Below are 96,616 nucleotides of genomic sequence, written 5' to 3' on the forward strand. Positions count from 1 at the left end.
GCTCGCGATGGCGGCGACACAGCCAACATCGCCGCAAGCTGACACGCCGCTATCGCGAGCAGGCTCGCTCCCACAGAGAGCCAGGTCGCCAATGCCTCAACCGGTGACACAGCCCTGCGGCACTTTCCCGGCAAAACTGTCCACCAGGCTCGCCACCACCATTTCCCCCATTCGCGTGCGGGTCTGCCGGGTTGCGCTGGCGCGGTGGGGTTGCAGGACCACCTGCTCGTTGCCAAACAAGGCGTCGGGAACATTCGGTTCATCGACGAACACATCCAGCCCCGCCCCCGCAATGTCACCAGCGGCCAGCGCCGCCACCAGATCGGCTTCGTTGACCAGCTTGCCCCGGGCCACGTTGATCAGGTAACCGCCCTTGCCCAGGGCACGCAGTACGTGAGCATCGATGATGGCTTCGGCCTGGTCGGCGGCGGCGGCCAGGATCAAGGCATCGCTGGCGCTGGCCAGTTGCTTGAGATCGGCGATGAAAGTGTGAGCCACATCGTTCATCGGCTGCAGGTCGGTGTAGCTGATCGTGCAACCGAACGCCGCCAGTCGTGTTGCCACGGCCCGGCCGACGCGCCCCATGCCGACGATGCCGACGCGCATGCCGGACACTTGACGGGCCAGCGGCAACGGCGCCAACGGCGTCGCGCTGTGGGGCCATTGGCCCGAACGCACGTAGCGATCGCCGGTGCACAGGCCACGACACACGGCAATCAATAGGCCGACGGCCAGATCGGCAACGTCTTCGGTCAGTGCACCGATGGTGGCGGTCACGCGGATCCCGCGATCCCGGGCGTAGGCCAGGTCCACCGCATCGGTGCCCACACCGTTGACCGCCACCACTTCCAATTTAGGCAGCTGTGCCATGAGCGCCTGGCTGATGCCGGTATGTCCGCCGGTGATCACACCGCGAATGTGAGCGCCGTGTTCCTGCAGATAGGCCTGTTTGTCGGCCTGTTCAAAATAGCGCCTGACCGTAAACAACTCATTGAGCCGGGTGTTGATTTCAGGAATCAGGATCGGACTGAGTTGCAGGACTTCTGGTTTCATGTGGACCTCGTGGAGCGAAAGAGTAGATCGATTCAAGCGTATTGCTGCCCGCTTACGGCGTAGCGAATGCCTGTGTTCAGGCTCAACCGCGACCGGCAAAAGGCATGGCCGTGGCCATGACGGTCATGTTCAGGACGTTGGCCGACAACGGCAGGCCAGCGATGTAGCGCACTGCGTCGGCCACATGCTTGACGTCCACCATCGGCTCTACCGCGATGCTGCCGTTGGCCTGGCGCACCCCCTTGGTCATGCGCACCGACATCTCCGTCAGGGCATTGCCGATGTCGATCTGGCTGCAGGCGATGTTGAATTCCCGGCCGTCCAGGGCCAGGGATTTGGTCAGCCCCAACACCGCATGCTTGCTGGCGGTGTAGGCGCTGCTGAGCGGCCGCGGGGTATGAGCGGAGATCGAACCGTTATTGATGATGCGCCCGCCCTGCGGCTGTTGTCGGCGCATCAGCCCGAAGGCCCCACGGGCACACAGGAAAACCCCGTTGAGGTTGGTGTCGATCACGTTGCGCCATTGCTCGAACGTCAATTCATCCAACGGTACGGCCGGAGCGTTGACCCCGGCGTTGTTGAACACGACGTCCAGGCGTCCGAATGTCACGGTGATGGTTGCAAACAGCGCCTCGACGCTGGCCTGATCGCGCACATCGGTGGGCACCGCCAACGCTTCCCGCCCCTCGCTGGCGGCCAGCTCGACCAATGCCTGCAAAGGCTCGGGACGGCGTCCAGCCAATACCAAGGTGTACCCGTCTTCCATCAGGCCCAGGGCCACGGCGCGGCCGATGCCACTGCCGGCGCCGGTAACCAGGGCCACTTTCAATGGGTTGGACATACTGTCATTTCCTTTTCAAATCCATAGGACACGTACCGCGCTCAAGGTCGCTGGCCGACCCGCATTTCCAGTTGGCCGATGCCGTCGATGCCGGCGCTGATGAGGTCGCCGGGGCGCAGCTCGTCGACGCCTGCCGGGCTGCCGGTCATGATCAGATCCCCAGCCCTGAGCGCCACCGATTGCGAGATTCGGCTGATCACTTCACTGACCGACCAGATCTGGCTGCCAAGGCTGTCGCGCTGACGCTCCTGGCCGTTCACGCTCAGCCACAAGTCACCCTCGGGATGCCCCGCCTTCGCGACCGGCACGATGGCGGTCATCGGCGCAGCACCGTCGAACACCTTGGCGCCCTCCCACGGCAAACCGTCGCGTTTGGCCTGGCGCTGGACATCACGGCGCGTCAGGTCAAGACCGGTGGCGTAGCCCCACACATAAGCCAACGCCTGGCTCTCGGGAATATTCGCGCCGCCCTCGCCAATGGCCACCACCAATTCGATTTCATGGACAAACTCTTCGGTCACCGACGGAAACGGTACTTCACCGACCGCATCCATCACGCAGCTGGCAGGCTTCATGAAGAACACCGGTGGCTGGCGGTTCTGCCCCTGGGCATCGGGCCATGGGTAATTGCGACCGACACAAAACACCCGGCCGACGGGAAAACGCTGTGGGGTGCCGACAACCGGCAGAGTCACTGGCAGGTCTGGAGTAAAGACATACTCGGTCATGTTCATCCTGGTAAAAGTCCTTGTAGAAACGTCAGCGTACGGCGGCAGTCTTTGGCAAAGTTGGACAAAAACCGCCTCGTCTTGGAGAAAAACAGGTTTCAGGCCCGGGTCTTGAGTTCTATGCGATACAACCGCCCAAGCAGAAACGAGTAGGACAAGGTGCCCACCAGCGCCACGCCGCCAATGAACCAGAAGGCCAAGGCAAACGAGCCGGTCTTGTGGACAATCGCACCGATCACGATAGGGGTGACGATGCCGCCGATGTTGGCGGCCAGGCTGGTGATCCCTCCGGTAAGCCCGATGAGCTCCTTGGGCGCGACCTCCGACACCGCAGCCCAAGAAGACGAAGCAATGCCCTGGGCGAAGAAGGCGATGGTCAGGATGGCAATGCAGATGACGTTCGAGTCGGTGAAATTCACCAGGACAATAGACATGCCCAGCATCGAACCCACCACCAGTGGCAACTTGCGGGCAAAGGACAGCGAATAGCCACGGCGAATCAGCAGGTCGGAAATAATCCCGGCGAGCAGAATACCCACCGTCGCCCCCACGAACGGCAGCACGGCGAAGATCCCGGCCTTGATCATGGTCAGTTGACGCTCTTCGATCAGGTACGTCGGGAACCAGGTGAGGAAGAAGTACAGCGCCGAAGTGCTGGCGAACTTGCCGATGCAGATCGCCCAGACCTGCCGATAGCTGAACAGCTCGGCGATCTGCCGCCAGTTGAAGCGGGTACGCTCCTGGCTGCTCTTGACCAGCCCTCCCCCGGCCTCGATGTATTTCAGCTCTTCCTTGCTGACTTTCTTGCAGTTCATGGGATCGCGGTACAGGTACAACCAGAGCACACCGAACACAATGCCCAATGCGCCGGTGCTGTAGAACACATGCCGCCAGTCGTAGGTGGTTGCCAGCCAGAGCAGCGCACCGGTAAACAACGCCGTGCCCAGGTACTGGCCGCAGACGTAGATGCTGCTCGCCAGGCCCCGCTCCCGCGCCGGAAACCAGACCGTGACCGCCCGGCTATTGGCCGGAAACGCCGGCGCTTCCATCGCACCAACCGCCAGGCGCAGACCAAACAGCGAAGCGAATCCGGTGGCAAGCCCCTGGCAAACGGTGACTGTCGACCAACTGATCAACGACACCCCGTAAGTGAACCGCGAACCGAAGCGATCAGCGATGAACCCGGCGGGCACCAATGCGATGGCATAGGTCCAGGCAAAGGCGGAAAAGATCAGGCCCATTTCGATCTTGTCCAGGCCCAGGTCCTTGGCCAGGAATGGGGCCGCAATCGAGATGTTCACCCGATCGATGTAGTTGATGATCGTCGCAATCAACAGCAACGACAGCATGAACCAACGTCGACGGGACGGCCGCCGGGCCGGCACGGCGGCGTCCAGGGCGCTGGCCGCCAGTGGCGGAGCGGTGGTCTGGGAGGTGTGGGAATTCGACATGGGTGACCCTTCATTATTGTTAGACGAATCGAAGTACTTGCCAGCAGCACACCTTGATTGGCCTTGGTAGCCAGGGGCTGCATGGCCGCCAATGTGGTCGTACAACCATGTGAAATCAATTGAAGCGTTAGATCGTTTTTTTCCAGGAAAACGGCGATTGATGAGGCTGTCCAAAAAAATCGGCGCTGAAAAATGTGCGAAAATTTTCTAAAAATTTATGTAACCTTCTGTTTTAAAAGAAAAATATATATAGCCGACGCTTATCGTGTCTTGGACAAGCCCCGTCCTCCTTTGAGCCGATAAATTCCATGCAGACCCGATGTCATCGTATGACTTGTTGAAATGCAGCGGATGACACCCCCACAATCACAACGACCAAACCGCTGTCGAGGATCACCTGGAGATGTCATCACCGAGCCAAGTCCCCACCTATTTCATGCAGCAACGCTGCGAATTGACGGACTTCTACATCCGCGACAAGAAGGGCCGGCGCGCCGAAACCAGCCCCCATCGCCACGAGTACTTCCAGATCCAGATCAACCTCGGCGGCGACACCGTGCAGCACATCGGTCATGTCGAGCGTCCGTTCCCGCGAAACACCCTGGCGTTCATCCTGCCCCATCGCGTGCATGTGATTCCGCACCCGGCGGACAGCAATTTCATGGTGATCAACTTTTCCCAGACCTTCCTGCTGCCCCATCTGCAGTGCGACCCGATGGATCTGGAAGAAGTCTCGATTCTGCTGGCACCCGAGTTATCGCCATTCCGTTTCCAGGAGCACCTGGATTTCATTCTGGGCCAAGAGGATTTCGCCAAAGTCTGCGGACTGATCGAGCAGATGCGTGTCCTGGACAGGAACCGCCAGTTCGGCACCCGAGAGGTCCTCAAGGGGTTGTTGCTGCAACTGATCGGCAGCGTCTGCGCCTTATATGCCGAGCCGCTCAAGCAGTTGGCCGAAGAGAACGCAGCCGAAATCAGCCGACGCGATGCATTGGGCAGGATGTCCGAATACCTGCGCAGGAATATTGCCGACCCCGACCTCAACCTGATCAAGGTAGCCGCTGCAACCTACCTGTCGCCGACCTACCTGACCCACTGGCTGCGCAAGGAAATCGGCAAGACATTTACCGAGCTGGTGCTCGAGCGCAGGATGCACGCGGCGCGCAACTACCTGCTCAATGGCACCCGCCCGGTGGGCGAAGTGGCGAGGCTGTGCGGGTTCGCCGACGAAGCTTATTTTTCACGACGTTTCCGCCAGATCCATGGGCTGCCGCCCGGACAGTTCAGGCGCACGCAACTGGATCCGGACCGGCCGCAGTTGGCGTTGAATACGTGACCCTACCGAGGGCATCGGTTCAACCCACGGCCCGCTTCTGGGTCACGAGCCAATCGAGCACTTCATCCCAGAGCGGCTCTGCCGACGGCCGGAAATATCCCATGTGGCCGATCGGCTGCTTTTTCGTCTCGGGGTGGAGATCACGTACCCGAAACGGAGCATTGCGATAACCCTTGATAAAGGCGTCCCGCGAGGCAGGCGGCGCCCAAGGATCATCCACCGCATTGGCGAACACGCAGGGGGTACGCACCTGCGCGTAAAGCGCGGCGACATCCGCCATCGAAGGGTCGTCGAAGAAGTAATGGGGATAGACACACCAGCGCCGCCAGTCCTTATAGACCCCGAGCGGCAGGTCGTCGCCCATGCCCAGCATGCTCCAGGCCATGTAGCCCTTGTACGCCACGATCAGCGGCAAGACGCACCGCCACAGCAAGCGAACCTTGAACGCCTCCAGCCTGGGCATCCACCCGGCCCACCCGGCGCCGGTACCGAAGCAATAGGCCGCCGTGAGCTTGTGGTGATTGGGCAGCAATCCCAATGCATGCCCTCCAAAGGAGTGACCGACCCAGTACAGCGGGCTGTGGCCATCGTCCATGTACTCAACGGCCGCTGCCAGGTCACGCAGCCCCCAGTCCAGGTAGGTCATTTCAAAACCTTTCAAGGAATCCGGCCCGGAGGCCCCGACGCCTCGATAGTCAATCGTCAGGACGTTGAAACCTTGAGAACTGACACCCTCGGCGAAACGGCGGTAGAACCGCTGTTGCACGCCGGTCGCGCCAGCCATGATGAGATTGCCCTTCAATGGCCCCCGGGCCGAATAACGGGTGGCGGCCAGCCGATAACCATCGTCGGCCACCAACGTCACTTGCTCGATCACGGCCAGATCCGTTCTGGATGTACAGGGTAAATTGCGCGCCCCCAATGGCGCCTGGTGCTGCTGCATCGTTTGCTCTGCCCTTGAATTAACGGCCTTTGAACACCGGTTCACGCTTTTGCATCATTGCCATGACGCCTTCACGCACGTCTTCGCTCTTGATCAGTGTGAATAGCAGCTCGTTGAGCTTGGAGAGCGCCGCGTCGTCACCCTCGTCACGGGCCTGGAAGGCCGATTGCAAGGTGGCCTTGATTGCCAGAGGCGCCGCCCTGGCAATGCGTTCGGCGTATTCGATGGCGCGGGCCAGTGCCTGGCCGGGCTCCACCACTTCCGTCAGCAGGCGCATGCGCAAGGCAGCGTCAGCATTGAATTCCTCGCCAGTCAGCATGTAACGCATGGCGTTGGTCCAACCGGCAGCCTGGGTGAAACGCACGGTGGAGCCGCCGGACGGTGAAATACCGCGCAGCACTTCCAGGTGAGCGAAACGCGCGTCACTGGCGGCAATCGCAATATCGGCGTTGAGCAGCAGCTCGATGCCGGCCGTCCAGCAAGTGCCTTGCACCGCAACAACCAGCGGTTTGCTGCGCCGTGGCTTCGATACGCCCCATGGGTCGATGCCTTCATCCGGGTATTTGAAAGCCCCCGAAGCCAGCTTCGGTGTCAGCTCCATCAGATCGAGGCCGGCAGTGAAATGCTCGCCGTGAGCAAATATGACAGCGCAGCGTATCTCACTGTCGCGCTCGTATTCGCCCAAAGCCAAAGCAAGGTCGGTCAACATCGCGCTGTCGAACGCATTGCGCTTGCCGGCCCGATCCAGGCCGATGAGGAACAGATGTCCGCGCCGCTCCCGGGTAACACGACCCGGGCCGCTGTTTGCTTCGCTCATGGAAAACTCTCCTGGCTTCATGAGGGTGAGCCTGAACAATCAGGCTTGCCTTCGTTACTTACCGAACGTTCGGTTTTTCAAAACTAAACAAACATTCGGTAACCGTCAAATTGAGAGCCCCAGGCTTATGACGTAGAATCAATTTGCATGATTGATGGCAGGAGTAACCCCGTGCGCCCACCGAAAATCCCACGCGACGAGCTTCTGCTGCGCTGTGCCAATACCTTCAAGCGTCTCGGCTACCACGGCACCACTATGGATGAGCTGTCGTCCGCCTGCGGTCTGACCAAGGCGTCCTTCTACCACCACTACCCCAACAAGGAAGCGCTGTTACGGGATGTGCTGGACTGGACACATGAAGGCTTGAAACAGTCGCTATTCAGCATTGCCTTCGATGAGGACCTGTCTGCGCAGGAACGCCTCACCCGCATGGGGCGCAAGGCCAAGCGGCTTTTCCAGGACGATTCGATTGGTTGCCTGATGGGTGTCATCGCGGTCGATGCCACGTATGGAAAGGTGGAGCTCATGGCGCCAATCCGACGCTTCCTGGATGACTGGACCGCGGCGTTTACTGAGCTCTATCGCGCGGCCTATAGCCAGGCCGAAGCACAGAGCCTGGCGCGACAATTGGTGGCCGATTTCGAGGGCGCGATCCTGTTGGCCCGGATCTATGGTGATCCGAGTTATATCGATGCCGTGACCGAGCGCGGTTTACGCCAGCTGTAGCTCGCCAGGGTCAGCGCTTAGAGTTCCCGTTCGAAGCTTAGCTTCAGTTCTTGCCAGATAAGCTCCAGCGGTGTCGAGCTCCGTGCGGCTCGGCACAGGGCCACCGAGCCCTCGATGGAAGCAATCGCCAATAATGCCAGGCTGTGGGCACGCACCTCAGCCACGCCCGCCAATTGCAGTGCCTTGGCGACGATCTCTCGCCATTGCCCGAAAATGGCTTCGGCTTGATCCAAGAGCTGTTGCTGAATCTGGAGTTCCAGTTCAGGTGCAGACTCGCCGCGCTGTTCGGACACGTACTGCTCAACCGACACGGCCAATACCGCACAGCCAGCCTGGAAAGCCGACTCTTCGAGGGTCTTGCGCCATTGCCCAACGAATAGCTCCATGCCTTTCACCGGACCATATTTGCCCAGCAGCAGTGTCAGCGGCTCGCTGACCTCACGACCGGCATAGTCGACCGCGGCTTCAAGCAACTGACGCTTACCACCAGGAAAATGATGAGCGATGGATCCGCGCGGTGTCTGGGAGTGCCGAACCACCTCACGCATGCTCGTCGCAGTCATGCCTTTGCGGCGCAAGAGATCCGCCGCCCCCTCAATCATTCGGTCACGCGTGGAAGAACTCATAAAAAACTATGTCATCCGTCATATTGTGGTGTAGCCTCGATCTCGACTATGCCATCTGTCATAGACGCTATCCAACCCTTTCGGTACGAGGTACAAGAAAAATGACAACTCGCCCCACCCTGCCCAATCCCGTCGACTCCGTAGCCCTCGCATCGCTGGACACTCCCGACGGCTGGCTCGAATACCCATTGGGGAAGGATGTGATCGAAGGCAACCCTGACACCCGGATGAAGCTTCTACGGACTGTCGGTGTGAAAACCCCATACAAAGCCGTGGCGTTTTTCACTTCGCAACCTTCGACATTCGACTGGCGCTTCGACAACGATGAAGCCTTCGTGCTGATCGAAGGCCGCATCGCCATTACCCTGGACACCGGCGAACGCTTCGAGATGAAGGCCGGTGATGCGGTGTCTGTTCCGGCAGGTCATACCGGCGTGTGTGAAGTGTTGGAGTTCAGCCGCAAGTTCACGGTGGTGACCAGCGGCAGCGTGGAGTGATCAACCCGCCGCCTCCCAGTCGATCTTGCAACGGCTCGTGATTCAACGAGCCGTTTTCACGCGCGGCCCAGATCGCATTCCACAGGCTGGGCCATTGGGCCCGTCAGCGGCGCCATGCTAGCGAGCAGGTTGCACGCGTAGCATGAGATCGTTCAGCACATAGGTATCCAGGAACGCCTTGACCTCAACGACCTGCCCTTCCTTGAACGTCATGTGCCATAGGTATGTATTGTCATAGGATTTGCGATCCCGAGCGATGGCCTTCCCTTTCCAGAGCACGACCACCACATCGCCCTCGGCAATAATGCTCTGGACAATGGGAGCAATGGGCGTCGCCAGCCGAGCGCTGATGGGGCGTACAGCCCGCTCCATCAACTCCGCCTTGCTGTTGTACACCGCTGAAACCGGGCTGGATCCCGCAACGGTCCATTTGGCATCAGGCGCCAGCAGATCGAACACCGTGCCTTTGCCTTGTTGCCAGTTCGTGAATGCCTGGCGTACCAAGTGTGTATTGGCACGCTGGAGCGATGTCGACGCAGCCGAAACAGTACTGATCGACAGTACCAGGCACAGTGCAACCATCTGGAGACGCAACGCCAAACTCATCCATGGGCCCATGATGTTCTCCTGCTGTGGATGGATCTCAGGAGAACCTTAACGGTACGCGCCCGGAAGCTTTTGCTCGATGCTGCTGCGAACTTGCCCGATGCTATTTGGCAAACTCGAAGGGAGCCCAAGATGAGCACGTCCCGATCGAGTTCCACTTCGCCGCCTATTGCTGAGCGTATTTGGACAAGGTCGCCTTAAGCGCGTCGGAAGCGAGCGAAACCAGGATGGGTTGGGCATTGGCTTGCATGTAGCGACCAATTCCGGCTTGCCGCTCTTTCACTTCTGGCGCATATCGTGAAGCGCGACCTTGCGAAACGAGCGATGACAACTCTTCCTCGGAGAAGGACTTCTCATAAGCCCTGGCTAGTTTCTCATCCCATTTGGGCTGGTATTGCGGCAGCAGCGCATTGATCTCGTCGGATAACGCGCTGTTCGCACTGGCGTTTCCAAGCTTATCGGCGATCGTCGCGTAGGTCGACGTGCTCTTCGCCGTCAGCAGCGCAAGGGAGGAGAGCTTCTTGCCCAGCCCGGCCTGGGCGACGAGTACACGAGCCTCGTTAAGCGAAGCTGCGTCAGCTTGAACGGTGGTCGAGCAGGCGATGAACAACGTCAATGCGACAACTGTCGATGAGATCCTTTTCATTTTTTCCGTTTCCAATCGAGAAGCAATGGGTTTCAGGATAGTTTCATCCCTCAAGCCATGCCACCGGGAGATACCACGTATCACTTGGCACTGGAACGCTCGCCTTTGAGCAGCAAGCGCCATAGCTCGTAACGCTCCTCGCCGGGCGAGACCGCCCCAGCGAAGTGCTGGCTCAGGTTGCTCGCGGTGAATACCAGGGCGCCGTCGGGTGCGATTGCCGGTGTATCCGGCCAGTGCACCCCTTCGTCGGAAGCGATCAGCGCCATCTTCTTCGTAGTGGGGTCGTACTGGACGATGCCGTTATGGGTGACATCGGTGATATAGAGCCTGCCATTTGCGCCGGTGACGATGCCGTCCGTGTTGCCGCCCACATCGCCAAGATCGCGAACGGCGGCTGCCAACGTTGCCGCGCTGGCACGTGGATCACGTAACCCACGGGTGGCGATCGCGTGGGCGTGTTTGCCCGTGGTCACCGTCCAATACAGGGTGCGCCCGTCGGGAGATAAGGCAATGCCATTGATGCCCAGCAATAGCGGCTTGCCGGGCCAGACTTCCATGCCGTGTGAAACCACTTTCACGCCCGGCTCCACCTGCGGGCCGGGGTGATTGTCCAGCACGCGGCGCGCCTGGCCCGAGGCGTAATCCACCACGATCAGGCCGACCTGGTTGGCTGGCGCGCTGCGCCGGCCACTGTCGGAGATGTAGGCAACCTTGCGCCGCTCGTCGACCACGATGTCGTTGAGGAAGCTGCCCTTGCGGTCAGCTACCGCGTCCAGCCCAATGCGCTTGACCAACCGGCCGCTCTTCAGGTCGTACACCATGACCTTCTGCGCCCCTTCCGGCGCCTCGTTCTCACCGGCGACAAAGCCCTGGTCCAGTGCCCATAACCAGCCATTGCGATGGTCGATGTAGAACCCCAGCACATTGCGCAGGTGTTGGTCCGGCACACCTGCCACGGCATTACTCTCGACGGAGGGGAAAGCCGTCAAGCGTGCCGGCCCGGAGGCCGCACTCGTGTCCAGGATACTCAGCGTTGCGGGTGCGGCGGCGGACACCAGGCGCGGCGTGCTGACGAAGGCCCGGCCCTGGGGATCGAAATGGATACCCGCGATCGGCGCATTGACCGATTGGGCATAGGCCACGAGGGTTCCATCGCCCTGGGGCTGGGCCCAGGTGACGCCCGTGTAGCTGCGCCAGCGTTCGAGCGATGAGCTGCTGGCCGGCTGGGCCGCCATGGCGGAGGTGATACCTGCGGCCGCCAGCACGATGGCGGTCAAGGTGGAGAGGTAACGGTTCATTGTGGACCTGCAACTGAGAAGTGGAAACGAAAGGAAACGCCGACTTTGTCAGAGGATCGAGGAGAATTTGCCGAGCAACAGGTCACGCATCGCTGCACCCACGCCAGCCGCGGACTGTGGGTTCTGCCCGGTGACGAGGCGTCCGTCCACCACCACCTTGGCCGTCCACTCCGGCGCAGGATGGTGTTTTGCGCCCCGCTGCATCAGTGTGCTGGCGAGCAGGAACGGCACCACACGGTCGAGTTGGACCGCGCGCTCTTCATCGTCGGTGAAGGCACTGACGTTCTTGCCGGAAACGAGATAGGTACCATCGGAGAGTGTGACGTTGACCAATGCGGCCGGGCCGTGGCACACCGCGCCGACCAGGCCGCCGGCTTCGTAGATCGCACGTGTTACGCGCGGTACGTCGGGGCTCTTGGGAAAGTCCCACATCGCACCATGGCCACCGGCGAAGAAGATCGCCGAATACTTCGAGGGATCGGCGTCCCCCAGGCGCTGCGTATGACCCACGGCCTCGCGGAATTGCGGGTTGTTCCAGTAGCGGGCATTGATCGGGTCGTTGAGTTCCAGCCCATCCACTGGCGGCTCACCGCCCTGGATCGACGCGAACTCCACCTGGAGGCCTGCTTCCTCCAGCTCCGCCAACGGGTGCGTGACTTCCCCCAGGTAATAGCCGGTAGGCTGGCCAGTGTCACCCTTGGTGCCATGGCTGGTCAGGACGAACAGCACAGGTTTGATATCGGAACGGAGCGTCGTGGTTTTCATGGTGTCGGTACCTTCTTGGAGAGGAGTATCAGGGGCTTTCCCATGGGCGAATGCGGCGATGGCAAACAACAAAAGCGCTGGCAATGCATGCGTCGGTTTCATGGGCGCCTCTTGGCCTGTGGTCGTGTACCGAACTGTATTGATCACACCAGGAGAGATAAACTATCCAAAAAGACATTCATTTATTCCCAAGGCGACAAGATGAGCCGTCGATTCGATTACCTGGATGACGTCGAAGCCTTTTTGGCTGTGGCTGAGAACGGTTCCTTCACGACGGGGGCCGTGGTTCTGTCGACCACTCCCTCGGTCCTGAGCCGCGCCGTCATGCGCCTGGAGGCGCGGCTCGGCAACCAGCTTTTGCGCCGGACGACGCGCCGGGTCAGCCTGACCGAGGCGGGCCGGCTTTATTTGGAGCAGGCACGCGTGGCCTTCACGCTGCTCGACGACGCTGAGCGCGAAATCCAGGGGCAAGAGGGTGAACTGAAAGGACGCGTGCGGTTGAGTGTGCCAACCACGTATGGCCATTACCGCTTGCCACCGTTGCTGGCACGCTTCGCTCGGCAGTATCCAGGCGTCCAGGTCGAATTGAGCATCACGAACCGGAATGTGGATCTGGTGGCCGAGGGTTTCGATCTGGCGATTCGTCTCGGGCACTTCCCCGACAGCGGGCTGGTGGCGCGCAAACTGGAAGACGCGACCCTATGCCTGGTCGCCTCACCCCGCTACCTGGAGCACGCCGGCACACCGCAGACACTGGAAGACCTGCGAAATCATGTCTGCCTACCGTTCGTCATGCCCAGCACCGGCCGCATCGCGCCGTGGGTGTTCAAGGAGGGTGAGAACGACATTGATTGGCTGCCTACATCCACCATCGAAGTCTCCGACGATGTGCTCGGCGTGGTGTCCCTGGCCGACCAGGGTATGGGGATCTGTCAAAGCTACGACTTCATCGTTCGTGACTCTGTCGAAAGGGGCCGATTGGTTGAACTGTTGCCGCAGTTACGCGGCCGCACCCGCCCTTTCTCGGTCATCTACGTGCCGCATCGGCGCCAGTCGGCGGCAGCGCGTGCATTGATCGACGTGCTGACTGCTCAACCCAGCCAACCTCACTGAAGTGAACTACGTTCACTAATTTTATTCCGTTCTCCCGCCTTATAGTTTGAATGCATCTGCCGGACACGTCTTCTGCCGTTCGCATCCGTATAAGGCGCTCTGCAGCGATGCGCTGCAGCGACCTTTCATTGCGTTTTTCCCGGATCGTTGGCTGCATAAAAGCGTAGCGAAGGACTCACACGCTCCACCAGGAAATCAATGAACACCCGTACCCTTGGTGGCATATAGCGCTGATTGCTGAATATGGCGTGAATCTCTTCCTTGTCGCCTGGGTTGAATTCACTGAGCACTTCTTCCAGACGACCCGCACGAAGATCTTCGGCCACATGAAACATGCCCAAACGGCTGATACCCATGCCCGCGATCGTTAGTTGGCGCATGGTTTCACCGTTGTTGGTGAGCATGCCGCCGTCCACAGGAAGGTGAATAACCTGACCTTCTACCCGGAAGGGCCATTCATCCAATGATCGACGGAAGTTGAAATTCAAACAGCGATGCTGGTTCAACTCTCCTGGTGTTTTCGGACGACCAAACGCGACCAGGTAATTGGGCGACGCCACCACTGCACGCCGGCTTTCACCGAGGCTGCGGGCACGGAACGAGGCGTCAGCCAAGGGGCCCATGCGTACCGCCACATCGATGCGTTCGCGGTGCATGTCGACCATCGCGTCGGTCAGCGACAGGTCGAGAACAATCTGCGGATAACGAGCGCTGAACTCGGCAAGAATCGGCAAAATCTGATGCGTTCCGAAGGGTAAGGACACATTCACCCGCACCACACCATGGGGCACTTCCAAACCCTGGGCCAGGGACTGCTCGGCCTCTTCAATGTCATCCAGAATCCGCACACAACTGTCGTAGAACTGCTTGCCCTCGGCGGTGATCAGCATCTGTCGCGTGGAACGCTGAATCAATAATACGCCGAGGCGCTCTTCAATCCGGGTAATCAACTTGCTCACCGCCGAGGGCGTGAGGTTGAGCAGCTTCGCCGCATTGGAAAAACTGCCTGTCTCAACCACTTTGGCAAACACCTGCATTTCGCCGCTTCGACTGTCCATGACCTGCTCACTTGTGAATTATTATCACCAATCCTATTCCATTACCCTTAATTATCAAGATCCACGAGCCGCCTCATACTTTGCCTTACCTGCCCATCAGGGCATTCATTGAACAACGCGTGAGGAAAATCATGGATCTCAAACTCAACGGTAAACTTGCCCTGGTCAGCGCTTCGACTTCAGGTATCGGCCACGCGATTGCCACGCAGCTTTTGCAAGAGGGTGCCAACGTCATCGTCAATGGCCGTAATAGCGAAGTCGTCGGCACCGTTGTGGCCGCTTTCAATCAGCGCTTCGGTGCGGGTCGAGCCATGCCGCTGGTGGCCGACATGAGCGTGGCTGGCGGCGAGCTGGTGGCAAAGAACGCTTACCCGGACATCGACATTCTGGTGAATAACTTGGGGACTTATCAGTTGAGCGACTTCTTCGCCACCATTGATGCCGACTGGCAACAGATGTTCGACACCAACGTGTGGAGTGGCGTGCGCCTGGCGCGGACGTACATGAAGGCAATGCTTGAGCGTGGTCACGGACGAGTCATTTTCCTCTCCAGTGAGGTGGCCCTGACGCCAATGGCCTCCATGGCCCATTACAGCGCGAGCAAGGCCACGCAACTGTCCATCTCCCGCAGCCTGGCAGAGCTGACCAAGGGCACCGCGGTAACCGTTAATTCGGTGCTGCCTGGCCCGACGGAAACTGAAAGTCTGAAGGCGTTTATCGAGTCGGTTAATCCAGACCTTTCCTATGCGCAGGCAGAGCAGAAATTCATGGAGGAGAACCGTCCTTCGTCGTTGATCCACAGGCTGGCCAAACCTGCAGAAGTGGCCAACGTGGTGACGTTCCTGGCCAGCGAACAGGCCGCGTTGATCAACGGTGCCGCGATTCGTGCCGAAGGTGGCACGGTACAAACCATCGCCTGAATAGTGCGGGCCGGCCTGGCACCGGCCCGCCGCACCAACCATTCGAACATCAGCTGAAGCGTTTCCCCATGGAGGATTGTCGATGACTACTCGTACTTTTCTTATCACTGGCGCCAGCAAGGGCATTGGTCGGGCACTGGCCGAACACCTGGGCGCGGAGGGTCACCGGGTGGTGGGAATTGCCCGCAGTGGCGACACCGAGGACTTTCCCGGTCACTTGGTGCAGTTGGACCTGGCCGACCGGGAAAGCACCGCGATGACCTTGCGGCGCTTGACCGAAGAGTACGTTTTCGATGGTTTGGTCAACAACGTCGGGCTGGTCAAGCCCCAGGCCTTGGGTAGCGTCGATCTGAGCGATTACGACGCAGTGATGGACCTCAACCTGCGCCCCGCCCTCCAGGCCACCCAGGCGCTGTTGCCGCAGATGAAGGCCAATGGCTGGGGGCGGATCGTCAATGTTTCCAGCCTGACCATTCTCGGTGTAGCCCAGCGTACTGCCTATGCTGCCGCCAAGGCCGCACTGGTGAGTTTTACCCGCACTTGGGCCCTGGAGTTGGCGCGCACCGGCGTCACCGTGAACGCCATCGCTCCCGGGCCGACGGAAACCGAACTGTTCCGCGCCAACAATCCACCGGGGAGTGTCGGGGAAGCAACCTATCTGGCCGGCATCCCCATGGGCCGTTTGGGCCAGCCCCAGGAAATTGCCGCGACCATGGCATTTCTGTTGTCGGAGCACAGCGGGTTTATTACCGGGCAGACCCTGTTTGTCGATGGCGGCGCATCGATTGGTAAGTCTGGGTTTTGACCAGTTGGTTTCCAGGTAGGGAACAAAGCCTGGCAGGAGTTTTTTACTGAAACGCAGATACGAAAAAGCCCTGAATAATCAGGGCTTTTTCGTATAAATGTGGCGGTGAAGGAGAGATTCGAACTCTCGATACAGTTTCCTGTATACACACTTTCCAGGCGTGCTCCTTAAGCCACTCGGACACTTCACCGTGTCTCGGCAAACTGTTCAGTCTGTCGAGGCGCGCTAATGTAGTCGAAAGCCTTTCCGATGGCAAAGGTTTTTTTCAGAATTTTCATGCGGTTAAGGTGTTCCGGCATTTCAAACGCGACGGAACAGGGCAAACCGGCCAATCTCCGGGTTGGCATGTACACCGCTCCACGGATACAGACACGGCCGACTGGGCGGGACAGACTGTTATTACGGCTCGGAGCTGACCGGTGAGTCAGTCATGACGCTTTACCTGATCCGCGACGGTGGGTAACGTTTGAGCCACTTCTCTTACAAGGAATGCGTCATGAGCGACCTGATTGCCTACCATCTCGAAGACGGTATCGCGACCCTGACCTTGAACAACGGCAAGGTCAATGCCATCTCACCGGACGTCATTGCCGCGTTCAACGCTGCACTGGATCAGGCGACGGAAGATCGGGCAGTCGTGATCATCACCGGGCAACCGGGGATCTTGTCGGGGGGTTATGATTTGAAGGTGATGACGGCCGGCCCCAAGGAAGCGGTAGGCCTGGTCACCGCCGGCTCGACCCTGGCCCGTCGCCTGTTGTCACACCCCTTCCCCGTCATTGTCGCTTGCCCTGGCCACGCCGTGGCGAAAGGTGCATTCCTGCTGCTTTCGGCAGACTACCGCATCGGTGTGGACGGGCCGTTCAGCATTGGCCTGAACGAAGTGCAGATCGGCATGACCATGCATCACGCCGGTATCGAGCTGGCCCGTGATCGCTTGCGCAAATCCGCGTTTCATCGCTCGGTCATCAATGGCGAGATGTTCAACCCGCAGAGCGCCGTGGACGCTGGCTTCCTCGATAAAGTGGTGTCGGCCCAGGAACTGCGGGATGCGGCGCTGGAAGCGGCGCGTCAGTTGCAGAAAATCAACATGAAGGCGCACAAGAACACCAAGTTGAAAGTGCGCAAGGCACTGCTGGAAACCCTGGACACTGCGATCCTGCTGGACCAGGAATACCAGGGTTAATCCCTGTTTATCCAGGACACACTTTTGTGGGAGCGAGCCTGCTCGCGATAGCGGTACATCAGCAACGTATCTATTGAATGTACCTTTGCCATCGCGAGCAGGCTCGCTCCCACAAAAGCCGAGGCCCTCTAGCCTGCGGCTCTCCCTCCGTTGAACACATGCGCTCGAACATCGCCCGTCTCCTTCCTCCTAGGGGCAATTGCCGAAACCAGTGCACACTCGTACACTGAACCACCTTTTTTGTCCCGGTGGGCCTGTGGATGTTGTTCGTATTGCGTATGTCGCTGATGGGTCTGCATTTTCTTGTAGCGGGTGTGTTGGGTGTGATCCTGGGTCTGTGCCGTCCCTTCAACCCGGACAACAGCCGTTTATGCGCAAGGTTGTATGCGTGGCCCGCCATGTGGATTATGGGTTTACGGGTCAAGGCCGATATCGAGACGTTGGTAGGTAAATCCCAGAGTTGCGTGATCATCGCCAACCACCAATCCAACTATGACTTGTTCGTATTCGGCAACGTGGTGCCCCACCGCACTGTGTGCATCGGCAAAAAGAGCCTGAAGTGGGTACCCCTGTTCGGACAGTTGTTTTGGCTGGCGGGAAACGTGTTGATTGACCGTGGCAACGCGATCAAGGCGCGCCGCGCCATGCAGACCACGACCCACACGCTGCAGCATGAACAGACGTCCATCTGGGTCTTCCCGGAGGGCACCCGCAATCTAGGCGGGGATTTGCTGCCGTTCAAGAAAGGCGCCTTTCAGATGGCGATCGCCGCCGGGGTGCCGATTGTTCCGGTGTGCGTCAGCCGCTACATCAAGCACATGCGCCTGAACCGTTGGCACAGCGGTGACATTCTCATACAGTCACTGCCGGCGATTCCTACGCAAGGTCTGACCCTGGACGACATGCCCCGCCTCATCGCCCAGTGCCGAGAACAGATGCAGACGTGCATCGCGGCGATGGACAGCCAATTGCAGGCCGGCTGAGCGCAGCCTATACCCACGACGGGTCTTTCTATTGGAGAACTCAGCGGATTTTGCCGACTCTCAAGCAACAGGGCGCGCTAAGCTGCACGGTGCCTGCCACTGCCATTTTCCAATAAGAAGTGAATCACCATCATGGGTAGAGTCGTTGCTGCTGCGGTCTACAGCGCCGGTAAGAAAGTCACCAATATCACCCTCGACGAAGGCAGCGCCTGGGCTGCAAAACCAGGGCATTTTGTGTGGATCGGCCTCGAAGAACCCAGTGTCCAGGAGCTGACCAATCTGCAGCGTCAATTCAACCTGCACGAACTGGCGATTGAAGACGCCATGGAGAAGCACAGCCGTCCCAAGCTTGAGACTTTCGGTGATGCGCTGTTCATCGTCACGTATTCGCCGATACGCAAGGACGGCAAGCTGCAGTTCATCGAAACCCATATCTTCGCCGGCAAGGGCTACATCATCACCGCCCGTAATGGGCATTCGGCCTCCTACGCCCATGTCCGACAACGCTGTGAGGCACGTCCACTCCTGCTAGAGCATGGGGAAGATTTCGTACTCTATGCCATCCTCGATTTCGTGATTGAAAACTATCAGCCGATGGGTGAAGCCATTCATAACGAGATCGATGAACTGGAGCACCATGTGCTGTGCAGTGCCTTGAACGAACGAGACATCCAGAACCTGCACAGCTTGCGTCGCGACGTGCTGCGCCTGCGCCGCTACGCAGCGCCGATGGTGGAAATCAGCGAGGAACTGCAAAAGCTGAACTTCCCTTTTATCGACAAGAACATGCGTCCGTATTTCCGCGATGTGCAGATTCATGTCACGCGGCAGATGGAAGATCTGACGACCCTGGCGGACATAGCCAGCCAGACCATCGAAGTCGGCGTGCTGCTCGAAGCGTCACGCCAGAGCGTGGTGCAGCGCAAGTTCGCAGCATGGGCGGCGATCCTGGCGTTTCCGACGGCGGTGGCCGGGATCTACGGGATGAACTTCCAGGACATGCCGGAGCTGAGTTGGCACTACGGCTATTTCACGGTATTGGGAGTGATTACCGTGGGATGCACCGCGTTATGGGCCAGCTTCAAGCGGTCGGGGTGGTTGTAGGCAGGCCTTCTCCCCATTTGCCCCAGGTACACATAACCCTGTGGGAGCGAGCCTGCTCGCGATAGCGGTGGATCAGCCAACAACAGCGCTGACTGGTAAACAGCTATCGCGAGCAGGCTCGCTCCCACATGAAAGTCTTCAGCGCTGGGTCGTTTCTGCCTGGGGTTTGTGCGCGACGAAACGCATCATCCACTCGGCCACGGTCGTGCCGTGATGTTCCTGTTCCAGGCTCGCCACGCCCTGGCTGTAGACCTGCTCGCCAAGGTGTTGCTGGCGCAGCTCCAGCAGTGCACGGGAATAATCGTGGATGAATTCGGGATGGCCCTGGAAGCACAGCACCTGATCATTGATGTGGTAGGCAGCGTACGGGCAGAAATCGCTGGAGGCGATGACCGTAGCGTTTTCGGGCAACTGAGTGACCTGGTCCTGATGACTGATCAGCAGGGTCAACTCCTCCATCACCGGACTCATCCAGGGGGCCTTGGCCGCGAGCTTGTAGCGGTGCGTGCCAACACCCCAGCCCTGGGTCGCGCGTTCGGTCTTGCCGCCCAGTAACAGCGCCAACAACTGGTGGCCAAAGCAAACGCCCAGCAGTTTGTCGCCACGCTGGTAACGGTCCAGCAGATACTTCTTGAGGGTTTGAATCCAGGGATCGGTACCAAAGGAATCGGCCTTGCTACCGGTCACCAGGTAAGCGTCGAACACCTCATCATCGCTCGGGTACTGCCCCTCCATGACGTTGTACACGACGAAATCGGCCGCGACCGGCTGTTGTGAAAACAGACGCTGGAACATCTGCCCGTAACCCTGATATTGATCGACCAGCTCCGGGCGCAGGATATCGGTTTCGAGAATGCAGATGCGTAGGGACATAAAAAATACCTGACACGGTGATGGGAATATTGCACACCCCAGAGCCTGCCTTGAAACCCCCCTCAAGGCAAGCCCCCCGCGATCAGAACAAGGCCTGCCTGGCGGCTTTTTCCAGCAACAGGGCCGGCGGCGAAAAACGTTCGCCATACTGCTCGGACAGGTACTGGGCCCGAGCGACGAAGTCCCGTGGGCCATACTGGTTGATGAACTGCAACGCACCGCCGGTCCAGCTCGCGAAGCCGATCCCGAAGATCGAGCCAACGTTGGCATCGGCCGTCGACATGAGCACGACCTCCTCCACACAACGCACGGTTTCCAGGGCCTGGATAAACAGCAAGCGATCGCGGATGTCCTGGGGCGGAATCTGTCGGTCGGCATCTTCGAAACGACGTTTGAGCTCCGGCCACAAATGTTTTTGTCCGCCGGCTGGGTATTCATAGAAACCGGCCCCGGCCGCTTTGCCCGGTCGCTGGTATTCCTTGAGCAACAAGTCAATCACGGCGAACGCCGGGTGCTCAATCGGCGCTTTCCCTTCTGCTTGAAGGTCCTTCGCGGTTTCGTCACGGATATGGCTGATCAAGCTGAGGGAAACTTCGTCAGACGCCGCCAGAGGCCCGACGGGCATCCCGGCCTTGCGGGCCTCGGTCTCGATCATCGGCGCACTCACCCCTTCACCGAGCATGGCGATGCCCTCATGGATAAAGGCGCCGAATACCCGCGACGTGAAGAAACCGCGACCGTCATTGACCACAATCGGTGTCTTGTTGATCTGCAGGACGAAATCGACACCACGAGCCAGGGTTACCTCGCTGGTGTGGGCACCTTTGACGATCTCCACCAAGGGCATTTTTTCCACTGGGCTGAAGAAATGCAGGCCGATGAACTTCGTCGGGTCCGTAATTGCAGCAGCCAGGCCAGTGATGGGCAACGTCGAGGTGTTGGAGGCAATCACCGCATCCGGTCCCACCACCGCCTGGGCGGCCGCCGACACCTTGGCTTTCAGGGCACGATCCTCGAACACCGCTTCGATGATCAGATCGCAACCGGACAGGTCCGCATCGTTATCGGTGGTATGAACCCGCGCCAGCGTGGTTTCGCGTTGCTGCACGGTGATCTGCTGGCGGGCGACTTGCTTGTCCAGCAGCGCGGCCAAACGGGCCTTGCCCTTTTCAGCTGCGGCCAAGTGGATATCCTTCAGGACCACCTCGATGTCGGCCAGGGCGCTGACGCAGGCAATGCCGGCCCCCATCATGCCAGCGCCAAGCACACCGACTTTTTTGGTCAGATACGGCGCAAACCCTTGTGGGCGCGAGCCTCCGGCCTTGATCTCGTTGAGCTGGAACCAGAAGGTACCGATCAGGTTCTTGGCGATCTGGCCGGTGGCCAGCTCAGTGAAATAGCGGGTTTCGATCAGGTGAGCCGCGTCAAAACCCACCTGTGCACCTTCCACCGCGGCACAAAGGATTTTCTCCGGTGCCGGCAAGCAACCCTGGGTCTTGGCGCGCAGAATCGAAGGGGCAATCGCCAGCGTCTGCATGACGTTCGGATCGGACGGCGTCCCCCCGGGAATCCGATAGCCCTTTACGTCCCAAGGCTGCACCGCGTCCGGGTTGGCGAGAATCCAGGCCCGCGCCTTGGCCAGCAGTTCCTCACGATCGACCGCCAACTCATCGATCAACCCGGCCTGCATCGCTTGTAGAGGGTCAACCCGCTTGCCTTCGAGCAGATACGGCAAGGCCTTCTCCAAACCAAGCAGGCGCACCATCCGGACTAACCCACCGCCGCCCGGCAACAGGCCCAGGGTGACTTCCGGCAGCCCGATCTGCACCGACGGATGATCCAGCGCGATGCGATGATGACAGGCCAGGCAGATCTCCCAGCCACCGCCCAGCGCTGCGCCATTGATGGCAGCCACCACCGGCTTGCCCAGCGTCTCAAGGGCGCGCAACTGCGCCTTGAGCCCCAGGATCATCTCGTAGAAGGCCTTGGCCTCGGACTTGCCGACCGCAACCAGCTCGTTGAGATCGCCGCCGGCGAAAAAGGTCTTCTTGGCCGAGGTGATGATCACGCCGGCGATCGAGTCTCTTTCGGCAACCAGACGGGCAACGCAGACGGCCATGGCCTCACGGTACACCGCGTTCATGGTATTGGCGCTCTGGCCAGGCAGGTCCATGGTCAGGACGACGATCCGGTCGTGGCCGGTTTCGTAACGAATGGCAGCGGTCATTGAGAATGTCCTTCAGAGGCGTTCGATCACAGTGGCAATGCCCATTCCGCCACCCACACACAAGGTCGCCAGGCCATAGCGCAGACGACGCACCTCCAACTCATCGAGCAGGGTGCCGAGAATGGCGCACCCCGTTGCTCCCAAGGGGTGCCCCATGGCGATGGAGCCGCCGTTGACGTTGACCCTGGCGGGGTCGATGGCCATGTCCTTGATGAACTTGAGCACCACCGAGGCGAAGGCTTCGTTGACCTCGAACAGGTCGATGTCCTCCACCCGCAACCCGGCCTTGGCCAAGGCTTTGCGCGTGGCCGGTGCCGGACCGGTGAGCATGATGGTCGGATCGGTGCTGGTGACGGCCGTAGCGATGATCCGCGCCCGAGGCCGCAAGCCCAGGGCGCGCCCCTTGGCTTCGGAGCCGATCAGCATCAGCGCCGCACCGTCGACAATCCCGGAGCTGTTGCCGGGTGTGTGCACATGATCGATCCGTTCGACATGGCTGTAGACCCTCAGCGCCGTGGCGTCGAAGCCCATCTGGCCCATGGCTTCGAAACTCGGCTTGAGCCTGCCCAGGCCTTCAAGGGTGGAGTCGACCCGGATGAATTCGTCGTGGTCCAGCAGTACGATGCCGTTCTGATCCCGCACCGCCACCAGGGACCTCTCGAAAGAACCATCAGCCCGGGCCCGCCCGGCTTTTTTCTGGGAGTGCAGCGCATAGGTATCGACGTCTTCGCGGCTGAAGCCTTCCAATGTGGCGATCAGGTCGGCACCAATGCCTTGAGGAACGAAGTGCCCCTGCAGGTTGGATTGCGGATCCAACGCCCAGGCGCCGCCGTCGCTGCCCATTGGCACCCGGGACATCGACTCGACCCCACCGGCCACCACCAGGTCCTCGAACCCCGAGCGCACTTTCATGGCGGCCAGGTTCACCGCTTCAAGGCCCGAGGCGCAGAACCGATTGAGCTGGAGACCCGCAACGCTGACATCCCAGCCGGCCACCAGGGCGGCGGTCTTGGCAATGTCGGCCCCTTGTTCGCCTACGGGCGTTACGCAACCAAGCACGACGTCATCGACCTGGCGGGTGTCCAGGTCCATGCGCTGCTGCAAGGCCTGGAGCAACCCTCCCACCAGATTCACCGGCTTGATACTGTACAAGGCGCCGTCCGCCCTGCCCTTGCCACGGGGCGTGCGCAAGGCATCGAAAATCAACGCTTGGGTCATGACATCCTCGAACCACGACGGATAACGCAATGCCTCCAACCATAAGCCCAGCGGTGCCGGATTCAATGACCCGAGTGCTCAACCGCATTGACGACCACGGTCAGACGAACGGTAGCGTGCTATCGGGTTAACCGATTCAGGAACGCAAGCTGTCTAGCTAAAGGACCCGCAAGAAGGTGGCAATAGGCCTCATTCCTTTTTTATAGCAACACGTTTGAACCTGATACGAATTGGATCTAAGCCAAAGCGGCTGCGGCCCCTAATGTAATCCTTGTACAAGAATGTCGTCGGGTTTTGCCGAGGCGCTTGTCAGACAGGAAGTGCAACGCCAGCCATCATGGAGTTATGCAGGCTGGCCTCAGGAAATAACAAAAAAGGCGGGTCAGCCATGTTCAAACATTCGAAAGTTCGTCAAGCCGGACTCATTCTCTTCGCCACCACGCTGCTGTTGATTTTGCCGAATATTCCCAAAATGATCGGCTGAGTATTGCGTGCGGGCGCCTGCATCAACAGTGATGCGGTATCGCCATCCATTGTGTCGCCAAAAAATGTGACGGGTTCGTTGTTCGAGCGGCGTTGGCTGTGCCAACCTTGCGCCACTCTCTCGACATGGAAGGCGATCCATTGAAAGCTCTCATCCTGTTCGGGGCGTTGCTGCTCAGCACGCCCCTGTATGCCGCTCAACTGGTGCTGGAGTTGGGTGCGACTGCGCGTACCTGGCAAACCGAAGAACTGCTCAAGCATCCTGAAGCTCGAACGATCCAGATACCCGACGACGTTTCCTACAAAAAACCGATGAGCTATCGCGCCGTACCGCTGACGTCGCTGCTGACCGGTGTCCAGCCGGATGATCATCTGCAGGCCGTGGCCCTGGACGGTTTCGCCGCCGAAATGTCCGCCGCGCCATTACTCAACAAGAACGGCGCACGCGCCTGGCTGGCCATCGAAGACCCGGCCGCCCCTTGGCCCTCCCTGGGAGAGGGCAAGTCCAGTGCCGGACCTTTCTATCTTGTCTGGACCGATCCTCAAGCGGGCCATATCAGCCCGGAACAGTGGCCGTACGCGGTGGCGAGCATCAAGCGCATGTCAGCCGTGGCCGAGCGCTTCCCCGCCCTGCTGCCGGCGTCCACCCTGTCCAAGGACGATCCGGTCAACAAGGGCTTCGAGCTGTTCCAGAAAAATTGCCTGGCATGCCATCGGCTCAATGGCGCAGGCGACGCACAGTTTGGCCCGGACCTGAACATTCCCTTCAATCCCACGGAATATTTCTCGGGCGACTTCCTCAAGCGTTATATCCGGGATCCGCAAGGACTGCGCCACTGGCCCCAGGGCAAGATGCCGGCGTTTTCAGCGGCCGTGCTGCCAGACCCTGAACTGGATCTGTTGGTGGGGTATCTGAAGCATATGGCCGGGCGTAAACAGCCGTTGGGCCAATAAGACCTTCCCTTGGCGAGGGAGCAAGCTCCCTCGCCACCGCTCCACGTCATTGCTGCTGCACTGTGATCACCGGTGCCGGCGTCGCGGCCACCCTGGCCCGCATCTGCTCACCGCCACCACGACGCAGGCCACGTACCGGGCAAGCATCCAGGTAGTCCAGGCCAACGGCCAGTTTCAGGTGTCGTTCCGGACGAGACAACTGGTGGGTCACGTCGAAGCTGTACCAGGCGTCCTCGAGCCAGGCTTCGGCCCAGGCGTGGCTGGCCAGGTGTTCATTGTCCCCGCTGTACACGTAGCCCGACACATAGCGTGCCGGTATGCCCAGGCTGCGGGCGCAGGCCAGGAATACGTGGGCATGGTCCTGGCACACACCGGTACGGCCGGCGAATGCCTGGGCCGCGCTGGTTTCCACTTCAGTGGAACCGGGGGCGTAGGTCATGTGCTGGTTCACCCCGTGCATCAGGTCGATCAGCGCCGTGCGGTCGCGACGTTGCTTGCATTGCTCCCGAGCGAAGGCGCGGAGCGCCTCGTCTGCCTCGGTCAGCCGGGTGAAGCGCAGGAACGGCAAGGCTGACTGCTCCTCGTGTTCGGCCTCGCGTAGCGGGTCGATGTCCACCTGGCCCCGTGCGCCGATGATGATCGTTTCGTGGGGTTCCTCCAGGGTAAGGACGTGGAGGATGTTGCCGAACGGGTCCAATTGCGCGTGCACCGGCCTCGGCAAATCGAGCTGCCAGCTCAGCACATGCTGGCGTTCGGTGTCGTGGGGCGTCAGGCGCAGGTACTGGATACTGGCGCGAACCTGCTGCTCGTAGTGGTAGGCCGTTTCGTGGCTGATCGAGAGTCTCATATGATCTCCAGGTAGGAACTGTGGATGGCGTCGCCCAGTTCCCGAACCAGCGGGATGAATTCGGTGAGCCAGGCATGCAGGCCACCGTCGAGGATTTCGTTGATACCGGTGTAGCGCAGGCGTGCATCCATTTCCGCCGCCAGACGTTGTGCCAGTCGTCCGTTGGTGCCCGACAGGCTGGCGAGGATCTGGTCGATTTCCTCGGTGCAGGCCCGCAGCGAGCGCGGCACGTCGGCACGCAACAGCAACAACTCGGCCACAGGGCGAGCCCCGGGAGCCTCACGGTAGAGTTGCGTATAGGCCTCGAAGGATGACAAGGCTCGCAACAACGCGCTCCATTGGTAATACGCGTGGGCCGTGCCGTCGCTGACGGTGGCAGCCTGATCGCCAGCCATTTCGTAGCGGGCGTCAAGTAAGCGTAGTGTGTTGTCGGCCCTTTCGATAAACGTTCCCAGACGAATGAACCTGAATGCATCGTTACGCATGATGGTGCCGAAGGTGGCCCCTCGAAACAGGTGGGATCGTTCCTTGATCCACTCACAGAAGCGGCTCAGGCCGTAATGCCCCAGGCCCTGCCCGGCGATGTCGCGAACCTCCAGCCAGGTGGCATTGGTGTTTTCCCACATGTCAGCGGTGATTCGCCCACGCACCGCATGGGCACAGGCCCGCGCGGCGCCCAGGCAACTGTAGATGCTGGCCGGGTTGGCAGCGTCAAGGGCGAAGAAGTTCAGCAGACGCTCGGCGTGCAGGCCGCCGTGCCGTTCCCGGTAATCGTCCAGGGTGCCGGTGATCATCAAAGGCATGGCCAGTTCGTGCAAGCCATCGCCGCGACCATCCTGGGGCATCAATGACAGCGAATAGCTCACATCGAGCATCCGCGCGAGGTTTTCCGCCCGCTCCAGGTAACGCGCCATCCAGTACAGGTTCGAGGCGGTCCGACTCAACATGGCCATCCGTCCTTCAATCCCTCGACCACCCAAGTGTCCCTTTGGTAATACTCCCAAGCATAGTCATGGAAGACAGACATGGCCTCTACTCGACACAACCAGGTACAAAGCCTGTTCGGGATAGATCAGTCAGGTTCATGGCGATGGATGGTGTGACGCAGCATCTGTCAGCGCTCGGCTACAGACTGCACACACGAAAACGGCCAACCCGAAGGTCAGCCGTTGTGGTGTGGCAGGGCACGGATATCAGGCCTGGAGACGCCGGATCTCCTGCTTCACCCCCCAACCTTCGATGATGCCGCCCAAGGGCTCCACCACCGCTTCGAAGTCTTGCTCGAAATCTCCAATGTCATCGTAAGTGGCATACATCACCCGGCTCAGTTCCAATGACCAGGCACCGTCGTCCCGTGCGCTGATCTGTGCGTTCAATGACTCACCCCGAAAATGACCCGCCGCCCTGCGCGCCCGCTCCTCGTCCGGGAAAATGGCGTAGAACTCGATAGGATGGAATCGTGAGAAATCGAACCCGCCTTCTTTCATGCGGCGCAACACACTGGTGCTGATGTCTTCTTGATAGGCTGTGCTCATGAAACGTCCTCCTCAGATCGATGGATAGACTTTCCGTCTTCCCACGCGGGCAACCCGTGGATTGCAAGCGATACGGCATCAAATGACCGTCGGGACACAAGCATGTAGCTGACAAGACCGGACCTTGGCGATCCTTTCGCTGATCTCCATTGCAGAGTAGCCTCAAGTGATAGCCACTGCCAAGCGGGGCCAGGCCACGAACTTCATGAAATCGGTGTAATGCTGATGATTTCGATGCTGTGCTGGGATTTGAGATTCTTGACCGTTGGCTCGGCAGTTCGCCCTTCCAGGTCATTGAGGTCCAACTTGGCGGGCACCGGGAGCAATCTTTCACGAATCAACTGTGCCGCCTGCTCCATGGTGGGCTCCTGGTCATAGTCGAACTGCTCGGCGATCGCTTCGCCGTGGTCATCAACGAACGTGATTTCCCACTTATGCATTAGTGTCTCCTCGATCAAATCATGGCCGGGCTTACCTCTATCTCGACCTTTGGGTGTGAATAATCGTTCCGCTGATTACCTGGACGGCACAAACGAAAAGACCGCCTGGCAGGCGGTCTCCGTGTGGGCATCCATCAAGCCTGACGATTATTTCTCGGCACGTTCCCTCAAGGCCTTCAAGGTGTTGAACGGTGCATCCACCACGAATTTGTTGGCCAGCCAGGACGGTACATCACCACCGGGTTCGGTGTGGACCTGATAGGTCACCTCGATCTGGTCCGCGCCCTTGGGCGTGAATTTCCAGAAGCCATCGACCTGGGCCACTCGCACAAACCCCTTCTCTTCCGGCAGGTAGGTCGGTACACCCTTGAGGTTGCGGGTCAGGCTGCCATCGGCGCCTTCGACGGTGGTGACTTGCAACACCGAATCCCGGGACGTGACCGGCCATGGCGTATTGAACTGGGTGTAGGTCCAGCTCTGGTTGCCTTCGTGCTTGAGCAGCTTCTGGGTTTTGCACTCATGAATCCAGGCACAGGCACCCGGGACATCTTCCTGCAGGGCCCGCAACTTCGTCATGCTGGTTTTCATGACCGTCACGCCGCGGTAGGCCTTGTACTTGGAGCCGGCCACTTCACTGAGAGAAACCTTGATACCGTCCTGCTCCTTGACGACCTGCCAGTCTTCCGCCTGCGCAGTTGCGGTTGCCAAAAATGCACTCAAGCCACACAACACAGCCATACGATGCAGCGAACCCATAGTTTTTTTCCTTATTGTCGAAGTCCGGTCAGTTGAGTTTCGTCATTGGGCTTCACCATCAGCCCAGTCCATTGACCCATTACACCGCAGTGGCCTGCTCCCACCACCCGATCAGCCGGATGGCTTCCTCACGGCTGTTGCCGCAGACCTCAATGTCGGCCGCGAAACCCGAGCACACCGCCGGACGTTCCGGCTGGCCGAAGATCCGGCACAAGTTATCGACCGACAATTGCACACAACGTTCTCCCGCCGGCTTGCCATGGGGCATGCCGGGGATCGACGAACTGATGGAAGGGGCAATGCAACAGGCGCCACAGCCTTCACGGCATTTCATGACGACAACATCCTCTCGGGTAATGGCCCAATAACGGAACACAGAGTAGCGGCTTAAACACTCGTTTTAAATTACCGTCTGCGTGTTTTTTCACCCAACGGAAGATGACCGGGCAGTCAGCGTCGAATTGTATTCACCGAAGATTTATCGCTTGAATTCGAAATCCAGGGCCGCACCTTCCACTTCCCGGCGCTCCGAATTACGCAGTGGCAGCTGCATTTCGTTATTCAGCAGGCGGCCATTGAGCTGGAACGGGTCCGGCTTCTGCTCGAACATCGACGGTAGCAACGACTCACGCTTGGGCAGCGGCACCTTCCCGGGTGGTTGCAGCTGCTGAACCATGTCATGGGGCAGGCTCAGATCCAGGTTGGCCGGTGGTAATGGAGTCTTGGCAACCTCATGGGCGGATTTGCTCTTCGAGGCAATAGGGGCCCGTTTCTTCTGCGAGGAAGCCGTTTTTTTAGCGACTTTCTTCTTCGCCGCCGGTGGCTTTTTCGACGCATTTTGGGTGGCGCTGGCGACCGGTTTTTCTTGCACCGAAGCCGCCACGACGCCTGCGGCATGGAAGGCAGTCAGCAGGCCGATCAAAACCCAGGAGGCAGGAGCAATGGCTTTCATAAAGACAACGGCACTTACGGCAGAGAAGTACATGCTCGCCTGATAATCCGACGCTGACAAGCCCGCTGATACCTACAGGAAACCGCTGGCGGTCTCCTGGCACAATTGCGTGGCCAACAGCCCCAATGTCATCAACGCCCGTTCCGCCTCGCGGTTCCAGGGTATGCCGCAGTTCAGGCGAATGCAGTGGTTGAACTGCTCGGTGTTACTGAAGATCAACCCCGGCGCGATACTGATCCCCTGTTGCAACGCCCGGACGTGCAGCTCCTGGGTATTGACCCGCCCCGGCAAGCTGACCCACAGGATGAAGCCACCGGTGGGACGACTCATTTGCGTGCCTTCGGGGAAGTACTGTTGCACCGCCAGCTGGAAGGCACTGAGGTTCTTGCGGTACTCCTGGCGGATATAGCGCAGATGGCGGTCATAGCCGCCATTTTCCAGATAGGCCGCGATGCCCATCTGCGTGACGCTGCACGCCGAGTGTGTACTGAACGTCTGCAGTCGCTGGATCTCCTGCTGGAATTTACCGGCGATCATCCAGCCGATGCGTACGCCCGGCGACAACGTCTTGGAAAAGCTCGAACAGTAGATGACCCGGTCTAGCCGGTCATAGGCCTTGAGCGCCTTGGTCCGCCCCTGCTCGAACATCAACTCGCCGTAGATGTCATCCTCGACCACCTGAATGTCGAAGTCCGAAGCCAGGCGCAACAGTTGCTTCTGCCGCTCCTCAGGCATGGTACCGCCGAGGGGATTGCTCAGCCGCGTGGTCAGCACCAGCGCCTTGATCGACCACTGGTTGGCCGCCAGTTGCAGGGCCTCCAGGCTCATGCCGGTCACCGGGTCGCTGGGGATCTCGATGACCTTGAGGCCCAACAGATCCGCCAGTTGCAGCAAACCATAGTAAGTGGGCGATTCGGCGGCAATCAGATCCCCCGGCCGAGTCAGTACTCGCAGGGACATTTGCAGCGCATCGACACAACCGTGGGTAATCACCACTTCGGAAGGGTCCACCACGACACCGGCATCGCGCATGCGAATCGCCACCTGACGACGCAACGGTTCGAAGCCGGGGCTGAACATGTAGCTGAACGCCCGCGGGCTGTGGAAGCGCGTGACCTTGGCCAACTGCTGATGCAGTGCCCGTACAGGCAGGTAATCCACACTCGGCACCGCCGCGCCCAACGGAAATACCCCTTCGCGACGGGACTCGACCAATACCTGTTGGATGATACTGCTGCGAGTCACCAACCCCGGACGCTCTACCCGGGCGATATCCGGGGTCGGCGCCGTAAGCGCCGGCGTCTGATGCACGTAGTAACCCGATTGCGGCCGCGCACGAATCAGCCCCTGGTCCTCAAGGTTGGCATAGGCCTGCAACACCGTCGCGTGACTGACGTTGAGCTGCGAACTCATCTTGCGCACCGACGGCACGCGTTCACCGGGCTGATACACACCCCGGCGGATGTCTTCGGCCAGTTGCTGAGCAATACGTTGGTAGAGCAGGAGGTTGGTCATGACGCAGCACTCGATTTCACGGGCATGTTGTTCTTGTAGGAAACGATACCGGAACAGTTTAGAAGTGTACGGGGACAGTTGCCAGATTACTCGACCGTACAGTGCAGTGACAGCCCCAACTGTGTGCGAATGTGCGAACTACAAGCACAAAAAAACCCGGCGCCCCTGGGGGGCCGGGTTTTCCAGTGACGCGGCCCTTTAGCGGGCAGCGCCGAGCTGGCCCTTCTCGTCGGAGAACACAATTTCAACCCGACGGTTCTGCGCCCGGCCACGCTCGGTGGCGTTGACGTCCACCGGGAACTCGTCGCCGTAGCCTTCGACCTGGATGCGCTTGTCATCAATCCCCAGGTCTACCAGCACGTCCGCCACCGCCTGTGCGCGGTCTCGGGACAGCTTGAGGTTTTCCTGCTTGCCGCCGGTGCTGTCGGTATAGCCTTCGATGCGCACCACTCGCTTGGGGTTGAGCTGCAGGAACTGCACGATCTTGAGCACCACCCGGTTGGCCGAGTTCTTCAATTCAGCCTCGCCGGTGTCGAACAACACATCGCCGAGGGTCATCACCAGGCCCCGATCGGTCTGGGTGGTGGTCATCTCCATGATCTGCTCTTCCAGCCATTTGCCTTGCTGCTGGACACTGAGCAACTTGGATTCGCGCAAGGCCAACTGCAGACGCTGGCGCTCCAGTTCGAGCTTTGCCGCGCGCTCTTCGTTGAGCACCTGGTTACTGTGTTCCCGGGCGATTTCACTGTAGCGCTGGCTGAGGTAGGCGTAATGCAGTACATCCTCACCGCTGCCCCAGTAACTGGACAGGCGATCGGCCCGAGCCAGCGACTCACCGGCGCGAATCACGTCCCTGGGCGCTGCGCGCAAGACGTTGGCGTCTTCCTTCACCTTCTGGAAATCGGTACTGGCTTTTTCCAGTGCCACTTCACTGCGTTGACCCGCGCAGCCGTACAAGCTGGCCAGGCCCGCCAGGATCAAACCGCCAAACACATGGGAGTGCTTCATTGGGCATCCTCCCTCAGTTGCTTGCGCAAGCGCTTGATGCGGGTGTCGAGCACGTTCAGTTGCTCCTGGCTCTTGAGGGTCAGCACCTTCGCTTCGGCCAGACGTGCGTCCAGCTCGGCCTGCTCGGCACGCATGCGCGCTTTCTTGTACGACGCGTCGGCCATGTTGGATTTGGCGCGGGCGAACTTGTCTTCGGCGAGTTTCAGTTCCGGCACTTCATCGGCAGTGGCACCCACCGCCCGGGCTTGCTCCAGTGCCTGTTCAGTCAGGCGGATCTGTTCATTCGGCGCCGGATCGGCTGCGCAGCCCGCCAGAGCCAGAACGGCCAGGGCAGCGAAAAGAGGTCGAATAGTCACTAATGTTCCCTACTGTTTTGGGGCACCGACAGGTGGCTGCAACTGTGTGTTCCAACGTTCGAGATTGCGTTGCAACACAGCCTCCGTCAGGCCGGACGCGGCCAATTCTGTCATCTTTTGCGCCAGCTGTCCGCGCAACCATGGCTCGTTGCAGGCAGAGTCATGGGAAACCGCGAGGAACAGCCCCGGTTTATCCACCGGTTGTGGAGCCGCTTGCAGGTCGTTCGCCATGCCCAGTGTCTGCGCCATCGCCAGGCCCGAGTAGCGCCCGGCGAGGACATATCCCACCTCTCCCAGCAGCAATTTCTGAAAGGCCTGGGTCAGGTTGGAGGTGCGGACCAGGGACAATCTCTGCTCGGCGAAGAGGCTGAATTCCTGAGTCATGCGAGCCTTTTCCGACAAGGCGCCGGGATGACCGTGTAGATCCTCGGGCCCGTTGACGACCAGCTTGGAATCCTTGCGGGTCCAGACCAGGTAATCGTTGTCCAGCACGGGAGGATGGACATAGTCCAGGAAATCAAGCCCGGTCGGCGTCAACGGGGCGTCGGCAAGTAGATCCATGCGCCCGCTGCGCACCTCGTCCAGTGCCTGGGCGCGCTTGCCAGCATAGAGCAATTCGACCTTGATGCCCAATTCTCCCGCCACCTGGGTCAGCAAGTCGGCACTGGCACCGATCAAGTGCTTGGGATCCTGAGGGTCTTGCCAGAGATAAGGCGGCGCATCCGGGCTGCCAGTGGCGATCATCCGCTCGCACTTGCCGGCGGCGACAGACAGACCCGGCACGCCCGCCAGCGCCCACAGCAACGACCAGCCGGCCAAACGGCGAAGATCCATGGCGTTACGCTCCCCTTGAAAATGCAGACAATAAAAAGCCCGGCCAGGACCGTATTGCGCTCATTCAAGGACTCAGAAGAACCTTAAATGAGCTGCACTACGGTCAAAGCCGGGCTCTTTATAAGTGAAGAGGCCGGATTAGACCAGCTTCTCCAACTCAGGGACTGCTTCGAACAGATCCGCCACCAGGCCGTAATCGGCCACTTGGAAGATCGGTGCTTCTTCGTCCTTGTTGATCGCAACGATCACCTTGGAGTCCTTCATACCGGCCAGATGCTGGATCGCGCCGGAGATACCGACGGCGATGTACAGCTGTGGCGCAACGATCTTGCCGGTCTGGCCGACCTGCATGTCGTTGGGTACGAAACCTGCGTCGACCGCTGCGCGGGAAGCGCCGACGGCAGCGCCCAGCTTGTCGGCCAGGGCGTACAGGTGCTTGAAGTTGTCACCGTTCTGCATGCCGCGGCCGCCGGAAACGACGATCTTGGCAGCGGTCAGTTCAGGACGATCGGACTTGGCCAATTCTTCGTTGACGAAGCTGGAAATACCGGCGTCGTGGGCAGCGCCTACGGCTTCGACGGCGGCCGAGCCACCTTCGGCTGCAACCGGGTCGAAGCCGGTGGCACGCACGGTGATGACCTTGACCGAAGCGCTCGATTGCACGGTGGCAATGGCGTTACCGGCATAGATCGGACGCTGGAAGGTGTCGGCGCTTTCCACCGAGATGATCTCGGAGATCTGGTCGACGTCCAGGGCAGCGGCAACCCGCGGCAGGATGTTTTTGCCGTTCGAAGTAGCGGCAGCCAGGATGTGGCTATAGCCCTTGCCCAACTCGGCTACCAGTGGAGCAACGTTTTCCGGCAACTGGTGCGCATAGGCGGCGTTGTCGGCCGACAGCACTTTTGCCACACCAGCGATTTTCGCGGCGGCTTCGGCCACGGCGCCAGCGCCCTGACCGGCTACCAGAACGTGGATATCGCCACCGATTTTGGCAGCGGCAGCAACGGTGTTCAGCGTGGCCGGAGCCAGCGCCTTGTTGTCGTGTTCGGCGATTACCAAGATAGTCATAGTTAGATTACCTTCGCTTCGTTTTTCAGTTTCTCGACCAGTTCAGCCACCGACTTGACCTTGATGCCCGCGCTGCGTGCAGCCGGCGCTTCGACTTTCAGGGTCTTGTTGGTGGAGGCGGTGGAAACGCCCAAAGCGTCAGGAGTCAGCACTTCAAGCGGCTTCTTCTTGGCTTTCATGATGTTTGGCAGGGACGCGTAGCGCGGCTCGTTCAAACGCAGGTCGGTGGTGACGATGGCCGGCAGCTTCAGGGAAACGGTCTGCGCGCCGCCGTCGATTTCGCGGGTCACGGCAACGCTGTCGCCGGACACTTCGACCTTGGAGGCGAAGGTGCCCTGACCGTAGCCGCTCAATGCGGCGAGCATCTGGCCGGTCTGGTTGTTATCGCTGTCGATGGCTTGTTTGCCGAGGATCACCAGCTGTGGCTGTTCCTTGTCGACAACGGCCTTGAGCAGCTTGGCCACGGCCAGGGAAGTCAGCTCTTCGGCGGATTCGACGAGAATGGCGCGATCGGCACCCAGCGCCAGCGCAGTGCGCAGTTGCTCCTGGGCGGTGGTCGGACCGATGGAGACGACGACGATCTCGGTCGCCACACCTTTTTCTTTCAGGCGTACGGCTTCTTCCACGGCGATTTCGCAGAAAGGGTTCATCGACATCTTGACGTTGGCGAGGTCGACGCCGGAGTTGTCCGCCTTGACGCGAACCTTGACGTTATAGTCGACCACTCGTTTGACAGCTACAAGAACCTTCATGGATTCCTCGTTACTCTCCGGTGAAAAGAAAGTCGCCTAGGCGAACCTGGCGGTTGATGCTCATGGGCGCAAGGGCACCTCTAAAAACGCCGGCATGAACCACACATGACCTTGCTCACGGGAGTGAAGACCGTCCGTCAGTGATGACCGATGAGTCATTCATTATCGCGGCGTGTAAACTGCGCGTTCGAACACGCAATACGTCACTTTGTGCTGCCTTCGCCCTGTCTTTAGAGGTGCTCTTGAAACCAACAGTCAGCCTACGGCGAGCGCAAAACCGCCCGTATCTTGACCGGAACGCCTATTCCGGTCAATACGGCAAAATGGCCAGTCATAAGCCGCACGTCGGTGATTTATCTGGCCTGCGGCTATTTCAAACAAACGTTTGTATTGGACCTTGAGAGTGGTGTAGATATAATGCGCCGCCAAGAGAGAACCGCGGGTCATCCATTGTCACTTTCGTCGTTTTCCCCGAAGGAAACAATGGATGCAACGCCCAACCTCCAATTAGAAAAACCGTGAGCCTTGAGAGTAGGAGATAGCCTGTGGAACGCGAATACATGGAATTCGACGTGGTCATCGTCGGTGCCGGCCCCGCTGGCCTGTCTGCCGCCTGCCGCCTGAAGCAGAAGGCCGCCGAAGCCGGTAAGGAAATCAGCGTCTGCGTGGTGGAAAAAGGCTCCGAAGTGGGTGCGCACATCCTTTCCGGCGCGGTGTTCGAGCCCCGCGCCCTGAATGAACTGTTCCCGGACTGGAAAGAACTCGGCGCTCCGCTGAACACGCCAGTCAAGCGCGATGACATTTATGTCCTGAGGAACGCCGACACTGCGAACAAAATCCCTGACTTCTTCGTGCCCAAGACCATGCACAACGAAGGCAACTATATTATTTCCCTCGGCAATCTTTGCCGTTGGCTGGCCCAGCAGGCCGAGAACCTCGGCGTGGAAATCTACCCGGGCTTCGCCGCCCAGGAAGCGCTGTTCGACGAAAACGGCGTGGTTCGCGGGATCATCACTGGCGATCTGGGTGTTGACCGTGAAGGCCACCCGAAGGAAGGTCTCTACACGCCTGGCATGGAACTGCGCGGCAAGTACACGCTGTTCGCCGAAGGCTGCCGTGGCCATATCGGCAAGCAACTGATCAAGCGCTTCAACCTGGACAGCGACGCCGATGCCCAGCACTACGGCATCGGCTTGAAGGAAATCTGGGAAATCGACCCGGCCAAGCATCAACCCGGCCTGGTGGTGCACACCGCCGGCTGGCCGCTGGACATCATGGGCACCGAGAACACCGGCGGCTCCTTCCTTTATCACTTGGAAAACAACCAGGTGGTCGTGGGCCTGATCGTCGACCTGTCCTACAGCAACACCTACCTGTCGCCGTTCGACGAATTCCAGCGCCTCAAGCATCACCCGGTGCTCGAGCAGTACCTGGAAGGCGGCAAGCGCGTCAGCTACGGCGCCCGTGCCATCTGCAAGGGCGGCCTGAACTCGCTGCCGAAAATGGTCTTCAAGGGCGGCGCGCTGATCGGTTGCGACCTCGGCACGCTGAACTTCGCCAAGATCAAGGGCAGCCACACCGCCATGAAGTCCGGCATGCTCGCCGCCGATGCCGTGGCCGATCGCCTGTTCGCCGAATCCGAAGGCGGTGATGAACTGACCGCTTACGTTGACAGCTTCAAGAACAGCTGGCTGTACGAAGAGCTGTTCGCCAGCCGCAACTTCGGCGCAGCGATCCACAAGTACGGCGCAATCGTCGGTGGCGGCTTCAACTGGCTCGACCAGAACATCTTCGGCGGCAAGCTGCCGTTCACCCTGCACGACAACAAGCCCGACTACGCCTGCCTGAAGCTGGCGGCCGATTGCAAGAAGATCGACTACCCGAAACCGGACGGCAAGATCAGTTTCGACAAACTCAGCTCGGTGTTCATCTCCGGTACCAACCACGAAGAAGAGCAGCCCTGCCACCTGAAGCTGACCGACCCGAGCATCCCGATCGGCAAGAACCTGCCACTGTACGACGAACCGGCCCAACGCTACTGCCCGGCCGGTGTGTATGAGGTGGTGACCAAGGAAGACGGCGAGAAGCGCTTCCAGATCAACGCCCAGAACTGCGTGCACTGCAAGACCTGCGACATCAAGGACCCAGCCCAGAACATCACCTGGGTATCGCCGGAAGGCGCCGGTGGGCCGACTTACCCGAACATGTAAGCCGATTCGCTGAACATCAAGGCTCCCGCAATGGGGGCCTTTTTGTTGCCTGCGATTAATGGAGTGTCGCCCCCCCCTGTGGGAGCGAGCCTGCTCGCGATAGCAGTGTGTCAGCCAGTAAAGATGCCGACAGGTGAACCGCTATCGCGAGCAGGCTCGCTCCCACAGGTGATCTGCAGCGGTTCAGGCAGCGCGCTCTTCCCCGGGGTTGCGCTCGAAGTAGCGCTTGTACTCCCGGCTGAACTGCGACGAGCTCTGGTAACCCACCTGATGTGCGACCTGGGCCACGCCCATGCCCTCGCTGAGCAACAGCCGCTGCGCCTTGAGCAAGCGCAATCGCTTGAGGTACTGCACCGGCGACAGCAACGTACTGCGCTTGAAATGCTCATGGAAAGTCGAGGCGCTCATGTTCGCGCAGTTGGCCAGGGTCTCGACGTTCAGCGGCTCGGTGAAGTGCGCGTGTAAGTGGCTCAATGCGGCAGCGATCCGAGCGAACTGCCCTTGCTGCTCCACCAACGCCCGCAACACATCGGCCTGGGGCCCGCGCAACGCCGCGAAGAGCAATTCCCGCAACCGCGCCTGGCCCATGACCTGGCATTCCAGTGGGTCGTGCAAGCATTGCAACAGACGCTCGACGCATCCGCGCATGGCGTCATCGAGCACGGCGCTGGTCATGGATTCCGGTGTCTGCGGCGGCAGGTTCCGTCCCGGCGTCAATCCCATGGTCAGCACCAACTCGCCCAACAGCGCCCGATCGATCGCAACGGAAATCCCGAGCAGCGGAGCATCGGGCATGGCGTAGGTTTCGCACTCGAACGGTACCGGCAGCGCCTGGATCAGGTAGTGCCCGGCGCCGTACTCCAGCGTGCGCGGTCCCAGGTACGCCAGTTTACTGCCTTGGGCAATGATCACCAGGCTCGGCTCGTAGAGCTGCGGGCCACGGGCGATGTCTTCGCTGCACCGCAGTACTTGCACGCCAGGCAGCTGTGTAGGAATAAAGCCGTCACGGGTCGCCAGAGGTTCGATCAGCGAAACCAGCGCCGCGTTGGCATCGAGATAGCGGGTCAGCAACATGGGAAAAACTTCACGGAAAAAGGGATGGGAACATCATCGCAGGTCTGGCGCTCCATAGGATCAATCTACGGTCAAGGCCGGAGGATTAGGCATGACACCCGTAGGAATCGCCATCGCGGGATGCCGCCATGGCTCCCAGAATAGATCGCCTGACTGTTCATTGTTTAGCGAGGTTCAATATGTACACTGCCATCGGATACGCCGCTCAATCGTCCACCGCGCCCCTCGCCCCCATGAAGTTCGAGCGGCGCAGCCCGCAGGCCGACGACGTGGCAATCGACATTCTCTACTGTGGCGTCTGCCACTCCGATATCCACCAGGCTCGCAACGAATGGGGCATCGCTGTCTACCCGCTGATGCCCGGCCACGAGATCGTAGGGAAGGTTACCGCCGTCGGTGCAAATGTCACCCGCTATAAGATCGGCGACTTGGTGGGTGTTGGCTGCATGGTCGATTCCTGCCGCGAGTGCGAAGCCTGCCATGCTGACCTGGAGCAATACTGCTACCAGGGCATGACCCAGACCTATGCCAGCCCGGACCGTATCAGCGGCGGCCATACCATGGGTGGCTACTCCGACAGCATCGTGGTCAACGAACATTTCGTATTGCGTATCCCCGCCGCACTCGACCCGGCCAGCGCCGCACCGATTCTCTGCGCCGGCATCACGACCTACTCCCCCCTCAAGCACTATGGCGTGAAGGCCGGTGACAAGGTCGGCGTGCTCGGCATGGGCGGCCTCGGCCACATGGGTATCAAGTTCGCCAAGGCCATGGGCGCCGAAGTGACGTTGTTCACCCGCTCCGCGAGCAAGGCGGAGGAAGCCCGTCGCCAGGGCGCAGACCATGTGATCGTGTCCACCGACGCCAAGCAGATGGCCGCTGCCGCCGGACGCTTCCACTTCCTGTTGGACACGATTCCGGTACAGCACGACCTCAATCCCTACCTGGGGACGTTGCGTTTCGACGGCGTACATATTCTGGTGGGCCTGGTCGAGCCGATCGATCCGCCGGTCCATGCCGCCAATTTGATCATGGGCCGTCGTGTATTGGCCGGTTCGTTGATCGGTGGCATCGCAGAAACCCAGGAAGTGCTGGATTTCTGCGCCGAGCACAACATCAGTTGCGACGTTGAAATGCTCGACATCCGCCAGATCAACGAAGCCTACAGCCGCATGATCGCCGGAGACGTCAAGTACCGCTTTGTCATCGACATGGCGACGCTCAAGGCCTGACGCAGTGGGTTTTGAGAGCATGAGTTAGCCACACAGGCCACTAATCAGACCTTGGCACCCAGCTCCGCCGACAGCCGAGCTGTGACCCCTTTGACCAGGGGAATCAGCTCGGCCATTTTTTCCAACGGCATGTACGGCACGGTGCTGGCAATGCTGATACCGGCGACAATCCGCTTGCCGGCGTCCCGGATCGGCGCCGCCACGCAACGAATCGACGGTTCATTGTCCTCCAGGTCGAAGGCATAGCCTCCCGCCACATACTCCACCATCCGCTGCTGGAACTGTTCCCAGGACTGCTCCTGGTGCTGGGGCCAGAACTGATTCTTCCCAGCGGCCGGAAGACTGATTTCATACAGCCGCCGCCAATTGTCCTCGGGATCATCGAGCATCAGGGCCTTGCCAATCCCCGTGCGCGCCAACGGCATGCGATGGCCCACCCGCGAACGCATTTCCGGACCGTTTCGCCCCGGATTCTTCAGCAGGTACAGAACCTCGTCACCCTCGCGAATCGCCAGGTGAACGGTGTCGCCGGTCAATGCCGACAACTCGTCCAGATACGGTCCTGCCAGGCTCACCAGCGGTAGCTCTTCCCGGGCCTGGAAACCCAGTTCGATCAACTTCGGCCCCAGCAGATACCCCACCTGCGGCACCACGCGCAGGTAACGCTCGTCCACCAGGCAACTGGCCAGGCGATGGGTGGTGCTGCGGGTCGTGCCAATCAGCCGGGCGATTTCCTTCAGGTCACGGGCACCGCTGGCGACCGCCTGAACCACACCCAGGCCGCGCAGCAATGTCTGGGTGCCTGTAGGCGCTGCGTCCTTGGTGATTTTTGGATCGTCTTGCTGCATATCCGACCTTCAACAGTGAGCGGGGAACGGGGCGGCATTATGGTCGCCCGCCCCGTCGGACTACAACTCGATGCGCTCGACCTTCCCGACCAGCAGGATGTAGGACAACGCGCCCACCAGCGCCAGAACGGCGATATAGGTAATGGCCGGGGCAAACGAATCGCCGCTGGCAAGGAAACCAATGACAATCGGCGTGGCGATGGCCGCCAGGTTGCCGATGAAGTTGAACACCCCACCCGTCAGCCCGAGCAGCCGCGCCGGCGCCAGGGTCGACACCAGCGACCAGGTGATCGACGCCAGGCCATTGCCGAAGAAGGCCAGCGCCAGGAACGCGATCACCAGCGGTGTCGATTCAACGAAGTTGGCACCGATGATCGAGGTCGAGATCAGCAAGCCGCCAATGATCGGCAGCTTTCGGGCGAACCCGACCGTGGCGCCGCGCCGGATCAGCCAGTCGGAAAAGAACCCGGAGCACAACACGCCGACAAACGCCGCGAGAAAGGGCAACGATGCCAGCAGGCCAGACTTGATGAAGTCCATGCCACGATATTTCACCAGGTAGGTCGGGAACCACGTCAGGAAAAACCACAGCGTGGAGTTCAGGCAGAACTGGCCCAGATAGATGCCCCACAGCTTGCGCCGGGTCAGCACGACACCCAGGTCGGTCCAGCTGAATTTCGCCTTGGCCTTGGCCGCCTCGGCCTGGATGTCCACCAGCCCGCCGCCCTCGCGAATCAAATCGATTTCAGCAGCGTTGGCGCCCTTGAAATCCCGCGGCTCGCGATACACCGCGTACCAGATCACCGCCCAGAGAATGCCGACCGCGCCGGTCACCACGAAGACCATGTGCCAACCAAACGTGTGCTGCAGCCAGGCCAGCACCGGCGTCAGGAAAGCCAGGCCAACGAATTGTCCGGAAGTGTAGAAACCAATGGCCGTGGCCCGCTCGCGCTCAGGGAACCAGGTGGTCACTACACGGCTGTTGATCGGATAGGCCGGCGCCTCCAGGGCCCCGACCGCCATGCGCAGCACGAACAAAGCGATGAAGCTGGCGGCGAAACCGAGCATCACCGTGGCCACCGACCACAACAGCAACGCGACGCTGTACAGAATCCGCGGCGGCACGCGGTCCACCAGCCAGCCGCCGGGAATCTGCATGGCGGCGTAGGTCCAGCCGAACGCCGAGAAGATCAGCCCGACATGGATCGGATCGATGCCCAGTTCACTGGTCAGCGCGGGGGCGGCAATCGACAGGTTGCTGCGGTCCAGGTAGTTGATCACCACGGTGATGAACAGCAGGACCATGATGAAAAAACGCTTGCGGCTGGGCGTCACCAACGACGCCTGCGCGCTCAGGGTGTGCGCTTGCATGTGAGGTGCCTCTTTTTATATTTGTCGAATATGGCAAAGGTGGAGGAAGTCCCTGTGGGAGCAAGGCTTGCCCGCGACGCAGACGATGCGTTTTCCAGTCGGAGCGCGTCATCGTTCATCGCGGGCAAGCCTTGCTCCCACAAGATTCCATGGCTCGCACAGTGTGATCAGGCCTCAATCACCACTCGGCAAAACTGCCATCGGCATGGCGCCAGATCGGATTGCGCCAGCGGTGGCCGACGGCGGCGCGTTCGATGACGTACTCCTCGTTGATCTCAATGCCCAGGCCCGGGCCGTTGGGGATCTTCACGAAGCCTTTGTCGTAGTCGAACACCCGCGCATCCTTGACGTAATCCAGCAGGTCGTTGCTCTCGTTGTAGTGGATGCCCAGGCTCTGCTCCTGGATGAACGCGTTGTAGCAAGCCGCATCCAGTTGCAGGCACGCCGCCAGGGCGATCGGGCCCAGCGGGCAGTGCAGCGCCAGCGCCACGTCGTAGGCCTCGGCCATGTTGGCGATCTTGCGGGTTTCGGTGATACCACCGGCGTGGGACGCATCCGGCTGGATGATGTCCACGTAACCTTCGCTGAGCACCCGCTTGAAATCCCAGCGGGAAAACAGGCGCTCACCCAAGGCAATCGGCGTGCTGGTCAGCGGCGCCAGTTCCTTGAGGGCTTCGTAGTTTTCGCTGAGCACCGGCTCTTCGATGAACATCAGCTTGTACGGGTCGAGTTCCTTCATCAGCACCTTGGCCATCGGCTTGTGAACCCGGCCATGGAAGTCGACGCCGATGCCGACGTTCGGCCCTACCGCGTCCCGCACCGCTGCCACGTTGGCGAGGGCCAGGTCGACTTTCTCGAAGGTGTCGAGAAACTGCAGCTCTTCAGTGCCGTTCATTTTCACCGCCGTGAAGCCCCGTCCCACGGCTTCTTTCGCTGCGCGGGCGGTGTCCGCCGGCCGGTCGCCGCCGATCCAGGAATAGACGCGGATCTTGTCGCGCACCTGGCCGCCCAGCAGTTCGCTGACCGACACCCCCAGGGCCTTGCCCTTGATGTCCCACAGCGCCTGGTCGATACCGGCCAGGGCGCTCATGTGCACGGCGCCACCGCGATAGAAGCCGCCGCGATACAGCACGGTCCAGATGTCTTCGATATTGCGCGGGTCTTTGCCGATCAGGTAGTCGGACAATTCCTCGACGGCGGCCGCCACCGTATGGGCACGGCCCTCGACCACCGGCTCGCCCCAGCCAGTCACACCCTCGTCGGTTTCGACCTTGAGGAAGCACCAGCGCGGCGGAACAATGAAGGTGGTCAGTTTGGTGATTTTCATCTTGTTGCCTCTCTTGTCAGATGCAGCGCACGCAGCGCTGGAAAAGTCTTCAGTTCAAGGCATTCCATGCGGCCACGTAAGCCTTGGCGCGCACCGCGACTTCGTCTGCCGTCATGCCCGGCTTGAACAACCCGGAGCCCAGGCCGAACCCCTTGACGCCCGCCTCGAGGAACACCGCCATGTTGTCCGGCGTGATCCCACCCACCGGCACCAGCACGGTCCCGGCCGGCAACACCGCGAGCCAGGCCTTGACCACCGCAGGGCCCATTTGCTCGGCAGGAAACAGTTTCAACACATGGGCGCCTTCGGCCAGCGCGGCAAATGCCTCGGTAGGCGTGGCGACCCCGGGCGAGAGGTAGAGCCCCGCCGCTTTCGCCGCCCGCAACACCTTCGGATCGCTGTGGGGCATGACGATCACCTGGCCGCCGGCAGCCTTCACCTGCTCCACCTGCTCCGGCGTCAGCACGGTGCCAGCGCCGATCAGGCAGTCGGCGGGCAAGGTATTGCGCAGGATGCGGATACTTTCGTACGGCTCGGGGGAATTGAGCGGTACTTCGATGACGCGAAATCCGGCGCTGTACAGGACTTCGCCGATGGCTGTCGCCTCTTCGGGACGCAGACCGCGCAAGATCGCGATCAGCCCGTTGTGCGCCAGTGCTTGTGTGAGCATGTCAGACCTCCAGTCAGGTTTAACGCGATGCGCTGGATTCGAGCAGCCCGGCCGCCACGGCCAGTTGCCACAAACCTCGTTCGGTAGCCTGTTCGGCTAGGGTCACCCGGGCAAAGCCGCAGGCGTCGAGAGCCCGCTGATAACGGGCGCAGAGTTGGGAATTGCCGATCAAGACCACCGTCGGCAAATGCACGCTGTTGCGCCGATGCCGCTGTGCGGCGGCCAGCGCCGTCAGCTCGTGGCCAATCAACAAGCCAGAGAGATAGTCGGCCTGGGCGCTCGCGCCAAGTTCACCGGTCAGCCCCAGGCTGCGAGCGCTGAACACGGTGGACAGCGGACCGACCTGTCCGTCCGTCGACAGCGCCACCTGCACACCCCGATCGAAGGCCACGCCATCGAACGCAGCACCGCGCTGTTGGGTACGGCCGAGAATGCTGTGGTCGCTGAGCACGGCGAAGATTTCACCGGTCATGAAAGTGTCGAAATGCACGATGCAACCGTCGGCCACTTCCACCCACTTCGAGTGGCTGCCAGGCAGGCCGATCAGCACCGCTTCGTTCGGCAAGCTGTGCAAGGCGCCCAGTACCTGGGTTTCTTCGCCGCGCATGACATTGGGCAACCGCGAGCGCTGGATCACCCCTGGCACGATGTGCACATCGACACCGCGAAGGCTCCGAACGGTTTGTAGGGAATGTCCGAGATTGGCGACGTTAGCCGGTGTGTCGCAGTAAGGCGCTTCGCACCAACCCTGGGCGCTGCCGACCATGCCGCAGGCAATGACGGGCAGGCCCGGCTGCGCGTCCAACCAATCACCGCAGGCCTCGTCGAACGCCAGCTCGAAACCGTCGGTGCATTCCCGACCGGCCACGGTCCGCGGCCCGGAGGGCAACTGCATGATCCCCGACGACAGCGAGCGCTGTTCGAGCACCTCGCCTCCCGCGGCGAGTTTGTAAGCCCGTAGTGAGGTCGTCCCCCAATCGAGCGCGATCAATTGCGCCTGCATCCGCTTCACCTGTTCTGTTTTTTGGCAGTGAGTGGCACGGACTATAAACCTGAGCGCGACAAAATCTCAATATATAAATATCACTCCCATATATTGGGATTACCACGAAGAGATCTCCACCTATCGCTATCCACCCACGACCCTGCTACGTTTCCTGTCCGGATGCCTTTAACCCTCAGGGATAACGAAATGGGACAACTGCTGAAAATCCTCGGCCGCACTTCCTCGATCAATGTCAGGAAAGTGCTATGGACTTGCCGGGAATTGGACATTTCCTACGAGCGCGAAGATTGGGGCCTTGGCTTCAACTCAACCCACGACCCTGCGTTCCTGGCGCTTAACCCAAACGCCCAGGTACCGGTGATTATCGATGAGAACGGTGTGCTCTGGGAGTCGAACACCATCTGCCGTTATTTGGTGGGCAAGCATGGCGCCAGCGACCTGCTGCCGGTCGAGCCGGCGGCCAGGGCCCGGATCGAGCAGTGGATGGATTGGCAGGCGACGGAACTCAACCCGTCATGGGGTTATGCGTTTCACGCGCTGGTGCGCAAGAATCCGACTATGCAGGACCCCCACTCCATCGCCGCCGGCATCAAAGGCTGGAACGAGAAGATGGGGTTGCTGGAGCAGCAGTTGAATCACACCGGCGCCTACGTTGCCGGGGCGGACTTCTCTCTGGCAGACGTGCTCATCGGCCTGTCCGTGCACCGCTGGCGCCAGACGCCCATGGAACGGCCGGACTACCCGGCCGTGGCGGCGTACTGCAAGCGTCTGGAGCTGCGGCCCGGATTTGCCGAATGGGCGTCCGCCGACCACAACTGAGCCGTTCAATTGCCTTGGGCGAAATCCCGTAGCACCTTGCCGTCCATCCGGTAGCGCACCCATTCTTCCTGGGGTTGCGCGCCGAGGGATTTGTAGAACTCGATCGCCGGTGTGTTCCAGTCCAGGACGCTCCATTCGAAACGACCGCAATCGTTGTCGCAGGCGACCTTGGCCAGGTGACGCAACAACGTCTTGCCCGCCCCACCGCCGCGCTGTTCGGGGGTGATGTACAGGTCTTCCAGATACAGGCAGTTACTGCCCAACCAGGTGGAGTAGCTGAAAAAGAACACCGCAAAACCAATCGGTACGCCATCACGCAGGCAGATCAGGCCATGGGCCGTCGCGCCTTCGCTGAACAGGCTGCGCTCGATGTCGGCCACACTGGCGATGACTTCGTGACGGGCCTTTTCGTAGTCGGCCAGCTCGGTGATGAAGGCAAGGATTTGAGGCGCATCGCTGGGTTGCGCGGGACGGATCTCGATCGACATGAACGGGCCTTGTAGCCAATGGAAAGCGCCATACTAAGCCGCTACGCAGCGCTCGTCACATGCCAATCCAAAATGATTATGCTCCGCAAAAAGCGCCATTCGTCGCCCCCGAGGCACCAACCCCGATCCCGCACGGCCCAAGATCAGGCAAGCATCTGAAAAATGGAGGCGACACCATGATCACTTCAAGGCTGACTGCGTTCACATTTGCCGCACTGCTGTCTTCGGTGGCCTTCGCGGCGACCACCTCCGGTACCGGACCGACCGACCCGGTGGAGGCACCCAACTCGCCGGCCACCCAGGGCATGCCCAAGTTGAACACCGATGGCACCGGCGGCGGCACCTTGAACAATGGCCAGCCACCCGCCACAGGTACCGATCCGCGTGTGCAGGGCAATGACATGGGCCGCCAGGGCGGCATGAACACACCGGACTCTACAGCGCCCGATAACGCCGGAACCGGCGTGGGCTCGAAAACCACCACCGGTGGTTCGGGCTCCGAAGGTGGCGCCAGCCAGTAGCCTCTGCTCACACATTTGAGGAGGAGAATCCCATGCCTCGTGGAAGCAAAGACAAATACACCGCCGAGCAAAAGCGCAAGGCCGAGCACATCGAAAAAAGCTACGAGAAGAAAGGCCTGTCCGAGGACACGGCCGAGGCACGCGCTTGGGCGACGGTGAACAAACAGTCCGGCGGCGGCGAACGTTCCGGCGGCTCAGGGAAGCACAAACCGGCCGCGGAAAAGAAAACCGACCGCAAGGAATCGGCTCGTCGTGCAGCCAAGACCCGGGAAGGCCATCCGCGCAGCAGCAAGGCTTCCCATGAAACCCAGACGGTCGACAGCCTGATGAAAGAAGCCCGGGCGAAAAACATTCCCGGGCGTTCGAAGATGCGCAAGCAGGAGTTGATCGAGGCGCTGCGCAAAGCGGCCTGATCGGCCGCCATCGCGAGCAGGCTCGCTCCCACATGCGGTCTGCGGCGTCTGCGGGCTTCGCGACAGACAAAAAACCTGTGGGAGCGAGCCTGCTCGCGATAGCACCAGATCAGCCAACATTGATATTGAATATGCCGACGCCTTCGCGAGCAAGCCCGCTCCCACATGCGGTCTGGGCGGGCGCTGGTTTTGTGGCTGACACAAGACCCGTGGGAGCCGGGCTTGCCCGCGATGGGGCCCGCCCGGTCGAAGCAGGTTTCAGCGCTGTTTCATGCGGTCGATGACCACCGCGAGCAACAGGATCGAGCCACGGATGACGTATTGGTAGAAGGTGTCGATGTTCTTCAGGTTCATCGCGTTCTCGATGATCGCCAGAATCAACACCCCGGCAATCACATGACGGATCATGCCGATCCCACCGCTCAACGAGACTCCACCCAGGACGCAGGCCGAGATCACCGTCAGTTCGAAACCCTGGCCGATCATTGGTTGGCCAGAGGTCATGCGCGAGGCCAGGATCACCCCCGCCAGCGCGCCGATCACGCCATGCACGGCGAAGATGATGATCTTGGTGCGATCGACGTTCACCCCCGCCAGCAACGCGGCTTCCTGGTTACCACCGATGGCCATGGTGTTGCGCCCATACGTGGTGTAGTTCAGCAACCAGCCGAAAAACAGAAAGCAGACGATGGTGATCAGGATCGGCACCGGCACCCCGAACAACTGGCCGTTGCCGTACACGAAGAACGATTCCTGGGACACGCCCACTGCCTTGCCATTGGCAAAGATGTAGGCCAGGCCGCGAACGATCTGCATGGTCGCCAACGTGGTAATCAAGGCATTGACCCGCAGCTTGGCAATGACGATGCCGTTGATCAGGCCAACGATCAGCCCCATCACCAGCGCCGCGCTGACACCCAGGAACACGCTGTTGGTATCGCGCATCACCACCGCCGCGACCACGCCGGCGCAGGCAATCACCGAGCCGACGGACAAGTCGAAGTGCCCGGATGCCAGGCAATACAGCATGGTACAGGCGGCAATGCCGGTGGTGGAAATTGCCAGGCCCAGGCCCCGCATGTTCAGCGGCGACAGGAAGTTGTCGATCAACAGGGTGCAGAGCACGAAGATGCCGATGGCCGCCAGCAGCATGACCCAGTCGTCCAGGAACCGACGCATGTCCAGGGGTTTGCGTGCCGTTGGCAGTGCATTGTTTTGAATGGTCATGATTTACCTCTCAGTTCGCCGCGTCGGCAACGCGTTGGCGTGGCAGCGCCAGTTGCAGCAGGTTGGATTCGTTGGCCTCGGCACGCGGCAGCTCGCCGCGCATGGCCCCTTCGCACAGCACCAGGATCCGGTCGGAAATGCCCATCACTTCCATCAGGTCGCTGGAGACCACAATCACCGCGATGCCCTCGGCCGCCAGGTTGTGGATGATCTGGTAGATCTCCGCCTTCGCACCGATGTCGATGCCGCGGGTGGGCTCGTCCAGCAACAGGACTTTCATCGGCATCGACAGCCATCGACCGAGGATCGCCTTCTGCTGGTTGCCGCCGGACAGGAACATGATTTTCTGCCCCGCCGTCGGCGTCTTCACTTTCAACGCCTTGATCTGCTTGTCGGCATTGCCCTTTTCCCAATCGCCGCGCAACAGGCAGCCGAGGGTGGAATGGGCACTGCGGGCGCTGATGTTGATGTTCTCGCCGACGCTGGCCAGGGGCATGATGCCTTCCTTCTTGCGGTCTTCCGGGCAGAGCAGTACGCCAGCGGCGATGGCATCCCGGGGCGAACGCAGTTTCAACGCTTCGCCGTGCAGGACCAGGCTCCCTTCGGTCTGGCGTTCCAGGCCGCTGAGCAATCGCAGCAATTCGGTGCGTCCGGCCCCCACCAGCCCGAACAAGCCGAGGATTTCACCTTTGTGCACTTGGAAACTCACCGGCTCACGCAGCCCCGGACCGAGCAGGCGATCGACCTGCAGCGCCACTTCACCGCGCTCACGGGCACGGTAATCGTAGATGTCCTGGATATCGCGACCGACCATGCAGGTGACCAACTGATCGTGGGTCAACTCGCTCATGTTGTCGAAGGTGCGCACGTAGCGGCCATCCTTGAACACCGTCACCGCGTCACAGATGCGGAACACCTCTTCCATGCGGTGACTCACATACAGCACCACTTTGCCCTCGTCCCGCAGGCGGGCGATGATCGCCATCAAGCGGTCGATTTCCCGTGCAGAGAGGCTGCTGGTGGGTTCATCGAAGGCAATCACATGGGCGCCCCGGGACAAGGCCTTGGCGATTTCCACCAGTTGGCGCTGGCCGAGGGACAGGCGACCGACTTTTTCCTGGGGATCGATTTCGTCGGCCAGGCCCTTGAGCAGCGCCAACGCCTGCTGGCGCAACACGCCACGATTGACCAGGCCGAAACGGGCCGGCAGGTGGCCCAGGAACAGGTTCTCGGCCACCGTCATTTCCGGCACCAGATGCAGCTCCTGGTGAATCACCGCCACGCCGCTGGCGATGCTGTCGGCCGTGCACTTGAAGGCCATCGTCTGCTCGCCGATCTGCAGCTCGCCGCTGCTCGGGATGTAGGCCCCACCCAGAATCTTCAGCAACGTGGACTTGCCCGCGCCGTTTTCCCCCATCAAGGCATGAACCTGGCCTGGATGGGCGACAAAACTGATATTGGCCAACGCCTGCACGCCGGGAAAGGCTTTGCCGATTCCGTTGAATCGCAAGCTGGCGCCGATGTTGTGTTGCTGTGTCGCTGTTTGCGCTTGCATAACCACCTCGAACTCACAGAGATCAAGCGGCCCCAAGACACCAGGGCCGCTTTTGAATCAACCGGCCGTCAATTCCACAGGCCGATCTTTTCCAGCTCCTGCTTGAAGTTCTCCCGAGTGATCAGCGTCACCTCGTCCATGGCGGTGTACTTCGGTGGTTCCTTGCCGGTGGTGACCCACTCGAACATCATCTCGGCGGTCTTGTAGCCTTCGATGTGCGGGCTAGGCAGCATCGAACCGAAGAAACCGCTGTGGGGTTTTTTCAGCTCGCCGATGGCGTCGGTGCCGTTGATGCCGATCCCGACCACGTTGTCTGCCTTGAAGCCGGCGCTTTCAGTCGCGCGCACGCCCCCCAGCACGGTGTTGTCATTCATGCCGCCGATGATCAGGTTCTTCGCGCCGCTGGGCAGTTTCACCAGGGCGGAGTTGGTGGAGTCCATGCTCCCCGGTACATCGAGGGTCTTGAGCGCCGTGGTGAGGATGTGGTCGTCCGGCATACCGGCTTTCTTGAGGGCGTCCATCGAACCGTCGGTACGTTTCTTGCCGGTGTCCAACTCGTTGAAGGTGTTGATCACCGCGTAGGTGTCTTTCCAGTCCCAGCCACGTTTTTTGGCTTCAGTAGCCATTGCGGCACCCTGCTTCTGGCCCACTTCGAACGCGGCCATGCCGAGGTACGGCACGTCTTCCATGAACTTGCCGCTGGCATCGACGAAACGGTCATCGACGGCGATGACTTTCATGTCGTTGAGTTTGGCCTTGGCCATGATGGCCGGGCCCAGGGACACGTCCGGCGGGCAGATCACGAAGCCCTTGGCGCCGTTGGCCGCGAGGCTGTCAATGGCCGAGAGGGTCTTCTCGCCATCGGGCACGGCAATCTTGATGACCTTGAAGCCCTTGTCCTTGCCCGCTTTTTCAGCGAACGCCCATTCGGTCTGGAACCAGGGCTCCTCGGCCTGCTTGACCAGAAAACCGATCTTCACTTCTTCAGCCGCCAGCAAGGTACTGCTGAGACCGACCGCGGCAACTGCCAAGGCAACGCGGCACAGGGAACGGATCCCACGACGATGATTCATAGTTGACTCCTTGTTTTTTTTATTGAAAGCCAAACGTCCAGGGTCTGCTCCACCATCGGTGGCAAAGCGCAGGCTGGGCGGTCACAGCAAGTTGCTACAGCATAGATCCAAATAGTCATATCGTATGATGATTGGATTACAGGCAAAGTTTCAGACTGCAATCCGGAATGTTCAGTCGTGGTACATGACCGAACGTCCACCATCAATGGTGATGCATGAAGCGTTGATGAAAGGTGCTTCATCACTGGCCAGGAACACGGCCGTCATTGCCACTTCGATCGGTTGCCCGATGCGGCGTGGCGGGTGCAGATCCAGCGCACGCTGGCGTTCGGCATGAGGATCGGCAAAACCGTTCCAGTAGTCGACGTTCAGTTGGGTTTCGATGTAGCCCGGTGCGATGGCGTTGACGCGTACGCCCTTGGGTGCGTATTCGATGCCCAGGGCGCGAGTCAGGCCGAGCAAGCCATGCTTGGCCACCGGATAAGGAAAACAGCCGGGGATGATGTGGGACGAATGGGTCGAAGCAATATTGATGATGCTGCCCACGCCCTGCTCGATCATCTGCGGCAACACAGCCTTGCAGCCATACCAGGCACCGTCCAGGTCGATGGCGAAGCAGCGGCGCCAATCTTCCTCGGTCATTTCCAACGGGTCGCGGAACACGTTGACGCCGGCGCAATTCACCAGCACATCGATCCGGCCGTGCAGTTCAACGGCACGGCGGGCCATGGCCTGCAGGTCCTGCGGGTTCGACACATCGGCTTGCAACGCTTGCACGTCCGCCCCGCGTTCACGCCAATCAGCGGCAACCTGTTCGACTTTGCCGGCCTGGATGTCGCTGATCACCAGGCGCGCCTGTTGCGAAGCGAACGCAGCGACGATGGCCTCGCCAATACCCTGGGCGGCACCGGTCAGCAACACCACCTTGTTCTTCAGCCGCTCGCCCTTGGGGGGCTCGGGCACTGGCGGCAAGGAAAGCGCTTCAGCCATGGCTCACGACTCCGCTATCCGCATCCGCAGCCACGACAAAAACCGGGCATCCAGGGATGACCGGCCGAAGGCGCTGGGAGGACAGTGGGTCACGTACGCCACCGGGGCGTACGGGGATGGATCGTTGCATCGCTTCACCTGTTTTGTTTTTTTAGTGTGAATGCATGTTGCTGATGGAGCCGACTATAAACCCGGCCACCAAACAATCTCAATATATATATTTACATCCCATATTTTGGGATTTAACCCGCAAACCGCGTACAGCTCACACCCGGCACATCGACCCGCATGGACAGCAGCGCGCCGTCCAGCGGATGCGCCAACGGACTGGCTGCGCTGGTGATGTACAGAGTCTTGAGATCCTCTCCCCCGAACACACAGCTGGTGGGACGACTGACCGGCAGTTCGATCACCCGGTCGACCTGTCCATCAGGGTTGATTCGCAGCAGGCAGCTGCCATCCCAGCGGGCGTTCCAGACATAACCCCGGGCATCCATCGCCGAGCCGTCCGGGCCGCCGCGCGAATGAGGGCCAAACCAGACTTCGGCGGGCGCCAGGCTGCCATCGGGATGGATGAAATGCCGGTACAACGTGCCGTCGAGGCTTTCACCGAAATACACCGTGGTGCCATCAGTGCTCCACAACAGCGTGTTGGGAATGCCCCGTCCGCGCAGCAACGGCATGACCCGGCCATCGGCGCCCACGCGAAACAAGCCGCCGGAGCGGTGTTCCAGGGGCAGATCCTCACCGTTTTCCCCAATGTTGTTCTGCATGGTCCCGAGCCACAGCTGGCCCAGGGCATCGCAACGGGCTTCGTTGGCGCGGTTACCGGGTTGGGGATCGGCCATGCACAGCAGCGTCAGGCGCGGCTCCAGGCCCGGCGAGTCCAGATCCAACCGGTAGACACCGCTGCTCAATGTCACCAGCGCATCACCACTCTGTGTGGGGATGAAGGCCGACACATGCTCGGGCATCTGCCAGATCTGTACATTGGCACCGATCAACCGCAGCGCCTGTTTGCCGGCGATGTCGACCCAATACAGCGCCTGGGTCGGCTCGTCCCAGAAAGGCCCCTCGCCCAGTTTCGCCCGGTGCTCCGTTACCGCCTTCCACATCATTGAAACCTCCTGTTTCCGGCTTGCCCGGCAATGTCTGTACGACCCGCCATCACATGAGGGTAGAAGCGCTTGATGGCCAGGTCAGCGTTGTCGATCAGGGTCATGCAGGCCCAGACGCCCCGTGTCGCGTCGCGGGACGCGATAGCTTCGGCGATGTCCTTGTGGATGGGCAAGGTGCGGCGCAGTTCATCCGGATCGGCAGCCGATACCTCGAACGACACCGCCAGCAACGCGCCCAGGGCCGGGACCATTTGTTCTATGAATTGATTGTGGCTGGCGGCGAGGATGCACTCGTGGAAAAACTGGTCGGCCCGGTTGTAGTCGACGCCGCTGTCCACGGCCCGCTCCAGCGCATGGTAGGCCAGGCGGATCGCCTGAACCTGCTCGACCGTCGCCCGCTCGCAGGCCCAGCGCACCGCCATTGGCTCGATGGTGCGGCGCAGATCCAACAGGTCATCGACAAAGTTCTCTGGCAAACCGCTGCGTGACAGCCAGCCGACCACCTGGGGATCGAACAGGTTCCAGCGCCGTACCGGCAGCACCCGCGTCCCCACTTTTGGCCCGACCTCGAGCATGCCTTTGGCCACCAGGGTCTTGATCGCCTCGCGAATCACCGTGCGACTGACCCCCAGTTGCTCGCCCAGGTCCGCCTCGACCTTGATGGTCTGCCCAGGCTTGACCTGGCCGGCGGCAATCCAACCGCCGAGCCAATCGACGGTCGATGCGTGAAAACTGCTGGACATGAAAACCCCGCGGGCCACTCTTATTGGTGGCTCACGCTAATCATCATATGATTGGCTGTCAATTGAATTCGTTCTGGGCACACATGTGGCAGCGAAGCTTGCTCGCGAAGGCGTAGTGTCAGCCAACATCCGCGCTGGCAGTGTTATCGCGAGCAAGCTTTGCTCCCACAGGCTCGCCCCACAGGGTTACGGTTCCAGGCCAATGGGGAAGAACACCCCGCCACTCCACACCCCCAACCAGCGCTGCCCGTCGATCTCACGACTCACCGCCAGCTCCACCAACTGGTAGAACACATTTCGGTGGATCAACGCTTCGAGGTTGCTGCGCACATGCACGTAGGGCGCCGGTTCCTGGGTGTGCGGATCGATCACGACCCGCATCGGATGATCAGGGCCGGCCTCGGTGGTTTCATCGACGTGGGTGGTGAAGCGCAATAACTGCCCTTCGCCATGGCCCTCGACCTCCAGGGTCACGGCCACGAACGGCGCATCATCGACCTGGATGCCGACTTTTTCCACGGGGGTAATCAGGAAGTAGTCATCGCCGTCGCGGCGGATGATGGTGGAGAACAGCTTGACCATCGGCTTGCGGCCGATGGGCGTGCCCAGGTAGTACCAGGTGCCATCGCGTGCGATGCGCATGTCGATGTTGCCGCAGAAGTCGGGGTTCCATAAGTGGACCGGCGGCAGGCCTTTGGTCTTGGGGATCTGCCCCAGCAGGTCATTGGCTTTTTGCGGTCCGCTCATGGTGACTCCTTGTATTTACTCGTCGCTCATCCCCAGCAGGCTGCGGGCATATTCACGCAAAGGCGTGGCGATGAGGTCTTGTGGCTGCTTGTCGTGCAACGTCAGTAAACCGCCACGACTCTTGATACGTGCAGTATCAATCAAATACTGGGTGCTGGTCTCGATCAACATGATCTGGATCACACTGGTGTCGACTCCCAGACGATCCACGGCTTCTTCGTCCAGCCATTCGTCAGAATTGCCGATGCGGTTGTCGGCCTTGGCGAACCGGGTGTACAGCAAATAGTGAGCACCGGCAGCACGGGCTTCGCCCATGGCCTGATCAAGCCCTTCGGGAACCCGGGCGCGACGGACCATCGGGAAATATTCGATGAACCCGTTAAAGGCTTCTTCGGCCACGACATTGGGACGCGGATAGGCACCGCCTGGCGGTGCGAAAGCGCCTTGGGCGATGTAGATGAACGAATCGGGCTGAATACGCAGGTTATTCACACGGCGACTGTCGCTGTGATCCAGCAGACCGGCGTCGCTCATGTGATAACGAACGCCCTCCCCCATGTCGCTGACATTCATACAGCCAGCCAGCGCCAAAACGGCCAGCAGCAAAACCAGGCTACGCATCCTACCCTCCAGAAACCGGTGTCGGAAAACCGGCGAATGGCCGTTGAATGCAGCTTTTGCGCCAGCTCAATGAAAATGGATTGACTGGAACAATGTAATCGCGGGCAAGCCTTGCTCCCACAGGGTAAACACCGTACCTGTGGGAGCAAGGCTTGCCCGCGATTGCGTGGGATCAGCCGCCGATGATCTTCATGATGGTTGCGCCGCCGGAAAACGCTACCTCTTGCTTGTCCCCCAAGGCCTTGACCAACAGCCGCTGAAGGGCCGGCAGCGCCTCGTGACGGGGTTTGTCCAGAAGGTCGCCGACGAAATGACGGTTGCTCGAGGACAGGCAACCATGCAACCAGCCTGTGGAAGACAACCGCAACCGCGAGCAAGTACGGCAGAAAGGCACGCTTTCGTTGGCGATCACACCGAAATATCCCATGCCTGGGATCTCATAGCGCACCGCCGTCGCATCCACTGGGGCGTCGGCTTGCAAGTATTCATACTGGTCGCCGATCAGGCTCAAGAGTTGTTGCAGGCTGACAAACTGCTGCAAGAACCCGTTGGAATCGCTGGCCAGGTGCCCCATGCGCATCAGCTCGATGAAGCGCAGCTCATAGCCACGCGCCAGGCAGTATTCGAGCAACGGCATCACCTGATCCAGGTTCTGCCCCCGCAACGGCACCATATTGACCTTGATCTTCATGCCCGCCGCATGGGCCTGGTCCATGCCGTCGAGTACCGTCGCCAGGTCGCCGCCGCGGGCGATGCTGCGAAATGCGGCAGGGTCCAGGGTGTCGAGGGAAACGTTGATGCGACGGATGCCCGCCCCCACCAGCAAAGGCAACTTCTTCGCCAGCAACTGGCCGTTGGTGGTCAGGCTGATGTCCTCCAGCCCCATCTGCCCCACCGCCGTCATGAAGCGTTCGAGCTTGGGACTGACCAACGGCTCGCCCCCGGTGATGCGCAGTCGCTCGATGCCGGCAGCTTCGATCAGGTAAGCCACGCCTCGCGCCATCGCCTCGGCCGACAACTCGTCCTGCGCCGCCACCAGGCGCTTGCCGTCGGGCACGCAATAGGTGCAGGCGTAGTTGCAGGCGGAAGTCAGGCTGATCCGCAAATTGCGAAAACGCCTGCCCTGACGGTCAACGATCATGGATGACTCCGGCGAAAGAAAAATCGGACCTACGAAACTTGACCTAGAATTCAGGTTTTCGCAAGACCCAAGCCTGAGTATATTACTGGGGCACTGCGCCATGTAAGCGGACATGGCGCAATCAGGTATCTGAATGCCTTAACTGCTCGGTACGTCGGTATCGCGCTTGCGCTTGTTGCCCATGCGCACGCCGATGTCCATCAGGAACTGGAAGAAACCTTCCTGATCCTCCAGCACGTTGCTCCAGAACGGTGAGTGGTACAACGCCACCGCACCATGCACCAACGCCCAGGCAGCGCAGTAGTGGAAGTAAGGTGGCACATCTTCGAGCTTGCCTTCGCTGATCCGGCCCTTGATCAGCAACGTCAGGCGCTCGAAGTTCGAAGCGCGGATCTTGTGCAGCTCCTCGACCATCTCCGGCACTTGGTTGCCCTTGACCACCTTCTCTTCCAGGCGGTCGAACAAGCGGTAGCGCTGGGGATCGCGCATGCGGAATTCGAAGTAGGCCCGGGACAGCGCCTCCTTGTCCTTGTCCACGTCCGCCGAATGCAGCAATTCGTTCAAATCGCGCTCGTAATCGAGCATCAGGCGCAGGTAGATTTCCGCCTTGGATTTGAAATGTTTATAGATCGTGCCTTTGCCGATACCCACAGCATCCGCAATCATCTCGACGGTGACGCTGTCTTCGCCCTGGTCGAGAAACAACTTGAGTGCGGTGTCGAGAATTTCCTGCTCACGGCGGCGAAACTCACGGACCTTACGAGGTTCTTTGTGCATAAGAAAAAGGTCTGAAGGTCAAAATTCGAAGCCGGGTATTATGCCTAACTTACGCAAAAATGCACGGATCATCCGTTCCCGGCCATAGTTCCTCACAAAATCGTACAACATTGGCTCGCTGCCGCTTGCGCTACCGCGTCGTCCCGACAACCGGTGGCGACAGTGAGAACTTATCCGAAGCGAGCGTATTCCAAATTTGTTTAAAAACCGCCCCGGGCAAACTGGACGCGTCGGTATCCTGATCAATACTTCAATTGTCGGCGCGACATCTCCCCCAAGTGACGCGCCGGTAAAGGTACCAAAGGACCGCGTGCCTTTGTTTTACTCCTAATGGTCTTAACCCGGATTCACCCCCCAGAACCCGGGTTTTTTTTGTTCGAAATTCAAGCCTTGACCGACCGGACGTGAGCCAGCGGAAACAACCGTTTGAAATTCTCCGTCGTCTGCTCAGCGAACCGCTCGTAGGATTCGCCACGCAGCATTGCCAGGAACTCCGCCACCTCCCGCACATATTGCGGAAGATTCGGCTTGCCGCGATACGGGATCGGGGCCAGGTACGGCGAGTCGGTTTCCACCAGCAACCGGTCGGCCGGCACCCTGCTGGCCACGTCACGCAAGGCATCGGCGTTGCGGAACGTGACAATCCCGGACAGGGAAATGTAATACCCCATGTCCAGCGCTGCCTTGGCCATGTCCCAGTCTTCGGTAAAACAGTGCAGCACGCCGGCCTGGGGCAGCGCGGCCTCGCGCAGCAAGGCCAGGGTGTCAGCCCGAGCGCCCCGGGTGTGGATGATCACCGGCTTGCCAGTCTGCTTCGCGGCGTCCAGGTGCAGGCGGAATGAAGCCTGTTGCACTTCGGCGGCTTCCGGCTCGTAGTGGTAGTCCAGGCCGGTTTCACCGATGGCGACGACCCTTGGATGGTCGAGCTCACGCAACAGCCAGTCCAGGGCCGGCGCAGCATCGGGCTGGACATCCAGCGGATGGACACCGACCGAACAGTCGACATCTTCATAACGGTCGGCCAGGACCTTGACGTCGGCGGCATTGTCGGCGCTGACACCGATGCACAGGAAGTGTCCGACGCCCCGCTGACGGGCAGCGTCCAGCGCTGCATCCAGGGAACCGCCATGGGCGGCAAGGTCGAGACGGTCGAGGTGACAATGGGAATCTACGAGCATAAAGGGTCGGGCTACATCGTATGGGTGGGACGGTCGGACTTCAGGGTTCCGGCCAGGTGGGTTTCGATCTGATTGCGGGCCGAGCTGTCGCCGTCATTGAACTGCACGCCGACGCCGGCCGCTCGGTTGCCCTGGGCACCTTTGGGGGTCATCCAGATCACCTTGCCGGCGACCGGGATCTTCTCCGGTTCATCCATCAGGCTCAACAGCATGAACACTTCATCCCCTAGTCGATAATGCTTGTTGGTGGGAATGAACAGGCCGCCATTCCTGATGAAAGGCATGTAGGCGGCGTAAAGCACCGACTTGTCCTTGATGGCCAGGGACAGGATGCCGTTGCGCGGTCCGGGACTGACAGGTTCGTTCATGCTGTTCTCCGCTGCGATTGAGCTGAGTCTAGCCTCAGTACGAAAAGCCTTGATACTTGTTCATGCTGCGTTGAAAACAGCCTCGGAATGCTCATGTACTCCAGTACAGTCGGACGCGACCCCGGGCGTTCCTCGGCTGTTTTCGCCTTGCCTGACCTTCGTCTCAAGACTTTTCGTACTGAGTCTAGGAGCCTTGGCGACGTCTGTCAGTTACGACCCGGCAAGCTCGCCCACTGCACCAACAATGCCTCGAGCAACAGCACCCGGTTGAGGTTCGCCTTGCTCAGCACCTTCTGACGTTGGGCAAGCAACCAGTCCTGAATGTTCAAGATTTTGTCCTGGCTGCTTTTTTGCGCCAGGTACTGAATCACCTTGCGCATGTCCGCCAGCCCCAGGCCCGCCTCATCGTCGGTAAGCTGGTAACGCAAGATCAGGCTCGACCAGTCGCAGAACCAGTCGAACAGCAACAGCAGCGGGATGGCGTTCCACCCCTCGGCCAATTGCGTCGGTGATTGCTGCTGCTTGAGCAGCTTCTTCACCCCGTCCACCACCAACGCCCGCTGCTCACGCACACCCTGGGCCTGGAGGCTGACGGCCGCCAGGGGCGAACCGGCGGCGAGGGTCAGCAATTCGACACGCTCGTCATCGGTGCTGTCGGGCAAGGCCTGGGCCAACCATTGCAAACTCATCGCCTCGCTCGGCAACGGGCAGGCCTGTTGCACACAACGGCTCTTGATGGTCGGCAGCAAGCGACTCGGCTGGTGACTGACCAGCAAGAGGACGGTGTCGCCAGAAGGCTCCTCGAGGCTCTTGAGCAAGGCATTGGCGGCGTTGATGTTCATCGACTCGACCGGCTCGATCAGCACCACTTTGCGCCCACCCAGCTGTGAGGTCTGGACCACGAAGCTGACCAGATCACGGACCTGGTCGACCTTGATCGCCTTGTCCGCCTCCTCCGGCTCCAGCACATAGTTATCGGGATGGCTGCCAGCCTTGAGCAGCAGGCAGGACTTGCACTCGCCGCACGCGTTCGAGGCGCCCGGGCGCTGGCACAGCAGGTGGGCCATCAGGCGTTCGGCCAGTGCCCGCTTGCCGATCCCGACCGGGCCATGCAGCAGGTACGCATGGGCATGCTGGGCACGACCGGCCAGTTGTTGCCAGAGACCGTCCTGCCAGGGATAGGCTTCAGCCACGGACACGCTCCAGCAAACCGGGCAACAGGCTGTCCAGCGATTGCTGGACCTGGGTCAGCGGCTGGGCGGCATCGATCAACAGGTAACGCGCCGGATCGGCCTTGGCACGGCTCAGGAAGGCGTTGCGCACGGCATTGAAGAATGCCTCGCCCTCAAGCTCGAAACGATCCAGCCGACCACGGGCGCTGGCACGGGCCAGGCCGATTTCCACCGGCAGGTCGAACACCAGCGTCAGGTCCGGTCGCAGGTCGCCCTGGACAAAGGTTTCCAGTGCCGCGATGCGCTCCAGGGACAAGCCCCGGCCACCACCTTGATAGGCATAGGTCGAATCGGTAAAGCGATCGCAGAGCACCACTGCGCCACGGGCCAGGGCCGGACGAATCACCTCGGACAGGTGTTGTGCCCGGGCGGCGAACACCAGCAACAGCTCGGTGTCGGGGTTCATCACTTCTTCGGCCGGCGCCAGCAGCACCTCACGGATCCGCTCCGCCAGCGGCGTACCGCCCGGCTCGCGGGTCAGCACCACCTCGATCCCCGCAGTCCGAAGGCGTTCGGCCAGGAATTCGCGGTTGGTGCTCTTGCCGGCGCCCTCCGGGCCCTCCAGCGTTATAAACAAGCCAGTCACGGGCAGTCCTTAGTCAGAGTCATTGCGGGCTCGGGAGCTCGTCAGCATTCGGTTCGGGAGCAGGCTTCTCCGGTTGCACCTGGGGCAGGGCTTCGGGAGCCGTATCGGGCGAGGCCGCCGGAATCGGCGCCGAGTCACCCTGCGTGGCCGGAGCCGGGCTGGAGCGATAGTCGGCGCGACGCTTGAGCTGGTATTCGCGCACCGCGTTGTTGTGCTCATCCAGATTGTCGGAAAACACGTGGCTGCCATCCCCGCGCGCGACAAAGTAAAGGCTGTCTCCCGACGCAGGATTCAACGCGGCATGAATCGCCTCGCGTCCCACCATGGCAATCGGCGTCGGCGGCAACCCCGGAACCAGGTAGGTGTTGTACGGATTCTCTTCTTTCAAATGGGCACGGGTGAGTTTGCCAGTGTAGCGCTCGCCCAGGCCATAGATCACCGTGGGATCGGTCTGCAGCAGCATGCCCATGCGCAGACGACGCACGAACACACCGGCAATCTGACTGCGTTCCTGGGGTACGCCGGTTTCCTTTTCCACCAGGGATGCCATGATCAGCGCCTGGTAGGGCTGGGTATAGGGCACATCGGCGGCGCGTTCGGCCCATTCCCTCGCCAGTACGTCTTCAAGCCGGTCGTAGGCCTTGTTCAGAAGATCAACGTCCGACGTTCCACGCACGAAGCGATAGGTATCCGGGAAAAACCGCCCTTCGGGGAACACCCCGGAGTGGCCCAGCCGATCCATCACCTCGCTGTCACTCAGGCCGGTGAGGGTCTGCTGGAGTTTTTCATCCTTGGCCAGTGCCGCACGGACCTGACGGAAATTCCAGCCTTCCACCAGCGTCACGCTGTACTGCACCACCTCGCCGCGTTTCCAAACGCCGATCAGGTTTTCCATGGTCATGCCCGGCACCATCCGGTATTCGCCGGAGTGCAGGGGCTGACCGGCGAGATTGAAGCGCCAATACACCCTCAGCCAGAACGCGTCCCTGATCAGGCCCTCAGCCTCGAGGCGATAGAAGGTCTTGGTCGGGGTGGTCCCGTTAGGAATCTCCAGCAGTTCTTCCTGGGTGATGTTCAGCGGCTGTTGCAACGCCGAATGAATCTTCCAGGCAGAAGCGCCCCACAGCAGCCCTGCCAGAACCAGACCGGTTTCCAGCAACAGCAAGAATTTACGTCTCACGAATCAAACATCCAATAACGCGCGGGCAAGGGTCTGCAGTTTACGGGTGAGCGGCCCGGCCGACCAGCGTGTCGAACCGCATGCGCGTACCGGCCACACGCCATACACACTGTTGCAGACAAAGATCTCATCGGCCTGGTGCAATTGCTCAAGATGGATATCGGTCACTTGCGTGGCGATGCCCTGCGACTCGGCTTGAAACAATAATTCGGCACGCATCACGCCAGCCACACCGCACCGGCTCAGGTCAGCTGTCATCAACACACCGTCACGCACGATAAACAGGTTGCTGAAGACCCCTTCGATCACCCGCCCGGACATATCCAGCATCAGGCCTTCGGCGTGCTCCGAATCGGTCCATTCGGCGCGAGCCATGACCTGTTCAAGACGGTTGAGATGTTTGAGGCCGGCCAGCAACGGCTGCTCGGACAGGCGAGTCGCACAAGGAAACAGGGCAACGCCCTGCTCGGCGTGGGCAGCAGGATAAGCGGCCGGAGGATTCCCTTGCAGGATGCGCCGAACCTGGGCCGAAGGGGCGGCGGCATAACCGCGCAGGCTGTCGCCACGGGTCACAATCAGCTTCAGCACACCTTCACCCAGGCGTTGCGCGTAGGCGTTCAGTTCCGCGCTCAATGCGCGGTTGTCGAGATTGAGCGCCAACCGTTGGCAGCCCAGCTCGAGCCGCCGCAGATGACGCGCCAGCAGCACCGGCTCGCCATTGCGCACGGCGATGGTTTCGAACAACCCATCGCCATAAGCCAGGCCGCGATCCTTCAGCGACAGAACGTCAGCCGGCTGACCGTCGACCCAGCTGTCCATCAACCGGCAAACCGGCGGAACACCAGCGAGCCGTTGGTGCCACCGAAGCCGAAGGAGTTGGACAGCACCACATCGATGTCCATGCCCCGGGCGGTGTGCGGAACGAAGTCCAGGTCGCAGCCTTCGTCCGGTTCGTCGAGGTTGATGGTCGGCGGCGCCACCTGGCTGTTGATCGCCAGCACGCTGAAGATCGCCTCTACCGCGCCTGCGGCACCCAGCAAGTGACCGGTCATCGACTTGGTCGAGCTGACGGCCAGTTTGTAGGCATGCTCACCGAACACGGTCTTGATCGCCTGGGCTTCGGCGAGGTCGCCCGCCGGGGTCGATGTGCCATGGGCGTTGATGTATTGCACCTGCTCGCTGTTGACCTTCGCGTCACGCAAGGCATTGGCGATGCATCGGGCAGCACCGGCGCCATCGGCCGGCGGCGAGGTCATGTGATACGCGTCACCGCTGGTTCCAAAGCCAACCAGTTCGGCATAGATGGTCGCGCCACGCGCCTTGGCGTGCTCCAGCTCCTCGAGTACCAGCGCACCAGCACCGTCGGACAGCACGAAGCCATCGCGGCCCTTGTCCCAAGGTCGGCTGGCACGGGCCGGCTCGTCGTTGCGGGTCGACAGTGCACGGGAGGCGCCAAAGCCGCCCATACCGAGACCACAAGCCGCCATCTCGGCGCCGCCAGCGATCATCACGTCAGCTTCGTCGTACATGATGTTGCGCGCGGCCATGCCAATGCAGTGGGTGCCCGTGGTACATGCCGTGGCAATGGCATAGTTGGGTCCCTGTGCACCCAGGTGGATGGACAGGAAACCGGAAATCATATTGATGATCGAGCCCGGTACGAAGAACGGAGAAATCCGTCGCGGTCCCGAATCGTGCAGCGTGCGGCTGGTTTCTTCGATATTGGTCAAGCCGCCAATACCCGAACCCATGGCCACGCCGATGCGTTCACGGTTGGCATCGGTGACTTCCAGGCCGGCGTTGCGCACCGCCTGAAAACCGGCAGCCAGGCCGTACTGGATGAACAGATCAAGCTTGCGGGCTTCCTTGACCGACAGGTATTCCTCGACATTGAAGCCCTTTACCGAGCCGCCAAAACGGGTGGAATAGGCAGAAAGGTCGGTGTGTTCGATCAGACCAATGCCACTACGGCCAGCCAGAATGCCCTGCCAGCTGCTCGGCACATCCGTGCCCAGTGGCGACAACATACCCATACCGGTGACTACGACGCGTCTACGCGACACAGCACTCTCCTTTTTCTAATGACGACTTTTCATCAGGCCTAAAGAAAAAACCGCACGCCGTAATGGCAGTGCGGTTTTTCCATGACAGCAAGCGACGACTAAAAAGGTTACGCCTGATGGGCGGTAACGTAGTCGATAGCAGCTTGTACAGTAGTGATTTTTTCAGCTTCTTCGTCAGGGATTTCGGTCTCGAATTCCTCTTCCAGAGCCATCACCAGCTCAACGGTGTCAAGGGAGTCGGCACCCAGGTCTTCAACGAAAGATGCTTCATTCTTGACTTCATCTTCCTTAACGCCCAGTTGCTCGGCAACGATTTTCTTGACGCGCTCTTCGATGGTGCTCATACCTTGTTTTCACTCCTAATGGACAATTCAGGCAACTGGCCGGTGGGTAAGTGTATAGAAAGGCTTTTCGATTTTTCAACCGAAAGCTTTTCCTTCGAACCCTGACGGCCCGCCGTCTATAAATAAGTTGCAGCTTTATAACGGATTTTAGACAGCTCGTATGACATTTTTTTGAAGCAATCCGTCACATTTAACTCATGTACATCCCGCCGTTCACCGGGATTGTAGCCCCGGTCACGTATGCCGCAGCGTCGGATGCAAGAAAAGCGACCACGGACGCGATCTCTTCGGCCTGCCCCAGGCGCCCCAGCGGAATTTGTGTCAACAAGGCTTCACGCTGTGCTTCCGGCAGTTCACGGGTCATGTCGGTGTCGATAAAACCCGGTGCGACCGAGTTTACCGTAATCGACCGCGAACCCACTTCACGCGCCAGCGCACGGCTGAAACCTTCCAGACCGGCCTTGGCCGCAGCATAGTTTACTTGGCCGGCATTGCCCATGGCACCCACAACCGAACCGATACTGATGATCCGCCCCCAACGGGCCTTGGTCATGCCGCGCAGAACGCCCTTGGACAGCCGATACAGACTGTTCAGGTTGGTGTCGATCACGTCGAACCATTCGTCATCTTTCATGCGCATCATGAGGTTATCACGAGTGATACCGGCATTATTGACCAGGATAGCCGGGACACCGAACTGTTCCTGGATGCTGGCCAGCACCGCCGTGACGGATTCGTCACTGGTAACGTTCAGCTCAAGGCCCGTGCCTTGAATACCGTTTTCCTTCAGGGTCGCGGCGATACGCTCGGCGCCCGAAGCGGAAGTCGCGGTGCCGACAACGATGGCGCCTTGGCGACCCAGTTCCAGGGCAATGGCCTGGCCGATGCCGCGGCTTGCACCGGTCACCAGTGCAACTTTACCTTGCAGACTCATGCAAGCTTCTCCTGTTCAGGCCTGCGCTGCACGGGCGGCAGCGAAAGCGTCTGGGGTGTTGAGATTGGAAGTCGACACGCCTTCGGCGCAGCGTTTGTTCAGACCGGCCAGCACCTTGCCTGGGCCGCACTCGACCAGTTCGGTCGCGCCCTTGGCCGCCAGGGTCTGCACCGATTCGACCCAGCGAACCGGCTTGTAGAGCTGTTCCAGCAGGTCGCGCTTGAGGGCCTCGAGGTCTGGCGCCACATCAGCGCTGACATTCTGCACCACGGGAATCTGCGGTGCCTGCCAATCAATGGCGGCAATGGATTCGGCGAAGCGCTCGGCAGCAGGACGCATCAATTCACAGTGCGACGGCACACTGACCGGCAACGGCATGGCGCGCTTGGCACCACGGGCCTTGCAGCCTTCAATGGCGCGCTCGACCGCAGCCTTGGCACCGGCGATCACGACCTGGCCCGGGGAGTTGAAGTTCACCGCACTGACCACATCGCCCTGCGCCGCCTCGGCGCAGGCTGCCAGCACATCGGCATCTTCCAGGCCGAGAATCGCGGCCATGCCGCCCTGCCCGGCCGGAACGGCCTCCTGCATCAACTGGCCACGGCGCTCCACCAGCTTCACCGCGTCGCCCAGGCCAAGGCTGCCAGCGGCGACAAGGGCGCTGTATTCCCCCAGGCTATGACCGGCAACGAAAGCCGGACGCGCACCACCTTCAGCCAGCCACAGGCGCCACAGAGCGACCGAGGCGGTCAGGATGGCCGGTTGGGTTTTATCGGTTTGATTGAGCTGCTCTTCGGGCCCTTGCTGGGTCAAAGCCCACAAGTCATAGCCGAGTGCATCGGACGCTTCTTTGAATGTTTCGAGGATCAACGGGTATTGCGCGCCCAGCTCGGCCAGCATGCCGAGGGACTGCGAGCCCTGTCCTGGAAAGACGAATGCGAGGGAAGCAGACATGAAAACAAAGCCCCTAATGATCTTGTCGTCAAAAATTGACGCCCCGTGGGGCGCTAGGAAACTGACTGTTGGATGGCGGGTTGAACCGACCGGTCACATTTAAGCATTGTCGAGCGAAAACGCCTAAGTTAACAAATCTTCGAGGCGACCATGCAGGCGCTCGGGCAGGTTCTCCTGGATTTCGATCACCGCCCGGTTGATAGCGCTTTGAAAACCCTGCACGCCTGCCGACCCATGACTTTTGATCACAATCCCCTGCAACCCGAGAAAACTGGCCCCGTTATGCCGCGCTGGCGCCAGGTCCGCCTGCAGGCGACGCATCAAGGGCAACGCCAGGGCTCCCACCACCCGCGAGGCCAGGCTCTGCCGGAACAGGCTCTCGATCCGCTCGCCGATCATGGTTGCCAGGCCCTCGCTGGACTTGAGCAGGATGTTGCCGACGAAGCCGTCACACACCACCACGTCCGCCTCGCCCCGGTACAAACCATCGCCCTCGACGAAACCGATGTAGTTGATTCCCCGAGCGCGCTGCAACAACGTGGCGGCCAGCTTGACCTGCTGGTTGCCCTTGATGTCTTCGGTTCCGATGTTCAGCAGCGCCACGCGAGGGCGCGCGATACCTAGGGTTTCGGCCGCCACCGAACCCATCACTGCAAATTGCAGCAGGTGCTCGGCGCTGCAATCGACATTGGCCCCCAGGTCGAGTAACTGGCAGAAGCCTCTGCGGGTCGGGATCGCCGCGACCATGGCCGGCCGGTCGATGCCCGGCAGGGTCTTGAGCACATAGCGCGACAGCGCCATCAACGCCCCCGTATTTCCGGCACTGACACAGGCCTGGACCTTGTCGTCGCGCAGCAGCTCAAGAGCCACCCGCATCGACGCGTCAGGCTTGCCGCGCAAGGCCTGGGCCGGCTTTTCGTCCATGGTGATGACTTCGGACGCAGGGGTAATCGTCAGGCGCGCACGATCCGCAGCCGCTTGGCCACTGAGCATTTCTTCAAGAAGGGAGGGTTGACCAACGAGGGTCAGGTGCAGCGAGGGTGTTGCATTCAGACAAGCAAGGCTGGCCTGAACAATGCTGCGGGGACCGAAGTCCCCGCCCATTGCGTCAATTGCGATGACTTGAGCGGACAAGGATTACTCGTCAGCGCCCTTGTCGATCACTTTACGACCACGGTATACGCCTTCTGGCGATACGTGGTGACGCAGGTGAACTTCACCAGTGGTTTTTTCTACGGACAGGGTGCTAGCCTCGAGAGCGTCGTGCGAACGGCGCATGTCACGGGCAGAGCGGGATTTTTTGTTCTGCTGAACAGCCATAATTGATTAACTCCTAAACGTTTGGGTCACGCTTTAACTGCGCCAATACACTGAACGGGTTGGACCGCGTTACCTCGTCCTCGCTCGGTTCGGGTTCATCTGCTCCCGCCGGCTGCTGGCATTCTTCCGGATGATGAGCAGGCACAATGGGCAAGGCGAGCAGAAGCTCCTCCTCGATCAGTGACTGCAGATCCAATGGATCTTCGCCCAGTTCCAGCACGTCATAACCTTTCGGCAACGACTGGGTATTCGCACCCTCCTTCACCACGGCGTAACTGCATTCGCTGTGGATCGGCAGGGTGACCAGCTCAAGACAACGCTGGCAAACCATTTTGACTTCAGTGTCGATAAAGCTGTGGATTACCACAGATTTACGTTCATCTCGTTCAAAAACGAATTTGGCCTGGACCGTACCGACATCGTCGGAAAGCGGGTCGCAGAGTCTCTTCAAATCGGCCAGCAGCAGTTCACCTTGAAGGGTGGTGCCACGATCAGCCAATTTGCGCGGGTCAACGTGAGGTGGAATCGGGTCATTCAACATAGGCGCAGCATTATAGGGATGCCCCCGCCCATGTCAAAGGAAATTCAGCCCTGTCCGTCACTTGCCCGCCTCGCTAGCGTCCTGTCTCGGAAATACGTTCTCTTTTGGCGAGTGGCTTGGGTGTTCGGCCAAGGCGCCGCGACGAGTCATAGCAGGGCTATGGCGAGGAGTGGCGATGCCGGCCGGGCACCCAAGACGCCGCCAAAAATGAACAGCTTATTTCGGAGACAGGACGCTAGAATTCGCCCCTGACTTTTGGAGATGCCCATGCTGCCTTTATTACTTGCCTCCAGCTCGGTCTACCGCCGGGAATTGCTCGCCCGCCTGGGGCTACCATTCGTCTGCAGCTCGCCGGATATCGACGAAAGCCACCGCCCCGGCGAGCCCGCCCGGGAACTGGTAAAGCGCCTGGCCCGGGAAAAAGCCCTGGCCCTGGCCGACAGCCACCCGGCACACCTGATCATCGGCTCGGACCAGGTCGCCGTGCTCGGCGAGCGCATCCTGGGCAAACCCCACACCTTCGACAATGCCCGCGAACAACTGCTGGCCGCCAGCGGGACCCAAGTCACGTTCCTCACTGGCCTGGCACTGCTCAACAGCCAGACTGGCGCCTGCCAGGTCGATTGCGTGCCCTTTACCGTCAACATGCGCACGCTCGACCCGGAACGGGTCGAGCGCTACCTGCGGATCGAACAGCCTTATGATTGCGCCGGCAGCTTCAAGGCCGAGGGCTTGGGCGTAAGCCTGTTCCAGAGCACCGAAGGCTCCGACGCCACCAGCCTGATCGGCCTGCCCCTGATCCGCCTTGTGGATATGTTGCTGGCAGAGGGCGTGCAGATACCCTGAGCCGATTAGCGCAATGCCGGGCCCTGGAACCCCATCCACATCGCCAGGCGCTCGGCAATGCTCGCCCCCAGCTTCTTCGAGAAACGATCGAGCGGCGACTCTTCGACAGTGAAGTCCACCAGCTCCTTCTCACCGATCACATCCCGCGCCACCGAACTGGCACTGCCCAACCCATCGATCAAGCCCAGGGACAATGCCTGCTCTCCAGACCAGACCAGACCGGAGAACAGTTCCGGGTGCTCCTTGTCCTTGAGCCGATCACCCCGGCCTTTCTTGACGCTGGCGATGAACTGTTTGTGGGTCGTATCGAGCACCCCCTGCCAGAAAGCGGTTTCTTCCGGCTTCTGCGGCTGGAAAGGATCGAGGAACGACTTATGCTCACCGGCGGTGTAGACCCGACGCTCGATACCGAGCTTGTCCAGGGTCTCGACGAAGCCGTAACCAGCGGCGGTCACACCAATAGACCCCACCAGACTGGCCTTGTCGGCATAGACCTGATCCGCCGCGCTGGCGATGTAATAGGCTCCGGAGGCGCCGAGATCGGCAATCACCGCATAGACCTTGATGTCCGGATGCGCCGCACGCAGGCGAACGATCTCGTCATAGACGTAGCCCGCCTGCACCGGGCTGCCGCCCGGACTGTTGATGCGCAGCACCACCCCTTTGACTTTCGAATCCTCGAACGCGGCCCGCAGGCTGCCGATAATGTTGTCCGCGCTCGCCGCCTCCTTGTCCGCGATCATGCCTTCGATATCGATCACCGCTGTGTAGGCCGAACCGCTGCCGGGATTCTTCTTCATATCGATCGCCTGGATGATGACCCCCAGCCCGACGAAAAGATAAATAAAGACCAGGCACTTGAAGAAGATGCCCCAGCGGCGCGCACGACGCTGCTCCTCCACCCCAGCCAGGAGGGTCTTTTCCAGCAACTTCCAGCTCTTGTCGTCACCGTTGTCAGCGCTTGCCTTGGCCGGTGCCTTCCATTCATCGGTCATACTTGCATCCTTCAACAAATTTAATCGGTGTGCCGGCTCAGCCAGGCGTGCAACTCAGGAAAACGGTCAATGGCCAGTCGCGGCTCGAACGCCCGCAGCGCCTCGATCGTCTGCGCGCCGTAGCTGACGGCCACCGAGCCCATGCCGGCATTGCGCGCCATCTGCAGATCAAACGACGAGTCCCCGATCATCAGCGCTCGCTCAGGACGCACCTCGCAATGCGCCAGGATCTGCTCGAGCATCAGCGGGTGCGGCTTGCTGGCGGTCTCATCGGCGGCACGGGTGATATCGAAATAATCCTCCCAGCCATGAGCCTTCAGCACCCGATCCAGCCCGCGACGAGCCTTCCCGGTGGCGACGGCCAAGTGATAGCCCTCTGCCCGCAACGCCTCAAGGGTATCCGCCACGCCCTCGAACAACGGCGACGGCTCGGCTTCCAGAGCAATGTAGTGTTCAGCGTAGTGCTGGCGAAACACCACCAGCGCCTCATCATCGATGTCCGGATACAGGCTGCGAATGGCTTCCGGCAATCCGAGACCGATGATGCCTTTTACCGCAAAGTCATCGCGCCTGGCAAAACCCGTACGGTCGGATGCGACATGCATCGACTCCACGATCCGACCGATGGAATTGGCCAGGGTGCCGTCCCAATCGAAGATCAGGAGCTTGTAGTCAGGATGCACTCAATCGCTCCACAGTCTTGGCCCACATGGCGTCCACGGGTGCCTGCAACTTCAGCTCGCCCCCATCAGGCAGCGGCACCGTCAACATATAGGCATGCAGAAACAGGCGTTTTCCGCCGAGTTCGCGGATCTCACGGGTGAAATCGTCGTCCCCGTATTTGGGGTCACCGGCGATGCAATGGCCAGCATGCAATGTGTGGACACGAATCTGGTGGGTACGACCGGTCACCGGCTTGGCCTCCACCATGGTGGCGAAGTCACCGAAACGCCGCAGCACCTTGAACACAGTGAGCGCGTCCTTGCCTTCGTCGTTGACCTCGACCATGCGCTCGCCGGAACGCAGGTTGCTCTTGAGCAATGGAGCCCGGACCTGCTTGATGGACGTCGCCCAATGACCGCGCACCAGCGCCATGTAGCGCTTGTCGATGCCGTCACCGCGCAATTGTTCATGCAGATGGCGCAACATGCTGCGCTTCTTGGCGATCATCAGCAGCCCGGAGGTGTCGCGGTCCAGGCGGTGGACCAACTCCAGCTCCTTGGCGTCCGGACGCAACTGACGAAAGGCTTCGATCACACCGAAATCCAGGCCGCTGCCGCCGTGAACCGCGATGCCTGCGGGCTTGTTGATCACAATCAGCGCTTTGTCTTCGTAGATAATCGAGTCTTCCAGGCGCTGCAGCAGCCCTTGGGCAACAGGCACCGGCTCATCGCGCTCGGGCACGCGAACCGGCGGCACGCGCACGATATCGCCTGCCTGGAGCTTGTACTCCGGCTTGATCCGGCCTTTGTTCACCCGCACCTCGCCCTTGCGCAAAATGCGATAAATCAAGGTCTTGGGCACGCCCTTGAGCCGGGCGAGAAGGAAGTTATCGATTCGTTGGCCGGCATATTCCGGCGAGACCTCGAGCAGTTGAACGCTCGGGGTCGAAGGGGCAGTAGTCGTCATGGCGGCGATCATAACAATTTTTTATGGAATTGAAGCACTTAATCATTGCTGCTATAGTCGCGAACGCCGCCAAAAGTGGCTGGACAGCGGACTAACGGTCAAAAACCGGCCCTGACCAACGCAATTCACGAGGACGAGAGGCCGTCCTACGGGGCTTTTGCCACGATTCGGTAGAGTTTGCAGGTGTAACGAGCGCAGGTGACATGAGGCCTGAAATACGCCGCAAAGCAGAGTATTCACTCGCCTTGCGCGCCACATTCACGGCCAGTTCACAAAGTGCAGTCAGTTGCGAACGACCCCGGGCGAAAGCTGCGGAAACAACGCCTAATTAGCCATGATGCGTGACCTCCCCTTTCCGGAGCTCACGGTAAATGCCAACCCGCTGCGGATTCTGCGCGCGGCAGCACCCGAATTATCAGGGATACGTGTAGGGTGGAGATGTACAACCGTCGGACTGTGTAGCACTAGGCTTGTTTCAGACGCTTCATCTCGTCCACAGACGCCGGTTGATTCCTCCTCCTGACTGAGTGCTTGAGTACCAGCAAGCAGGACGCGTCCGTCGCGACTTCGCCATCATTGGGCCGAACTCGCTGGACACTGGAGTGGTCAGCCACTTCCATGACGCACCTGACACCGACCGTGAGAAGTCGTGTGTGCCGAACGCCGTTTCCGGCAGCCCGGAAACCGACGGTACTACATGAAAAGAATGCTGATTAACGCAACTCAACCCGAAGAGTTGCGTGTTGCACTGGTAGACGGCCAGCGCCTCTACGACCTGGATATCGAATCCGGTGCACGCGAGCAGAAGAAGGCCAACATCTATAAAGGCCGGATTACTCGCATCGAACCAAGCCTTGAGGCTGCCTTTGTCGATTTCGGCTCCGAGCGCCACGGCTTCCTGCCCCTCAAAGAAATCTCCCGCGAATACTTCAAGAAAGCCCCTGAAGGCCGCGTCAACATCAAGGACGTCCTGAGCGAAGGCCAGGAAGTCATCGTCCAGGTCGAAAAAGAAGAACGTGGCAACAAGGGCGCCGCCCTGACCACCTTCATCAGCCTGGCCGGCCGTTACCTGGTCCTGATGCCGAACAACCCGCGTGCCGGCGGCATCTCCCGCCGCATCGAAGGCGAAGAGCGCAACGAACTGCGTGAAGCCCTCAACGGCCTGGTTGCCCCAGCCGACATGGGCCTGATCGTGCGCACTGCCGGCCTTGGCCGCAGCAGCGAAGAGATGCAGTGGGACCTCGACTACCTGCTGCAACTGTGGACGGCCATCAAGGAAGCTTCGCTGGATCGCTCCGCGCCGTTCCTGATCTACCAGGAAAGCAACGTCATCATCCGCGCCATCCGCGATTACCTGCGCCAGGACATCGGTGAGGTGCTGATCGACAGCGTCGAAGCCCAGGACGAAGCCCTGACCTTCATTCGCCAGGTGATGCCGCAGTACGCCAGCAAGATCAAGCTCTACGAAGACAGCGTTCCGCTGTTCAACCGTTTCCAGATCGAAAGCCAGATCGAGACCGCCTTCCAGCGCGTCGTCGAACTGCCGTCCGGCGGCTCCATCGTCATCGATCCGACCGAAGCCCTGGTGTCCATCGACATCAACTCGGCGCGCGCCACCAAAGGCAGCGACATCGAAGAAACCGCTCTGCAGACCAACCTTGAAGCGGCCGAGGAAATCGCCCGTCAGTTGCGCCTGCGCGACATCGGCGGCCTGATCGTCATCGACTTCATCGACATGACCCCGGCCAAGAACCAGCGCGCCGTGGAAGAAAAAGTCCGTGAGTGCCTGGAAGCCGACCGCGCCCGCGTACAAGTCGGGCGCATTTCGCGCTTCGGCCTGCTGGAAATGTCCCGTCAGCGCCTGCGTCCGTCCCTGGGCGAAAGCAGCGGCATCGTCTGCCCACGCTGCAACGGCACCGGCATCATCCGTGACGTCGAGTCGCTGTCCCTGGCGATCCTGCGCCTGATCGAAGAAGAAGCCCTGAAAGACCGCACCGCCGAAGTCCGCGCCCAGGTGCCGATCCCGGTGGCGGCGTTCCTGCTCAACGAAAAACGCAACTCGATCACCAAGATCGAGCTGCGCACCCGCGCTCGCATCGTGATCCTGCCGAACGATCACCTCGAGACGCCGCATTTCGAAGTCCAGCGCCTGCGCGACGACAGCCCGGAAGCCCACAACAACCAGTCCAGCTACGAAATCGCCGCTGCCGCTGCCGAAGTGGAAGAAGTCCAGCCGGCTGCTGCCACTCGCACCCTGGTTCGCCAGGAAGCCGCCGTGAAGACGGCCCCTGCCCGCGCCAATGCTCCGGTTCCGACCGAAGTCGTCGCACCGGCACCGGCTCCGGTTGCTGCACCTGAGCCAAGCCTGTTCAAGGGCCTGGTGAAGTCGCTGGTCAGCCTGTTCGCGACCAAGGAAGAGCCTGCCGCACCAGCCGTGGTTGCCAAGCCTGCCGCCACCGAGCGTCCTGCCCGCAACGAAGAACGCCGTAACGGTCGCCAGCAGACCCGCAACCGTAACGGTCGTCGTGACGAAGAGCGCAAGCCACGCGAAGAACGTGCACCTCGTGAAGAGCGCGCACCACGTGAGCCTCGTGAAGAGCGCCAGCCTCGCGAAGCCCGTGAGGAAGTGTCGACCGTAGCCCGTGAAGAGCGTGCACCACGTCCACCACGTGAAGAGCGTCAACCGCGCGCCCCGCGTGAAGATCGCAAGCCTCGTGGCGAGCGTGAAGAGCGTGTACGTGAACTGCGCGAGCCTCTGGATGCCGCCCCGGCCGCTGCCGCCACCGCTGAAGAGCGTCCAGCGCGCCAGCCTCGCGAAGAGCGCGCACCACGCCCTCCGCGTGAAGAGCGTCAACCACGCGCCGAGCAGGCTGCCGCCGCTGCCAGCGAAGAAGAAGTGCTGAACGCCGAAGAGCAACTGCAGGAAGACGGCCAGGACAACGCCGAAGGCGATCGTCCACGCCGCCGCTCCCGTGGCCAGCGTCGTCGCAGCAACCGTCGTGAGCGTCAACGTGATGCCAACGGTAATGTGATCGAAGGCTCGGAAGAGTCCGAATCCACCGAGGCGCCAAGCACTGCAGACCTGGCCGCCGGCCTGGCCGTGACTGCGGCAGTTGCCAGCAGCACCATCAGCGCTCCAGCCGAGGCCCAGGCCAATGAACAGGCCGAACGCGCTACCGCTGCGGTGGAAAATGCGCCGGTTGAAACACCAGTGGTCGAAGCCACTACCCCGGTAGAAGTGACTGCTTCGCCAGAAGTGGAAGTTGCGCCAGCGCGTGAAGCCCAGCCTGAAGCCGAAGCCGCCGTCGAGCCTGCACCGGTCGTCGAACAGCCGGTAGAGGCCGCAGAACCTGCCGTTGAAACGCCTGTTGAAGCGGGCACCGAGGAAAAAGCAGCGGCACCTGTGCGTGAAGAGCAGACCGCGTTCAACTGGAACCCGGAACCTGCCGCACCGGCACCGGCGGTCGAGCCAGAGCCGATGCCAGAGCCTGTCAAGGCAGCCGAGCCAGCAGTGGTCGAGCCGGCGCCAGTGGTTGAAGCCCCGGTAGTTGCCGAAGCACCGGCCCCCGTCGAGGAGCCTGCTCCCGCCAGCGCCTTGACCGCGAACGGTCGCGCTCCAAACGATCCGCGTGAAGTGCGTCGTCGCAAGCGTGAAGCCGAGCGTCTGCAGAAGGAAGCCGAAGAGGCTGCCGCCCAGGCCCGTGCTGCTGAGCCGGCCCCAGCAGTGGAAGTTGTCGAGGCATCCCCTGCCCCGGTGACTGAAGCCGCAGCCGAACCAGCCCCGGTTGAATCGGCGCCGGTGACCGACGAAGCTCAGCCTTCCGCTGAAGCTGAAGAAGTCACGCCTCATCGCGCCCCAATGGAAAAAGAGCACGAGCCCAAACCTCACGCCTGATTCCATCGCCCAATAAAAAGCCCCGCCTGGTGATGCCAGGCGGGGCTTTTTATTTAGTGTCGACTATCAGATCGTCATCGCGAGCAGGCTCGCTCCCACCAGGGATTTGCGGCAATCACAAATTCTCAACCCACCACAGAACCTGTGGGAGCGAGCCTGCTCGCGATGGCGGTGGCTCAGTCGACATCAGTGTGGTTACTGAAAACTCAGCGCCTCAGGCACATCCACATCCCAAACCACACCAGGATCATCCACAGCAACCTCAACCACTTGGGCTCCGGCAAACAGTACCTTGGCGCCGTGATCGCCTGTCAGCGCCATCAATTTCGGGCCGAACTCGCGACCAAACCCTACGGGATGCCCATATTCTCCCGCGAGTACCGGTACGCAGACGCCATCCTCGCGAATGCCAGCCGCCACCCGCTCAATGCTGGATGGCAGGATAAATGGCATGTCTGCCAGCACTATCAACCAACCATCGAGGTCCGGGCATGCCTGGACGCCGGCTGCGATGCTGTCGCCCAGGCCGGGGGAGCCCAGTTCGACGACATCGCATCCATAGGCCTGGGCCATGCGAATGGCCTGTGGACGCCCCTCACGGGTCACCAGCACGCGTTTTTCCAGGGAAGCTGGCAAATTGACCAGCACCTGCTCGATCACCGAACGGACGGCGCCGTCGCGCCCCGTGCAGTCAGCCAATAACTTGTCCTTGTCGGGGCCGGCCACCTGGCGAAAACGGTTGCCCAGTCCGGCCGCGACAATGATCACGCCAATCGATCCGCTCATGCGCCCTCCTTGCCTCTAGCGACGCCTTACAACGGCTTTTTCTGCCGCAGCTCGACGCCATTCTTGATGGCCACGATTTCGGCGAGCAGCGACAAGGCGATTTCCGCCGGAGTGTGGCTGCCGATGTGCAGGCCAATAGGACCATGCAGCCGCTCGATGGCCTGTGCTGACAAGCCTAGCTGAAGCAGATTGTCCCGGCGCTTCTGGCTGTTGACGCGTGACCCAAGGGCCCCCACATAAAAAGCCGGGGAATCCAGGGCGGTCAGCAAGGCCATGTCGTCCAGGCGCGGATCATGGGTCAGGGCAACGATCGCCGTGCGCTCGTCAGTCTGGATGTTCAACACCGCCTCGTCAGGCATTCCCGAGACGAAGCGACCGTGTTGTTCTTCCCACCCGTAGACGAACTCCTTGCGCGGATCGCAGATCAGCACTTCGAAGTCCAACAGCCGGGCCATTTCCGCGACATAGCGCGACAATTGCCCAGCACCGATCAGCAGCAGCCGCCAACGCGGCCCATAGATGGCACGCAGAGTCTGCCCATCGAACACCAGCACGTCGCTCTTGCTGGCGGGCGTCAACGCCACATGACCAGTGGCGATGCTCAACTCACGGGCGACAATCTGATGGGCTTCGCAGCGCTCCAGCAGTTCGGCCACCCATTGTGGGTCACCGACCCGCTCTTCCGTCAGGCGCAGGGTACCGCCGCACGGCAAACCGAAGCGCGCCGCCTCCTCGCGGGTAACGCCGTAGGTGATCATCTGCACCGGCGGTCCATCCGCTGGAATGCGACCATCGTGCAACCGGGCGATCAAGTCATCCTCGACACAACCGCCCGACACCGAGCCGATCACCACGCCGTCTTCGCGCAAGGCGAGCATCGCCCCCGGAGGCCTCGGCGCGGTGCCCCACGTCTGGACCACTGTGAACAGCACCACGCGCTGCCCGGCGCGGCGCCATTGCAGCACGCTACGCAGGACGTTCAGGTCAACGCTGTCCATCAGGCCTTGGCCTGCTGCCAGCCTTGCAACTGATAGCGTACCGGCAGATTGCGGATGCGCTGGCCGGTGGCCGCGAAAATCGCATTGCACAGCGCCGGCGCAATCGGCGGCACTCCCGGCTCACCGACACCGCCCAACGGCACCTCGCCCGGTGGCGTGACCAGGTGCACCGCCACCTCCTTGGGTGCCAGGGACATGCGTGCCACTTCGTACATGTGGAAGTTGTCCTGCTGGACCTTGCCATCCTTGAAGCTGATCTCCCCCACCATCGCATTGCCCAGCCCCATGACGCAGGCGCCTTCGAACTGGGAACGAATACGTTCGGGGTTGATCTGCGGACCGCAGTCAACGGCAATGTTCGCCTTGTGCACGATCACCGTGCCGTCCTCCTTGACCTCCACTTCGATGGCCGCCGCCACGTAGGTGACGAAGCTGTAATGCACCGCCAGCCCTAGGCCACGGCCCTTCGGCAGCTTCTGCCCCCAACCGGCCGCCTTGGCGGCGGTTTCCAGCACGGTGCGGATCCGCGCCGTATCGATGGGATAGCGCTCGGGGGATTCGCCGTAGTTCCACTCTTCACTCAAGGTACGCGGGTCGATCTTGCGATCCGGGCCAAGCAACTTGAGGTGGTACTTCAGCGGATCCTGACCGGCCTTGTGGGCCAATTCGTCGATAAAACTCTGGATAGCAAAACCGTGGGGAATGTTCGACACCGAGCGGTACCAGCCCACTCGCGTGTGGGCCACCGCTTCGGGGTTCTCCAGGCGCAGGTTGGGAATGGCGTAGGCCATGTTGGTCACGCCCATGCCCACTTCGAACGGCGCTTCATGAACCATATTCGGCGCGAACAGCGCGGTGATGCTCGGGGCCACGGTGCGATGCAGCCAGCCGGACGGCATCCCGTCCCGGTTCAAGCCGGCCTTGAGGTACTCGGCCGATACGGTGTGGAAATACGAGTGATGGATGTCATCCTCGCGGGTCCATTGCACCCGGATCGCCTGGCCCGCGAACTCCTTGGCCAGCACCGCCGCCTCGACAACGAAGTCGGGTTTGGATTTGCGGCCAAAACCGCCCCCCAGCAGCGTGATATTGATCGTGACCTTGTCGAAAGGAATGCCCAATCGTTCAGCGACGCGCTCGCGGGTCACCTGTGGCGCCTGGCTCGGCGCCCAGGCTTCGCACTGGCCGTCCTTGAAGCGGGCAATGGCCACCATCGGCTCCATTGGCGACTGGGACAGGTGCGGCAGATAATACGAGGCTTCCAGGGTCGAATCGGCCTTCGCCAGCGCTTCATCGAGGTCGCCGGTGCTGCGCAGGACTTTCCCGGGCTTGAGGGCCGCAGCTTCGAGTTCCTTGCGATAGGCGACCGAGTCATAACCGGCATTCGGGCCGTCGTCCCACTCGATTTTCAGCGCATCGCGTCCCTTGATCGCGGCCCAGGTGTTCTTCGCCACCACCGCCACGCCACCCAGGGGCTGGAATTCCGAAGGCAGTGGACGCCCTTCGATCTGCACCACCTTGACCACGCCCGGCACTTTCAGCGCCGCGCTATCATCCACGCTCCTGACCTTGCCGCCATAGACCGGCGGACGCGCCACGACGGCGTAGAGCATGCCGTCGAAATGCACATCGGCACCGAACACGGCGCGACCGTTGACGATGTCGGCACCGTCGATGGCCCGGCTCGCCTCCTTGCCGATGTAGCGAAACTCGGCCGGTTGCTTGAGGCGCAAGCTGTCACGGGCCGGCACCGGCAAGGCGCTGGCGGCGGTGGCCAAGGCGCCGTAGCCCAGTTTCCGACCGGAAGGCTGGTGCACCACGTTGTGCAACTGGGCACGACATTCACCCACCGGAACGTTCCATTGGGCCGCGGCGGCCTGCTCCAGCATGGTCCGGGCGGCGGCACCGCAACGGCGCATCGGCTCATACCAGTGGCGCATGCTGCGTGAGCCGTCGGTGTCCTGGTTGCCGAAACGTGCCTCATCGGCCGGCGCCTGCTGCACCTTCACCAATGCCCAGTCGGCGTCCAGTTCATCGGCCACCACCATGCTGAGGCTGGTGCGTACACCCTGGCCCATTTCCGAACGATTGCAGATCACCGTCACGCTACCGTCGGCGGCGATGCTCACGTACACCTTCGGATCGTCGACCGCACCATGGGGCATGCCCTCGGCACCGAACTTCTTGTCCTCGGCAAAGGCCTCCGGCAGACCCCAACTGGCAGCCAACACCAGTACACCGGTGGCGCTCGCGCCCTTGAGGAAGCCGCGCCGGCTGAGATTGCTCAGCACGAAATCATTGGGCAGACGGCTCATGCCTTGGCCTCCTTCAGGTGAGTGGACGCCTGGCGAATCGCGGTCTTGATCCGGTTATACGTGCCACAGCGGCAGATATTGCCGACCATGGCTTCCTCGATCTGCTCGTCGCTCGGGTTGGGATTGCTCTTGAGCAAGGCGGTGGCGGACATGATCTGCCCGCCCTGGCAGTAACCGCACTGAGCCACGGCGGTATCGAGCCAGGCCTTTTGCACGACCTGACCAACCGGGTCGGCATGCAGCGCGTCGATGGTACTGACGTTCTGCCCCTGCACCGAGCCGATTGGCGTGATGCAACTGCGCGCCGGAGCGCCGTCGATGTGGATGGTGCACGCGCCACACAGGCCCATGCCGCAGCCGAATTTGGTGCCGTTGTACCCGGCGACATCCCGGATAGCCCACAGCAGCGGCATGTCCTCGGTCACATCCAGTTGATGGTCTTGTCCATTGAGTTTCAGGGTAATCATGGGCACGCCCGCATAGTTATCGAGTTATGGGGTCGAGCAATCTGCCGCTTGGGTGACGGTTTGGTGTCGCAGACTGGCTCAGGCTAATCGGGCTCTCTTATACAGACACGCAAGGGTCTGCACCGGGCCTCTAGGGTCACATTGTCAGCGGATTAAATTAACCCAGGTTCAAGCAAAACGCCCTGCACAATCCTGCACAAATGATGCTTGTGCGAGGTTGTGCAGGGCGTCCATGGTTCATGACGAACCTTGACTCAGTAGCGGTTGGGCTCCATTTCCAGGTCAACCTGGAAACGTTCGGCAACATCTTTTTGGATGCGCTGGGCCAGGTCCAGCAGTTGGAGGCCAGTGGCCGCGCCATAGTTGACCAGCACCAGCGCCTGCAACTTATGCACCCCGGCGTCGCCCTCACGGAACCCCTTCCAGCCGGCACGCTCGATCAGCCAACCCGCGGCGATTTTCATCTGGCCCTCGGGCTGTGGATAAGCCACCAAGTCGGGGTACTGCAGCTTGAGGTGCGTAACGTGCGCGGCCGGCACCAGCGGATTCTTGAAGAAACTGCCGGCATTGCCCAGCACGGCCGGGTCCGGCAGTTTTTCGCTGCGTATGCTGCAAATGGCCCGGCTGACATCAAGAGGCGTCGCCTGGTCGATGCCTTGTTCGCTCAACCGTTGACGAACCGGGCCATATTCCAGGTGCAGATGGGCGGCACGACTGAGGGTGAAGCGCACCCGCAGAATCAACCAACGACCCGGTTGTTGCTTGAACAGGCTGTCGCGGTAGGCAAAACAGCATTCTTCGAGGGTGAAATCCCGCAACTCGCCGGTGTGGCGATCCAGGGCGGTGAGCCCGGCAAAGACGTCCTTTATCTCCACGCCATAGGCGCCGATATTCTGCATCGGCGCGGCACCCACCGTACCAGGGATCAGGCTGAGGTTCTCCAGCCCCGCCCAGCCTTGCGCCAACGTGTGCTGGACGAAAGGATGCCAGGGTTCTCCGGCCTCGGCCTCGATCACCACCCGCTCCCCCTCATCGCTCAGCAGGCGGATGCCGCGGCTGGCCATACGCAGCACCAGCGCATCGATGTCGCCGGTCAGTAGCAAGTTGCTGCCACCACCGATCACCAGCAGCGGTACCTCATGCCCGGCGGCATAGGCCAGCGCCTCGCGCACCTGCGCATCGCCGTGGGCCTCGGCGAACAGCCGGGCCTTGACGTCCACTCCAAAACTGTTGAAAGGCTTGAGGCTGACGCCGGCCTGTACCTGCAAGCTCATAGCCGCCCCTTCAATTCGATCACCAGGCGATCCGTGGCGCATTCGATCAGGTCCAGGACCTGCTCGAAACCCTGCTCGCCGTCATAGTACGGGTCCGGTACGTCATCGACGCCGGCCTCGTAGCGCCGCAGGAACAGATCCAGTTCCGCCCGGCCGTTGGCCGGCTGCAGGGCCTTGAGATTGCGCAGGTTGTTGCTGTCCATCGCCAGGATCAGGTCGTAGGCGGCGAAATCGGCGCGGCTGACTTGCCGGGCACGCTGGGCCGACAAATCATAACCGCGCCGCAGGGCCGCGGCCTGGCTGCGCTTGTCCGGCGGCTTGCCCACGTGCCAGTCACCGGTACCGGCGGAAGCGACCTCCACCTGCCCGGTCAGCCCGGCCTCGCGCAGCTTATGTCGCAGGATGCCTTCGGCGGTGGGCGAGCGGCAGATGTTGCCGAGGCAGACGAACAGAACCCGCATCAGGCCTCCAGCAGGCGACGGACGCGCTCAAGGTCTTCGACCGTGTCGACGCCGGTTGGCGGGGCGATCAGCGCATCGGCAACATGGATCCGCACACCGTGCCAGAGCGCGCGCAGTTGCTCCAGGGCTTCGGTGTTTTCCAGCCAGCATGGGCCCCAGGCCACGAAGTCCTGGAGAAAACCGGCACGATAGGCATAGATGCCGATGTGGCGACGGTACGGCACGCCTTCAGGCATGACGTCACGGGTTTGAGCGAATGCATCCCGGGCCCAGGGCAACGTAGCGCGACTGAAGGTCAGCGCCAGGCCGTTCAGATCACTGATCACCTTGACCACGTTCGGGTTGAACAAGGTCTGTACGTCCTTGATCGGCTCGGCCAGCGTGGCCATACGCGCTTCGGGATGAGCCGCCAGGTTGGCCGCGACCTGATCGATCACGCTGGGTGGGATCAGCGGTTCGTCGCCCTGCACGTTGACCACGATGGCGTCAGGCTCCAGGCCCAGTTTCGCAGCGACTTCCGCCAGGCGATCAGTGCCGGAATTGTGATCTTCGCGAGTCATGACCACCTCGGCACCAAAGCCCTCGCAGGCTTCGACGATGCGCAGGTCGTCCGTCGCCACCACCACGCGCTGGGCGCTGCTCTTGCAGGCCTGTTCCCACACGTGCTGGATCATCGGCTTGCCGGCGATCGACAACAACGGTTTGCCGGGCAAGCGCGTCGAAGCGAAGCGCGACGGGATTACAACGGTGAAGACGATGCTCATTTATCCAGGCGCTCATCGGTGGTCAGGGTCCGGGCTTCGCTTTCGAGCATCACCGGGATGCCGTCACGAATCGGGTACGCCAGGCCGGCGCCCTTGCTGATCAGCTCGGTCTTGTCGGCGCTGAGCTTGAGCGGGCCTTTGCAAACCGGGCAGGCCAGGATGTCGAGCAGTTTGGTGTCCATGGATTTTCCCCTGGATAAGGTTCTTAAGGTAATAGCCGATCGGGCAACAGGCGCATCAACTGCGTATCGAACCAGGCCTCGAAGGCCGGTGAAGGCGCGGCGTCCACCGCCAGGTACCACCAGTCGGGCGCGGCGAAGGCACGGCATTTGACCGCGTCCTTTTCCGTCATGACCACTGGCAATGGCGGCGTGAAATTCAAGGCCTCGACGCTGTATTCGGCATGGTCGGCAAACCCGTGCGGTATAGGCCGCCAGTGTAGCGTTTCGAGGGTTCTGAAGAAACGTTGCGGATTGCCGATACCGGCCACGGCGTGCACGGCCTGACCGGACGGAAAATGGTCGAGCGGGTATCGTTCATCACTGGCCAGATTCACCAGGGCAGTGGGCCGCAGCTCGAAGGCGAAGCCGTCTTCACGATCGGCAGCGGCGCCGTTGTACAGCACCGCATCCACCGACTGCAGGCGCTCGACCGGTTCGCGCAACGGGCCGGCAGGCAGGCAACGCCGGTTGCCCAGGCCGCGGGCATTGTCGATCAACACCAGCTCCAGGTCGCGAGCCAGCCGGTAATGTTGCATGCCATCATCGGACAGGATCAGGTCCAGCGGTTCCGCTGCCAGCAGCGCCTGGACCGCGCGGCTGCGATCCGGGTCGATCATCAGCGGCACACCGGTGCGCTGGACGATCAGCAAAGGTTCGTCGCCGGCGATCTCGGCGCCCTGGTCGGCCTCGACTCGCCACGGCAATTGCGGCGGCTTGGCGCCATACCCCCGGCTGACCACGCCAACCCGCAGGCCACAGCGCTGGCAGTGCTGGATCATCCACAGGATCATCGGCGTCTTGCCGGTCCCGCCCACGGTGATGTTGCCCACCACCACCAGCGGCACCGGCGGCTGATAGATATCGCCCTCACCCGCCAGGAAACGCTCGCGCTTGCCGACCACCACGCGCCGGTACAGCCACTCCAGTGGCCGTAACAGCGCCAAGGCCGGGTGACCGTCATACCACGCGGCGAGCAATCGATCGGACATGGCCATCAGGGTGCGGGTGCCGCCTCGACCGTGGTCATGCGCAGGTGGCTGAAGCCGAGCTTGCCGGCCGCGTCCATGGCGGTGATGACCGATTGATGAGGCGTCTTGCCATCAGCGCTGATGGACAGCGGCAGGTTGGTGTCGCCGCCGGACTCTTTCTGCAGCACCTCGATCAGGGTCGCCAGGTCGCTCTTGGGCAACAACTGGTTGTTTACCGAAATCGACCCTTCTGCGCTGATGGTGATTTCCAGATTCTTCAACTGCTGGTCTTCGGCTGGCGAACCGCTGACCGCCTGTGGCAACTCGACTTTGAGCTGGGTTTCCCGGGTGAAGGTGGTGGTCACGACGAAAAACAGCAGCAGGATGAACACCACGTCGATCAGCGACGCGAGGTTGATCTCGATGTTTTCCCGTGGTTTGCGGCGGAACTTCACTTCTTGCTCCCGGCCAGGTCAACATCACGATCGCCCTGCACCACCTCGACCAGCTTGATGGCTTCCTGCTCCATGCCCACCACCAGCTCGTCAACGCGGCGCTGCAGGAACCGATGGAAGAACACCGACGGGATACCGACCATCAGGCCCGCGGCGGTGGTGATCAAGGCTTTGGAGATACCACCGGCCAACGCCGAGGCATTGGTACTTACGCCGGATCCGGTAAATGCGCTGAAAATGTCGATCATGCCCAACACTGTGCCCAGCAGGCCCAGCAACGGGGCCATGGCGGCGATGGTACCCAGGGCATTGATGTAGCGCTCCAGCTCATGGATGACCCGGGCCGCGGCTTCTTCGATGCACTCTTTCATGATCTCGCGACCATGCTTGGAGTTCGCCAGGCCGGCCGCCAGTATCTCGCCCAACGGCGAACTGGCCCGCAGCTCCTTGAGCTTGTCCTTGTTCAGTTGCTTGTCCTTGATCCAGACCCAGACCTGCCCGAGCAAATGCTCCGGCGTCACGCGGCTGGCCCGCAGGGTCCACAGGCGTTCGGCAACGATACCCAGTGCCGCGATGGAACTCAGAATGATCGGCAACATCATCCAGCCGCCGGATTTGACCAATTCCCACACAGTGACTGCCCCCTCGAAAAAGTGCGCCACTTTATCATAGAGACTCGCCATGGAGGCCCCGCCCCGCCGATAACTGCTCCAGGAAGCGACCTGGGTCAAGGTTCGGCTCACGGCCCCGCAGACGGCGGGTCGCGCCAATAGCGCCAGTGGTCGGCCTGGGCGTCCGGCCGCTCGAAGGCCCCCAGTTGCAGACGAATGGCGCCCTGTTCGGCGCTGTCGTAGATCGCCATGTCCAAGCGTCGATACCGGGCCATCACCTGGGGATGGGGATGGCCGAACGCGTTGCCTTGGCCTCGGGAGATCAATACCGAATGTGGCTTGAGGCGCGCCAGCAACGCCATCGACGATGAGCTGCGACTGCCATGATGGGGCGCGGCCAGCCACTGGATCGGCACCGCCAGAGAGCCAGCGAGCAGTGCGCGCTCGGCATGGGTATCGATGTCGCCGGTCAACAACAGCCGCTCGCCGCTGGCCTCGACCAGCAGGACGCAGGATTTCTGGTTGCTTTCAAGGGCCGATGACCATCGCCACACGTCGAAGCGGACGCCGTCCCATTCCCACTGTTCGCCGCTGTCGCAGGCCTCTGCTTCAAGGGCGACGGGCAACGCAGCCGGATCGCCGCTGATCACCCGGGTGGTTGCCAGTCCGTTGCGCACGGCCTGAGCCCCCCCGGCGTGATCGGCATCGGCATGGCTGAGCACCATCAGGTCCAGCCCCCGCACACCCAGCTTGCGCAAGGTCGGCAGCACGACACGCTCGCCCACATCGGCATCACCGAAGCGTGGTCCTGCGTCATAGAGCAGGCTGTGGTGACGGGTGCGCACCAGCACCGCCAGCCCCTGGCCAACGTCGAGTTGCCAGATCTGCGCTTGCCCTGGCGGCACCTCTTCCCGTGGCGCAAACACCATCAGCAGCAACATCGGCCAACCCAGCACACGCAACGGTACCCCCTTGGGCAATAACAGCAAGAAAGCGCCGAACGCAGCGATGCACCACGCCCACAGGGGGACCGGAACAGGGACCCAAGCCGGCATCCGCCCCGCCACCAGCCCGAGCCCCTTGAACAGCAGATCGAGCAAGCCCCCGGCGATCCAGAGCAGCGCTTCACCGATGACCGGCACCGGTAGCAACACCGTGCCGAGCAAGGCCGACGGCAGCACCAACAGGCTGATCCAGGGCACCGCCAACAGGTTCACCAGCGGCCCGCTGAGACTCACCGGCAGGCCCAATATCAGCAACAACGGGCACAACCCGACCGCCACCAGCCACTGGGCGCGGGTCCAGGTTTGCCACCAGCGCCAGGGCCCCAGGCGACCGCCGAAGGTGAACATCAGTACCGCCACCGCGGCAAATGACAGCCAGAACCCCGGGCGCAGGCTGGCCAAAGGATCGAACAGCAGCACCCCATCGAAGGCCAGCAACCACGCCCACCAGGGATCGGGGTGCTTGAAGCGCACGCGCCACAGCAGCACCAGGCCGATCATCGCGCAGGCCCGCCGCACCGGCACCTCGAACCCGGCAAGCATGCCGTAACCCAAGGCCGCGATGAAGGCCAGGGCGCAGGCCCAGGGTAACCACGGCAGACGTCCCGGCCACAGGCCATAACGCGCCGCGCCGGCCACCAACAGGTACACCAGACCGGCGAGCAGCCCGATGTGCTGCCCGGAAATCACCAGCAGATGGACAGTGCCGGTGTCTTGCAACAGCTGCCAGTCCTCACGGCTCAATCCCCCGCCGTCGCCCAGCACCAACGCCATCAGCGCACCGGAGCGGCCTTGGGCGTCGACCTGTGCAAATGCCTGGCGCACCCCGTCGCGCCAAGCGCCCCGGGCCGGTTGCAAGCGATGGCCGTCCTTGATCGTACCGGTCGCGCCAATGCCTCGACTCAACAACCAGGCTTGATGGTCGAAACCGTGTGGGTTGCGCAACCCGGCGGGCCGCTTGAGCTTCACCGCTAACCGCCAACGCTCGCCACTGCTCACCGGAGGCCCCCCGAACCAGGCCAGGCGCATTGAGGTCGGCAGCCGAGTGCGACGCGCTTGGGCCTCGACCAGATCGAAGCGCACCACGCCTTCACTGTATTGCGGCAAACCGATGACACGCCCTTCGACCCAACGGGTTTCTCCATCCAGCGCGGCCGGCAGGCGTTCGTCCAACGCGAATTGCGCCGACAGGCAGGCCCAGGCCAACCCCAACAGGAAAAAACCCAGCGGATACGCACGAAACGGCAGCACCATCAGCGCCAGCATCGGCATCGCTGCGATCAGCCACAACGGCGGCAACGCCGGAAAGAAAACCGGGGCCACCAGCCCCAGTGCAAGCGCGACCCACCCTGTGCGCATAACCCATCCTTGAGAGTTCTCTCTCCAGGCTTAGCCGGTCTGCGGCACCGTGGGCGTTATCAATTGTCACAAAGTCTGAATCTGCCGGACTTAGAATCCGGACATACTTGCCGCTTCATTGCTTTGAACCGACCGAGAAGCCTTATGCCCCGGCGCCTATTCAAACGTTACATGCCAGACCCAGCGAGCATTCGGGAACACAAATCCTTACGTTTTCTCGGCACCCTGCTGCACGATCCCAACCTCTGGCACCTCAATCGTCACTCAGTGGCCCGGGCGATGGCGGTCGGCCTGTTTGCCGCTTTTCTCCCCATTCCCTTGCAAATGCTCCTGGCCGCGGCGCTGGCCATCGCGGTGAGGGGCAACATTCCGATTGCGGTGAGCCTGGTCTGGTTGACCAACCCCATCACCATGCCGGCGGTATTCTTCTGTACCTACCAGACTGGCGCCTGGCTGATGGACGTGCCTGCCCGGACGTTGCCGGATGAATTGACCTGGGCCTGGATCACCGAACAACTGTCGACCTTGTGGCAGCCGTTTCTGCTGGGCTCGGTGGTGACCGGCCTGGTGCTCGGCGTCCTGGCGTATTTTGTCACCATGAGTTATTGGCGTTGGTGGGTGGCCCGGCAATGGAACCGGCGCAGGAAAAGCCGGATGTGAGAAACAAAGAAGGCCTCCAATTTGGAGGCCTTCTTTTTGCGGCGTATCTGCGGCTAAGACAGATCAAGTGTGGGAGCGAGCTCGCGATTGCGATGGGTCAGATCCGACGCCATCGCGAGCAGGCTCGCTCCCACAGGGATCAGGTGCGCATGCCGCGCCCACTGACCAGCAACCGGGCACAACCGATATACAGCACCACGGTCGCCACCAGCATGAAGGTGATCGCCACGCTGATGCGGATATCCGAAACCCCGAGGATGCCGAAACGGAAGGCGTTGACCATGTGCAGCACCGGGTTGGCCAGGGACACGGTCTGCCAGAACGGTGGCAACAGCGAAATGGAGTAGAACACCCCGCCCAGGTAAGTCAGCGGCGTGAGCACGAACGTCGGGATGATGGAGATGTCATCGAAGTTGCGCGCAAACACGGCGTTGATGAACCCCAGCAGCGAAAAGATCGTCGCCGTAAGCACCACCACCAATACCGTCACACCCAAGTGGTGCACCTGCAGATGGGTAAAGAACAGCGACAGCAAGGTCACGATCAGGCCCACCGCCAGGCCGCGCAACACGCCACCCAGGGTATAGCCGATCAGGATCGTGTGGGGCGAGACCGGCGACACCATCAACTCTTCGATCGAGCGCTGGAACTTGCTGCCGAAGAAGCTCGACACCACGTTGCCGTAGGAGTTGGTGATCACCGACATCATGATCAGCCCCGGCACGATGTAGTCCATGTACGTGAAGCCGCCCATGTCGCCGATCTGCCGGCCGATCAGGTTGCCGAAAATCACGAAGTACAAAACCATGGTGATGGCCGGCGGCAGCAGGGTCTGCGGCCAGATCCGCATGAAGCGCCGGACTTCACGGTAGACGATGGTATTGAGGGCGATGAGGTTGGGGCGCAATTCGGAACTCATACCGCCACCTTTGCCAGGTTTTTCTCCACCAGGGACACGAACAGCTCCTCGAGGCGATTGGTTTTGTTACGCAGGCTCTGCACTTCGATGTTCTGCAGGGCCAGTTGAGTGAACAACCCGGTAATGCCGACGGTTTTATCCACCTGCACCTCCAAGGTGTGACGGTCCACCAGCCGGGCCGGATAGCCGATCAACTGGGGGGCGGCCGCCAGGTCACTCTTCAGATCCAGCAGGAACGTCTCCACGTGCAGTTGGCTGAGCAACTGCCGCATGCTGGTGTTCTCGACGATAGTGCCGTGGTCGATGATGCCGATGTTGCGGCACAGCTGTTCGGCCTCCTCCAGGTAATGGGTGGTGAGGATGATGGTGATGCCTTTCTGGTTCAACTCGGTCAGGAAGGTCCACATCGAACGACGCAGCTCGATGTCCACACCCGCAGTCGGTTCGTCGAGGATCAACAGGCGCGGCTCATGCACCAGCGCGCGGGCGATCATCAGTCGGCGCTTCATGCCCCCGGACAACGAACGGGACGGCACGTCACGCTTGTCCCACAACCCCAACTGGGTCAGGTATTGCTCGGCGCGCTCGTTGGCGATCTTCGGCGGGATGCCGTAATAACCCGCCTGGGTCACGACGATGTCGAAGGTCTTTTCGAACTGATTGAAATTGAATTCCTGGGGCACCACGCCAATGCAGCGCTTGAGCGCGGCAGGCTCGCGGTCCAGGTCATGGCCGAAGACATTCACTGTGCCGCTGGTCTTGTTCACCAGGGTGGAAAGAATGCCGATGGTGGTGGATTTGCCGGCACCGTTGGGGCCGAGCAAGGCGAAAAAATCACCTTCGGCGACGTCCAGATCGATACCACTCAGGGCCTGGAAACCGTTGCCGTAGGTTTTGGTTAGCTGCCGGATGGACAGAGCGGAACTCATATCGGATCTACGCACCAAGAAGGGAGGAAAGGAATACATGAGGGCGAGCGGCGAGCAATACAACCACGGCGCACGAAGGCCATGGTGCTTGGCGTCGCCGCACAAGTACAGTCACGCGTGTCGATAGTAAGTATTAAGTCAACGCGGTCATGACCGCCTTGCGGTAAGCCGGACGCTGCTGCAACCGCCGGTACCAGGCTTCGAGATGAGGCTGTGTCGCCCGCTCGATGGGCATTTCGAACCAGGCATAAATGAAACTGCCCAGGGGAATGTCGCCCATGCCGATCTCCTCACCCGAGAGGTAGGGCTGTTCGCTCAAGGCCTGGTCTGCCATTGCCAGCAAGCCCTCGCATTCCTTGATCGCCGCATGGATGGCCGGCCAGTCCTGCTGCTCGGCTGGCGTGCGAACGACACCCCAGAACACAGTGCGAAACGGCCCGGCAAAGGACGAGGTGGTCCAGTCCATCCATTTGTCAGCCGTGGCCCGCTTCTGGAGATCGGTCGGATACCAGGCTGAACCGGGCACATGGCGCGCCAGCAGATAACGCACGATGGTGTTGGATTCCCACAGCACGAAACCGTCGTCTTCGATCATTGGAACCCGGCCGTTGGGGTTCTTCGCCCGGTACTCCGGTGTGTCCACTACCCCGAATGCACCGCCCGCATCGATGGCCTCGAAGGCCAGCCCCAGCTCTTCGGCGCACCACAGCGCCTTGCGGACATTCGATGAATTCTTCCGACCCCAGATCTTCAGCATCACGGTTTCCCTCAGTGGATAAGTGCCGCAGCAGCATACGCCCGATCAGTCGCGACTCAAATCGTCACCACGATCCAGAGCCGAACTGATCCCTGTGGCGAGGGGATTTATCCCCGCTGGGTTGCGCAGCAACCCCAAGATCTGTCTTCGCGGGGCGTCATTGTATAGGGCCGCTGCGCGCCCCAACGGGGCGGTGCGACGTTTCGATAAATCCCCTCGCCACAGGTCTTGCATTCACTTGCATGATTTAGCGTCCCGTATCTGTCCACAGTTAATGGCATTTCAGCCAAACAACGGCGCTTTCTCACTTTTGCAACGAACCATTTCCCACGGTTGTTGCCAACCAGACTGGCGCAATGCATCCGGGGTTTCCCACGAAATCAATCGCATCGCGCTGACCGCCGCTTTTACAGATGCCGTCTAAGCTCTGTGGGTCGGTTTTGCCCTGGTTCACGGAGGACTACCTATGCTGTTGTTGTGGATACTGGTTCTGGTCGTCGGGATAGCCTGGCTGGCGCATCGGCGCACCGCCCCGCTGCCCACGCTGGGGATCGTCGCGGTCTACCTGCTGGCGATGGGCATATTCAGCCACGCGCCAGGCGCACTGATGCTGATCCTCTGGGTCGTGCTCGGCGCCATCGCCGCGCCTTTGCTGCTGCCGGACCTGCGCCGCAAGTATTTCAGCGCGCCGATGTTCGACTGGTTCCAGAAGACCCTGCCGCCCATGTCGGAGACCGAGCGCGATGCCATCGACGCCGGCACGGTGTGGTGGGATGGCGAGTTGTTCAGCGGCCGTCCGGATTGGGATCTGCTACTGGCCTATCCCAAGGTACAACTGACCGAGGAAGAACAGGCGTTCCTCGACGGTCCCACCGAAGCACTCTGCGCCATGGTCAGCGACTGGCAGATCGGCCAGGCCATGGACCTGCCGCCCGAAGCCTGGGCGCACATCAAGGAACACGGGTTCTTCGCACTGATCATTCCAAAGGAATACGGAGGCAAGGGTTTCTCCGCCTACGCCCACTCCCAGGTGGCGATGAAACTGGCCACCCGCAGCGGCGACCTGGCCTCCACGGTGATGGTCCCCAACTCCCTCGGTCCGGCGGAGCTGCTGTTGCACTATGGCACCGAGGAACAGCGTGACCATTACCTGCCGCGGCTGGCCCGTGGCGACGACATTCCATGCTTCGCCCTGACCGGGCCTCTGGCCGGTTCCGATGCCGGTGCAATGCCCGACACTGGCGTCATCTGCAAAGGTGACTGGCAAGGCCAGGAAACCCTCGGCCTGCGCCTGAACTGGGAAAAGCGCTACATCACCCTGGGCCCCGTAGCCACCCTCCTCGGCCTGGCTTTCAAGGCCTATGATCCCGAACACCTGCTGGGGGACGAGGAAGACCTGGGCATCAGTCTTGCCCTGATTCCCACCGACACTCCCGGCGTCCATATAGGCCGGCGCCACCTGCCCTTGGGTGCAGCGTTCATGAACGGGCCGAACTGGGGCAAGGACGTGTTTATTCCACTGGACTTCCTCATTGGCGGCCAACCCATGCTCGGCAAGGGCTGGATGATGCTGATGAACTGCCTGTCGGTCGGCCGTTCGATTTCCCTGCCGGCTGTAGGCACCGGGGCGGCGAAGTTCACCAGCCTGGTGACCGGCCAGTACGCCCAGGTGCGGGAACAGTTCAACGTGCCGTTGTCAGCCTTCGAAGGCATCCAGGAAGCCATGGCGCGTATCGGTGGCAACGCCTGGATGATGGATGCCGCTCGCATGCTGACCGCCAACGCGGTGGACCTGGGAGAAAAGCCCTCGGTGCTGTCGGCGATCCTCAAGTACCACCTGACCGAACGCGGCCGCGAGTGCATCGGCCACGCCATGGACGTGCATGGCGGCAAAGGCATCATCATGGGCCCGAACAATTACCTGGGGCGCAGTTGGCAAGGCGCGCCGATCTTCATCACCGTGGAAGGCGCGAACATCCTCTCGCGCAACCTGATGATCTTCGGCCAGGGGGCGATCCGCTGCCATCCGTTCGTACTCAAGGAAATGGCCTTGGCGACACGCGAAGACAAGGACCAGGCCCTCGTCGAGTTCGACGGTTTGCTGCTCAAGCACATCGGCTTCGCTATCAGTAACGCGGCCAGCACCCTGGTGCTGAACCTCGGCCTGGGACATTTCGACAGGGCTCCCGGCAACACCTTGAGCCAGGGGTATTTCCGCGCGCTCAATCGACAGGCTGCGGCCTTTGCCCTGCTGGCGGACCTGAGCATGATGCTGCTGGGCGGAGAGCTCAAGCGTAGGGAACGCCTGTCGGCGCGTCTGGGCGATGTATTGAGCAACCTTTACCTGGCCTCGGCGGCGCTCAAGCGCTACCACGACCTGGATTCGCCGGACCACATGACGCCGCTGTTCACCTGGGCCATGGAGGAAAGTCTCGGCCAGTCGGAGCGTGCGCTGGACGAACTGCTGGCCAACTTCCCGAACCGATTGCTGGGTGGCCTGCTGCGCTGTGTGGTGTTCCCCTTCGGCCGTCGTCACAAAGGGCCGAGCGACAGGCTGGATGCGGAAGTGGCAGCGGTGATCGGCCGGGCCAAGGGCGATCCGACTCTCGAAGAGTTACTGCTGGGATGCTATCGCCCCCACTCGGTCGACGATCCGGTCGGCGCCCTGCAACACGCCGCCGACCTGCTGATGGCGGCCCAGCCGTTGCAGAAAAAATTGCATGCGGCGCTCAAGCACGGTCAGCTCAAGCCGGTACCCGGCGAGCCCCTTATCGACACGGCTCTGGAAGCCGGTGTGCTGCAGGCCGGCGAAGCCCAGGCCCTGCGCGCAGCCGAAACGGCGCGGCGCAAGGTGATCGACGTGGACGATTTCGACAAAGAGGCGCTGACGCTGGCCGAGGGCAAGGTTCGTTGATCTTGGACTGGCCCCATGCTGACCCACGGCCATGTAAAAACCGGCGCAGGCGCTTTATACTCCCGCGCCCGTTTTGCTCTTGAGGACTTATCTCGTGTCCAATGTCGTTGCCGATCACCTTGTCTTGCTTGACCACTTGCGCAGCATCCTGGTCGCCGTAGGTGAGGCCGAACAGGTTCCCGAAGAAAGCCATGCGCTGTTCCTGGAGCGCTTCGATGAATTGCGCGCGCAATTGCCCGTCGATCCGATCGAAAGCCAGTACCTGGGCCAGGACCTCCTCTGCCAGGTGATCGTCCGTTATCCACAAATCGCCCACCTGGTGCCGCGTGACCTGCTGTGGTACTTCGGCGGTGACTGCCTGCACTACATGCCCGACGAGGAAATCGACCTGTACCAGGCCCTCGAGGAACGTCGTTTCGAAGCCGAACAGAATGACGAACCTTTCGACTGGAACCAGGAGAAGCAATTGCTGGCGATGTCGGACCAGGACAGCAAGCACTGATTGCGATCAGTCATGCAAAAGCCCGCACGGTTAACCCTGCGGGCTTTTTTGTGCCCCTGCCAAAGGATGTTGTCCATGGAGGCGCCAAAAAATCCGAAAAAGACGTTTTATTGACGCACCCATCATCACTTTTTTCACCCCCGCCACTTTTCAGACGTTTTTTTCAATTTCGGCGTGGCGCTTTGCCATGGGTGAACTACCGTCAATCAGAAGCGAGCAAGGTGACCGGCAAATCGCCTCAGGCGAACTGTTTGCGCCAGTCACCGCTCGGTAACCTGGGTTCATTTCCGGGTGGTGAGATAGGGGGGTAGCCCGGACCCCATAAATGATCCGAGGCAACTGGTTAAGTCTAGGGACGGCCTGTCTGTCGAGGAGCATTCTATGAGCTATCGTACCGCGCCCGCGTTAAAACACTTTATCCATGGCCTGTTCCTGATGGGCCTTGGACTGGATGCGGCGCAGGCCGCAGCCAGCAATTGTTCGCAACTGGACAACTTGCCGGCGACCTTCGAGGTCGGCCAGGGACTCCAGAGCGAATTGCGCATCCTGGCCCCTGTGACCAAACTCGCGGTAGGCGACCCGAAAATCGCCGACGTGCAGCCCAGTGGCAGCGACGCTTTCATTCTCACGGGCGTGGCGCCAGGCGCTACCAGCCTGATGGTCTGGACGGCGTGTTCGAAGATGCCCCGCCAGAGCATGATCTTCGTCAAAGGCAGGGCCACCGAAGCACTGACCACTGCAGCGACTGTGCCTTCCGAAGATCCGATGCTGCTCGCCCAAGTGCAGACCGACATCCGTTTCGTCGAGGTCAGCCGGACCAAACTCAAGGAAGCTTCGACCTCGATCTTTGGCAGCCGTGGCAACTTCCAGTTCGGCGCGCCGAGGACCTTGCCTACCATCGGTGGTGTGGTCCGGCCTTCATTGCCGGTCAATAACGACATGTTCAACCTGTCCTTCGCCACTGGACAAACCTTGCTGATGATCAACGCGCTGGAAGGCAGCGGCTTCGCCTACACCCTGGCGCGGCCGAGCCTGGTGGCCCTCAGTGGGCAGAGCGCAAGCTTCCTGGCCGGCGGCGAGGTGCCCATTCCAGTGCCCAGCGCCGGCAGCGATAACGTGTCCATCGAGTACAAGGAGTTCGGTATTCGCCTGACCCTGACACCGACCGTCATCGGCAAAAGCCGCATCGCGTTGAAGGTCGCGCCGGAAGTCAGCGAACTGGACTTCACCAATGCCGTGAACATCGCCGGCACGCTGGTTCCAGCGCTCACCGTGCGTCGTACCGATACCAGCATTGCCCTGGCCGACGGCGAAAGCTTCGTCATCAGCGGCCTGATCAGTACGCGCAACGCCTCGCAGGTGAACAAGTTTCCCGGCCTGGGCGACATTCCGATTCTCGGCGCCTTCTTTCGTAACCACTCCATCGACCGGGAAGAACGGGAACTGCTGATGATCGTCACCCCGCACCTGGTCCAACCGTTGGCCGTCGACGCGCAACTGCCGACATTGCCGGGCGAACAACTGCGCAACTATGACCCGAATTTCTATCGCATGTACTTCCTCGAACACGGCGAGTTCGACAACCGCAGCGGGCTTTCCCAATGAGCCGGCACCTGATGTGCAAGGGGGCGGGGGTTCAGCCTGGTGTCGGAGGACATTCCATGAAAGCAGTGATCGCGATAACGGCGACCTTGATACTCGCCGGCTGTGCCAGTAACGGAGTAGTCGCTTCCCTTCCGTCCAGTTGCGCCAGGCCCAGTTCCGATCAGGAACTGGCCCTGAACCTGGCGGATGACATGGCCAATGATGGGCGTTTGTACGCCAGCCTGGCGAACCTCGAAGGTCTGCCCGAAGACCTCGTCCAGGTCCGCCTGCGCAAGGCCCGGGTGCTGCGCCTCATGGGCCGCAACGAGGCAGAGCCGTTGTACAAGAGCCTGCTCGGGACCTGCCTGGCCGCTGATGGAGAACATGGCCTCGGCCAACTGGCCGTCGCCAAGAATGATAATGCCAGCGCCGCCGAGCACCTTGAACGCGCGGCGAAAATGGCCCCTACCGAAGGAAAGATCCGCAACGACCTGGGTGTCGTCTACCTCAACCAACGCCGGATCCCTGAAGCGCGCTTCGAGTTCATGACCGCCATGGAACTCAGGCAGGCGGATTCCCTGGCCGCCCTCAACATGGTGACGCTGCTGATTTACCAGGACAACTGGAAGCAAGCCGCCGAACTCGCGAGCATGGCCAAGTTGAGCCCCGCACAAGTAGCGGATGCCCAGGCCCGCGCTGAGAGGATCAGAGGCTCGGCCACCAAGACGGGAACGACACAGGCAGACCGTTCGAATGAGGTAGTCGATGCCTCATCCGGCGCGGCCAAGTAGAGCGTTACGAGGAGTTCAAGAGATGAAAACGAAACAGCTGTTGATCGTCTGCATCGCATGCCTGTCCACCTCCGCCTGGGCAATCGAGCCGGGGCCCTCTTCGGCCGCGCAACAAGGCACGGAAAGCTGGATGCAGTTGCAGATTCGTGGTGTGGTCGCGTCCACCAACCTGCAGACCGCCTCCGCCGCCGAGCGTGAAATGGCCATGCAGCGCTGGCTCAATAGTTTCAACTATCCGATTCCGGAGTTCTTTGAACAGAAGTCGGGGGGAGAAATCACCAGCAGCAAATGAGTCGTGCTGGAAACCAAAAGGATCGTCCGAAGGCGTTGCTGCTTTCGGACGATTTTTTACGCCACCACGCCTGTGGGAGCGAGCTTGCTCGCGATGGCGTCGACCCATTCAACACTTGCGTGACAGACGCTCCGCTATCGCGAGCAGGCTCGCTCCCACAATGGGACTGGGGTTCGACCGGAGAGGTAGGTCGGCTGTACGGCCGCCTTCGCGGGCGAGCCCGCTCCCA

99 protein-coding genes and 1 tRNA gene are annotated in these 96,616 nt (G+C 61.0%); 23 read left to right on the plus strand and 77 right to left on the minus strand.

Going from position 1 to position 96,616, the window contains the following annotated elements:
• Positions 1-96 precede the first annotated feature (96 nt).
• The 4 genes from ACODTO_RS17840 to ACODTO_RS17855 all read right to left on the minus strand — a co-directional run bounded on the left by ACODTO_RS17840 (position 97) and on the right by ACODTO_RS17855 (position 4,073).
• A complete protein-coding gene (locus tag ACODTO_RS17840) occupies positions 97-1,053 on the minus strand; it encodes a 2-hydroxyacid dehydrogenase (RefSeq protein WP_489106815.1) in 957 nt (318 codons plus the stop codon).
• 82 nt (positions 1,054-1,135) lie between these two features.
• Positions 1,136-1,894 carry an SDR family oxidoreductase gene (locus ACODTO_RS17845; protein ID WP_175386324.1) on the minus strand — a complete coding sequence of 253 codons (759 nt, stop codon included), beginning with the start codon at positions 1,892-1,894 and terminating at the stop codon, positions 1,136-1,138.
• 41 nt (positions 1,895-1,935) lie between these two features.
• Positions 1,936-2,628, minus strand: coding sequence for a fumarylacetoacetate hydrolase family protein (locus tag ACODTO_RS17850; protein ID WP_175386322.1), 693 nt, complete (start codon positions 2,626-2,628; stop codon positions 1,936-1,938).
• A 92-nt stretch (positions 2,629-2,720) separates the two neighbouring features.
• Positions 2,721-4,073: an MFS transporter gene (locus tag ACODTO_RS17855; RefSeq protein ID WP_489106816.1), complete on the minus strand. Its 1,353-nt coding sequence runs from the start codon at positions 4,071-4,073 to the stop codon at positions 2,721-2,723.
• A gap of 403 nt (positions 4,074-4,476) precedes the next feature.
• Here ACODTO_RS17855 and ACODTO_RS17860 point away from each other — a divergent pair, with 403 nt between their 5' ends.
• Positions 4,477-5,409, plus strand: a complete 933-nt coding sequence (locus tag ACODTO_RS17860) for a helix-turn-helix transcriptional regulator (protein ID WP_139649464.1) — start codon at positions 4,477-4,479, stop codon at positions 5,407-5,409.
• A 19-nt stretch (positions 5,410-5,428) separates the two neighbouring features.
• Here ACODTO_RS17860 and ACODTO_RS17865 read toward each other — a convergent pair whose 3' ends face one another.
• Both ACODTO_RS17865 and ACODTO_RS17870 read right to left on the minus strand, forming a co-directional pair.
• Complete coding sequence (locus ACODTO_RS17865) at positions 5,429-6,283, minus strand: alpha/beta hydrolase family protein (RefSeq protein ID WP_241801757.1); 855 nt, start codon at positions 6,281-6,283, stop codon at positions 5,429-5,431.
• 88 nt (positions 6,284-6,371) lie between these two features.
• Positions 6,372-7,169 (minus strand): crotonase/enoyl-CoA hydratase family protein, encoded by a 798-nt coding sequence (locus ACODTO_RS17870; protein ID WP_175386321.1) that lies wholly within the window; start codon positions 7,167-7,169, stop codon positions 6,372-6,374.
• A gap of 171 nt (positions 7,170-7,340) precedes the next feature.
• Here ACODTO_RS17870 and ACODTO_RS17875 point away from each other — a divergent pair, with 171 nt between their 5' ends.
• The gene (locus ACODTO_RS17875) at positions 7,341-7,895 is read left to right on the plus strand and encodes a TetR/AcrR family transcriptional regulator (RefSeq protein ID WP_489106817.1); all 555 of its coding nucleotides are present in this window, start codon (positions 7,341-7,343) and stop codon (positions 7,893-7,895) included.
• 17 nt (positions 7,896-7,912) lie between these two features.
• On the opposite strand, the gene ACODTO_RS17880 is transcribed toward ACODTO_RS17875, so the two are convergent.
• A complete protein-coding gene (locus ACODTO_RS17880) occupies positions 7,913-8,521 on the minus strand; it encodes a TetR/AcrR family transcriptional regulator (protein ID WP_489106818.1) in 609 nt (202 codons plus the stop codon).
• 101 nt (positions 8,522-8,622) lie between these two features.
• Here ACODTO_RS17880 and ACODTO_RS17885 point away from each other — a divergent pair, with 101 nt between their 5' ends.
• Positions 8,623-9,018: a cupin domain-containing protein gene (locus ACODTO_RS17885; RefSeq protein ID WP_489106819.1), complete on the plus strand. Its 396-nt coding sequence runs from the start codon at positions 8,623-8,625 to the stop codon at positions 9,016-9,018.
• A gap of 117 nt (positions 9,019-9,135) precedes the next feature.
• Here ACODTO_RS17885 and ACODTO_RS17890 read toward each other — a convergent pair whose 3' ends face one another.
• From ACODTO_RS17890 to ACODTO_RS17905, 4 genes are all read right to left on the minus strand, one after another.
• A complete protein-coding gene (locus tag ACODTO_RS17890) occupies positions 9,136-9,636 on the minus strand; it encodes a nuclear transport factor 2 family protein (RefSeq protein ID WP_489106820.1) in 501 nt (166 codons plus the stop codon).
• Positions 9,637-9,790: 154 nt separating this feature from the next.
• Positions 9,791-10,324 carry a DUF2059 domain-containing protein gene (locus ACODTO_RS17895; protein WP_489106821.1) on the minus strand — a complete coding sequence of 178 codons (534 nt, stop codon included), beginning with the start codon at positions 10,322-10,324 and terminating at the stop codon, positions 9,791-9,793.
• Positions 10,325-10,350: 26 nt separating this feature from the next.
• Complete coding sequence (locus tag ACODTO_RS17900; protein WP_489106822.1) at positions 10,351-11,568, minus strand: SMP-30/gluconolactonase/LRE family protein; 1,218 nt, start codon at positions 11,566-11,568, stop codon at positions 10,351-10,353.
• Between the two features lie 48 nt (positions 11,569-11,616).
• On the minus strand, positions 11,617-12,435 hold the full coding sequence (locus tag ACODTO_RS17905) for a type 1 glutamine amidotransferase domain-containing protein (RefSeq protein ID WP_489106823.1): 819 nt from the start codon (positions 12,433-12,435) through the stop codon (positions 11,617-11,619).
• 99 nt (positions 12,436-12,534) lie between these two features.
• Between ACODTO_RS17905 and ACODTO_RS17910 the strand changes: the two genes are divergently transcribed.
• Positions 12,535-13,446: a LysR family transcriptional regulator gene (locus ACODTO_RS17910; RefSeq protein ID WP_489106824.1), complete on the plus strand. Its 912-nt coding sequence runs from the start codon at positions 12,535-12,537 to the stop codon at positions 13,444-13,446.
• Positions 13,447-13,571: 125 nt separating this feature from the next.
• On the opposite strand, the gene ACODTO_RS17915 is transcribed toward ACODTO_RS17910, so the two are convergent.
• Entirely contained in the window at positions 13,572-14,504 is a 933-nt protein-coding gene (locus tag ACODTO_RS17915; protein WP_489106825.1) for a LysR family transcriptional regulator, read from the minus strand.
• A gap of 131 nt (positions 14,505-14,635) precedes the next feature.
• Here ACODTO_RS17915 and ACODTO_RS17920 point away from each other — a divergent pair, with 131 nt between their 5' ends.
• Together ACODTO_RS17920 and ACODTO_RS17925 are read left to right on the plus strand one after the other, a co-directional pair.
• On the plus strand, positions 14,636-15,424 hold the full coding sequence (locus tag ACODTO_RS17920) for an SDR family NAD(P)-dependent oxidoreductase (RefSeq protein ID WP_489106826.1): 789 nt from the start codon (positions 14,636-14,638) through the stop codon (positions 15,422-15,424).
• An 82-nt stretch (positions 15,425-15,506) separates the two neighbouring features.
• Positions 15,507-16,229 carry an SDR family oxidoreductase gene (locus ACODTO_RS17925; protein ID WP_489106827.1) on the plus strand — a complete coding sequence of 241 codons (723 nt, stop codon included), beginning with the start codon at positions 15,507-15,509 and terminating at the stop codon, positions 16,227-16,229.
• 100 nt (positions 16,230-16,329) lie between these two features.
• On the opposite strand, the gene ACODTO_RS17930 is transcribed toward ACODTO_RS17925, so the two are convergent.
• Positions 16,330-16,419: transfer RNA gene (locus ACODTO_RS17930), tRNA-Ser, on the minus strand.
• Positions 16,420-16,725: 306 nt separating this feature from the next.
• On the opposite strand from ACODTO_RS17930, the gene ACODTO_RS17935 reads away from it, so the two are divergent.
• The 3 genes from ACODTO_RS17935 (at position 16,726) to ACODTO_RS17945 (ending at position 19,502) form a co-directional block, all read left to right on the plus strand.
• Positions 16,726-17,415, plus strand: a complete 690-nt coding sequence (locus ACODTO_RS17935) for a crotonase/enoyl-CoA hydratase family protein (protein ID WP_489106828.1) — start codon at positions 16,726-16,728, stop codon at positions 17,413-17,415.
• Between the two features lie 260 nt (positions 17,416-17,675).
• The gene (locus tag ACODTO_RS17940) at positions 17,676-18,398 is read left to right on the plus strand and encodes a lysophospholipid acyltransferase family protein (protein WP_489106829.1); all 723 of its coding nucleotides are present in this window, start codon (positions 17,676-17,678) and stop codon (positions 18,396-18,398) included.
• A gap of 132 nt (positions 18,399-18,530) precedes the next feature.
• Positions 18,531-19,502 (plus strand): magnesium and cobalt transport protein CorA, encoded by a 972-nt coding sequence (locus ACODTO_RS17945; protein WP_041020886.1) that lies wholly within the window; start codon positions 18,531-18,533, stop codon positions 19,500-19,502.
• A 138-nt stretch (positions 19,503-19,640) separates the two neighbouring features.
• Here ACODTO_RS17945 and ACODTO_RS17950 read toward each other — a convergent pair whose 3' ends face one another.
• The 3 genes from ACODTO_RS17950 to ACODTO_RS17960 form a co-directional block, all read right to left on the minus strand.
• Complete coding sequence (locus tag ACODTO_RS17950; RefSeq protein WP_489106830.1) at positions 19,641-20,375, minus strand: amidotransferase; 735 nt, start codon at positions 20,373-20,375, stop codon at positions 19,641-19,643.
• Between the two features lie 82 nt (positions 20,376-20,457).
• Positions 20,458-22,602, minus strand: coding sequence for a 3-hydroxyacyl-CoA dehydrogenase NAD-binding domain-containing protein (locus ACODTO_RS17955; protein WP_489106831.1), 2,145 nt, complete (start codon positions 22,600-22,602; stop codon positions 20,458-20,460).
• A gap of 12 nt (positions 22,603-22,614) precedes the next feature.
• Positions 22,615-23,820 (minus strand): acetyl-CoA C-acetyltransferase, encoded by a 1,206-nt coding sequence (locus tag ACODTO_RS17960; protein WP_139649436.1) that lies wholly within the window; start codon positions 23,818-23,820, stop codon positions 22,615-22,617.
• Positions 23,821-24,429: 609 nt separating this feature from the next.
• Here ACODTO_RS17960 and ACODTO_RS17965 point away from each other — a divergent pair.
• Positions 24,430-25,257, plus strand: a complete 828-nt coding sequence (locus ACODTO_RS17965; protein WP_175386343.1) for a c-type cytochrome — start codon at positions 24,430-24,432, stop codon at positions 25,255-25,257.
• 46 nt (positions 25,258-25,303) lie between these two features.
• Here the strand turns inward: ACODTO_RS17965 and ACODTO_RS17970 are convergent, their stop codons facing one another.
• From ACODTO_RS17970 to ACODTO_RS18030, 13 genes are all read right to left on the minus strand, one after another.
• Positions 25,304-26,104 carry a transglutaminase family protein gene (locus tag ACODTO_RS17970; RefSeq protein ID WP_489106832.1) on the minus strand — a complete coding sequence of 267 codons (801 nt, stop codon included), beginning with the start codon at positions 26,102-26,104 and terminating at the stop codon, positions 25,304-25,306.
• Positions 26,101-27,051 (minus strand): alpha-E domain-containing protein, encoded by a 951-nt coding sequence (locus ACODTO_RS17975; protein WP_175363430.1) that lies wholly within the window; start codon positions 27,049-27,051, stop codon positions 26,101-26,103. The genes ACODTO_RS17970 and ACODTO_RS17975 overlap by 4 nt, the downstream gene beginning before the upstream one ends.
• 246 nt (positions 27,052-27,297) lie before the next feature.
• Positions 27,298-27,639 (minus strand): ribonuclease E inhibitor RraB, encoded by a 342-nt coding sequence (locus ACODTO_RS17980; protein WP_041021831.1) that lies wholly within the window; start codon positions 27,637-27,639, stop codon positions 27,298-27,300.
• A 203-nt stretch (positions 27,640-27,842) separates the two neighbouring features.
• The gene (locus tag ACODTO_RS17985; protein WP_139649431.1) at positions 27,843-28,079 is read right to left on the minus strand and encodes a hypothetical protein; all 237 of its coding nucleotides are present in this window, start codon (positions 28,077-28,079) and stop codon (positions 27,843-27,845) included.
• Positions 28,080-28,226: 147 nt separating this feature from the next.
• Positions 28,227-28,835, minus strand: a complete 609-nt coding sequence (locus tag ACODTO_RS17990) for an START domain-containing protein (protein WP_139649429.1) — start codon at positions 28,833-28,835, stop codon at positions 28,227-28,229.
• Between the two features lie 79 nt (positions 28,836-28,914).
• Entirely contained in the window at positions 28,915-29,169 is a 255-nt protein-coding gene (locus ACODTO_RS17995; protein ID WP_139649428.1) for a YkgJ family cysteine cluster protein, read from the minus strand.
• Positions 29,170-29,313: 144 nt separating this feature from the next.
• The gene (locus tag ACODTO_RS18000) at positions 29,314-29,787 is read right to left on the minus strand and encodes a translation initiation factor 2 (RefSeq protein WP_139649426.1); all 474 of its coding nucleotides are present in this window, start codon (positions 29,785-29,787) and stop codon (positions 29,314-29,316) included.
• A 72-nt stretch (positions 29,788-29,859) separates the two neighbouring features.
• Entirely contained in the window at positions 29,860-31,302 is a 1,443-nt protein-coding gene (locus ACODTO_RS18005; protein ID WP_139649424.1) for an aminotransferase-like domain-containing protein, read from the minus strand.
• A gap of 198 nt (positions 31,303-31,500) precedes the next feature.
• On the minus strand, positions 31,501-32,310 hold the full coding sequence (locus tag ACODTO_RS18010; protein ID WP_139649423.1) for an OmpA family protein: 810 nt from the start codon (positions 32,308-32,310) through the stop codon (positions 31,501-31,503).
• Positions 32,307-32,666 carry a DUF4398 domain-containing protein gene (locus ACODTO_RS18015; protein ID WP_041021838.1) on the minus strand — a complete coding sequence of 120 codons (360 nt, stop codon included), beginning with the start codon at positions 32,664-32,666 and terminating at the stop codon, positions 32,307-32,309. Before ACODTO_RS18015 ends, ACODTO_RS18010 begins: the two co-directional genes overlap by 4 nt.
• Before the next feature lie 9 nt (positions 32,667-32,675).
• Positions 32,676-33,500: a substrate-binding periplasmic protein gene (locus tag ACODTO_RS18020; RefSeq protein ID WP_489106833.1), complete on the minus strand. Its 825-nt coding sequence runs from the start codon at positions 33,498-33,500 to the stop codon at positions 32,676-32,678.
• A 138-nt stretch (positions 33,501-33,638) separates the two neighbouring features.
• A complete protein-coding gene (locus ACODTO_RS18025) occupies positions 33,639-34,568 on the minus strand; it encodes an electron transfer flavoprotein subunit alpha/FixB family protein (RefSeq protein ID WP_041021840.1) in 930 nt (309 codons plus the stop codon).
• Positions 34,569-34,570: 2 nt separating this feature from the next.
• Positions 34,571-35,320: an electron transfer flavoprotein subunit beta/FixA family protein gene (locus ACODTO_RS18030; protein ID WP_024776877.1), complete on the minus strand. Its 750-nt coding sequence runs from the start codon at positions 35,318-35,320 to the stop codon at positions 34,571-34,573.
• A gap of 545 nt (positions 35,321-35,865) precedes the next feature.
• Between ACODTO_RS18030 and ACODTO_RS18035 the strand changes: the two genes are divergently transcribed.
• Positions 35,866-37,530, plus strand: a complete 1,665-nt coding sequence (locus tag ACODTO_RS18035; RefSeq protein WP_489106834.1) for an electron transfer flavoprotein-ubiquinone oxidoreductase — start codon at positions 35,866-35,868, stop codon at positions 37,528-37,530.
• Between the two features lie 183 nt (positions 37,531-37,713).
• Here ACODTO_RS18035 and ACODTO_RS18040 read toward each other — a convergent pair whose 3' ends face one another.
• Entirely contained in the window at positions 37,714-38,604 is an 891-nt protein-coding gene (locus ACODTO_RS18040; RefSeq protein ID WP_139649414.1) for an AraC family transcriptional regulator, read from the minus strand.
• 179 nt (positions 38,605-38,783) lie between these two features.
• Here ACODTO_RS18040 and ACODTO_RS18045 point away from each other — a divergent pair, with 179 nt between their 5' ends.
• Positions 38,784-39,836, plus strand: coding sequence for an NAD(P)-dependent alcohol dehydrogenase (locus ACODTO_RS18045; protein ID WP_175386299.1), 1,053 nt, complete (start codon positions 38,784-38,786; stop codon positions 39,834-39,836).
• A 44-nt stretch (positions 39,837-39,880) separates the two neighbouring features.
• On the opposite strand, the gene ACODTO_RS18050 is transcribed toward ACODTO_RS18045, so the two are convergent.
• From ACODTO_RS18050 to ACODTO_RS18070, 5 genes are all read right to left on the minus strand, one after another.
• Positions 39,881-40,684 carry an IclR family transcriptional regulator gene (locus ACODTO_RS18050; RefSeq protein WP_041023886.1) on the minus strand — a complete coding sequence of 268 codons (804 nt, stop codon included), beginning with the start codon at positions 40,682-40,684 and terminating at the stop codon, positions 39,881-39,883.
• Positions 40,685-40,744: 60 nt separating this feature from the next.
• The gene (locus ACODTO_RS18055; RefSeq protein WP_139649410.1) at positions 40,745-42,055 is read right to left on the minus strand and encodes an MFS transporter; all 1,311 of its coding nucleotides are present in this window, start codon (positions 42,053-42,055) and stop codon (positions 40,745-40,747) included.
• A 178-nt stretch (positions 42,056-42,233) separates the two neighbouring features.
• Positions 42,234-43,382, minus strand: a complete 1,149-nt coding sequence (gene dgoD, locus ACODTO_RS18060) for a galactonate dehydratase (protein ID WP_489106835.1) — start codon at positions 43,380-43,382, stop codon at positions 42,234-42,236.
• Positions 43,383-43,431: 49 nt separating this feature from the next.
• A complete protein-coding gene (locus ACODTO_RS18065) occupies positions 43,432-44,052 on the minus strand; it encodes a 2-dehydro-3-deoxy-6-phosphogalactonate aldolase (RefSeq protein ID WP_175386297.1) in 621 nt (206 codons plus the stop codon).
• Between the two features lie 19 nt (positions 44,053-44,071).
• Complete coding sequence (locus tag ACODTO_RS18070; RefSeq protein ID WP_139649406.1) at positions 44,072-45,055, minus strand: 2-dehydro-3-deoxygalactonokinase; 984 nt, start codon at positions 45,053-45,055, stop codon at positions 44,072-44,074.
• Between the two features lie 189 nt (positions 45,056-45,244).
• Here ACODTO_RS18070 and ACODTO_RS18075 point away from each other — a divergent pair, with 189 nt between their 5' ends.
• A complete protein-coding gene (locus ACODTO_RS18075; RefSeq protein ID WP_175363420.1) occupies positions 45,245-45,877 on the plus strand; it encodes a glutathione S-transferase family protein in 633 nt (210 codons plus the stop codon).
• 5 nt (positions 45,878-45,882) lie between these two features.
• On the opposite strand, the gene ACODTO_RS18080 is transcribed toward ACODTO_RS18075, so the two are convergent.
• The gene (locus ACODTO_RS18080; RefSeq protein WP_003179435.1) at positions 45,883-46,365 is read right to left on the minus strand and encodes a GNAT family N-acetyltransferase; all 483 of its coding nucleotides are present in this window, start codon (positions 46,363-46,365) and stop codon (positions 45,883-45,885) included.
• 176 nt (positions 46,366-46,541) lie between these two features.
• Here ACODTO_RS18080 and ACODTO_RS18085 point away from each other — a divergent pair, with 176 nt between their 5' ends.
• The gene (locus ACODTO_RS18085) at positions 46,542-46,886 is read left to right on the plus strand and encodes a hypothetical protein (RefSeq protein ID WP_139649403.1); all 345 of its coding nucleotides are present in this window, start codon (positions 46,542-46,544) and stop codon (positions 46,884-46,886) included.
• A 32-nt stretch (positions 46,887-46,918) separates the two neighbouring features.
• Complete coding sequence (locus tag ACODTO_RS18090; RefSeq protein WP_055134132.1) at positions 46,919-47,299, plus strand: Rho termination factor N-terminal domain-containing protein; 381 nt, start codon at positions 46,919-46,921, stop codon at positions 47,297-47,299.
• A gap of 258 nt (positions 47,300-47,557) precedes the next feature.
• Here the strand turns inward: ACODTO_RS18090 and araH are convergent, their stop codons facing one another.
• The 23 genes from araH to ACODTO_RS18205 all read right to left on the minus strand — a co-directional run bounded on the left by araH (position 47,558) and on the right by ACODTO_RS18205 (position 67,991).
• Entirely contained in the window at positions 47,558-48,526 is a 969-nt protein-coding gene (gene araH / locus ACODTO_RS18095) for an L-arabinose ABC transporter permease AraH (RefSeq protein WP_041020454.1), read from the minus strand.
• A gap of 10 nt (positions 48,527-48,536) precedes the next feature.
• Entirely contained in the window at positions 48,537-50,081 is a 1,545-nt protein-coding gene (gene araG / locus ACODTO_RS18100) for an L-arabinose ABC transporter ATP-binding protein AraG (protein ID WP_139649399.1), read from the minus strand.
• A gap of 68 nt (positions 50,082-50,149) precedes the next feature.
• Positions 50,150-51,154: a substrate-binding domain-containing protein gene (locus tag ACODTO_RS18105; protein WP_489106836.1), complete on the minus strand. Its 1,005-nt coding sequence runs from the start codon at positions 51,152-51,154 to the stop codon at positions 50,150-50,152.
• Positions 51,155-51,325: 171 nt separating this feature from the next.
• Positions 51,326-52,144: an SDR family oxidoreductase gene (locus tag ACODTO_RS18110; RefSeq protein WP_139649397.1), complete on the minus strand. Its 819-nt coding sequence runs from the start codon at positions 52,142-52,144 to the stop codon at positions 51,326-51,328.
• Between the two features lie 242 nt (positions 52,145-52,386).
• Positions 52,387-53,262: an SMP-30/gluconolactonase/LRE family protein gene (locus ACODTO_RS18115; protein WP_175386292.1), complete on the minus strand. Its 876-nt coding sequence runs from the start codon at positions 53,260-53,262 to the stop codon at positions 52,387-52,389.
• On the minus strand, positions 53,259-54,005 hold the full coding sequence (locus tag ACODTO_RS18120) for a FadR/GntR family transcriptional regulator (RefSeq protein WP_139649393.1): 747 nt from the start codon (positions 54,003-54,005) through the stop codon (positions 53,259-53,261). Before ACODTO_RS18120 ends, ACODTO_RS18115 begins: the two co-directional genes overlap by 4 nt.
• A gap of 186 nt (positions 54,006-54,191) precedes the next feature.
• Entirely contained in the window at positions 54,192-54,752 is a 561-nt protein-coding gene (locus ACODTO_RS18125) for a DUF1285 domain-containing protein (protein ID WP_175386290.1), read from the minus strand.
• A gap of 15 nt (positions 54,753-54,767) precedes the next feature.
• Entirely contained in the window at positions 54,768-55,373 is a 606-nt protein-coding gene (locus ACODTO_RS18130) for a DUF4823 domain-containing protein (RefSeq protein WP_041020461.1), read from the minus strand.
• A gap of 172 nt (positions 55,374-55,545) precedes the next feature.
• Positions 55,546-56,514, minus strand: a complete 969-nt coding sequence (locus ACODTO_RS18135) for a GTP 3',8-cyclase MoaA (protein ID WP_139649387.1) — start codon at positions 56,512-56,514, stop codon at positions 55,546-55,548.
• A gap of 138 nt (positions 56,515-56,652) precedes the next feature.
• A complete protein-coding gene (locus ACODTO_RS18140) occupies positions 56,653-57,291 on the minus strand; it encodes a TetR/AcrR family transcriptional regulator (RefSeq protein ID WP_003204240.1) in 639 nt (212 codons plus the stop codon).
• A gap of 383 nt (positions 57,292-57,674) precedes the next feature.
• Positions 57,675-58,469 carry a TatD family hydrolase gene (locus ACODTO_RS18145; protein ID WP_175363415.1) on the minus strand — a complete coding sequence of 265 codons (795 nt, stop codon included), beginning with the start codon at positions 58,467-58,469 and terminating at the stop codon, positions 57,675-57,677.
• Between the two features lie 11 nt (positions 58,470-58,480).
• A complete protein-coding gene (locus ACODTO_RS18150) occupies positions 58,481-58,837 on the minus strand; it encodes a PilZ domain-containing protein (protein WP_024776899.1) in 357 nt (118 codons plus the stop codon).
• A 206-nt stretch (positions 58,838-59,043) separates the two neighbouring features.
• The gene (locus ACODTO_RS18155) at positions 59,044-60,030 is read right to left on the minus strand and encodes a DNA polymerase III subunit delta' (protein ID WP_139649383.1); all 987 of its coding nucleotides are present in this window, start codon (positions 60,028-60,030) and stop codon (positions 59,044-59,046) included.
• Positions 60,023-60,655 carry a dTMP kinase gene (tmk, locus tag ACODTO_RS18160; protein WP_175363414.1) on the minus strand — a complete coding sequence of 211 codons (633 nt, stop codon included), beginning with the start codon at positions 60,653-60,655 and terminating at the stop codon, positions 60,023-60,025. The genes ACODTO_RS18155 and tmk overlap by 8 nt, the downstream gene beginning before the upstream one ends.
• A gap of 19 nt (positions 60,656-60,674) precedes the next feature.
• Entirely contained in the window at positions 60,675-61,835 is a 1,161-nt protein-coding gene (gene mltG / locus ACODTO_RS18165; RefSeq protein WP_489106837.1) for an endolytic transglycosylase MltG, read from the minus strand.
• 3 nt (positions 61,836-61,838) lie between these two features.
• Complete coding sequence (gene pabC / locus ACODTO_RS18170; RefSeq protein ID WP_489106838.1) at positions 61,839-62,654, minus strand: aminodeoxychorismate lyase; 816 nt, start codon at positions 62,652-62,654, stop codon at positions 61,839-61,841.
• Positions 62,654-63,898 carry a beta-ketoacyl-ACP synthase II gene (gene fabF, locus ACODTO_RS18175; RefSeq protein WP_139649375.1) on the minus strand — a complete coding sequence of 415 codons (1,245 nt, stop codon included), beginning with the start codon at positions 63,896-63,898 and terminating at the stop codon, positions 62,654-62,656. Before fabF ends, pabC begins: the two co-directional genes overlap by 1 nt.
• A 107-nt stretch (positions 63,899-64,005) precedes the next feature.
• The gene (gene acpP / locus ACODTO_RS18180; protein WP_139649372.1) at positions 64,006-64,242 is read right to left on the minus strand and encodes an acyl carrier protein; all 237 of its coding nucleotides are present in this window, start codon (positions 64,240-64,242) and stop codon (positions 64,006-64,008) included.
• 190 nt (positions 64,243-64,432) lie between these two features.
• Positions 64,433-65,176: a 3-oxoacyl-ACP reductase FabG gene (gene fabG / locus ACODTO_RS18185; protein ID WP_139649371.1), complete on the minus strand. Its 744-nt coding sequence runs from the start codon at positions 65,174-65,176 to the stop codon at positions 64,433-64,435.
• A gap of 15 nt (positions 65,177-65,191) precedes the next feature.
• Entirely contained in the window at positions 65,192-66,130 is a 939-nt protein-coding gene (gene fabD / locus ACODTO_RS18190; RefSeq protein ID WP_489106839.1) for an ACP S-malonyltransferase, read from the minus strand.
• Positions 66,131-66,253: 123 nt separating this feature from the next.
• A complete protein-coding gene (gene plsX / locus ACODTO_RS18195; RefSeq protein ID WP_139649367.1) occupies positions 66,254-67,264 on the minus strand; it encodes a phosphate acyltransferase PlsX in 1,011 nt (336 codons plus the stop codon).
• A gap of 3 nt (positions 67,265-67,267) precedes the next feature.
• Positions 67,268-67,450 (minus strand): 50S ribosomal protein L32, encoded by a 183-nt coding sequence (gene rpmF, locus ACODTO_RS18200; protein ID WP_003179396.1) that lies wholly within the window; start codon positions 67,448-67,450, stop codon positions 67,268-67,270.
• A 13-nt stretch (positions 67,451-67,463) separates the two neighbouring features.
• Positions 67,464-67,991: a YceD family protein gene (locus ACODTO_RS18205; protein ID WP_003204262.1), complete on the minus strand. Its 528-nt coding sequence runs from the start codon at positions 67,989-67,991 to the stop codon at positions 67,464-67,466.
• A gap of 267 nt (positions 67,992-68,258) precedes the next feature.
• Between ACODTO_RS18205 and ACODTO_RS18210 the strand changes: the two genes are divergently transcribed.
• Positions 68,259-68,837 (plus strand): Maf family protein, encoded by a 579-nt coding sequence (locus tag ACODTO_RS18210; protein WP_139649365.1) that lies wholly within the window; start codon positions 68,259-68,261, stop codon positions 68,835-68,837.
• A 5-nt stretch (positions 68,838-68,842) separates the two neighbouring features.
• Here the strand turns inward: ACODTO_RS18210 and ACODTO_RS18215 are convergent, their stop codons facing one another.
• From ACODTO_RS18215 to rluC, 3 genes are read right to left on the minus strand one after another with little or no spacing between them, the layout of a single operon-like run.
• On the minus strand, positions 68,843-69,832 hold the full coding sequence (locus ACODTO_RS18215; RefSeq protein WP_041024284.1) for a S49 family peptidase: 990 nt from the start codon (positions 69,830-69,832) through the stop codon (positions 68,843-68,845).
• Positions 69,833-69,852: 20 nt separating this feature from the next.
• Positions 69,853-70,515 carry an HAD-IA family hydrolase gene (locus tag ACODTO_RS18220; RefSeq protein ID WP_139649363.1) on the minus strand — a complete coding sequence of 221 codons (663 nt, stop codon included), beginning with the start codon at positions 70,513-70,515 and terminating at the stop codon, positions 69,853-69,855.
• A complete protein-coding gene (gene rluC / locus ACODTO_RS18225; RefSeq protein WP_041024287.1) occupies positions 70,505-71,461 on the minus strand; it encodes a 23S rRNA pseudouridine(955/2504/2580) synthase RluC in 957 nt (318 codons plus the stop codon). The genes ACODTO_RS18220 and rluC overlap by 11 nt, the downstream gene beginning before the upstream one ends.
• A gap of 697 nt (positions 71,462-72,158) precedes the next feature.
• Between rluC and rne the strand changes: the two genes are divergently transcribed.
• A complete protein-coding gene (rne, locus tag ACODTO_RS18230) occupies positions 72,159-75,356 on the plus strand; it encodes a ribonuclease E (RefSeq protein ID WP_139649361.1) in 3,198 nt (1,065 codons plus the stop codon).
• Between the two features lie 195 nt (positions 75,357-75,551).
• Here rne and ACODTO_RS18235 read toward each other — a convergent pair whose 3' ends face one another.
• From ACODTO_RS18235 to ACODTO_RS18290, 12 genes are all read right to left on the minus strand, one after another.
• Positions 75,552-76,142: a nucleotidyltransferase family protein gene (locus ACODTO_RS18235; RefSeq protein WP_489106840.1), complete on the minus strand. Its 591-nt coding sequence runs from the start codon at positions 76,140-76,142 to the stop codon at positions 75,552-75,554.
• 26 nt (positions 76,143-76,168) lie between these two features.
• Entirely contained in the window at positions 76,169-77,140 is a 972-nt protein-coding gene (locus ACODTO_RS18240) for an XdhC family protein (RefSeq protein ID WP_139649356.1), read from the minus strand.
• The gene (locus tag ACODTO_RS18245) at positions 77,140-79,455 is read right to left on the minus strand and encodes a xanthine dehydrogenase family protein molybdopterin-binding subunit (RefSeq protein ID WP_175363409.1); all 2,316 of its coding nucleotides are present in this window, start codon (positions 79,453-79,455) and stop codon (positions 77,140-77,142) included. The genes ACODTO_RS18240 and ACODTO_RS18245 overlap by 1 nt, the downstream gene beginning before the upstream one ends.
• Entirely contained in the window at positions 79,452-79,922 is a 471-nt protein-coding gene (locus ACODTO_RS18250; protein ID WP_024776917.1) for a (2Fe-2S)-binding protein, read from the minus strand. The genes ACODTO_RS18245 and ACODTO_RS18250 overlap by 4 nt, the downstream gene beginning before the upstream one ends.
• A gap of 254 nt (positions 79,923-80,176) precedes the next feature.
• The gene (murB, locus tag ACODTO_RS18255) at positions 80,177-81,196 is read right to left on the minus strand and encodes a UDP-N-acetylmuramate dehydrogenase (RefSeq protein ID WP_139649350.1); all 1,020 of its coding nucleotides are present in this window, start codon (positions 81,194-81,196) and stop codon (positions 80,177-80,179) included.
• Positions 81,193-81,657, minus strand: a complete 465-nt coding sequence (locus tag ACODTO_RS18260; protein ID WP_489106841.1) for a low molecular weight protein-tyrosine-phosphatase — start codon at positions 81,655-81,657, stop codon at positions 81,193-81,195. Before ACODTO_RS18260 ends, murB begins: the two co-directional genes overlap by 4 nt.
• Positions 81,657-82,421, minus strand: a complete 765-nt coding sequence (kdsB, locus tag ACODTO_RS18265) for a 3-deoxy-manno-octulosonate cytidylyltransferase (protein WP_139649348.1) — start codon at positions 82,419-82,421, stop codon at positions 81,657-81,659. Before kdsB ends, ACODTO_RS18260 begins: the two co-directional genes overlap by 1 nt.
• Positions 82,418-82,603: a Trm112 family protein gene (locus ACODTO_RS18270; protein WP_003179363.1), complete on the minus strand. Its 186-nt coding sequence runs from the start codon at positions 82,601-82,603 to the stop codon at positions 82,418-82,420. The genes kdsB and ACODTO_RS18270 overlap by 4 nt, the downstream gene beginning before the upstream one ends.
• A 23-nt stretch (positions 82,604-82,626) precedes the next feature.
• Positions 82,627-83,637: a tetraacyldisaccharide 4'-kinase gene (gene lpxK, locus ACODTO_RS18275; RefSeq protein ID WP_139649346.1), complete on the minus strand. Its 1,011-nt coding sequence runs from the start codon at positions 83,635-83,637 to the stop codon at positions 82,627-82,629.
• Positions 83,637-84,065, minus strand: a complete 429-nt coding sequence (locus ACODTO_RS18280) for an ExbD/TolR family protein (RefSeq protein ID WP_024776922.1) — start codon at positions 84,063-84,065, stop codon at positions 83,637-83,639. The genes lpxK and ACODTO_RS18280 overlap by 1 nt, the downstream gene beginning before the upstream one ends.
• On the minus strand, positions 84,062-84,697 hold the full coding sequence (locus ACODTO_RS18285) for a MotA/TolQ/ExbB proton channel family protein (RefSeq protein ID WP_175363457.1): 636 nt from the start codon (positions 84,695-84,697) through the stop codon (positions 84,062-84,064). The genes ACODTO_RS18280 and ACODTO_RS18285 overlap by 4 nt, the downstream gene beginning before the upstream one ends.
• Positions 84,698-84,804: 107 nt before the next feature.
• Positions 84,805-87,039 (minus strand): DNA internalization-related competence protein ComEC/Rec2, encoded by a 2,235-nt coding sequence (locus ACODTO_RS18290; protein WP_489106842.1) that lies wholly within the window; start codon positions 87,037-87,039, stop codon positions 84,805-84,807.
• A 144-nt stretch (positions 87,040-87,183) separates the two neighbouring features.
• Between ACODTO_RS18290 and ACODTO_RS18295 the strand changes: the two genes are divergently transcribed.
• On the plus strand, positions 87,184-87,699 hold the full coding sequence (locus ACODTO_RS18295) for a DUF2062 domain-containing protein (RefSeq protein ID WP_139649342.1): 516 nt from the start codon (positions 87,184-87,186) through the stop codon (positions 87,697-87,699).
• Positions 87,700-87,838: 139 nt separating this feature from the next.
• Here ACODTO_RS18295 and ACODTO_RS18300 read toward each other — a convergent pair whose 3' ends face one another.
• From ACODTO_RS18300 to ACODTO_RS18310, 3 genes are all read right to left on the minus strand, one after another.
• Positions 87,839-88,618 carry an ABC transporter permease gene (locus tag ACODTO_RS18300; RefSeq protein WP_041024632.1) on the minus strand — a complete coding sequence of 260 codons (780 nt, stop codon included), beginning with the start codon at positions 88,616-88,618 and terminating at the stop codon, positions 87,839-87,841.
• Positions 88,615-89,547, minus strand: coding sequence for an ABC transporter ATP-binding protein (locus ACODTO_RS18305; protein WP_139649340.1), 933 nt, complete (start codon positions 89,545-89,547; stop codon positions 88,615-88,617). Before ACODTO_RS18305 ends, ACODTO_RS18300 begins: the two co-directional genes overlap by 4 nt.
• A 133-nt stretch (positions 89,548-89,680) precedes the next feature.
• A complete protein-coding gene (locus ACODTO_RS18310) occupies positions 89,681-90,304 on the minus strand; it encodes a glutathione S-transferase (protein WP_139649338.1) in 624 nt (207 codons plus the stop codon).
• Positions 90,305-90,770: 466 nt separating this feature from the next.
• On the opposite strand from ACODTO_RS18310, the gene ACODTO_RS18315 reads away from it, so the two are divergent.
• The 5 genes from ACODTO_RS18315 to ACODTO_RS18335 all read left to right on the plus strand — a co-directional run bounded on the left by ACODTO_RS18315 (position 90,771) and on the right by ACODTO_RS18335 (position 96,387).
• Complete coding sequence (locus ACODTO_RS18315) at positions 90,771-93,218, plus strand: acyl-CoA dehydrogenase (protein WP_175363406.1); 2,448 nt, start codon at positions 90,771-90,773, stop codon at positions 93,216-93,218.
• Positions 93,219-93,312: 94 nt separating this feature from the next.
• Positions 93,313-93,720, plus strand: coding sequence for a PA2817 family protein (locus tag ACODTO_RS18320; protein WP_024776930.1), 408 nt, complete (start codon positions 93,313-93,315; stop codon positions 93,718-93,720).
• A gap of 381 nt (positions 93,721-94,101) precedes the next feature.
• A complete protein-coding gene (locus ACODTO_RS18325) occupies positions 94,102-95,325 on the plus strand; it encodes a type II and III secretion system protein family protein (protein ID WP_139649332.1) in 1,224 nt (407 codons plus the stop codon).
• 56 nt (positions 95,326-95,381) lie between these two features.
• A complete protein-coding gene (locus ACODTO_RS18330) occupies positions 95,382-96,095 on the plus strand; it encodes a tetratricopeptide repeat protein (protein WP_139649330.1) in 714 nt (237 codons plus the stop codon).
• Positions 96,096-96,117: 22 nt separating this feature from the next.
• Positions 96,118-96,387, plus strand: a complete 270-nt coding sequence (locus ACODTO_RS18335) for a DUF3613 domain-containing protein (RefSeq protein WP_041024639.1) — start codon at positions 96,118-96,120, stop codon at positions 96,385-96,387.
• Positions 96,388-96,616: the final 229 nt, after the last annotated feature.

This window comes from Pseudomonas sp. FG13 (assembly GCF_057809755.1).

What these genes read in the sequence shown, in the direction of transcription:
- ACODTO_RS17855 (WP_489106816.1), bottom strand. Translation starts at nt 4,073, where the DNA reads ATGTCGAATTCCCACACCTCCCAGACCACCGCTCCGCCACTGGCGGCC.
- ACODTO_RS18130 (WP_041020461.1), bottom strand. Translation starts at nt 55,373, where the DNA reads ATGCGTAGCCTGGTTTTGCTGCTGGCCGTTTTGGCGCTGGCTGGCTGT.
- ACODTO_RS18250 (WP_024776917.1), bottom strand. Translation starts at nt 79,922, where the DNA reads ATGATTACCCTGAAACTCAATGGACAAGACCATCAACTGGATGTGACC.
- ACODTO_RS18205 (WP_003204262.1), bottom strand. Translation starts at nt 67,991, where the DNA reads ATGTTGAATGACCCGATTCCACCTCACGTTGACCCGCGCAAATTGGCT.
- rne (WP_139649361.1), top strand. Translation starts at nt 72,159, where the DNA reads ATGAAAAGAATGCTGATTAACGCAACTCAACCCGAAGAGTTGCGTGTT.
- ACODTO_RS18115 (WP_175386292.1), bottom strand. Translation starts at nt 53,262, where the DNA reads ATGATGTGGAAGGCGGTAACGGAGCACCGGGCGAAACTGGGCGAGGGG.
- ACODTO_RS17840 (WP_489106815.1), bottom strand. Translation starts at nt 1,053, where the DNA reads ATGAAACCAGAAGTCCTGCAACTCAGTCCGATCCTGATTCCTGAAATC.
- ACODTO_RS17920 (WP_489106826.1), top strand. Translation starts at nt 14,636, where the DNA reads ATGGATCTCAAACTCAACGGTAAACTTGCCCTGGTCAGCGCTTCGACT.
- ACODTO_RS18110 (WP_139649397.1), bottom strand. Translation starts at nt 52,144, where the DNA reads ATGGCTGAAGCGCTTTCCTTGCCGCCAGTGCCCGAGCCCCCCAAGGGC.
- ACODTO_RS17905 (WP_489106823.1), bottom strand. Translation starts at nt 12,435, where the DNA reads ATGAAACCGACGCATGCATTGCCAGCGCTTTTGTTGTTTGCCATCGCC.
- ACODTO_RS17970 (WP_489106832.1), bottom strand. Translation starts at nt 26,104, where the DNA reads ATGAGACTCTCGATCAGCCACGAAACGGCCTACCACTACGAGCAGCAG.
- ACODTO_RS18025 (WP_041021840.1), bottom strand. Translation starts at nt 34,568, where the DNA reads ATGACTATCTTGGTAATCGCCGAACACGACAACAAGGCGCTGGCTCCG.
- ACODTO_RS17880 (WP_489106818.1), bottom strand. Translation starts at nt 8,521, where the DNA reads ATGAGTTCTTCCACGCGTGACCGAATGATTGAGGGGGCGGCGGATCTC.
- ACODTO_RS18065 (WP_175386297.1), bottom strand. Translation starts at nt 44,052, where the DNA reads ATGCTCACACAAGCACTGGCGCACAACGGGCTGATCGCGATCTTGCGC.
- ACODTO_RS18105 (WP_489106836.1), bottom strand. Translation starts at nt 51,154, where the DNA reads ATGAATCATCGTCGTGGGATCCGTTCCCTGTGCCGCGTTGCCTTGGCA.
- ACODTO_RS18140 (WP_003204240.1), bottom strand. Translation starts at nt 57,291, where the DNA reads ATGCACAAAGAACCTCGTAAGGTCCGTGAGTTTCGCCGCCGTGAGCAG.
- ACODTO_RS18330 (WP_139649330.1), top strand. Translation starts at nt 95,382, where the DNA reads ATGAAAGCAGTGATCGCGATAACGGCGACCTTGATACTCGCCGGCTGT.
- ACODTO_RS17955 (WP_489106831.1), bottom strand. Translation starts at nt 22,602, where the DNA reads ATGACCGCTGCCATTCGTTACGAAACCGGCCACGACCGGATCGTCGTC.
- ACODTO_RS18325 (WP_139649332.1), top strand. Translation starts at nt 94,102, where the DNA reads ATGAGCTATCGTACCGCGCCCGCGTTAAAACACTTTATCCATGGCCTG.
- ACODTO_RS18040 (WP_139649414.1), bottom strand. Translation starts at nt 38,604, where the DNA reads ATGTTGCTGACCCGCTATCTCGATGCCAACGCGGCGCTGGTTTCGCTG.
- ACODTO_RS18305 (WP_139649340.1), bottom strand. Translation starts at nt 89,547, where the DNA reads ATGAGTTCCGCTCTGTCCATCCGGCAGCTAACCAAAACCTACGGCAAC.
- ACODTO_RS18000 (WP_139649426.1), bottom strand. Translation starts at nt 29,787, where the DNA reads ATGAAAGCCATTGCTCCTGCCTCCTGGGTTTTGATCGGCCTGCTGACT.
- ACODTO_RS18050 (WP_041023886.1), bottom strand. Translation starts at nt 40,684, where the DNA reads ATGCAGCAAGACGATCCAAAAATCACCAAGGACGCAGCGCCTACAGGC.
- pabC (WP_489106838.1), bottom strand. Translation starts at nt 62,654, where the DNA reads ATGGACAGCTGGGTCGACGGTCAGCCGGCTGACGTTCTGTCGCTGAAG.
- ACODTO_RS18210 (WP_139649365.1), top strand. Translation starts at nt 68,259, where the DNA reads ATGCTGCCTTTATTACTTGCCTCCAGCTCGGTCTACCGCCGGGAATTG.
- ACODTO_RS17845 (WP_175386324.1), bottom strand. Translation starts at nt 1,894, where the DNA reads ATGTCCAACCCATTGAAAGTGGCCCTGGTTACCGGCGCCGGCAGTGGC.
- murB (WP_139649350.1), bottom strand. Translation starts at nt 81,196, where the DNA reads ATGAGCTTGCAGGTACAGGCCGGCGTCAGCCTCAAGCCTTTCAACAGT.
- ACODTO_RS17910 (WP_489106824.1), top strand. Translation starts at nt 12,535, where the DNA reads ATGAGCCGTCGATTCGATTACCTGGATGACGTCGAAGCCTTTTTGGCT.
- ACODTO_RS18295 (WP_139649342.1), top strand. Translation starts at nt 87,184, where the DNA reads ATGCCCCGGCGCCTATTCAAACGTTACATGCCAGACCCAGCGAGCATT.
- ACODTO_RS17945 (WP_041020886.1), top strand. Translation starts at nt 18,531, where the DNA reads ATGGGTAGAGTCGTTGCTGCTGCGGTCTACAGCGCCGGTAAGAAAGTC.
- ACODTO_RS18245 (WP_175363409.1), bottom strand. Translation starts at nt 79,455, where the DNA reads ATGAGCCGTCTGCCCAATGATTTCGTGCTGAGCAATCTCAGCCGGCGC.
- ACODTO_RS17975 (WP_175363430.1), bottom strand. Translation starts at nt 27,051, where the DNA reads ATGTTGAGTCGGACCGCCTCGAACCTGTACTGGATGGCGCGTTACCTG.
- ACODTO_RS17900 (WP_489106822.1), bottom strand. Translation starts at nt 11,568, where the DNA reads ATGAACCGTTACCTCTCCACCTTGACCGCCATCGTGCTGGCGGCCGCA.
- ACODTO_RS18120 (WP_139649393.1), bottom strand. Translation starts at nt 54,005, where the DNA reads ATGTCCAGCAGTTTTCACGCATCGACCGTCGATTGGCTCGGCGGTTGG.
- ACODTO_RS17990 (WP_139649429.1), bottom strand. Translation starts at nt 28,835, where the DNA reads ATGGGTTCGCTGCATCGTATGGCTGTGTTGTGTGGCTTGAGTGCATTT.
- fabD (WP_489106839.1), bottom strand. Translation starts at nt 66,130, where the DNA reads ATGTCTGCTTCCCTCGCATTCGTCTTTCCAGGACAGGGCTCGCAGTCC.
- fabG (WP_139649371.1), bottom strand. Translation starts at nt 65,176, where the DNA reads ATGAGTCTGCAAGGTAAAGTTGCACTGGTGACCGGTGCAAGCCGCGGC.
- ACODTO_RS18150 (WP_024776899.1), bottom strand. Translation starts at nt 58,837, where the DNA reads ATGAACGAACCTGTCAGTCCCGGACCGCGCAACGGCATCCTGTCCCTG.
- ACODTO_RS18075 (WP_175363420.1), top strand. Translation starts at nt 45,245, where the DNA reads ATGGGACAACTGCTGAAAATCCTCGGCCGCACTTCCTCGATCAATGTC.
- ACODTO_RS17995 (WP_139649428.1), bottom strand. Translation starts at nt 29,169, where the DNA reads ATGAAATGCCGTGAAGGCTGTGGCGCCTGTTGCATTGCCCCTTCCATC.
- ACODTO_RS17885 (WP_489106819.1), top strand. Translation starts at nt 8,623, where the DNA reads ATGACAACTCGCCCCACCCTGCCCAATCCCGTCGACTCCGTAGCCCTC.
- ACODTO_RS18070 (WP_139649406.1), bottom strand. Translation starts at nt 45,055, where the DNA reads ATGCAGGCGCAATTGATCGCGCTCGATTGGGGGACGACCTCACTACGG.
- ACODTO_RS18135 (WP_139649387.1), bottom strand. Translation starts at nt 56,514, where the DNA reads ATGATCGTTGACCGTCAGGGCAGGCGTTTTCGCAATTTGCGGATCAGC.
- ACODTO_RS18215 (WP_041024284.1), bottom strand. Translation starts at nt 69,832, where the DNA reads ATGACCGATGAATGGAAGGCACCGGCCAAGGCAAGCGCTGACAACGGT.
- ACODTO_RS18125 (WP_175386290.1), bottom strand. Translation starts at nt 54,752, where the DNA reads ATGAGCGGACCGCAAAAAGCCAATGACCTGCTGGGGCAGATCCCCAAG.
- ACODTO_RS18045 (WP_175386299.1), top strand. Translation starts at nt 38,784, where the DNA reads ATGTACACTGCCATCGGATACGCCGCTCAATCGTCCACCGCGCCCCTC.
- ACODTO_RS18260 (WP_489106841.1), bottom strand. Translation starts at nt 81,657, where the DNA reads ATGCGGGTTCTGTTCGTCTGCCTCGGCAACATCTGCCGCTCGCCCACC.
- kdsB (WP_139649348.1), bottom strand. Translation starts at nt 82,421, where the DNA reads ATGAGCATCGTCTTCACCGTTGTAATCCCGTCGCGCTTCGCTTCGACG.
- ACODTO_RS18290 (WP_489106842.1), bottom strand. Translation starts at nt 87,039, where the DNA reads ATGCGCACAGGGTGGGTCGCGCTTGCACTGGGGCTGGTGGCCCCGGTT.
- ACODTO_RS17935 (WP_489106828.1), top strand. Translation starts at nt 16,726, where the DNA reads ATGAGCGACCTGATTGCCTACCATCTCGAAGACGGTATCGCGACCCTG.
- acpP (WP_139649372.1), bottom strand. Translation starts at nt 64,242, where the DNA reads ATGAGCACCATCGAAGAGCGCGTCAAGAAAATCGTTGCCGAGCAACTG.
- ACODTO_RS18235 (WP_489106840.1), bottom strand. Translation starts at nt 76,142, where the DNA reads ATGAGCGGATCGATTGGCGTGATCATTGTCGCGGCCGGACTGGGCAAC.
- ACODTO_RS17940 (WP_489106829.1), top strand. Translation starts at nt 17,676, where the DNA reads ATGTTGTTCGTATTGCGTATGTCGCTGATGGGTCTGCATTTTCTTGTA.
- ACODTO_RS17925 (WP_489106827.1), top strand. Translation starts at nt 15,507, where the DNA reads ATGACTACTCGTACTTTTCTTATCACTGGCGCCAGCAAGGGCATTGGT.
- ACODTO_RS18315 (WP_175363406.1), top strand. Translation starts at nt 90,771, where the DNA reads ATGCTGTTGTTGTGGATACTGGTTCTGGTCGTCGGGATAGCCTGGCTG.
- lpxK (WP_139649346.1), bottom strand. Translation starts at nt 83,637, where the DNA reads ATGGCCATGTCCGATCGATTGCTCGCCGCGTGGTATGACGGTCACCCG.
- ACODTO_RS17860 (WP_139649464.1), top strand. Translation starts at nt 4,477, where the DNA reads ATGTCATCACCGAGCCAAGTCCCCACCTATTTCATGCAGCAACGCTGC.
- ACODTO_RS18010 (WP_139649423.1), bottom strand. Translation starts at nt 32,310, where the DNA reads ATGAAGCACTCCCATGTGTTTGGCGGTTTGATCCTGGCGGGCCTGGCC.
- ACODTO_RS18310 (WP_139649338.1), bottom strand. Translation starts at nt 90,304, where the DNA reads ATGCTGAAGATCTGGGGTCGGAAGAATTCATCGAATGTCCGCAAGGCG.
- ACODTO_RS18030 (WP_024776877.1), bottom strand. Translation starts at nt 35,320, where the DNA reads ATGAAGGTTCTTGTAGCTGTCAAACGAGTGGTCGACTATAACGTCAAG.
- rluC (WP_041024287.1), bottom strand. Translation starts at nt 71,461, where the DNA reads ATGACGACTACTGCCCCTTCGACCCCGAGCGTTCAACTGCTCGAGGTC.
- ACODTO_RS18300 (WP_041024632.1), bottom strand. Translation starts at nt 88,618, where the DNA reads ATGAGTTCCGAATTGCGCCCCAACCTCATCGCCCTCAATACCATCGTC.
- ACODTO_RS18020 (WP_489106833.1), bottom strand. Translation starts at nt 33,500, where the DNA reads ATGGATCTTCGCCGTTTGGCCGGCTGGTCGTTGCTGTGGGCGCTGGCG.
- ACODTO_RS18240 (WP_139649356.1), bottom strand. Translation starts at nt 77,140, where the DNA reads ATGGACAGCGTTGACCTGAACGTCCTGCGTAGCGTGCTGCAATGGCGC.
- ACODTO_RS17965 (WP_175386343.1), top strand. Translation starts at nt 24,430, where the DNA reads ATGGAAGGCGATCCATTGAAAGCTCTCATCCTGTTCGGGGCGTTGCTG.
- ACODTO_RS18335 (WP_041024639.1), top strand. Translation starts at nt 96,118, where the DNA reads ATGAAAACGAAACAGCTGTTGATCGTCTGCATCGCATGCCTGTCCACC.
- ACODTO_RS17985 (WP_139649431.1), bottom strand. Translation starts at nt 28,079, where the DNA reads ATGCATAAGTGGGAAATCACGTTCGTTGATGACCACGGCGAAGCGATC.
- ACODTO_RS17950 (WP_489106830.1), bottom strand. Translation starts at nt 20,375, where the DNA reads ATGTCCCTACGCATCTGCATTCTCGAAACCGATATCCTGCGCCCGGAG.
- rpmF (WP_003179396.1), bottom strand. Translation starts at nt 67,450, where the DNA reads ATGGCTGTTCAGCAGAACAAAAAATCCCGCTCTGCCCGTGACATGCGC.
- ACODTO_RS17915 (WP_489106825.1), bottom strand. Translation starts at nt 14,504, where the DNA reads ATGGACAGTCGAAGCGGCGAAATGCAGGTGTTTGCCAAAGTGGTTGAG.
- araH (WP_041020454.1), bottom strand. Translation starts at nt 48,526, where the DNA reads ATGACCATTCAAAACAATGCACTGCCAACGGCACGCAAACCCCTGGAC.
- ACODTO_RS17960 (WP_139649436.1), bottom strand. Translation starts at nt 23,820, where the DNA reads ATGACCCAAGCGTTGATTTTCGATGCCTTGCGCACGCCCCGTGGCAAG.
- ACODTO_RS17850 (WP_175386322.1), bottom strand. Translation starts at nt 2,628, where the DNA reads ATGAACATGACCGAGTATGTCTTTACTCCAGACCTGCCAGTGACTCTG.
- ACODTO_RS17890 (WP_489106820.1), bottom strand. Translation starts at nt 9,636, where the DNA reads ATGGGCCCATGGATGAGTTTGGCGTTGCGTCTCCAGATGGTTGCACTG.
- ACODTO_RS18055 (WP_139649410.1), bottom strand. Translation starts at nt 42,055, where the DNA reads ATGCAAGCGCACACCCTGAGCGCGCAGGCGTCGTTGGTGACGCCCAGC.
- ACODTO_RS18005 (WP_139649424.1), bottom strand. Translation starts at nt 31,302, where the DNA reads ATGACCAACCTCCTGCTCTACCAACGTATTGCTCAGCAACTGGCCGAA.
- ACODTO_RS17980 (WP_041021831.1), bottom strand. Translation starts at nt 27,639, where the DNA reads ATGAGCACAGCCTATCAAGAAGACATCAGCACCAGTGTGTTGCGCCGC.
- dgoD (WP_489106835.1), bottom strand. Translation starts at nt 43,382, where the DNA reads ATGAAAATCACCAAACTGACCACCTTCATTGTTCCGCCGCGCTGGTGC.
- ACODTO_RS18080 (WP_003179435.1), bottom strand. Translation starts at nt 46,365, where the DNA reads ATGTCGATCGAGATCCGTCCCGCGCAACCCAGCGATGCGCCTCAAATC.
- ACODTO_RS18145 (WP_175363415.1), bottom strand. Translation starts at nt 58,469, where the DNA reads ATGCTCGTAGATTCCCATTGTCACCTCGACCGTCTCGACCTTGCCGCC.
- ACODTO_RS18270 (WP_003179363.1), bottom strand. Translation starts at nt 82,603, where the DNA reads ATGGACACCAAACTGCTCGACATCCTGGCCTGCCCGGTTTGCAAAGGC.
- araG (WP_139649399.1), bottom strand. Translation starts at nt 50,081, where the DNA reads ATGCAAGCGCAAACAGCGACACAGCAACACAACATCGGCGCCAGCTTG.
- ACODTO_RS17870 (WP_175386321.1), bottom strand. Translation starts at nt 7,169, where the DNA reads ATGAGCGAAGCAAACAGCGGCCCGGGTCGTGTTACCCGGGAGCGGCGC.
- ACODTO_RS18085 (WP_139649403.1), top strand. Translation starts at nt 46,542, where the DNA reads ATGATCACTTCAAGGCTGACTGCGTTCACATTTGCCGCACTGCTGTCT.
- ACODTO_RS18090 (WP_055134132.1), top strand. Translation starts at nt 46,919, where the DNA reads ATGCCTCGTGGAAGCAAAGACAAATACACCGCCGAGCAAAAGCGCAAG.